Source organism: Elusimicrobiales bacterium (genome assembly GCA_041651175.1).
In the GTDB taxonomy this organism is placed as follows: Bacteria; Elusimicrobiota; Elusimicrobia; order Elusimicrobiales; family Elusimicrobiaceae; genus JAQTYB01.
On sequence record JBAZJT010000013.1, the window covers coordinates 1 to 85,768 of the forward strand.

At 58.7% G+C, this 85,768-nt stretch carries 73 protein-coding genes and 2 tRNA genes; 43 read left to right on the forward strand and 32 right to left on the reverse strand.

Features of this window, described 5'->3' with window-relative positions:
• Positions 1-220: 220 nt before the first annotated feature.
• From WC421_08055 to WC421_08115, 13 genes are all read left to right on the forward strand, one after another.
• A complete protein-coding gene (locus WC421_08055; protein MFA5162185.1) occupies positions 221-1,057 on the forward strand; it encodes an FkbM family methyltransferase in 837 nt (278 codons plus the stop codon).
• Positions 1,058-1,131: 74 nt separating this feature from the next.
• The gene (locus tag WC421_08060) at positions 1,132-1,536 is read left to right on the forward strand and encodes a phage tail protein (GenBank protein ID MFA5162186.1); all 405 of its coding nucleotides are present in this window, start codon (positions 1,132-1,134) and stop codon (positions 1,534-1,536) included.
• Positions 1,537-1,901: 365 nt separating this feature from the next.
• Positions 1,902-2,444: a class I SAM-dependent methyltransferase gene (locus tag WC421_08065; GenBank protein ID MFA5162187.1), complete on the forward strand. Its 543-nt coding sequence runs from the start codon at positions 1,902-1,904 to the stop codon at positions 2,442-2,444.
• 159 nt (positions 2,445-2,603) lie between these two features.
• Positions 2,604-3,209: a polysaccharide deacetylase family protein gene (locus tag WC421_08070; GenBank protein MFA5162188.1), complete on the forward strand. Its 606-nt coding sequence runs from the start codon at positions 2,604-2,606 to the stop codon at positions 3,207-3,209.
• Positions 3,210-3,243: 34 nt separating this feature from the next.
• Positions 3,244-3,417 (forward strand): phage tail protein, encoded by a 174-nt coding sequence (locus WC421_08075; GenBank protein MFA5162189.1) that lies wholly within the window; start codon positions 3,244-3,246, stop codon positions 3,415-3,417.
• 72 nt (positions 3,418-3,489) lie between these two features.
• On the forward strand, positions 3,490-4,833 hold the full coding sequence (locus tag WC421_08080) for a DUF2142 domain-containing protein (protein ID MFA5162190.1): 1,344 nt from the start codon (positions 3,490-3,492) through the stop codon (positions 4,831-4,833).
• A gap of 90 nt (positions 4,834-4,923) precedes the next feature.
• Positions 4,924-6,204, forward strand: a complete 1,281-nt coding sequence (locus WC421_08085; protein ID MFA5162191.1) for an FAD-dependent oxidoreductase — start codon at positions 4,924-4,926, stop codon at positions 6,202-6,204.
• Positions 6,192-6,887, forward strand: a complete 696-nt coding sequence (locus tag WC421_08090) for a glycosyltransferase family 2 protein (protein MFA5162192.1) — start codon at positions 6,192-6,194, stop codon at positions 6,885-6,887. The genes WC421_08085 and WC421_08090 overlap by 13 nt, the downstream gene beginning before the upstream one ends.
• Positions 6,884-7,840, forward strand: a complete 957-nt coding sequence (locus WC421_08095) for an NAD-dependent epimerase/dehydratase family protein (GenBank protein MFA5162193.1) — start codon at positions 6,884-6,886, stop codon at positions 7,838-7,840. Before WC421_08090 ends, WC421_08095 begins: the two co-directional genes overlap by 4 nt.
• Entirely contained in the window at positions 7,837-9,108 is a 1,272-nt protein-coding gene (locus WC421_08100; protein ID MFA5162194.1) for an HAD-IIIA family hydrolase, read from the forward strand. Before WC421_08095 ends, WC421_08100 begins: the two co-directional genes overlap by 4 nt.
• On the forward strand, positions 9,105-10,511 hold the full coding sequence (locus WC421_08105; protein MFA5162195.1) for a hypothetical protein: 1,407 nt from the start codon (positions 9,105-9,107) through the stop codon (positions 10,509-10,511). Before WC421_08100 ends, WC421_08105 begins: the two co-directional genes overlap by 4 nt.
• Positions 10,508-11,968 carry a hypothetical protein gene (locus WC421_08110; protein MFA5162196.1) on the forward strand — a complete coding sequence of 487 codons (1,461 nt, stop codon included), beginning with the start codon at positions 10,508-10,510 and terminating at the stop codon, positions 11,966-11,968. Before WC421_08105 ends, WC421_08110 begins: the two co-directional genes overlap by 4 nt.
• Positions 11,950-13,497 carry an NAD(P)/FAD-dependent oxidoreductase gene (locus WC421_08115; protein ID MFA5162197.1) on the forward strand — a complete coding sequence of 516 codons (1,548 nt, stop codon included), beginning with the start codon at positions 11,950-11,952 and terminating at the stop codon, positions 13,495-13,497. Before WC421_08110 ends, WC421_08115 begins: the two co-directional genes overlap by 19 nt.
• Positions 13,498-14,957: 1,460 nt before the next feature.
• On the opposite strand, the gene WC421_08120 is transcribed toward WC421_08115, so the two are convergent.
• The 10 genes from WC421_08120 to WC421_08165 form a co-directional block, all read right to left on the reverse strand.
• Positions 14,958-16,523 (reverse strand): glycosyltransferase family 39 protein, encoded by a 1,566-nt coding sequence (locus WC421_08120; protein MFA5162198.1) that lies wholly within the window; start codon positions 16,521-16,523, stop codon positions 14,958-14,960.
• The gene (locus WC421_08125; GenBank protein MFA5162199.1) at positions 16,520-18,043 is read right to left on the reverse strand and encodes a tetratricopeptide repeat protein; all 1,524 of its coding nucleotides are present in this window, start codon (positions 18,041-18,043) and stop codon (positions 16,520-16,522) included. Before WC421_08125 ends, WC421_08120 begins: the two co-directional genes overlap by 4 nt.
• The gene (locus WC421_08130) at positions 18,021-19,664 is read right to left on the reverse strand and encodes a glycosyltransferase family 39 protein (GenBank protein MFA5162200.1); all 1,644 of its coding nucleotides are present in this window, start codon (positions 19,662-19,664) and stop codon (positions 18,021-18,023) included. Before WC421_08130 ends, WC421_08125 begins: the two co-directional genes overlap by 23 nt.
• Entirely contained in the window at positions 19,661-21,148 is a 1,488-nt protein-coding gene (locus WC421_08135) for a hypothetical protein (GenBank protein ID MFA5162201.1), read from the reverse strand. The genes WC421_08130 and WC421_08135 overlap by 4 nt, the downstream gene beginning before the upstream one ends.
• A gap of 53 nt (positions 21,149-21,201) precedes the next feature.
• A complete protein-coding gene (locus WC421_08140) occupies positions 21,202-21,657 on the reverse strand; it encodes a prepilin-type N-terminal cleavage/methylation domain-containing protein (protein ID MFA5162202.1) in 456 nt (151 codons plus the stop codon).
• Between the two features lie 78 nt (positions 21,658-21,735).
• Positions 21,736-22,134 (reverse strand): prepilin-type N-terminal cleavage/methylation domain-containing protein, encoded by a 399-nt coding sequence (locus tag WC421_08145; protein ID MFA5162203.1) that lies wholly within the window; start codon positions 22,132-22,134, stop codon positions 21,736-21,738.
• 122 nt (positions 22,135-22,256) lie between these two features.
• Positions 22,257-22,979, reverse strand: a complete 723-nt coding sequence (locus WC421_08150; protein ID MFA5162204.1) for an SGNH/GDSL hydrolase family protein — start codon at positions 22,977-22,979, stop codon at positions 22,257-22,259.
• Positions 22,969-24,348, reverse strand: a complete 1,380-nt coding sequence (locus WC421_08155) for a mannose-1-phosphate guanylyltransferase/mannose-6-phosphate isomerase (protein ID MFA5162205.1) — start codon at positions 24,346-24,348, stop codon at positions 22,969-22,971. The genes WC421_08150 and WC421_08155 overlap by 11 nt, the downstream gene beginning before the upstream one ends.
• Complete coding sequence (locus tag WC421_08160; protein MFA5162206.1) at positions 24,342-25,121, reverse strand: polyprenol monophosphomannose synthase; 780 nt, start codon at positions 25,119-25,121, stop codon at positions 24,342-24,344. Before WC421_08160 ends, WC421_08155 begins: the two co-directional genes overlap by 7 nt.
• Entirely contained in the window at positions 25,118-26,638 is a 1,521-nt protein-coding gene (locus tag WC421_08165) for a hypothetical protein (GenBank protein ID MFA5162207.1), read from the reverse strand. Before WC421_08165 ends, WC421_08160 begins: the two co-directional genes overlap by 4 nt.
• A gap of 98 nt (positions 26,639-26,736) precedes the next feature.
• Here WC421_08165 and WC421_08170 point away from each other — a divergent pair, with 98 nt between their 5' ends.
• From WC421_08170 to WC421_08195, 6 genes are all read left to right on the forward strand, one after another.
• The gene (locus WC421_08170) at positions 26,737-27,051 is read left to right on the forward strand and encodes a hypothetical protein (GenBank protein ID MFA5162208.1); all 315 of its coding nucleotides are present in this window, start codon (positions 26,737-26,739) and stop codon (positions 27,049-27,051) included.
• Between the two features lie 67 nt (positions 27,052-27,118).
• Positions 27,119-27,727, forward strand: a complete 609-nt coding sequence (locus WC421_08175; GenBank protein ID MFA5162209.1) for an RNA polymerase sigma factor — start codon at positions 27,119-27,121, stop codon at positions 27,725-27,727.
• Positions 27,714-28,265 (forward strand): hypothetical protein, encoded by a 552-nt coding sequence (locus WC421_08180; GenBank protein ID MFA5162210.1) that lies wholly within the window; start codon positions 27,714-27,716, stop codon positions 28,263-28,265. Before WC421_08175 ends, WC421_08180 begins: the two co-directional genes overlap by 14 nt.
• 13 nt (positions 28,266-28,278) lie before the next feature.
• On the forward strand, positions 28,279-28,947 hold the full coding sequence (locus tag WC421_08185) for an ABC transporter ATP-binding protein (protein ID MFA5162211.1): 669 nt from the start codon (positions 28,279-28,281) through the stop codon (positions 28,945-28,947).
• Between the two features lies 1 nt (position 28,948).
• Complete coding sequence (locus tag WC421_08190; protein ID MFA5162212.1) at positions 28,949-29,464, forward strand: UvrB/UvrC motif-containing protein; 516 nt, start codon at positions 28,949-28,951, stop codon at positions 29,462-29,464.
• Entirely contained in the window at positions 29,454-30,527 is a 1,074-nt protein-coding gene (locus WC421_08195; GenBank protein ID MFA5162213.1) for a hypothetical protein, read from the forward strand. Before WC421_08190 ends, WC421_08195 begins: the two co-directional genes overlap by 11 nt.
• A gap of 7 nt (positions 30,528-30,534) precedes the next feature.
• Here WC421_08195 and WC421_08200 read toward each other — a convergent pair whose 3' ends face one another.
• The 4 genes from WC421_08200 to WC421_08215 all read right to left on the reverse strand — a co-directional run bounded on the left by WC421_08200 (position 30,535) and on the right by WC421_08215 (position 33,561).
• Positions 30,535-30,951, reverse strand: a complete 417-nt coding sequence (locus WC421_08200; GenBank protein ID MFA5162214.1) for a hemerythrin family protein — start codon at positions 30,949-30,951, stop codon at positions 30,535-30,537.
• Between the two features lie 40 nt (positions 30,952-30,991).
• Positions 30,992-31,444 (reverse strand): DUF2914 domain-containing protein, encoded by a 453-nt coding sequence (locus WC421_08205; protein MFA5162215.1) that lies wholly within the window; start codon positions 31,442-31,444, stop codon positions 30,992-30,994.
• Positions 31,445-31,912: 468 nt separating this feature from the next.
• Positions 31,913-32,983, reverse strand: coding sequence for a nucleotidyl transferase AbiEii/AbiGii toxin family protein (locus WC421_08210; protein ID MFA5162216.1), 1,071 nt, complete (start codon positions 32,981-32,983; stop codon positions 31,913-31,915).
• On the reverse strand, positions 32,938-33,561 hold the full coding sequence (locus WC421_08215; GenBank protein ID MFA5162217.1) for a DUF6088 family protein: 624 nt from the start codon (positions 33,559-33,561) through the stop codon (positions 32,938-32,940). Before WC421_08215 ends, WC421_08210 begins: the two co-directional genes overlap by 46 nt.
• A gap of 237 nt (positions 33,562-33,798) precedes the next feature.
• Between WC421_08215 and WC421_08220 the strand changes: the two genes are divergently transcribed.
• Genes WC421_08220 through WC421_08250 form a run of 7 tightly spaced genes read left to right on the forward strand, consistent with a single transcriptional unit; the run spans position 33,799 to position 39,074 of the window.
• Positions 33,799-34,005 (forward strand): hypothetical protein, encoded by a 207-nt coding sequence (locus tag WC421_08220; protein MFA5162218.1) that lies wholly within the window; start codon positions 33,799-33,801, stop codon positions 34,003-34,005.
• Between the two features lie 20 nt (positions 34,006-34,025).
• Positions 34,026-34,466, forward strand: coding sequence for a cytidine deaminase (gene cdd / locus WC421_08225; protein MFA5162219.1), 441 nt, complete (start codon positions 34,026-34,028; stop codon positions 34,464-34,466).
• A gap of 10 nt (positions 34,467-34,476) precedes the next feature.
• Complete coding sequence (locus WC421_08230; protein MFA5162220.1) at positions 34,477-34,854, forward strand: hypothetical protein; 378 nt, start codon at positions 34,477-34,479, stop codon at positions 34,852-34,854.
• Complete coding sequence (locus WC421_08235) at positions 34,851-35,774, forward strand: site-specific DNA-methyltransferase (protein ID MFA5162221.1); 924 nt, start codon at positions 34,851-34,853, stop codon at positions 35,772-35,774. Before WC421_08230 ends, WC421_08235 begins: the two co-directional genes overlap by 4 nt.
• Positions 35,771-37,126, forward strand: a complete 1,356-nt coding sequence (gene accC, locus WC421_08240; GenBank protein MFA5162222.1) for an acetyl-CoA carboxylase biotin carboxylase subunit — start codon at positions 35,771-35,773, stop codon at positions 37,124-37,126. The genes WC421_08235 and accC overlap by 4 nt, the downstream gene beginning before the upstream one ends.
• Positions 37,126-37,863 carry a DUF4886 domain-containing protein gene (locus tag WC421_08245; protein MFA5162223.1) on the forward strand — a complete coding sequence of 246 codons (738 nt, stop codon included), beginning with the start codon at positions 37,126-37,128 and terminating at the stop codon, positions 37,861-37,863. The genes accC and WC421_08245 overlap by 1 nt, the downstream gene beginning before the upstream one ends.
• Positions 37,863-39,074, forward strand: coding sequence for an MFS transporter (locus WC421_08250; GenBank protein MFA5162224.1), 1,212 nt, complete (start codon positions 37,863-37,865; stop codon positions 39,072-39,074). Before WC421_08245 ends, WC421_08250 begins: the two co-directional genes overlap by 1 nt.
• Before the next feature lie 87 nt (positions 39,075-39,161).
• Here WC421_08250 and WC421_08255 read toward each other — a convergent pair whose 3' ends face one another.
• Positions 39,162-40,115 (reverse strand): hypothetical protein, encoded by a 954-nt coding sequence (locus WC421_08255; GenBank protein ID MFA5162225.1) that lies wholly within the window; start codon positions 40,113-40,115, stop codon positions 39,162-39,164.
• Positions 40,112-42,358: an AsmA family protein gene (locus tag WC421_08260; protein MFA5162226.1), complete on the reverse strand. Its 2,247-nt coding sequence runs from the start codon at positions 42,356-42,358 to the stop codon at positions 40,112-40,114. The genes WC421_08255 and WC421_08260 overlap by 4 nt, the downstream gene beginning before the upstream one ends.
• Positions 42,359-42,448: 90 nt before the next feature.
• Between WC421_08260 and WC421_08265 the strand changes: the two genes are divergently transcribed.
• From WC421_08265 to WC421_08285, 5 genes are all read left to right on the forward strand, one after another.
• Positions 42,449-44,995 carry a S8 family serine peptidase gene (locus WC421_08265; GenBank protein MFA5162227.1) on the forward strand — a complete coding sequence of 849 codons (2,547 nt, stop codon included), beginning with the start codon at positions 42,449-42,451 and terminating at the stop codon, positions 44,993-44,995.
• 187 nt (positions 44,996-45,182) lie between these two features.
• Positions 45,183-46,292 (forward strand): thermonuclease family protein, encoded by a 1,110-nt coding sequence (locus tag WC421_08270; protein MFA5162228.1) that lies wholly within the window; start codon positions 45,183-45,185, stop codon positions 46,290-46,292.
• Positions 46,293-46,429: 137 nt separating this feature from the next.
• Positions 46,430-47,491 carry a phospholipase D-like domain-containing protein gene (locus tag WC421_08275; GenBank protein ID MFA5162229.1) on the forward strand — a complete coding sequence of 354 codons (1,062 nt, stop codon included), beginning with the start codon at positions 46,430-46,432 and terminating at the stop codon, positions 47,489-47,491.
• 198 nt (positions 47,492-47,689) lie between these two features.
• Positions 47,690-48,661, forward strand: a complete 972-nt coding sequence (locus WC421_08280) for a bifunctional methionine sulfoxide reductase B/A protein (GenBank protein MFA5162230.1) — start codon at positions 47,690-47,692, stop codon at positions 48,659-48,661.
• Between the two features lie 136 nt (positions 48,662-48,797).
• The gene (locus tag WC421_08285) at positions 48,798-50,453 is read left to right on the forward strand and encodes an ABC-F family ATP-binding cassette domain-containing protein (protein ID MFA5162231.1); all 1,656 of its coding nucleotides are present in this window, start codon (positions 48,798-48,800) and stop codon (positions 50,451-50,453) included.
• Between the two features lie 46 nt (positions 50,454-50,499).
• Here WC421_08285 and WC421_08290 read toward each other — a convergent pair whose 3' ends face one another.
• The 4 genes from WC421_08290 to ispE form a co-directional block, all read right to left on the reverse strand.
• Entirely contained in the window at positions 50,500-50,706 is a 207-nt protein-coding gene (locus WC421_08290; GenBank protein ID MFA5162232.1) for a PspC domain-containing protein, read from the reverse strand.
• 101 nt (positions 50,707-50,807) lie between these two features.
• Positions 50,808-50,878: transfer RNA gene (locus WC421_08295), tRNA-Gln, on the reverse strand.
• A 60-nt stretch (positions 50,879-50,938) separates the two neighbouring features.
• A complete protein-coding gene (locus WC421_08300) occupies positions 50,939-51,265 on the reverse strand; it encodes a SpoVG family protein (protein ID MFA5162233.1) in 327 nt (108 codons plus the stop codon).
• Positions 51,228-52,160 (reverse strand): 4-(cytidine 5'-diphospho)-2-C-methyl-D-erythritol kinase, encoded by a 933-nt coding sequence (ispE, locus tag WC421_08305; GenBank protein MFA5162234.1) that lies wholly within the window; start codon positions 52,158-52,160, stop codon positions 51,228-51,230. Before ispE ends, WC421_08300 begins: the two co-directional genes overlap by 38 nt.
• A gap of 66 nt (positions 52,161-52,226) precedes the next feature.
• Between ispE and WC421_08310 the strand changes: the two genes are divergently transcribed.
• Both WC421_08310 and WC421_08315 read left to right on the forward strand, forming a co-directional pair.
• The gene (locus WC421_08310; protein ID MFA5162235.1) at positions 52,227-53,912 is read left to right on the forward strand and encodes a hypothetical protein; all 1,686 of its coding nucleotides are present in this window, start codon (positions 52,227-52,229) and stop codon (positions 53,910-53,912) included.
• Positions 53,909-56,170 carry a Tex family protein gene (locus WC421_08315; GenBank protein MFA5162236.1) on the forward strand — a complete coding sequence of 754 codons (2,262 nt, stop codon included), beginning with the start codon at positions 53,909-53,911 and terminating at the stop codon, positions 56,168-56,170. Before WC421_08310 ends, WC421_08315 begins: the two co-directional genes overlap by 4 nt.
• 187 nt (positions 56,171-56,357) lie before the next feature.
• On the opposite strand, the gene secG is transcribed toward WC421_08315, so the two are convergent.
• From secG to WC421_08340, 5 genes are all read right to left on the reverse strand, one after another.
• Positions 56,358-56,681: a preprotein translocase subunit SecG gene (secG, locus tag WC421_08320; protein MFA5162237.1), complete on the reverse strand. Its 324-nt coding sequence runs from the start codon at positions 56,679-56,681 to the stop codon at positions 56,358-56,360.
• On the reverse strand, positions 56,681-57,889 hold the full coding sequence (locus WC421_08325; GenBank protein ID MFA5162238.1) for a phosphoglycerate kinase: 1,209 nt from the start codon (positions 57,887-57,889) through the stop codon (positions 56,681-56,683). Before WC421_08325 ends, secG begins: the two co-directional genes overlap by 1 nt.
• Before the next feature lie 8 nt (positions 57,890-57,897).
• On the reverse strand, positions 57,898-59,244 hold the full coding sequence (locus WC421_08330; GenBank protein MFA5162239.1) for a cyclic 2,3-diphosphoglycerate synthase: 1,347 nt from the start codon (positions 59,242-59,244) through the stop codon (positions 57,898-57,900).
• A 196-nt stretch (positions 59,245-59,440) separates the two neighbouring features.
• Positions 59,441-60,451 (reverse strand): type I glyceraldehyde-3-phosphate dehydrogenase, encoded by a 1,011-nt coding sequence (gene gap / locus WC421_08335; GenBank protein ID MFA5162240.1) that lies wholly within the window; start codon positions 60,449-60,451, stop codon positions 59,441-59,443.
• A 74-nt stretch (positions 60,452-60,525) separates the two neighbouring features.
• Positions 60,526-61,839: a hypothetical protein gene (locus WC421_08340; GenBank protein ID MFA5162241.1), complete on the reverse strand. Its 1,314-nt coding sequence runs from the start codon at positions 61,837-61,839 to the stop codon at positions 60,526-60,528.
• A gap of 51 nt (positions 61,840-61,890) precedes the next feature.
• Between WC421_08340 and WC421_08345 the strand changes: the two genes are divergently transcribed.
• The 4 genes from WC421_08345 (at position 61,891) to WC421_08360 (ending at position 66,166) form a co-directional block, all read left to right on the forward strand.
• Entirely contained in the window at positions 61,891-62,565 is a 675-nt protein-coding gene (locus tag WC421_08345) for an MgtC/SapB family protein (GenBank protein MFA5162242.1), read from the forward strand.
• Between the two features lie 4 nt (positions 62,566-62,569).
• Positions 62,570-63,235, forward strand: a complete 666-nt coding sequence (locus WC421_08350) for a M48 family metallopeptidase (GenBank protein ID MFA5162243.1) — start codon at positions 62,570-62,572, stop codon at positions 63,233-63,235.
• Between the two features lie 91 nt (positions 63,236-63,326).
• The gene (gene rlmD / locus WC421_08355; GenBank protein MFA5162244.1) at positions 63,327-64,706 is read left to right on the forward strand and encodes a 23S rRNA (uracil(1939)-C(5))-methyltransferase RlmD; all 1,380 of its coding nucleotides are present in this window, start codon (positions 63,327-63,329) and stop codon (positions 64,704-64,706) included.
• Complete coding sequence (locus tag WC421_08360) at positions 64,703-66,166, forward strand: amino acid permease (protein ID MFA5162245.1); 1,464 nt, start codon at positions 64,703-64,705, stop codon at positions 66,164-66,166. The genes rlmD and WC421_08360 overlap by 4 nt, the downstream gene beginning before the upstream one ends.
• A gap of 534 nt (positions 66,167-66,700) precedes the next feature.
• On the opposite strand, the gene WC421_08365 is transcribed toward WC421_08360, so the two are convergent.
• From WC421_08365 to WC421_08380, 4 genes are all read right to left on the reverse strand, one after another.
• Complete coding sequence (locus WC421_08365; GenBank protein MFA5162246.1) at positions 66,701-67,135, reverse strand: hypothetical protein; 435 nt, start codon at positions 67,133-67,135, stop codon at positions 66,701-66,703.
• Positions 67,128-67,802, reverse strand: coding sequence for an NYN domain-containing protein (locus WC421_08370; protein ID MFA5162247.1), 675 nt, complete (start codon positions 67,800-67,802; stop codon positions 67,128-67,130). Before WC421_08370 ends, WC421_08365 begins: the two co-directional genes overlap by 8 nt.
• A gap of 302 nt (positions 67,803-68,104) precedes the next feature.
• Positions 68,105-69,403: an MltA domain-containing protein gene (locus tag WC421_08375; protein ID MFA5162248.1), complete on the reverse strand. Its 1,299-nt coding sequence runs from the start codon at positions 69,401-69,403 to the stop codon at positions 68,105-68,107.
• 5 nt (positions 69,404-69,408) lie between these two features.
• Entirely contained in the window at positions 69,409-69,867 is a 459-nt protein-coding gene (locus tag WC421_08380) for a hypothetical protein (GenBank protein MFA5162249.1), read from the reverse strand.
• 93 nt (positions 69,868-69,960) lie between these two features.
• On the opposite strand from WC421_08380, the gene WC421_08385 reads away from it, so the two are divergent.
• The 4 genes from WC421_08385 to pbpC all read left to right on the forward strand — a co-directional run bounded on the left by WC421_08385 (position 69,961) and on the right by pbpC (position 79,804).
• Entirely contained in the window at positions 69,961-71,301 is a 1,341-nt protein-coding gene (locus WC421_08385; GenBank protein MFA5162250.1) for a DUF2157 domain-containing protein, read from the forward strand.
• Positions 71,298-71,783 (forward strand): GDYXXLXY domain-containing protein, encoded by a 486-nt coding sequence (locus tag WC421_08390; GenBank protein ID MFA5162251.1) that lies wholly within the window; start codon positions 71,298-71,300, stop codon positions 71,781-71,783. The genes WC421_08385 and WC421_08390 overlap by 4 nt, the downstream gene beginning before the upstream one ends.
• 81 nt (positions 71,784-71,864) lie before the next feature.
• Positions 71,865-77,696 (forward strand): alpha-2-macroglobulin family protein, encoded by a 5,832-nt coding sequence (locus WC421_08395; GenBank protein ID MFA5162252.1) that lies wholly within the window; start codon positions 71,865-71,867, stop codon positions 77,694-77,696.
• Entirely contained in the window at positions 77,693-79,804 is a 2,112-nt protein-coding gene (gene pbpC, locus WC421_08400; GenBank protein ID MFA5162253.1) for a penicillin-binding protein 1C, read from the forward strand. Before WC421_08395 ends, pbpC begins: the two co-directional genes overlap by 4 nt.
• Here pbpC and rdgB read toward each other — a convergent pair.
• The 3 genes from rdgB to WC421_08415 are packed head-to-tail and all read right to left on the reverse strand — an operon-like array spanning position 79,788 to position 83,795.
• Complete coding sequence (gene rdgB / locus WC421_08405) at positions 79,788-80,375, reverse strand: RdgB/HAM1 family non-canonical purine NTP pyrophosphatase (GenBank protein MFA5162254.1); 588 nt, start codon at positions 80,373-80,375, stop codon at positions 79,788-79,790. The two genes, pbpC and rdgB, sit on opposite strands and share 17 nt — an antisense overlap.
• Positions 80,368-83,094 (reverse strand): valine--tRNA ligase, encoded by a 2,727-nt coding sequence (locus WC421_08410; GenBank protein ID MFA5162255.1) that lies wholly within the window; start codon positions 83,092-83,094, stop codon positions 80,368-80,370. Before WC421_08410 ends, rdgB begins: the two co-directional genes overlap by 8 nt.
• Positions 83,061-83,795 carry a site-specific DNA-methyltransferase gene (locus WC421_08415; GenBank protein MFA5162256.1) on the reverse strand — a complete coding sequence of 245 codons (735 nt, stop codon included), beginning with the start codon at positions 83,793-83,795 and terminating at the stop codon, positions 83,061-83,063. Before WC421_08415 ends, WC421_08410 begins: the two co-directional genes overlap by 34 nt.
• Before the next feature lie 25 nt (positions 83,796-83,820).
• On the opposite strand from WC421_08415, the gene WC421_08420 reads away from it, so the two are divergent.
• Both WC421_08420 and WC421_08425 read left to right on the forward strand, forming a co-directional pair.
• Positions 83,821-85,272 carry an FAD-linked oxidase C-terminal domain-containing protein gene (locus WC421_08420; protein ID MFA5162257.1) on the forward strand — a complete coding sequence of 484 codons (1,452 nt, stop codon included), beginning with the start codon at positions 83,821-83,823 and terminating at the stop codon, positions 85,270-85,272.
• 286 nt (positions 85,273-85,558) lie between these two features.
• Positions 85,559-85,648 (forward strand) — tRNA-Ser (locus tag WC421_08425).
• Positions 85,649-85,768: the final 120 nt, after the last annotated feature.

The following is an 85,768-nucleotide window of genomic DNA, read 5'->3' on the forward strand; positions in this document are numbered from 1 at the left end:
CAGAATTCTGCGCGAAGCGGAGGAAAAAGACACGGTAAAATCAATCAAAACGGGAGGCATGGCAAAAAATATCCCGACGGAGCCACGACGAGAGATTTCAGGCTCATTATTCAATTAGAAAATGCTGGGTCATCGCATCATTCAAACTGCGCAATGCAATTTTGTAATATAATGTTGTGTTGTTCGGGTGAAGCACGCGCCGAATAATCGGAGACAGTTTATGAAGATATTCCCTTTGTATTTGCTGTCCAACAGAATCAAGCATTTGTTTGTGCGGTGTTTTTGTCCCGACACGCATTTAATTGCGGATTGCAGGAAATACGGCCTGAAATTCAAATTCCATGCGCTGGACGGCGTGGGGCGGGACATTTACTACAAATACGGCGTATACTCGGAAGACGATATAACGGAATTTTTGCTCAAAACGCTTAATATAACCGATAGTGATATTATTCTGGATGTCGGCGCAAATCTTGGATGGTATTCGCTGACGCTGTCCCATGCCGCGAATCCGGCGGTTTTCGCATTTGAGCCGGAGCCGCATAATTACCAGTTGCTTTCGGACAATATCAAACTCAACGGGAAAACCAATATACATCCGCAAAACATGGCAGTGGACAAGACCCCCGGAACGAAAACTTTGTATTTGTACAAAAAATGCAATCTGGGGAGGCACTCGCTGATAAAGAGCCGTAAATCGGTCGGCAGCGTGGAAGTTGAGGCAACAACCATAGACGCTTTCGCCGCCAGGCAGTTGCAGGGGAAAAGAATCAAATTGCTGAAAATAGACACCGAGGGCAACGAGCTTAACGTTCTGCTTGGCGCGAAAGCCACATTGCCGCAGATAGACAACATCCTTTCCGAGTTTTCTCCGGCCATAATATCCGGTTTGAATCAAAATCCGCGGGATTTTATTGATTTGCTTGAGCAGCAGGGATTCAAACCGTCTGAGATTTCAGACGAGGGCAGATTAACCGTTGCCGATATTCCCGCAATGCTGCAAAATCCCGCGAAGGCCCGCAATATTTTCTGGACAAGAAATCACCCCGCAACCTGACAAGACAGGGCATAGCATACACTTGCCTTACAAATAACGGTTCCGGCAATTTGTCATGGTCGCCGCCGAATCCGGTGGGAACTGTAATAATGTTCGCGTCCAGCACATGTCCGTCCGGTTATCTCGCCGCCGACGGCGCGGATATTTCCACAACCACCTATTCCGCGCTGTTTGCGGTTACGGGCTACACATTCGGCGGCTCCGGCGGGAATTTCAGGACGCCCAATATGCAGGGCGTTTTCGCGCGCGGCTATGACGCGGCAGGCTCAACCGATACCGCCCGCGCATTTGGAAGTTTTCAGGAAGATGAGATAAAAGCACATGCGCACACTATAAATCTATACAATCATGCCGCCGACGCTGGTGGTGGTACTCCAGCGTCAAGTTACGGCAGCGGAACTGAAAACACGACATCATTGGTCGGTGGCACGGAGACACGCCCCAAAAATATCGCGTTGCAGCACTGCGTCAGGTATTAGGGGTATCGGGTATGTAGACGGAATGAATTTTTTATCTCTTCCAGCAGGTAATATACGGTAATAGGGAAACATGCGTTTGCTGCAATCGTAATTCTGTCTGTTCCCGAGACAAACCAGCGGATACGGTTAACCTGAATGTTTCAGTTGGTTGCGAGAACCGAGACGAAAAAGCGCAGAATATTTGCGCATAAAATTTTCCGAGAGGCCTGTTGCCCTGTAAGGCAAAATTTAGAAGCAAAGATGAAGCGATTTTTTGGCGAATTCCGCAAGCCAACTGAAACATTCAGGTTAATGCCGGGACAGGTTTGTTTAGATGTTCAAAAACGGTACAATGAGATTGTTCAGTGATGATGGAGGCGTACTATATGAATAAGCTGGATGTCGGATGTGGCAGGAACAAGCTTGCCGGTTATATGGGTTTGGATATAGCTGCGTTGCCAAGTGTTGACATAGTTCACGATGTCAATGTTACGCCATGGCCAGTTGCGGATAATTCATGCGATGCTGTTTGCATGCGGCATCTTATTGAGCATTGCGACAGCATCCCGCGCGTCATGGAGGAAGTGCATAGAATTCTGATTCCAGGCGGCATCGTTGAGATAGTAACGCCGCATTATACCGACACTATAAGCTGGAAAGACATCACGCACAAATGGCATTTAAGCACCAAATCCTTTGAATACTTTGAGCCGGACAATGGCACCAGCTACTACAGCAAAGCCAGATTTGAAACAGTTGACAGTTACGTTGAGCTTGCCAATCCTTTCAGATACGCGGGATTGGAATTTCTGGTAAATCTTCAGCGAAAAAGCGGGGTTTGGAGATTTTTCAGGCGATGGTGGGAATTATATCTCTGCTTTGTGATTCGCGGCAAAACCATGCATTTCAAACTTAAGGCTTTGAAATAGCTTATGGTGTCTGTGCCTGTTCTGCTTTATCACTGCATTGCTCCTAACCGCGAGATAACCCCTGCCGGTTTTGAACGGCAGCTTGAGTATCTGTCGTGCAACGGTTACCGCACTGTGCCTCTGCAAAATTTCCGCAAATTTTTGAATGGAGACATGTCTTTGCCGGCGCGTACCGTATTGATTACTTTTGACGATGGTTATGCGGACAACTGGATATGCGCATATCCTCTGCTTAAACGTTACGGTTTCACCGCCTCCGTGTTTGTCACAACCGGAAGAGTAATCAATGCTCCGGCGCGCAAAACCATTTCCGAAGGCGGACAGCCGCCGCCCTTCACAGGCCAGCATGCGGGGGCATTCCTTTCGTGGGAGGAATTGCGCCGTATGGCTGAATCCGGAGTCTTTGAAATCGGCTCGCATACCCGAACGCACAATGATTTCAATAAACACAAAAGCTGGCCGGATATGCCCGCGGAACTGGTTGATTCCGCAAATGAAATTTTTGAAAAAACAGGGAATCGCCCCGACACATTGTCCTGGCCCTGGGGCTATTCCACTCCGGAACTTGCGAAATGCGCGCTGGACGTCGGATACAAGATGGCATTTGCCGCAAAACCGGGATCCAACACGCCGCGAACCGATAAATTCTTTGTGCGCCGATTCACCGTAAGAATGGGGGATGTCAACTGGCTGGCGCGACGTCTCTGGTTATATAGCCACCCCTTGCTAGCTTCAGCCTACGGCTCCATGTACAGGATAGTGTGATACGTGTCCGCCGCCGAATCCGGCGGGGACGGTGATGATGTTCGCGTCAAGCGCCTGTCCTGCCGGTTATCTCGCCGCCGACGGCGCGGATATATCCACGACGACATATTCCGCGCTGTTTGCGGTAACCGGCTACACATTCGGCGGCTCCGGCGGGAATTTCAGGACGCCCAATATGCAGGGCGTTTTCGCGCGCGGTTTCTTCTGATAGCTTGGCCGGAAACCCGCGCGGGAAGATATTTCGCGCCGCCATTATGTAAAATATTAAAACTGCTTTTTTATGGACACTCTGGATTCTCTGCTTATTGCGATGGACGGAGCCGTGCGCAAGGCTCCGGCTAAAGTGTTTTTTGCGGGATTTGTCCTTTGCGGGCTGTTTTTTATTGCGCTGATGCCGCCGTATCAGACGCCGGATGAGCCGGCCCATCTGCTGCGCGCTTGTAGAATGCTGCAGGGGGAAATTCTGCCCGCCGCCGGCGCGCCGCACGGAGCTTTTGTGCCGGAGGTGAAGGCCGTATCCTATCTGCCCTGGCAGATGAATGCGCGGTTTTCGCTTGAAAAACTGCGCGAAATCATTAAAACCAGCCCGCCGCTGGACGCGCGGGCCGCCGCGCTGCCTTCCGCCGACCCGAAGGACGAGGCGGAAAAATTCTTCACCCCCACGCTTTACAGCCCGGCGGCATATGCGCCGGTTATCGCGGCGCTGGTTGCCGCCAAGCTGTTTTCGCTTTTGTCCGCGGCGGCGGTGTTTGCGGCGGGATTTGCCGTCGTCTCGCGCGCTTTCACGGCGCGGGAGCGGCTGCTTTACGCCGTCGCCGCTTTTCTGCCGATGAATATCCACCAGAGCGCGGCTTGCAGCGCGGACGGCGTGACGCTTTCACTGTCATTTCTTGCAACCGCGCTGGGACTGGCTATGTTTGCCTCGGACGAAGAGGGAAAGCCGCACGCGCTCTTCCTGTGCGTTTCGGCGCTGCTGGGGCTTTGCAAGTATGTTTATATCGTCATTCCCTTCGCGCTGGAAACCGCATGGCTGCTGAAAGCGCCCGCAAAACGCATTGCGCGGGCGGCGGGGTTTGCCGCAGCCGTCATCGTGCCGGCGGCGTTGTGGGCGGCGGTTGTGAACGGATACATGCCGCATGTGGGTGTCCCGGCGGAGCAGGCCGGCAGGCTGCTGCACCCGCTGGCGGCGTTTGCGGCGGCGCTTAAAACCTGTTTCAGATGTTCGTATATGCAGGGGCTTATAGCGAATTTCGGCTGGTATGACGCGCCCGCGCCCAGATTCAACATACAGCTTTATTTCTGCGCGATGCTGATTACCGCCTCGGCTTATTCGGCGCGGGCGGCGCTGCCGCATCTGGCGGGCTGGGCAGCGATTATATGTCTTTACTGCGCGATAATGCTGCTTCAGATAATAGCGCCGTTTATAGGAGGCGACGCGCAGGGCAGATATTTCCTGCCCATGATGCCGCTGCTGCTGTTGTCCGTCCCAAGATTTATAAAACTCTCCGAACGCGGCATGAGGTTGCTTTGCGCCTTCACCGCGGCGCACTGGCTGTATTTCTTTTTATACGCCTGCCTGTATTCCGCTGTCTGGAGCAGATACTGGTCCGCTCCGCTGCAATAATTGCCAACTGCCAAATGAAGGTTGCAAGAGGCCTGTCGGGTAACGCCGGCAGAAGCGACCGGGGCTGTTATAAATTTATACAATTTATCCATGGAGACCATAATCCTTGGCGGCGGGCTGGCTGGCGTTTCGCTGGCCTGTTACCTGGACGGCAAATCCGTCATACTGGAAGCGGAGGACCGCGCCGGCGGCCTTTGCCGCAGCTTTCCATTCTGCGGCGGGTATTTTGACATAGGGCCGCATATACTTTTTTCCAAAAACGAGGCCGCGCTGAAGGAACTGCTGGCCTCGGCTGACACGGAGCGGCTGCGCCGCTCCAACAGAATCTTCCACAACGGGCGGTTTGTTAAGTATCCGTTTGAAAACGAGTTGTCCGCCCTTGCGCCGGAGGAGAGGGACCGCTGCCTCCGCGAATTTCTGGACAATCCCTACCGCGATTATCCGGCGCGGAACATGCTGCAATTTTTTCTTAAAACTTTCGGCGAGGGGATAACCCGCCTCTACCTCCAGCCCTATAACGAGAAAATCTGGAAATTCGACCCCGCATTCATGGACACGCAGATGGTGGAGCGCATCCCCCGCCCGCCGGACGGGGATATACGCAAATCCGCCGCCGGGGAGGCTACCGAGGGCTATCTGCACCAGCTTTATTTCAACTATCCGCGCGCGGGGGGAATAGAATCCGTAGTGCGCGGTTTCCTGGCGCGGGCGGGGGGGAAAACCTCGCTGCGCGCGCCGGTCAGAATCAAATCCGTCTCAAAATCCGGCGGGCAATGGGTTGTGGATACCGACTGCGGCGAGTTTCGTGCCTCCCGGCTGGTCAACTGCATGCCGCTGCACGAGCTTTTCAGGTATATTGACGCGCCGTCGCAGGTGAAAACCTCGCTGTCCGCGCTGAAATACAATTCAATACATATCGTGGTCCTGCGCGCCGGAAAAGACGGCATCGGCGATAATTTCGCCGTCAACATAGCCGACAGGGATATAATTTTCCACCGGCTCAGCAGGCTTAATTTTCTGGGGGAGAAATACGCCCCCGAAGGCGGCGGCGCCGCGCTTATGGCGGAGATAACATTCCGTCCGGAAAGCGACATCGCCTCCTGGCCGCCGGAGCGGCTGATAGCGCGGGTGAAAGAGGATTTGGCAAAGCTCTCTCTGGCGGGCGATATTACGGACGCGGTTTGCAAAACCTTCAAGTACGCCTATGTCATTTACGATTTGGAGCATAAAAAGAACAAAACCGCGGTCATAGGCTGGCTGGAAAGCCAGGGCATAACCTGCTGCGGCAGGTTCGCGGAGTTTGAATATCTCAACATGGACGCCGTGGTCGCAAGCGCGATTGCGGCGGCGGGAAAACTATGCAAAAAATAAAACTGTCCGTTGTGATGCCCAGTTTCAATGAAGAAGGCGCGGTTCCGCTGATGATAGAGTCCATCAGGAAAAACACCGCGGATTACGACACCGAAATACTGCTGGTGGACAGCAGCAAGGACCGCACCCCGGAAATAGCGGCGAAAATGGGCGCGCGCGTCGTCTCCCAGCCGCCGCGCGGCCACGGCATAGCGCTGCGGACCGCGCTGGAAAGCGCCTCCGGCGATATTATCATAACCTCCGACTGCGACAATACCTATCCGATGGAGTATATCCCACGGCTGGTCCGCCTTGTCTGCGAGGAGGGTTATGATATAGTCTCCTGCTGCCGGATGACGAAAGAGCTTGGCAAAGAAATGCCGGCAATGAACAAATTCGGCAACTGGATGTTCGCTTTTCTGGTGCGGACGCTTTACGGGATAAACGTTCATGATGTTACCACCGGCATGTTCTGCATGAAGAAAAACGTCGTCTCCGCCGTGCGGTTTGAGACGAATTATTCGCTGCCTTGCGAGATAATAACCCGCTCCGTCCGAGCGGGGTTCAGGCATAAGGAGATAGAAATTCCCTACCGCCTGCGCGTGGGCGAGGTTACACTCAACCGCTGGCGCAGCGGCAAGGCGTATCTGAAGTGCATTTTCAATTACAGGTTCGGCCTCGGCTTCAGCCCGGAGCAGTTATGAAAATACTGGTTACCGGCGGTGCGGGCTTTATCGGCAGCCATGTTTCGGACAGGCTGCTGGAGGCCGGGCATTCAGTCGTCTGCGCGGACGATTTGAGTCTGGGCCGCAAAACCAATATCGCGGCCTGTCTGGGCAATGCGCGCTTTGAGTTTGTAAAGGCGGATGTTTCGCGTCCCGCCGCGCTGCGGCGGATATTCGCCGCGCATAAGTTCGGCTGCGTTTTCCATCTGGCCGCAAATTCCGACATTCAGGCCGGAATAAAAGATCCCGGCATAGACATGCGCCGCACCTTCGCCACCACCTCCGCCCTGCTGGAAGCCATGCGCGCGCGCGGCGTCAAGCAGCTTGTTTTTGCCTCCACCTCGGCGGTGTACGGCGAGGCGGACCGGCCCATGGCCGAGGATTGCGGCCCGCTGGTTCCGGTTTCGCATTACGGCGCGGCAAAGCTGGCCTCCGAGGCGTGGATTTCCTCCTACTGCGCCAATTGCGGAATAAAAAGCTGGATAGTGCGTTTTCCCAATGTGGTTGGCGCGCGCGCCACTCACGGGGTGATATTTGATTTCGTCAACCGCCTGCGCGGGAATCCGCGCAGACTGCTTATTCTGGGAGACGGGAAACAGCGCAAGCCGTATCTGCATGTAAGCGACGTCGTCTCCGGCATGATTTTTGTCTGGAAAAACGCGAAGGAAAATTTCAACCTCTATAATCTTGCCGGAAGCGGCGCGACGACAGTGGATAAAATCGCGCGGTTTACCGCCGCCGCGATGAAGCTTGGCGGAGTAAAATTCAGCTACACCGGCGGCGCGCGCGGCTGGCAGGGCGATGTGCCGCGTTTTGACTATGACACCGCAAAACTCCGCCGGCTGGGGTGGAAAGCCGCGCTGGATTCGGATTCCGCCGTCAGGCTCGCCGCATGCGAAATAGCCGGCGGCGCAAAGCATTGCTCCAGATGAAAGCCGTAATTCTGGCCGGCGGGAAAGGGACGCGGCTGGGCGAGCTGGCGGCTGCAATGCCAAAGCCGCTGGTCCCGGTGGCAGGTGTTGCGCTGCTTGAGCATCAGCTGCGGCTGCTTGCGCGCTGCGGGGCGGAGGAAGTTTTTATTTTAAGCGGCTACCTGGCGGGGCAAATCCGCGATTTCGCCGGGGACGGCGGGAAATACGGCCTGAAAATCCGGCATATCGCGGAAAGCGCGCCGCTTGGCACCGCCGGGGCTTTGCGCCAGATGCAGGGCGTGGCGGGGGGGGATTTCATCGTCCTCTACGGCGATATAATGCTGGACATGGATTTGCGCCGCCTTCTGGATTTTCATAAAGCCAAAGCCGCCGCCTGCACGCTGGTTATTCATCCCAACGACCATCCTTTTGACAGCGACCTTGTGGCTGTTGACGGCGGCAGCCGGATAACCGCCGTGCATTCAAAGCCGCATCAGCCGGGGCTGTGGCTGCGCAATCTTGCAAATACCGGCGTATGCGTCATGTCGGAGGCCGCGCTTAACTGCATCCCGGAAGGTGTGAAATCCGATTTTGTACACGATATATTGCCGGGCATGGTTTCGCGCCTGCCGGTTTACGGATACGCGACGCCGGAATATCTTAAAGACATTGGCACGCCGGAGCGGCTGGCAAAGGCGGAGCGGGACCTGCTTTCCGGCAAAATAGCCGCGTTCAATCTCAAAAACAAAAGGCGCGCCGTGTTCCTGGACCGCGACGGCGTCATCAACCGCGAAAAAGGCCTTATTTCCCGCCCGGAGGACTTTGAATTGCTGCCGGGCGCGGCGGAGGCCGTGAGCAACATCAACGCGGCGGGGTTTCTGGCGGTGGTCGCCACCAATCAGCCGGTGGTTGCGCGCAGCCTGTGCGGCATTGAAACCGTGGAGCTTATCCACCGCAAGATGGAGACGCTGCTTGGCGAAAAGGGCGCGTATCTGGATGCGGTGTATTACTGCCCCCATCACCCCGACAAAGGCTATCCCGGCGAGAATGCGGCTTATAAAATTGACTGCGCCTGCCGCAAACCCAAACCCGGAATGCTGCTGCGCGCCGCCGCGGAACTGAACATAGACCTTTCCGGCTCCTATATGGCCGGCGACAGCAAACGCGACCTTGACTGCGCCCGCGCCGCCGGGGTGAAAGCGATTGCCGTGGGCGGGCTTTCCGGCGGGGATATTGACTGCGCCGATCTTGCCGCAGCGGCGGAAATAATTACCGGGGCGGGCAAATGAGCCGTTTTGAAGCCGCCCTGCGCCGCATTCTGCCGTATGTCTGCGGCGCATGGGTAATTGTCATATTTGCCTCGCTTAAATGGCGCTTTCTGGACCCGTTTCTTGCAACTACCTGGCATGGCCGCATTGGGTTTGATTTCTTCTCCATCCCGCGCGCTTTCATAAATCTCGTCCACGGGCAGAGCATTTATGCCACGCGGGCCTGCTCCTACGGGCCTTACGCGACATGGTTTCCCTATCATCCGGCGGCGGCGGTTTACGCGGGTTCGTGGCTTTCGGTGTTTCCGCCCTGGGCGGCGTTTTATGTTTTTGCGGTTTTTTCCGTGCTGGTTTTGCTTTTCTGCGCGCGGCTGCTGGGCCGCCTTTCCGGCAATGCGCTGAACCGGAGTTTTATCTGCTTTCTGCTGATATTCCCGCTGCCGGTTTATCTGATGATATGGAACGGCCAGCTGCATGTGCTGCTGCTGGCGGCCTTCTGCCTCGTCTTTTACGATTTGCTCTCGCCGGAAGACGGCGCGGCGCTGCGGCCCGCGCTTATGGCGGGAATTCTGCTGTCGCTTTTTTCCAAGCCGCTTGTGCTGCTGGCTTTGCCCGCGCTGCTTGCCGTGCCGAGCCGCCGCAAAACGGTTTTATGGAGCGCGGCGGCGTACGCGGCGGTTTCGCTGGCTTTTATTTTAATCCCCGCGCTGAACCCGCGCGCGGCGGGGTTTGCGAGGATATGGGATGTCCTTGCCCATCCCGCCCATATGTTCCGGCGCGAGATTTACAGGGGGGTGCAGATAGTTTCCTATCGTCCCGAAATGCTGGCCGACAATGCAATTCACTGGCTGAACATGCGTTTCCGCGACGGTATTGGTCAGCCGGGGCATTTTGAGCTGATGTCGCTGTCCTCTTTCTGCGGGGATATTGCGGGCAGGCGGTTGCCCGGCTGGATTCTCAAAATTCCGGCGGCGGCGGCGCTGGCGGTGTCTTTGAAACTGTTTTTCGCGCCGCAGTCCCGGCGCGCCGGGGCCGCGGTCTTTGCCGTGATGGCGGCGGCGCTGTCTTTTTTCCTGTCTTACGACGGGGTTTACGAGTATCATTACGCCGTCGCGCTTGTTCCGCTGGCTGTTATGCTGATTTTGCATGAAAAAGAGACGGACGCCGTCTCTGCAAGGCTGATGCGCTGGTTCTGCGGCTGCGGCGCGCTGCTGCTGGTTCCGACCTCTTATTTCTGGCTCAGAAATCCGGCTTTCGGTTTTCATCGCCCGGCGCTGGCCGGGCTTAACGATATTTACATCTCCGTTTTCACCAGCTCGCATATTTATGACTGGGCGCTGGTGATGATTCGCTGGAGCAGGGTGTTGCCCGCGCTTGTGATGTTTTCACTGGCGGTAGCTCTGGCCTGGAGGCATTCCCGGTGAACCCGCGCTGGCCCCGGCTGGCCGCTTTTCTGGAAAAGCGGCTTCCCGCCATCACGGCGTGCTGCCTTGCTGTCATGCTGGCGTCAATCGGCTGCGCGGTGTGGCGGCTGGCGTATCACGCGCCGGGCGGCGGGTTTCTGGACACTTTCATGGCTACGACCTGGCATGGCAAGGCCGGGCTGGACTTTTTCTCGGTGCCGCGCGGGTTCATAAATCTTATCCACGGCAAAAGCATTTACGACACCTGGGGCTGCGCCTACGGCCCGTACGCTTCGTGGTTTCCGTACCACCCGGCTGCGGCTGTGCTGGCGGGGTCCTGGCTGTCGCTTTTCCCGCCGTGGACGGCATACGGGGTATTTGTCCTGTTTTCCGCCGCGCTGCTGGCCGGCTGCGCCAAGCTGGCGGGGCGTTATGCCGCCACCGCGCTGGAGCGCAAAACGCTCTATTTCCTGTTTCTCTGCTCGCCGCCGGCGTATCTGCTTTTGTGGAACGGGCAATTGCATGTGTTCACCGTTGCCGCCGTTTCGCTTGTGTGCGCGGAGTTCCTGTCTTTGCAGGCAAATCCCGCTTCCGGCGGGCTGCGCCCCATGCTGGCCGCCGGACTGCTTATAAGCCTGCTGACAAAGCCGGTGCTGCTGCCCGCGCTGCCCGTGCTGGCAGCCGTACGGCCTTTCAGGAAAACCGTGGCTTTGAGCCTTGCTGTTTACGCGGCGGTTTCGCTGGCTTTCATCCTGATTCGCCCGCTGAACCCGGCGGGACTGGGCGCCAATGCGGAAATGTCCGCGCTGCTGCACCCGGAGATAATTTTCAAAAAAACGCTGGAGGGCAACATACTGCGCGTCCACTACCGCGCGGATTTTCTGCGCGATAATATCATTCACTGGCTGAATATGCGTAACCTTTCGTCCATTGTCCGTGCGGATAACTTTGAATTCATGTCGGTTTCCGGTTTCTTCACGGATTTGCTGGGGCCGCTGAATCCCGCCTTGTGGAAGCTGCCGGTCATGATGCTTTCAGCTTTTTCGCTGTGGCTGTTTTTTATAAGGGACCAGGCCCGGCGCAACCGCGCGGCTTTTTTCGTGTTCGCGTTTGCGATACTTTCTTTTTACCTTGCCTACGATTCGGTTTACGAGTATCATTACACCACGCTGATGGCGGTGATGGCGTTTATTTTCGTTTCCGGCATGGGCGGCAGGGCGGCGCGGGCCGCCTGCGCGGCGGGCGCGCTGTTTTATGTGCCGACGTCTTATTTTTTCGTGTATAACCATGCTTTCGGCTGGCATGGCGCGCGTTGCGCGGCCTGGCCGTTGCGCGCGATACTGGCGGTGCATGAAAATCAGCCGCTTGACTGGGCGTTGTGGATTATCCGCTATATGCGCGTGATTCCGGCGCTGGCGATATTCGCGCTGCTTTCGTACATAATCTGGACGGAACTGACATGCGAAAAGTCCTCATAATAGGCGCCGGCCCCGCCGGCATAACCGCCGCCTGCGAGCTTGCCCGCGCGGGGGCCGAAGTCTCCGTGCTTGAGGCCGACGATTGCGTGGGCGGCATATCCCGCACGGTGCGCTGCGGCGGGCTCAGGCTGGATATAGGCGGCCACCGCTTTTTCTCCAAGTCCGATACTGTGATGAACTGGTGGCGGGACCTTCTGCCGCTTCAGGGCGCGCCGGCAAGCGATGATATTATTCTGGGGCGCAGGCTTTTTGAGCCGTCCGGCGGCCCTGACCCGCAGATTTCGGACGAGGTGATGCTGGCAAGGCCGCGCGTCTCGCGCATACTCTACGGCGGGAAATTCTACAATTATCCTGTGTCGCTGTCGGCGCAGACGCTTGCCAACCTGGGGCCGCTCCGGACGGCGCGGATAGGCGTCTCCTATCTGCGCCGGCAATTGCTCCCGATAAAGCCGGAACGCAGCCTTGCCGATTTCTACTCCAACCGTTTCGGCGATTCGCTATACGAGACTTTTTTCCGCGATTATACCGAGAAGGTGTGGGGGGTGTCCTGCGCGCGCATCAGCCCGGAATGGGGGGCGCAGCGGGTGAAGGGGCTGTCGGTGGCGAAAGCTGTCGCCCATGCCGCCAGAAATGTTCTGGGCCTTGCCGGCGGGAAAGTTGAAACCAGCCTTATAGACAAATTTTGGTATCCCAAATTCGGCCCCGGCCAGTTGTGGGAGAAGGCGGCCTCCCGCGCCCGGGCGGCGGGGGCGGAATTTTTCATGCGGCGGCGGGCAGTCTCTTTTGAGACGGAAAACGGCGCGGTCAAAGCCGTAACCGCGCGCAATCTGGAAACCGGCGCGGCGGAGACTTTCGTGGCGGACGCTTTCATCTCCACTATGCCGGTGCGGGATTTAATCGCCGCTTTCGGGGATGCCGCGCCGCCGGAGGTTCGCGCCGTCGCCGCCGGGCTGGAATACCGCGATTTCATAACTGCCGGACTGTTATATCGGAAGATAAAGGCGGTTAATAAAAGCGCGGTTCCCGCGCTGCCGGGCCTTGTGCCGGACACCTGGATTTACATACAGGAGCCGCAGGTGAAAGCGGGCCGTCTCCAGATATTCAACAACTGGAGCCCGTACCTCTGCGGCGGGCGTGAAGGGGTGTGGCTGGGCGTGGAGTTTTTCTGCCAGGAGGGCGACGGTTTCTGGAAGCTGGACGACGCCGAAATCTGCCGCCTCGCCGTCCGCGAGCTGGAAGCCATAGGCTTTGCCGACAGCGGGGAGCTGGCGTATTCCGCCGCCGCCAGAATGCCCAAAACCTATCCCGGCTATTTCGGCGCATATTCCGGCTTTGGCAAGGTCCGGGAGTTCATGGACAGCGTTCCCAATCTCTATCCCGCCGGAAGAAACGGGATGCACCGTTACAACAATATGGACCATTCCATGCTTTCCGCCATGAAAACGGCGGAAATAATAATGGGTTCCGGCGGGGACAAACGCTCGGTCTGGGCGGTGAATTCGGAAGAAGAGTATCATGAATCAAAATGATTCCCTGCTGCGCCGCCCGCTTTTCTGGGCCGTGGCGGTTTACTGCGCCGGGTTTGCCGCATTGCTGCCTTTTCTGGTTTATCACATAGACGCCGACGGGATTTCGTATATAAGCATAGCGCGGCATTATCTGGACGGGGATTTCGCGCTGGCTGTAAACGGCTATTGGGGGCCGCTTTTTTCCTGGCTGCTGATGCCGTTTATGGCGGCGGGAATAAATCCCCTTGTCTCGGCCAAGCTGGCCGGTTTTGCAAGCGGGCTGCTGGCGTTGTGGGGCGCGCGGCGGCTGTGCGCGGCGCTGGGCCTGTCGCTTTTTTCGCAATGGGTTGTGCTGCTGAGCCTTGCTCCGGTGGGTCTTTCCTTTTTCTGCCAGCTTATATCGCCGGATTTGCTGCTGGCCGCAATTCTGGCGCATTATTTCGTTTTTGCGCTGCGCGATGATTTCGGCGCGGACGGCAGGGAGGGGCTGGCCTGCGGCGCGCTGGGCGGTCTGGCGTATCTTGCCAAGAGCTATGCGCTGCCGTTTTTCGCCATACATTTTACGGCGATATGTTTTGCTCGGAGGCAGTTCAGAACATGGGCATGGGGAATGGCGGTTTTCGCGCTTGTGTGCGGGGCATGGGGTTCGGTTTTAAGCCTTAAGTACGGCGGGACGGCGCTGACAACGGCGGGCCGTTATAACCGCGATGTTGTCGGGCCGTCTTATAAGGGCCATCCTGTCAATTACGAGGGGTTTTTCGCTCCGGCAAACGGCAAGGCGGCAAGCATCTGGGAGGACCCGTCGCTGATTGAAACCCGCCGCTGGAGCATGTTTGATTCGCGGGCGGCTTTCCTGCATCAGCTTCGCCTGCTGGCGGATAATTTCGTTGCGGAATGCGACGCTTTGCAGGCGGTTTCGCTGTTTTCCTGCGCGGTGATTTTATGGCTGCTGCTGGAAGCGCTGTCCGGCGACAGGCTGGCCGCTGCGGCATTGTTTTCAGCCGCGCTTTACTGCGCGGGGTATCTGCCTATAGTGGCGCGGGCCAGATACCTGTACCCGGTTTATCTCCTGCTTGCCGTCTGCGCCGGAAAGCTGCTGGACGCGCTTTGTGAAAACGCGGGCCGGCGGCGGAAATTTATTCTGGCAGCCGGGCTGGCTGGCTCTTTTCTGATTACGCCGGCTTATAATATCGCCCAGTCCGTGAATTCGGGGAGGGGGATGTTCATGTTTTCGCGCGATTTCGGAATGCGCTTCGGCGCGGGGCATACCCTGGCTTCCGGCACGCGGTGGATGGAAACATTGTACGCCGCCTATCATACGAATTCCCGCTATATAGGCCAGGCCGCCGCCGGAATTGAGCCCGGGGAGCTGGCGCGGCAGCTTTCACTATACGGCGCGGATTATTTTTTCTCCTGGAGCGGGCGCCCGCTGGCGCCGGAAGGCTGGGCTGAGGTCAGCGGCGGGAAATACAAAGGCATTCTTATTTACGCCCCGCCGGAGCGCGGGGAAAAATCCGGCAGAGCGACATCTCCGCCCCGCCATGGCGGAATTCAAATTCCGGGCGCAGCTCAAAACTCTCCCGCATCCGCGCGTCCATCCGCGCGAAAGGCTGTCCCGTCAAATTCCTTGTAATATCGCGGAAATAAAGAGCGCAGGGCGATTGCAGCACGTTGCGCCGGAGTTCCGCGCTTTCCAGAAACGCGCCGGTGTAAACCGTGGTGTATGAATTGACGGAATTTATTATCACCGGCGCGTTGGCTATGATGGCGCAGTTGGCGGGGACTCGGTTTTTGAAATCCGAAATTATTTTGGCCTCCAGCTCCTGCGCGTCGTTGCGCGGGCTGAAGCGGGTGTAATAAGGCCCCATTCCCGCAACCAGCCATGCCGCTGCAAATACGGAGAGCCAGCGGTATTTTCTGACGGCAAAGGGCAGCATGAAGCCGCAGGCGGCGGCGATTATATACGGCGGATAAAGCTGCAAAAACAGCTTGGTTTTCGGGAAAAGCGCGGTTGTGGAGCCGTAAGTGTCAAACCATGCCGAAAAGTAGAACAGTTGCGGCAGCAGCAGCCACAATGCCAGCCAGAGCGCGGTTTTGGGGCGTTTGAGCGCAAGCCAGACGGCCCCTGCCAGAAAAGCCATGGTAAGCGCGGGCGGATGCAGCCTGCCGTCAAACAGCGCGCCGCCCCAGCGCGCCGCGTTATGCAGCAGGTTGGCCGCGCTGAAATTGCTCCCCGCGATTGCGCCGCCGGATTCGCGCGTTATCCAGTCCTCCGAGTTCTGGAATTTGGCGTATATGAGGAAATTGGGCAGGTTTGCCGCCAGCGCGCAAAGCCAGGGAGCAAGGAATTTGGGCAGGGAAAGGCGGGGCGGTTTTTCCAGCCAAATTCCGGCGGCAAACAGCGTCAGAAACAGCATGTTTTCCGGCCTGATTTGTGCAGCCATGCTCCAGCCGCAGAGCGCCAGCCACAGCGGTTTGACGCCGCCCTTGCGGTAATAAACCAGCGAGAAAAAGGCCGCCGCGCAGACAAAAAACAGAGAGGGCGCGCCCGTCTCCGCCGACGCGGACCAGATTATGGCGTGCGGCAGCGCGGCCATTAGCAGCGCGGCCAGCGCGGCGGAGGCCGCGCTCCCCAGCGCCAGATATGCCGCCGCGCCCGCCGCCAGCGGCGCCGCCATTCCCAGAATTATTGAAGCCCATATCGCCGAAAAATTATCAATCCCGCCGATTGCATAGGACAGCGAAATAATCGCCGGCCAGCCCGCGGATTTGTCAAAATCCGGCGCCCAGCCTTTGAGGAATATATTTTTTGCGGCCTCCATGTACCAGAATTCGTCTATATAAACAAGGTGCTTTTTCCCGGCAAGGAATATGTAGACCGCAAGCTGGGCCGCCATAAGCGCGGCGGCAAACCACAGCGGCTTTGTGCCGGAGGGCAGCACGGCGCGTATTTCCCGGCGGCATTCCCAGGCCAGCAGCGTCAGCGCCAGCAGGTTTGCCGCCGCAAAAAGCGGCGACAGCATGTGCAAAACGGCATATACGGTCATTTCGCCATCTTCCTTCCGGCAAGGGCCAGATTGCGCGCGGCTTTGCGGTTGCGCGGATTAAATCCCAGCGCAAGCCGGTACTGCGCCGCCGCGCCGGCATAGTCGCCCCCGGCAAAGAGCATATTGCCCAGATTATTGAGCGCATCGTCCCGGTCCGGGCCGAGCAGGGCGGCTTTCTGGAAAGCGGCCCGCGCCTCTTCTTTCCTGCCCAGCCTGTAAAGCGCAAGTCCCATATTGTTCCATGCCTGGCCGAAATGCGGGTCCGCGCCAATGGATTTCTCAAAAAGGAGGCGCGCCTGTTCGTTATTCCCGCTGTCAAGATATGCCGCGCCCAGATTGTTGTACGGGGCGGGCAGCCGGGGGGATTTTGCCGCATTGTCGGCCCAGAGCGAAAATTCGCCTGACCAGACCAGCGTGCGCGCGAATGCGGTTATGCCCAATGCCGCTATAAGCGCAAAGTGGATAATTCTGCGCGGGCCGAAAATCTCGTCCGAAGCGGCGACAAAAAACAGGGCAAGCCCCATAATCGGCAGATACATGCGATGCTCAAACATGAGGTCCTGGAGCGGGATAAAGCCGCTTTCAATGAATAAAGTTATGAAAAACCATGACAGCCCGAATACGGCGGCCTTGTTGTTTTTGAATCTCGCGAAAGCCGCGCAGGCCAGCGCGGTTATTGCCGCAGCCGGCAGCAGGAAGCGGGCCGACAGCAGCCCGCCCGCCGGTTTTATGTCGTGCAGCAGGCATTGCCCGGCGGGGAAAACCGCAAGCCGCAGATATTGCAGCAGCACAAATGGCTGCGAGGCGAAATACTCCAGCGGCGCCGCCGCCTGGCGGCCCCGGAGCTTTTCTATGTCCACGAAAGTGCCGGAATGCGCCACCGCCCATAGCGCGGGCAGCCAGAGCAGCATGTACGGCGCGGCGCGTTTGAGCGCGGTTTTGCCGTCGCCGGAGAAATATATCAGTTCCGCCGCCGCCACGGCGGCGGGCAGGGAAAGCGAATTCTCCTTGCTGAAATAAGCGGCCAGCGCGCAAAGCAGGGAGCCGGCCAGTTTGCGGCGGTCGTTTGCGTCTCTGAAGCCGAAATACAGGTATATCGCCGCCATGTAAAACAATGCCGCCAGTATGGCGGAACGTTGGTATATATATGCCACTGCCTCGGTCTGAAGCGGGTGGACGGCGAAATAAAGCGCGCACGGCAACGCCGCGGGAGGCGCAAGCCGCCGGACCAGCAGCAGGCACAGCAGCGAAGCTGCCATGTGCAGCGCGATGTTTGCGATATGCCAGCCGGCGGCATTAAAGCCGTTTACTGCGTAATTTGCGGCGAAAGCGGCAAAAGCCAGCGCGCGGCTGGGAAAATATCCCAGAACCGCCGCCGGGTTTGAGAGGCTTTGTATGGCGGGATTGTCAACTATGTGGGCGAAATCGTCCAGATGAAAAGAGCCGCGCATGCTTGCGCAGTAAACCAGCGCGGCGGCGGAGGCGACGATGATGGCGTCACGTTTTGCGCTTGAAGACATAAATGTCCGGCCCCGGCATCCTCACCCCGGAAAACCAGCCGAAAGGAACAAAAAAGGCGTCCGTTTCGTCATAAATATTGCCGCCAGAGAATGCTTTGTAAACGGCAAAAGGTTCGTAATCGCGGGACAGCCACGGCTTAAGACCCTGCGGTATGCCGCCGCCGAAAGGCGGCACGGGCGATATGATATAGTCCGGCGGAAGCGATTTTTTACCGTCATACGAGGCGAAAGCGCGGGTTTTGCCGTCGTAATAAACCGGAACCCTGCTTCCGCAGGCGCGGCGGAGTTTTGCGCGGTATAATTCCGCCCTGATAAGCGCGCCGGCCCTGTCCGCCTCGTCCGCGCGGAAGGCGAGATATTTCTTGTCCCAGTTGAACTGCAGATTGGTGTAATCTGTCCCTGTCTGGCATATGGAGGCGGAGGGGGGCAGTTTTGCGTCCAGGCCGCGCATGGCGAGGGCGCGGCTGTCCTCTTTTGCCAGCAGGGAATCTAATTTGACGATTTTTGCCGCGCTGTCCAGCGTGATGAGCGAAAACAGCGCAATCCAGACGGCAGGCCGCAGCTTTTGCGCCGCGGCGGCGAAATACCCCGCCGCGATGCAGCAGAACGGCAGCAGCGGCAGGCCGTAGCGCGCATAGACGGAATGCGTGCGCGCCAGGACCAGGAAATAGACCGCCGCGAAAGAAAACAGCACAACCCCGCGCCGCCAGTTTTCGCGCAGCAGCAGAATCATCCCGGCCAGCGCGGAGAAAAACAGCGGCGCGCCCAACCCCCGGTAAAGCGTGAATTGTATGTGGTAGAGCCAACTGCCGCCGGACATGAAGCCGTGCAGCGATTTATGAAAGCGGTAATCCGCCAGCGTTCTTGCGGGGTCCAGAACCAGCCAGGGCGTGGTCAGCATGAACGCCCCGGCAAGGCCCAGCGTAAACAGCGCGGGCCCGCGCCCCAGGAACGGCGATTTCCCGTCCCGGACCGAGATTATATGCGCCGCCAGCACGGGGAAAACCAGCAGGACGCCGGCATACTTCGTTCCGGCGGCAAGGCCGGCGGCAATTCCCGCCAGCAGATAATCCCGCCCGGCTTGAGTGCGCAGGGATTTGAGGCAGTAATACGCGGAAAGCGCGATGAAAAATGTCATCGGCGCGTCCAGCGCGCCGAAATGGGAATCGCGCGCGTGCAGATAGCACAGCGCCATAAACGCCGAGGAGAAAAACGCCGCGCGCCGCGAGCCCGTCTCCCCCGCGGCCTCGCGTCCGGCAAGCCAGCAGACATATACCGTTGCCGTGCCGGCCAGCGCGCCCATGAGCCGCGCCGTCAGGAAAAAGAAAGCCGGGGAGGATGCATACCAGTCCATAAGGCAGCGGTAAACTCCTTCCGGCGCGCCTTTGAACAACGCGGAAACGCCGTAAACAAGGGCGAGAATATAGGTTATCAGCGTCGGATAAATCAGGCTGATGGGCCTGAAGCCGTCTTTCCAGAATCTGATGGCCATTGCTATTATGGTGGATTCGTCCGGGCGGGCTTCGGTGTGCGGCAGGCCGAATGAAATCCCCCAAAGCCGCAGCGCCGCGCCGCAGGCCAGCGCGGCAAGCAGCAGAGCGGAGGGGGGGATTTTTCTCATTTTTTTGCGGCAGGGGAATCGTCTATTGTGAATATCACCGCGGCGGAATTTTCAAACAGCGTCCTGAACCGCTTGTCCGGGGCGACACGTTTGTGGAATCCCGCGATTTTGAGCGTGAAGCCGTATTTCGCGCCGAAAACGTCGCGTATAACCTTATACTGCTCCGTTATCATCCCGCTGCCAAGCATGTCATAGACTTCTGCCGCTTTGGGTTTTACATAGTACATGTACATGGGGTCCAGCGCGTTGATGTATGTCAGGTCCGGATTGTAAAACATCAGTATATGCGAATCGCTCCACATGCTGTGATAAATCAGCTCCCCGGACGGCAACCTGCCTTCCAGCCATTGGGCGGCCTGCTGCACCGGCAGCGCGAATTCCGTTTTCCGGCGCACCCGGTCCGATACGTTTAAAAAGGCCGGCGGTATGGAAACTGCCAGCATGGCAATCCACGCGCCGGCCAGCAGCGTGCGCGCGCGCTTGCGCTCCGGCGCGGATTCCGAAATATCCCTCCAGAAGGCTGCCGCGGCCAGCAGCGCCAGCGGCAGCGCCTGATGCCAGAAACGCGCGGAGGCGAAAGCCAGCGCGAGATATGACTGCGCCGCCGCGGTAAAGAGCATTGTGGCAAGAGACAGTTTAGGCCTTAACGCGAAGCTTCCCCACAGCATAATTAAAAACACAGTAAACACCGCGACGTTGTCTTTAAGCGCGATGGCGGTGGTCAGGGGCAGCAGCTCCCCGCCGAATGCGGCGCGCAGCCCGGAATGGGAATAAAACGGCGTCAGGAACGCGTTTATATAGGTTACCGCCACTATCAGCGGGAAATTGGGATGTACGAGGTATCCCGCCGCAAGTCCCAGCAGCGAATAAGCCACGGTGTCCATGCAGAATTCCCTGTCCCGCGCGTATCGTATGGCTTCGCATACAACGGCGAAAAACAGCATCGTGAAAGCAGACACATGCGCCAGCGCAAACAGCGCGCACACCGCAAACAGCGGCCATTTGCGCTTGCCGGCCATGAAATGAAGCCCGGCAAGGGTGAGTATTATTGCGGCGGCGGCCGGGCGCAGATACATGGAGTACATCAGGAAAATAGGCGAGGACAGAACCGCCGCCCCCAATACCGCCGCGGCATTTCCCGCGTAGCGGCGCAGCAGCGCAAACAGCGCCGCCAGCAGCGCTGCGTCCATGAATAGCGAGGCCAGCTTTGCCGCCGTCAGCGGTTCCCGGCACAGCGCCAGAAAGGGGATGGTGATTATATGCAGCAGCAAATCCTTGTCGGCGTAAAATTCGCCGAGCATGGAGAATTTGAAAGGCAGGCTGGCGGGGAAACCGCCGCTCATTATTCTGCGCGAAACGGCAAGGTGGTAATATTCATCCAGGTCAAAGAGAACAGGCGCGCGCAGCTTGAAATGCGCCAGCAGCCACAGGACGGACGCCGCCACCGCAATCAGGGCCGCAAACCAGCAATAAGAAGCCGGCAATCGCGGACCGGATGTCTGCGGCGAACTCTCCTTTTCCGGGGCGGTTTGCTCCATCAAAATTGGGCCGGGAGGATTTGGTATACGGGCGCGCCGGTTCGGGGGGCATAGGTGCTTCCCGTCAATGTTCCGGCTTCGGTCAGCAGGATGGAGCCGTCCCAGAACGTGGTTTTGCCGGAGTTGCGCTGCGCCACGGCGGTGAAGGCGGTGGAGGTGACGTTTTCAAATCTGTAGCAGAAGTCGCAAACGGTGCCGCAGGGGTCGGAACTGACGCATGCGCTGTTGATGAAACTGGCATCCAGAAAATCTCCCAGATTGCCGATACCCTGTGCGAATGTGGCGTTCTGGGCCTTAAAGAGCCGCTGGGCAGTCCATATGCTTTCCAGATGCGCGCCGGCCAGGTCCACGCGGGACTGCTCAAACGATTTCTGGAATTGCGGTACGCCGTAGCTTATCAGCACGCCCAGCACCGTGGCGGTGACCAGAAGCTCCAGAAGAGTGTATCCTTTCATCACAGAGAGTATACAAATTACCCGTAAAATTGCACAGGCGGCCCGGAGGCCGCCTGTGCAAAGCTCAACGCTGGTGGTTTAGTTGGCCATCGGGTTGATGTCTATGGAGATGTTGCTGTCGGTTGCATAACCGGTCTCGCAGAAGCGGACGGTGTACGGCCCGTAGCCGGCGGTGGAGCCGGTTCTGAACAGCGTGGTGCTCCAGCTGATTTCGTCCTGTGTCATGTCGCCGACGCTGAAGTACTTGGGCGCGGGGAAGTTGATGTCAAGTTTGTCAACCGCGTCGCTGTAGACGGCCAGACGGCTGTGATACCTCTCCTGCGCAGAGCGCACGGCGGAGAGATAGTTGAACGATTCGCCCGCTTTTGACCTTTCAACTGCCTGGCGGAAGCGCGGTACGCCGAAGGCGGCCAGAACGCCGATGATGACGATAACGACCGCCAATTCAACTAGTGTGAAGCCACGTTTGTTATTCATAACTGTACCCTTTCTCCTTAGCTATTTAGGTGCAGGCGCCCTAACAGGGCCTTCCTGTCTAAAGTATAGCCTAAGGAAGGCTGTATAGTAAGATTTTTTTGCGCAACTTTTGCGTAACGTTGCTATTCCAGAGCCCTGTCAATGGCGGCTTGCGTCAGCGGGGCCATGGCCGCGTATCCTGCGGCATTGGGGTGTACTCCGTCGTTTGAGTATTCCGCTTTCAGCAGGCCATTATTGTCTTTGAGTGCGTTGAAAAAATCCAGATACACAAAGCCCCGCGTTTTGCAGTATTGCTCCAGCCAGGTATTAAGCCCGCGCAGCTTGTTCAGCGGGCAGAACAAAGTCATGGCCCGGTTTTTTGGGTCATAATTGTTCACCGGCAGGACGGAGGCGAAAATCACCCGGATTCCGTTGGCGCGCGCTATGTCGGCCATGGAAATGTAGCTGCCCTCTACGTCGGTTGCGGGAATATAGCCGCCGACTATATCGTTGGTTCCTCCGAGAATGACCACTGCCGCCGGTTTCAGCGCCACCACGTCCTGATGAAACCGCGCCAGCATCTGCGCGGTAACCTGTCCGCCTATGCCGCGCCCTATGTAGGGTTTTCCCGGGAAGTATCCGGCCAGAGGCCAGTTGTCGGTAATGGAGTCTCCCATGAATATGACGCGCTTTTCACCGGGGGCCGGAGGCTTCAGGCCGGCATTGGCCTTCCGGTAGCGGGACAATTGGCTGAAATCGCCGTGAATTGCAAGCCATTTATCAAGCGGTTCCGGCTTGCGCGAGCATGCGGCCGCGCATAGCGCGGCGCACAGCGCGGCGGCGGCCAGGCGCGGATTACCGGCCATAATCGTCCTCCAGGCGGATGATGTCGTCCTCGCCCAGATAGCAGCCGGACTGGACCTCTATTATGGTGGCAGGGCTTTTTGCGCGGTTCCTGACGCAATGCACCGTGCCCGCGGGGATGTCTATGGAATTGTGGCGCGAAAGTTTCAGCACTTCCGAGGCTTTGGTTACTTCGGCTTCGCCGTCTATGAGCGTCCAGTGTTCGGAGCGTTTTCGGTGGAATTGCAGGCTTATTCTCTGTCCGGGGTCTATGACCAGCCGCTTCACCTTGTAGTTGCGGGATTCTTCAAGAAGGGTGTATGACCCCCAGGGGCGGCGCACGGTCAGATGCTCCGCCGCCTGGCTGCGGTTTTTGCCCTTCAGCTCGTCCACGATGCCGCGCACCTCCTGGGTGCGCGCGAGTGGGCAGGCCAGCACCGCGTCCGGCGTTTCTATAAGCGCGGTATCCCTGAGGCCTATGGCCGACACCAGCCGTCCCTCGCCGTGTATAAGGCAGCCGGAGCAGCCCCGCGCCAGCACTTCCCCGCGTATGACGTTGCCGTTCTTGTCTTTTTCTGAAATCTGGTAGAGGCTGGCCCAGCTTCCCACATCGCTCCAGCCGATATCGCAGGGGATTACGCGCACAAGCCCGGATTTCTCCATAACGCCGTAGTCTATGGAGACGGACGGCATGCGCCTGAATATGCCCGCCAGCGCCTGCCTGCCGAAATCCTGCGCCGCGGCTTGGTCAAGCAGTTCATGCACTTCTGGCAAATGCCTTTTAATTTCGTCCAGAATGACGCTTGCCCTGAACACGAATATCCCGCAATTCCACAGGTATCGCCCGGATTTGACATAGGAGGCGGCCGTCTTGTAATCCGGTTTCTCCACAAAACGCAGCGCGGGCAGCGGCCCGCCCTGCCTGCGCGAGGGGGGGAATTGTATATAGCCGTAGCCGGTTTCCGGGCGGGTGGGCTTGATGCCGAGCGTTACGATTTTTCCGCGCCTTGCCTCGGCAGCGGCGGATTTCATGGCCTTGGCGAAGGCTTTGCGGTCGGTTATTATATGGTCGGACGGAAGGACCGCCAGAACCGGGTCTTTGCCGCCGCGCATGGCGTATTTGGCGGCAAGGCCGATGGCGGGGGCGGTATTCCTGCCCTCCGGCTCCACGATAAGGCTGTAGGGTTTGAGCAGATGATGCGCCGCGCCCTGCGCGTGTTCGCGGTTGACTACGGCTATTATATCGTTCGCCAGGGGGGCGATGCGCTCCGCCGTGTCCTCAAAAAGCGATTTGCCGCCCAGAATGTTTATGAATTGTTTCGGGAAAAGCTGCCTGCTCAGCGGCCACAGCCGGGTGCCGCTGCCGCCCGCCAGTATGACGGCTGTTACCATAGCCCTGCCAGCCGCAGAATTTTGCCTGCGGCGGCCAGCAAAAACAGCCCCAGCGCGACAAGCAGCAGGATGAAATTGACCCGTCCCATGGAAAGTTCGCCAAGCCCTGCGGCGGCCTGCCAGGCGACCTTGAGGCTTATTTTGCTCTCCCCCGCGGTGCGCGGCCTGAATACGTATCCGGCCTCCGTTACCACGGTCCCATCGGGCAGGTTTTGCAGAATGTCCATCAGGATTTTGAAGCCTTTGGGTTTGAGCGCGGGCCTGGCCTTTTCAAAAGCCGCGCGCTCCACTATGAAAAAACCGCTCATCAGGTCGGTGGAACGGCGTTTTAGCAGCATTCCCGCCAGGCGGTTTGCGGTCTGGCTTATCAGAAGCCGGGTTGTGTTCCAGCCGGAAATCCCGCCGCCTTCGGTGTAGCGCGAGGCTATCACCAGCCCCGCCCCCGCCCGCGCTTTTTCCAGCATCGCGGGCAGGATTTTCTCGTCATGCTGCAAATCGGCGTCCATCACCGCCAGGTATTTGCCGGAGGCGGCGGCGAAGCCGTCCATCACGGCGGGGTATAGCCCCCTGTCCGTTGTGCGGCGCAAAACTTTAAGATTGGGATATTGCGCGGCAAGCTCCTGCGCCTTCCGCCAGGTGAGGTCCGGCGAATCGTCGTCGGCCACTATGATTTCGTGCGGGGCCGCGCCCAGCGCGGCGGTTATGCGGGAAACCGCCTCGGCGATGTTTTCCGCTTCGTTGTATGTGGGAAGCACCACGGTGATTTCAGTCATCTTATATAAGGCGCCTCATCGCATACGTAACAGTAGTTTCCGTCAAACCGTTTTGCCGTGTCGCAGGGCCAGTTTTCCGCTTTATACATAAATTCCAGCGGCATGGCGATGAACGGGTCGCCTCCGAAGCGGCAGATTTTGTCATTTTTCATTTTTTGGGCCAGCCAGTCAACGCTCATCATGCGGGCGGAAGTTTCGCCGTGCCAGCCCTGCCGGAACTGGAAAGGCTTTCTTATCCGGGGTTCCAGCAGTTCCCTGCCCGAGACGAAAAATATCCCTGCCAGGCCCAGCGCCAGAAAAATCCGCATCCTGCCGCCGGAACGGCGCAGAAATTCCGGCAGAAATGCCGCCCCCGCCAGCGCGAACAGGAAAAAATTGATTATATAGTAGCGCATTGAATTGGTGTTCCTGAAAGCAGTGAATGTTGCCATATAGCCGGCAAGCAGTATCGCCGCCAGCAGTTTTGAATCCTCGTTTTCCGATTTCAGCGCGGCTATCGCCCCCGCCAGGACCGCCCCCGTAACCACCGCCGCCCAGATAAGCAGCGCGGCAGCGGCAATGACGCCCAACTCCAGCGAGAACAGCCTTCTGAACACGTTATAGCCGGACACCAGCCCCAGAAACGCCGTCGCATGAAACCACAGCCAGGCCAGCAGGCCGGCGGCGGCCAGCACCTGCGGCCCCTTCCGTGTCGGCGGCAGCGCGGCGGCTATGAACATAAGCGCGCGGGAGAGTCCGCCCGCCTGTTTGTGATATATATGCGCGGCCAGCGCGGTCAGCGCCGGCAGGCCGAAAAATACCGCCAGCATGGCGTTTTTGTGCGCCAGCCAGAACCCGTCCGTGATGAATTTTTTGCACAGCAGCAATGTTCCCGCGCAGGCCAGATTTGCCAGCGCGGCGGGCAGCAGCGCGCCGAATTTAACATTGCCCGTGCCGAAAGACCAGACCAGTATCCCGAATACCAGCGCGAAAGGCAGCGAGAGGAATATTATATGGTTGAGCGTGCCTATGCAGCTTGCGTAAATCAGGACCGCGGTAGCGGCAAGGCAGCGCTTTGTTGTCAGTCGCCATGCGGATATAATAACCGCCGCCGCCAGAAAGTTATTCAGCGCGCACACCTCCCAGGCGATTCGCGATTCAAAAGGGAAAAACGGCAAAGCCAGCAGCAGCGCGCCCAGAACCAGAAGCGATTCCATCCCCATCGTCAAAGCGACGAAAAATGCCATCGCCCCGGCGGCTGCCGTGTTAAGCGCGGCTCCCGCCAGCCGCAGCGAGAATACCGACGGCCCCGCCCAGCCGAATACTTTCGCCGCCAGCCAGGCGTGAAACGGCCCCGTGTACCAGTTCATCCCGTGCGGCGAGGCGAGGCCGGAGTGCCGGATTTCCATGGCGCGCAGCCCCGTCCATGCCTCGTCCGCGCTGAAGCCGGGGACGGAGCCGAGTTTGAAAAATATCAGCGCGCCCGCCGCAACGGCGAACACCGCCGCCGCAACAGCCGCTTTTATTGAGGATTTCATCTAAAACCATTTTATCATTTTGCCTGCGGAAAGTTTTAAGCGTCCCGCGCGTATATTATATGCGGGGCGACGAAATCGCCCCCCGGAAAAGGAGAGGTATGAAACTTAACAAGACAATGTTTGTATCCGTCATCGCAACCCTGGTGTTTGCGGTTGCGCAGATAAAATCTTCCGCGCAAATGCCGGGGGAGACGCTGCTGGTGAATGTTACCGCCGAAGCAGTCGGAACAAATGCCGCCAAAATCACGGCGGAAGTTTATGAGGGCGGCGCGCCGCTGGGCAAGCCGGCGGCTTTTCTGTCCGAAGGCCAGAGGGCGGAGATGACTCTCAGAAGCGGCGCGGGCGGCGATATCGTTGTCAGATTTACTGCGCCTGCCGCGGGAAAATACGGGGTTTCAGTCAGCAGAAAATGAGCGCATATTCCCGCGCCGGGGATAATTTACTCCCGGCGCGGAATATGTATTATTGTGCGGAGGCTGCATGGCTACAGACGCGACGGTTTGCGATGATAACGAAATGGTGTCGGATATTCTGGCGGGCGAGAGCGCGTCTTTCAGGCGCATTGTGGAGAAATATCAGAAACCGCTCTATGACCTTGCTTTTCGCATGACCGGCAATGTTGAAGATGCTCAGGATATCCTGCAAACTTCTTTCATAAAAATGTATTCCAGCCTGAAGGATTATGACGCGCTGCGTTCCTTTCGCAACTGGGCTTATACCATTGTGCTGAATCAGACGCGCAGCCATCTGCGCCGCAAGGCGTTGCTGAGATTTTTACCCTTTTCAGGCGGAGGTGAGGAGGAAAGCGGGGAGCTTGATATTGCCGATAATTCGCAGAATACTGAAAACGCTGTTGCATGGCGGCAGTTGCTGCGTGATCTGGAAAAAAATTTGCTGAAGCTGCCGCCGGAACTGCGCGAGCCGTTCATACTGTACCACTTCCATAATATCACCGTGGAGAATATGGCGGCGCAGCTTGGAATTTCCCGCAATGCCGTGCATATACGCTTGTCGCGCGCGCGGACGGCTCTTTTCAAAAACATGCCCGCGCTGGCGTCAAGTCATGGAGGCGTCTATGAAACCAGATAACGCGGAATTGGAAAAGGTGTTTATGGAATTTTGCAAAGACGCGCCAATGCATGAGCCGCGTCCGGCCTGGCCTGAAATTGCCGATAAGCTTTGCAACGGCGCAAGGCGCGGTTTCGCGCCGCGTTTTGCGCCCGCATTGTGCGTTGCTGCGGCATGTCTGCTTCTTTTGTTTGCGCTTCCGCAAGTGCGCGCCGCCGCCGGCGAGATAATGCGCAGGCTGCTGTCGGTGAGGTATTCGCTGGTTATGGGCGGGTACAGGACAGACGGGGCGCTGCTGTTCCCAGACGGCGCGGAAAAAGTTGTAAGGACGCCGCATGGGAAAACAGTGATGAGGATGGAGCCTATGGGGGACAATGCCGTGCTTATCAGCGCGAAAGTCTATGACGCGCGCGGCAATATCGTGTCCAGCCCGAAACTGGCCTCGCTCAAAAATGTTGAGGCTGCCATGACAGTTTGCCCCGGTTCCGGCAAACCATGCTTCACTCTTTCCATAACGCCGGAGGACACGCAATCATACAAAGTCCGCGTCGTAAAATAGCTATAATCAATAAATGAGCGAAAGCGGCATTTGTCTTGAGGGGCGGGGGCTTTGCAAAGTCTACGGCGAAGGCACGGCCGCCGCGCGGGTGTTTGAAAATATCTCCGTCTCCGTGCGGCGGGCGGAGTTCATGGTATTATTCGGGCCTTCCGGCTCCGGCAAATCCACCCTGCTCAATATCATCGGCCTGCTGGACAAGCCCTCCGCCGGAGCGGTTATTATGGACGGGGAGGATGCGCTCCTTCTGGACGAGACTGACAAGGCCGCGCTGCGCGCGCGCAAAATAGGTTTTGTTTTCCAGTTTGATTCCCTGCTGCCGGAATTCACGCTGCTTGAAAATGTGGAGATGCCCGCCGTGCTTGGCGGCGCGGCCCGCCCCGCCAAATCGCTGGAATTGCTTGGCAAATTCGGCCTTGCGGGGCTGGCGGCGCGTTTCCCGGCCCAGCTTTCCGGCGGGGAGCGTCAGCGCGGGGCCATAGCGCGCGCCCTGCGCAACGGCCCCGCCATAATCCTGGCCGACGAGCCCACCGGCAACCTGGACGCCGAAAACGCCCGCGCGGTCTTTGAGGATTTGCGCCGCCTCGCGCGCGAAGGCGCGGCGGTGGTGATGGCCACCCATAACCCCGACGCCGCCAAATACGGCGATACGGTTTTAACCCTCTCCGGCGGCAGGCTGGCGTGATATGCTCTGCCGCCGCTGCCGCAAAAAAGAAGCCGCTTTCGTAATAAGAGCCGCCGTCCGCAAAAAACTCACCGATATCGCGCTGTGCCGGGACTGTCTTTTTCTCAAGGAAAAGGAGCTGGGGCTGGAGCGCGGCACCCTCTCCTACTACGCCGCGCCGCTGCGCGGCGCGGAATACGCGCGCTCCGCGCCCGCCTCGCGGCGGGATTTGCGGCTTAAATGCCCCGGCTGCGGGCTTTTGTACCCGCAGTTCCGGGAAAGCGGGGAGTTGGGCTGCCCGCGCTGCTATAACGCATTCCGCCCGCAACTGGAGTATTATTTCAAACGGCTTTGCGGCGCGCCGCGCCATCCGGTAAAGCCGTACGCCGGGCCGGGGGGCGGCGATTTCTCGCTTGACGGCGGGGCGGTGCAGTCCGCATTGCAGTCCGCCGTCCGGCACGAGGATTACGAGCGCGCCGCCAAATTGCGCGACATAATGGGCGCTTTCCGAAAACACGGGAGGCGGCGTGAGAATTGAGGCTCTTGCCGCGCAAATTCCGGCATGGATATCGCAAAACGGCCCGGAGGGCGACTGCGTTCTGTGGACGCGCGCCCGGCTGCGGCGCAATCTGGCGGGGCAGCCGTTTCCGGCGCGGGCCGTTCCGGCGGAGCTGCGCCGCGCGCGCGAACTGATTCTGAAAAAGCTCTCCGTCCGCCCGGAAATGCGCGGAAGCGGAAAAATCCGGCTGGATATCGCCGGCGCCTTTGAACAACGTCTGCTGGCGGAGCGCGGCCTCGCCGCGGAGGATTTCCCCGCGCAGCCGCGTTTCTGCGCCGCCGCAGTCTCGCCGGGGGAGGAGGTTTGCGCCCTGGTCAACTGGCGGGACGCGCTGAGTCTTTCTTTTACCGGCGCGGGGTTGTGCGCGCGGGCAACGTTGGAGGCGGCAGCGCGCTTTGACGCGGCCATGGGCGCGGCACTGGACTATGCCTGGGACAGGAATTTCGGCTGGCTTTCCTCCTCGCCGGAAAACGCGGGCACCGGGCTGCAGCTGTCCGCGCTGCTGCATATTCCCTGCCTTGCGCGCAGCGGCAGGGCCGAGGGCGCGCTGAAAAACCTCTCCAACCTGCGCGCCGGCTGGAAGGCGGACGGCCCCGGCGGAATCTTCCCCGATTTTTGCGAGATTTTCACCGCCTGCCCCTTCGGCTCCGGCGAGGAGGCGATGCTTGAAAACATCTCCTCCGCAGCGCATTTTCTCATCACGGCGGAGCGGCAGGCCCGCGATTGGCTTTTCTCCGGCCCGCGCGCCGTTTCAAGCGAAGACGAGGCCTGGCGCGCCTGCGGTCTGCTGGGCAACGCGCGCGTTATTTCCTACGAGGAGGCGCGCGGCAGAATATCCGCCGTCCTGATGGGGCTGGCCGCCGGGCTGCCGCTTCCGGTCCGGCGGGAGGCGGCGCTGAAACTTTTCGCGCTTTGCAGGCCGGCGCATATCGCGCAGGGATGCAGGCCGCCGGGAAAACGCAAATTCAATCCCGCCGCTGTAACCGCGGCGGAAAGGGATATAAGGCGCGCGGCCATCATCCGCGCCGCGCTCAAGGCGTGATTAGTTGTCAGTTTGCTGTTTGCTGCCTGCTCTTGATGAACTGCGCCCAGTGTTTGTCGGTTTTTGCGACGTGGTTAAGCAGCCAGGAGGAAACATTGCGGTGCGCGTCGTTTAGTATATCCTGCGAATAGCCTTCATTGTCGCATCTGGCTTTCAACTTGGCAAAAGCTGTTCTGAAGTAGTTATGCTGCGCCTTGTGTATGTTTATTTCGGGATAGTTTTCCTTTTCCAGCAGGGCTTCCTCGGTGGCGAAATGCACGTTCGCGTAGTGGTCAAGGAAACGGAACAGGGTGGCGATATCGTCTTTTTCCCTGCCGTCCAGTATTGACTGCACAAACGAATTAACCGCGGCGAACAATTCCTTGTGCTGGGAATCTATCTCCGCCACGCCGGTAAGCAACTGATCGCTCCATTGCAGGGGCATATGAATGCGGGGCGGCTGCGCCGCCCCGCTCCTCACGCTGTTATTTTTGCACCGTAAATTCCGCCGCCGCAACCTGCGCGCCGGAACCGTCCACGGCTTCCACTTTCCAACTGCCGGGGGAGACTGTTTTGCTGCTCCAGGTGCGCATCGGGTCGTATTTTATCTGGAGGGGCACTTCCGCCACCTTTTTGCCTTCCAGATACCAGACATGGGTTACAGTCCCTTCCGCCGCGCCGGAGACTTTCATCCAGCAGAACGCTTTTTCCGTGCCGGCAGGAAAATCCGCCGTCTCGCCGACGGGTTCCCTGTTTTCCACCGCCGAGGCGATGACCAGCTTCTCCGCTTTCAGCGCGGAGGCCGGCTGCGCCGGTTTTGCCGCATCCGCCGCGGCTTCAGCTTTTGCGGGTTCGGCCTTGGCCGGGGCGGCATTCTGCGCCAGCGCCGCGCCCGCGAAGGCAAACACCGGAATTGCCACTATCGCATATTTTCTCATGATGTGATTCCTCCCTATTTGGCTTATTCTCCCAAAAAACCCGCCCAGTTTCAAGCAGGGTTTTTCAGCAGATACTGATTACTGACTTTCTCCTACTGAGCTTTCCCTATTAGGTTGATGCGCTGGAGGCTCAGATTTGGACACAGGCTAGGCGCGGCTGCGCAGCCGTGCTTGCGCACCGCAAGCAGACGCAACGACGGCTGTGTCCGAATATGAGCCTCCCCGAAGGGGCTGTCCGCTTTTGGGCTGCGACTGCGTTGCAAATCGTTTGCATACGGGAAGTATGCCGCATTCTTTGCGCCTTGTCTCGCCGCAAAATCGGCCAGCCAGCGCATCAACCTAATAGGGAAAGCTCAGTAGACATGCAGTGAGCGGTCAACATCTATCGCGCGTAAGGACGCGGGGACGATGTAATGGTTGGATTAACGGCAGTTTAATAACACTTTAGACGGCAGAATGACGCCGATTCTATTTGCTGTTGATTTGGCTTTCCAAATCTTTAAGATCAGACACTATGACATCCCAGTCCGGCGGGGTCCCGAAAATCATTACCCGCATCAAGTCATAGTCCCTTCGGATAACCGCCATTCTCTCTTCGGAAGGGACAAGATGGAACGTGCCGGGTTTAGCGGTATCATAATGCGCCCATGCTGACTGAAAAAAGAGCGACTTGTGCTCAACAACACGCTTAAGCAATCGTTTATCCTTCAATGCTTCATCGGCAAAACCTCGTTTATATAAGCAATGCAAGTCGTAGTAATGCCTGGAAAGGCGTTCTTTAGACGGCTTATCGGCAGGTCGATTATATTCGGCATGAAGCAATGTGGCTTTTTCCCAAAATGTGCGCGCAATTGCCAATGTTCTAATTCGGCAAATAGAGACCTCAAATGCGCCAGAGAATTTCTCCGCCGCTATGGGAGATATGTGTTCGTCACTGGCTGGCCAGTCATCTGAACGCGCTCCGAGTTCAAGCCGTATGGCAGACCTGACGTAGCCTGCTGCGGCGGATGTAATGTCACTTTGGGGATAAGTGAAAATGACAGTTTGAGTGTCGTCCGTGTCCAGTTCTAGCGACCAGTTTGCATCACCCATAACAGATTTAAAATCGCGCCGGAGATTCTGCAACAAGTGCTCACGAATCAGTTCCGCGCATTTCGCGGACAATGCGTCAAGGCGACGGCGACGTTCTTTGACTCCAATACCATGTGCTTCCGGGTCTAAATCATCCGCTGTAAATCCGAGGTCTTTGCGGCTAAATGACAGGTCCACATCTTCGGAAAAACGGTCAATGGCTTTATAGGCTTTGGACAGAGATGTTCCTCCCTTGAATATCATTTGTGGACGAACGCGGAGGACATCGAAAAGCCTATATAAAGTCCAGCAAACCCAGAAATCTTTTTCGACAAGCCGGGAATTGATGCCCGAAGCGCTTTCTGTCGCGATAAACAACTCGGCACGTTCCTTCGGGGACTTTTGAGCAGTAAAATCCATGTTTATTTGCGGGATTCCGTTATTTGATTCAGTATGGGCTGCATCCATGCGGGGGCATACCGGGCATCTTTTTTAAGTTGGGCGAGAGTTTTTGACGGCAATGCGGTTTTAAGTTTTGAGACAATGGCATCGTCGATATTGCCCGGCCCAATAAAGCGCAATGCCTCCAGCACGAGAGCGCAGTCTTTGCCTTTTACCGCCATTCTGCGTGGAGAGACATGCTTGAAATTTATGCTGTATGGACCGGCGACGATATTTCTAGAAGGCCCGTTAGTTAAATAAACGCGTTTTGCGGGCACCTGCGTGGATAACCCCAGCATATTTGCAGCTAAAGCGCCTGTTGGGACTATTTTGCTGCTGGTTCGGCGCGCTATGGCCCGAGCAATTGCATCCGCAGGAGGAGGCAATTTCCCACCCAGATTTTTATTGATGACGGGATAGTAATAAAGCGAAACCCCAACACGGTTAATTGTCCCTTTCTTGGTGAGGCGAGATAATGCTTGTCGCACTGCCGCAGGACTGCCTATTGTATGGAAATCAACGGAAAAGACTACCGCCCCACGGCCTTTATGGACAATCTTCCGCAAAATCTTGCGCGTTGTGTTGTGGGAACTATTTGTCATCATATCAATGTCACAGAAATATACACTTTTTTGTGACACATTTCAACAGCACAACAGGGCCGCGCGCTGAAAATCCGCTGCGCCGCCGGCGTATGCTATGATGCCGCCTGTTCATCCGCGCCGGCGGCGGGGGCGGTTCCGTATGAATTCAAATCCGGCTGGGCCTGTGCCGCGGATTGCGGCTGGTAAATGGGCCGAAAGGCCCTGTACAAAGGTTTCGGGGCGCGCTAGAATAATGCCATGTACGGGAAATTCATTCTCGTGGCGCTGGCGGGGCTGGCCGCCCTGTGCTTCCTGCTGAGGGCGGTCATAGACGGTTTTCTCACCACCTGGGACCCGATAAAATACTACAGGCAGTCTTTCAGGAACGCGCTGAACAAACCCAAGAGCAAACCCATAAAACCCATGACTCTCCGCGAAAAAATGGAAGCGGAAGGCAAGTGGTAATTTAATATAATATCCCATATATGCTGGCAGCCGCGCATACGCATCGAAAAGTTTCAAAGCCGCTGGAAAAGAGGCTTTTGAAAGCCGCGCTTTCCGCGCGCGAAAATGCGTATTGCCCGTATTCCGGCTATAAGGTCGGGGCAAGCGCGCTGGCCGTGTCCGGGCGCATATACTCCGGCGCGAATGTGGAGAATTCGTCCTACGGGCTTACCGTGTGCGCCGAGCGCGCCGCCATCTTCAGCGCCGTGTGCGCGGGCGAGCGGGAGCTTGCCGCTGTCTGCGTCGCGGCAAAAGCCGCGCGCCCGTGCGGCGCGTGCCGGCAGGTGATGTCCGAATTCCTGCCCAAGGACGCGCCCGTGTTGATAGCCTCCGTGGACGACGACGGCAAAACAAAGGTGATACGGCGCGCCCTGTCCGAAATTCTGCCCATGGCTTTTGATCCTGGCGAAGCCGGGCTGTGAGGTTGCCATTATGGATATAAAAACGCTTTCCGAGCTTACCGGCTGGATGAAAACCACCGACCTGGCGGAAGTGGTGTACCGCAAAAACGGCGACGGGCTGGAGCTGCGCAGCGAGGAGGCCCCCGTGCGGGCCGACATCCCCTCCTGCGCGCTGGAGCCGGTTGGCGCGCCCGCCGTGGGCATTTACCGAGCGGCGGAGGCGGGCAAATCCCGCCAGTTCCGGGAAGGCATGGCGGTCGCCGCGGGCGAATCGCTGGGCTATATTGAAATGTCGGGCGAGAAGAAGCCCGTCCTGTGCCCCGCGAAAGGGTTCCTGCGCGTTATCTGCATTGACGACGGCAAGCCGGCGCAGTACGGCCAGCCGCTGTTTTTTGTAGAGCCGCAATGAACGGGAAGTTCCTCAACAAAATAGTCTGCGCGGACGCTTTGTCCGCGCTTGGCGAAATTGAGGAAAATTCCATAGACGTCGTCCTGACAGACCCGCCGTATTTTCTGGACAAGCTGGATAATAACTGGGACGCCGGCAAGGTCGCCTGCCGCAGGAATCAGCAGGTGGTCAAATCCCTTCCCGCCGGGATGAAATTTGACAGGCGGCAGGGGCTGCGCTTTTACGAATGGTACCTTGCCGTATCGCGCGGGATTTTCAGGGTGTTAAAGCCGGGGGGATTCTTTTTCTCTTTTTCCAGCCCCAGACTTTACCACAGAATGGCCTCCGCCATGGACGATGCCGGTTTTGAGCTGCGGGATTCTTTTATCTGGCTATACACCAAAAACCAGGCCAAGGCGATGGGGGTGGAGCGTTCCATAAACAAAATGCGCGCGTCCGCCGCCGAGAAGAAAAACGCCGCCGCCCTCCTGCGCGGCTGGAAGACGCCGCAGCTGAAATCCTGCTTTGAGCCGATAGCGATGGGCCAGAAGCCGCCGGACGCGACGTATCTGAAAAATATGCTCAGGCACGGGGTGGGGCTGCTAAACACCAATGTCAAAATCGGAGCCGGGATGCATCCCGCCAATGTGGCCGCGGCGGAAAGCATTTCCCCCGAAATAGACCGGACCTTCCTGCTGCCCAAGCCGTCAAAGCGGGAGCGCGGCGGCTACAACACCCACAAAACCGTAAAGCCGCTGTCTGTGTGCGAGTATCTGATAAGACTTTCAGCCTTTGCCGGCGACGCCGTGGTGCTTGACCCGTTTGCGGGGAGCGGCACCACCGCCGTGGCGGCAAAGCGGCTGGGCAGGAATTATATCGGGATAGAACTGAACCGCCAATACGCGGCGATAGCCGAAAAAAGACTTGCGGAGGCCGTATGAAACCCTTCAAAAAAGTGATGATAGCCAATCGCGGAGAAATCGCGCTGCGCGTGATGCGCACGTTGCGGGAGATGGGCATAGCCTCCGTGGCGGTGTATTCGGAGGCGGACCGCTGCGCGCTTCATGTCGCTGAGGCGGACGAGGCCGTTTGCATCGGTCCCGCCCCCGCGCGGGAGAGCTATCTCAACATGAAGGCGGTGGTCGCCGCCGCCAAACTCTGCGGCGCGGACGCTGTGCATCCGGGCTACGGTTTTCTGTCGGAGAATCCGCAATTTTCCAAAATGATAGCGGACGCGGGGATAACTTTCATAGGCCCCGGCCCCAAGGCTATTGAGATGCTGGGCTACAAATCCACGGCGCGCGCGCTGGCGGTTTCCCACAATGTGCCGGTTACGCCGGGCACGAAGGACTGCGTTTCGCTCAAGGATTGCGCCAAAGAGGCCGCCTCGGTGGGATACCCCATCATGATAAAAGCCGCCGCCGGAGGCGGCGGCAAGGGCATGCGCATAGTCTGGGAGGAAAAACAGCTCAACCACGAAGTGCACATGGCCAAAAACGAGGCCAGGGCCGCTTTCAGCGACGACGGCGTTTATTTTGAGAAATACATTCCCGCCCCGCGCCATGTGGAGATACAGATAGCCGCCGATTCGCACGGCAAAGTCGTCGCCTTCCCGGAGCGCGACTGCAGCGTGCAGCGCCGCCATCAGAAGCTGGTGGAGGAATCCCCTTCGCCGGCGGTGAACGCGAAATTGCGCGAACAGATGGCAGAGGCTGCCGTGCGGCTGGTGAAAGCCTCCGGCTACACCGGCGTCGGCACCGTGGAATTTCTGCTGGAGCCGGGCGGCAGTTTCTATTTCATGGAGGTCAACACCCGCCTTCAGGTGGAGCATCCCGTAACCGAGGCCGTAACCGGCCTGGACCTGGTGCGCGAGCAGATAATAATAGCCTCCGGCGGGCATGTCTCGGTGGACGCGGCGCGCGCGCTGAAAGTCAACGGCCATTCCATAGAGCACCGCATCAATGCCGAGGACCCGGACAAAAATTTCGCCCCCAACTGCGGCACGGTGGAGGAATGGCTGCCCCCCGGCGGCCCCGGCGTGCGCGTGGACAGCCATATGTATCCCGGTTACACCGTTCCCAGCTATTACGACAGCCTGCTTGCCAAGCTGATAGTCTGGGGCGCGGACCGGGAGGCCGCCCTGGCCAGAAGCCGCCGCGCGCTTGCGGAGTTCAGGATTTCCGGGTTGAAAACCACGATACCTTTCCATCTCAAGGTGCTGGGCAACGGGGAATTCGTCTCCGGCAAGTTTGACACCGGCCTGCTGGCCAGAATGGCCGAAACCAAAGTGTGATGCTCGCCTGCGCCTGTTTTGCGGCTCTAGCCCTTGCGCTGCCCGCCCGCGCGGCGGAAACCCGCATTCTGTTTGTCGGCAACAATTTTGTTTCGGCAAACGACCTGCCGGGGATGTTTGCGGCGGTGGCAAAATCGCTGGGCGGGGCCGCACATGCGGAGATGATTGCGCCGGGCGGATTTTCCTGGCAGCAGCATTCGCAGGACAAGGCGACATCAGGCAAAATTTCCTCCGGCAAATGGGATTTCGTGGTTTTGCAGGAGCAAAGCCAGAGGCCGGACTGGCCGGAAAGGCAGCTTGCAAGCGAAGTGCTGCCCTACGGCAGGCAACTGGACAAGCTCATCCGCTCCGCCGGCGCGCGCACCGTGCTGTATGAAACCTGGGGCCACAAAAAAGGCGACAAAAATAATTGCGAGCATTTCCCGCGCACCTGTACTTACGAAGGGATGCAGGGCAGCATAACTGCCACTTACGAGCGCCTGGCCAGGGAAACCGGCGCAACGTTGGCCCCCGTGGGCGCCGCGTGGCGGCAAATCCGCCGCAACCACCCGGAAATAGAGCTTTATTCCGGCGACGGAATACATCCCTCGCGCGAGGGGACCTATCTGGCCGCCTGCGTCATTTACTGCGCGATATTCGGGAAACCGGTCATCAGGGCGGACAATCAGGGCATTGCCGCCGCGCGGGCGGAAATCATAAGGCAGGCCGCGCAGGAAGCGGTTTTCGGCGGCGGGTGATGGAAACCGAACGCGATCTGCCCTTTGCGCGCGCGGCCTTCGCGCTGCTTTTCACCGTCAATTTCTGCAATTACATAGACCGCTACGTGCTGGCGGCGGTTTTCCCGCTTATACAGAAAGATATGCATGTCTCCGACGCGGCTATGGGGTTTCTGGCGTCGGCTTTCATGATTGTGTACATGTTCGCCGCGCCGGTGGCGGGCTGGCTGGGCGACAAATGGCTGCGCCCCCGGCTGATGGGCGCGGCGGCACTTGTGTGGAGCGCGGCCACCTCGCTGGCCGGTTTTGCCGGAAGCTACGCGCAACTGCTGGCGGCGCGCTCCGCCGTCGGCACGGGGGAGGCGGGTTTCGTGTCGGTGTCCCAGTCCTATGTGTCGGAACTGTTCGCGCCGCAAAAGCGCGCGCGGGTGATGGCGCTGTTTACTCTGGTGGTGCCCGCCGGCAGCGCGGCGGGCTATATTCTGGGCGCGCTTATAGGCCAGCATTTCGGCTGGAGGGCCGCGTTTTTCGCGCTGGGGCTGCCGGGCGCGCTGCTGGCTTTTTTCATAACCCGCCTGCCGGACCCGCGCCGCCACGCGGCGCAGGAGCATTCCGCGCCGTCGCTGGCGGAGTATCTGGCGCTGGCAAAAAACAAGGTTTTCCTGGCCAGCTCGTTTACTCAGGCGGCGGCCACTTTCTGCGTGGGCGGGCTTTCCGCGTGGATGCCCAGCTATTTCGTGCGGTATTTCGGTTTTGACGTGGGCCGCGCCGGCATGACATTCGGCGCGATAACCGTTGTTGCCGGAATTGCCGGGACATGGCTGGGCGGCTGGCTGGCGGATGTTTTATCTGTCAGATACCGGCGCGCGTATTACTATGTGTCCGCCGCCGGGCTGGCAATGGCCGCGCCGCTTGCGCTGGCGGCGGCCTCCTGCTCCGGGCCGCGCGCGGCGCTGACGCTGTTTTTCGCGGCGGAGGTGTGCGTGTTCATGCACGGCGGGCCCATGAACGCGGCCATAGTCAAATGCACGGCGCGCAATGTGCGGGCCATGGCTTTCGCGGCCAGCATTTTCATAATTCACGCCTTCGGCGACGCGGTTTCGCCGTTTATAATCGGAAAAATTTCGGATGAGGCCGGCCTGCGTCTGGCGGTTATGCTGTGCAGCCTGACGCTGCTGCCCGCCGCCGCCATCGCCGTCGCCGGCGGCAGGGCGGACAGGGACCCGGCGTAACCGCCGCGCCCGCTGCCGGGATTGACGTTTCGGGGAGAAACCTCGCCGGTCGCCTCCGAATCCCGCTGTCCAATTGCGATTTCCGGGCTATATTCCCGGCAGCAGTTCGTAGCTCTGGCAGCCCTTAAGCTCCTTGATGCGGGTGGCAATTGCATCCGCATACTGGCTGCGCCAGAGCGCGTCGTAGTCCATCTGCTGCCTGTAGAATATCTGGGCGTCGTCTATGTTTTTCCGGGTGCGGTACATGTACTTGCGTTCCTCGCGCCAGATGGCGTCCGCGTCCTGTCCGCGGAATTTAGAGGCGTTTTCGTCTGCTTCGGCGCGGGTGATGGCGTTTCTGCGGACGCGGTCCAGGTCGCGCTTGTAGAGCAACTGATAAAAACTGTTGTCCGACAGTCCCTGCTGCATCCTCTGCACCCAGTGCAGGGAACTCTCAAAGGTTTCCGTGGGCCGGTCATATTCCAGGTTCGGCAGCAGGCAGTCTCGCCGTATCATTTCTGCGAATCTGTCCGGCCCTTCTATCGCATAGACGCAGATTTCCTTTATCGTCTCCTGCCCGGAGGGGGTGGAGGCTATTTTATCCTCGTCGTACATGCTGGCCTGGGAGGCCACGCGCGCCTGCGCCATCGCGGCAAGCACTTCAAACTCGGCCAGGTCGTCAGCCACCTGAATGCGGTCGTACATCTGGCTCAGCGCCAGCCCGCGTGCCAGCAGCAGCGGCAGCGTCTGCCTGTGGCGGCGCTCCTTTTCCGGTATAAGCAGGGTGCGGTCCGCTCGCAGATACCTGGGCCAGGGGCCGGTAAGCGGCGCGTATTGTATTTTTATGGGATTTTCCTTGAGCCGGGCGACAAGCTCCCTCCCTTCGCCCAGCAGTTCAAGGGATTCAAGCCCGCGCTCCAGCGAAGGTTCGTAATGAAGCGCGGGGTTGGCGTCTTCACGGGGGGCGGGGGTTGCCTCGTCCGGAGAGTACTCCTCCTGCAGGGCGGCGCAGCCGCACAGCAGGGATGCCGCCGCCAGCAGCAGCGCGTTCGCGCGGGTCATTTGAACAGGCCCTTCAGCGCGTTTTTGCCCGCGTTTATAAGCGTGTCGCCCAGCGCCTGCGCGTCCAGTTTCACGGACGGCCTGTGCATGTCCCCGGTTATTGCCAGCACGGGCTCGCCATAGCGGGCGAGCTTGCCGGAAAGCTTGATTCTTGTCTTTATGTCAACCTCGCGGGCTGTGAAGTCAACCCCGCCCCAGGAGGAAAGCTGGGCCACCCCCGTGTCCAGCACTGTTTTGGCGATGCTCATCCTGCCGTCGCGGAAATCGTACTCGCCTTCCATGTTGCTGAAGGAAAGATTGTCCAGTTCCGGCAGGAAAGGAAATTTCATGGCAGCCGTTCCGCGTTGAATCTGCATCAGCGGCATCAGAAGCGCGTTGGCAAACCGATTGCCCACCGCGAAAGACGCTATGTCGCCCAGCCGTCCGCCGTGCACGCAGAAGGAGGCTTTCCCTCTTGCCTTGTCCAGCTTTGCGGTTATACCGGTCAGCGCGCATTTGAACTCCGCCGCGCCGGCGTTGATGGCGGGATGGTAGAGGCGCGCGGTTTTTATATCCGCTTCTATGTCGTAGGCGGTTTCCGGCGGCGCGGCCTGGCCCTTGCCCTCGGCGGGTTCGGGCGCCTCTGTCTTTGGAATCAGCGAGACCAGATTTACCGCGCCCAGCGAGGCCGAAATCTTCGCCTTGACCAGTCTGGGCGATGTGCGCGTCGAAAACGCCGCCGTGAAAGCCGCCCCGTCCAGTTTGCCGGCGGCTTTCTGGACGGAAACGGAATCCTGGGTAAATTGGGCGGAAACCTCCATATCGGAAATCCTGGACTGGCCGAATACCAGCCCCCCGTCGGCGACGACCGCGCTGCCGGAATAGGTCATGGCGGACGGCGGAACCCAGGCCGCGGACAGCCGCCCGCCCATCTTCCCGCGCAGGCGATATTTCGCGTATCCCGGCGCTATTTTAGAAATTTCGGACATGTCTCCGCGGAAATTGCCCGCCGCGGAACCCGCCCAGCCCTCCGGGCGCAGGTCCAGGTTGACAATGCCCTTGAAATTCAGCGAGCCGGCGCTTACGATGCATTCCGTTATTTTCGCGCTGCCCGGAGCGGCGGAGATATTAAACGAAGTCTCGGATTCCGGTATCACCCAGCCGCGGGGCAGCGCCCGCGCCAGTCTGGCAAGCGAGGAAGTGTTCATTTCCGGCAGTTTCGTTTTTACGGCGGCGTTGAGCGCCCAGGCGGATGTCTGTTCCAGCCCCATCATAAATCCGCCTGAGGCGGACAGCGGTCCCGCGTCCACCTGAACTCCGGAAAACGACAGGTTGCCGTTCTCAAACGCGAAGCTGGACGAGACGGCGGTTTCCGGCAGCGGTATATGCGCCGGAAAATTGGACAGCACCTGCTGGAGCTGGGTGGACGACAGGGGCGCTATCCTGAATTTGAAAATTCCGTGCGGGGCGGAGAAATCGCTTACGCGCGCCGAGCCGGTAAGCGACAGCTTTTCCCAGCTTGCCAGCACGGAGCGCACCGTCAGCTTGTATTCGGATATTTTCCGGGCAGTGAGATCAAGCTGCGAATTGGTTTTCACGTACACGGTTACCGGGTTGTCGCCGACGATGAAATTGATGTGGCACTCCGATGCCGCTTCAAACGGCTGCGCGAACGAGATATCGTTGGTGTAAAACGAGAGGTCTTTTATCTGCGCGATATTGCCAGTCCGGCTTCTGAAGTAAATGTCGGTGTTTCTGATGGAGAGCCTGTCGGCTTCAAAATCGTAATCCGAAGCGCCGCCGGATTTGGCATTTTGCTGAGCCGGGGCGGACTGGGGGGATTCTCCGTCCCCGGAAATGTCGGAGAAGTTGAAGCGCCCGTCCGGAGTTTTGGCTATATTCACCATCACTCCGTCAACATCTATGGAGCGCACGCTGATTTTTTTTCTCAGCAGCGCGCCCAGCCTGAAACTGACCGAAACGGATTTGGCCGTCAGCATTTCCCCGTTGTCAAAGCCGCCGGCTTCGGAAATGGCCAGGTTCTTTATGCTTATGCCGCCCAGGCTTGCGTGAACGTCCTCCATCCTGAATTCTCTGTTGATTTTGCGCGCAAGCCAGGAGGTTGTCCAGGCCTTGAGCTTTGCTGACGGGAAAATCAGGCGGACGGTTATCATTGCCGCAATAACGGCGCCGGCTATAATTGCCGCCGTAAAGGCCAGACGCCTGAGCGGCGCTATGTTCGCACCGGATATGCGGGGAATCATACTTAATGGAATCATTATAACATTTTGGGCCTTTTGGCCCATGCAAGAATGGCTGCTGCGGCGTAAACTGTTCACAGGCGGCACAAACCCATGAGCAAAGTTCTTCTGGCGGTTATTTTCTGTTTTCTGGCTGCAACCCGGGCGCCGTCCCGGGTTTCTGCGCAGGAATACGGCGCCGCGCCCGCGGAAACTCAGTCAGACGGCGCCGCCTCCGGGAAAACCGGCGGTACGGGCGATGCCGCGCGGAAAGTTGACCGCCGGGTGGAGAAGTTCATTCAGCGCAAGGGGGGGGAATACGGCCTGTCCGCGGATTCCAAAGGCAATCTCAGCCGCGTGGTGAAGTCTCCGGACGGGACAAGCCGGAAAACAGCCATTGACAGGCAGTCTTCCGAGAGGATTGAGAAGCTTATATCCGGCCTGGCGCCCGGTCATGAGGACGAGGATATGGCGCAGGCGCTCAAATCATTCATGTCCGCGTACTATTCCGGGAAGTCCGGCGACAAACAGTTGTGCAAGCAGGGCAGGGAGTTCTTCAAATGCAATGGCGGCAAAGCCTCTCTGACTTCCGCCGGCAAGCATGCGGTCATGGACATAATGTGCGCCGAATTCGGCAAAAGCTTTTTCAAGGACCATTACTCCGCTTCCGGCGGCGGGCAGGATGCCGGAGCAGGAGAGGCGGACGAGCCGGATTCCGACTCCAGCGGCGGGGGGGGCGGGCCGGACAAATCCCGGCACGGCAAGGCTGCGGCGATGTCCTCGTCTTTATCTGCCGCGGCTGCGCCGCAGGCCGCCGCGATGCTTTTTGACGGAGGGGCTCAGGCCCGGCGCGCGGGCACGGGTTTGATGCATTTTACCTCTCAGGCGGGCGCTGCCGGTATTGCCGGCGCGCGCGCTTCTTACGGGCGTCATCCTGCCATGACCGCGCCGGCGGGTTCGCTGCGTTCAGGGGCAAAACCGCCGCTTTCGCAGCGTAAGGGAGATTTTACACAGGCTTTAAGCGGAACGGCGGCCTCCCTGATTTCCCAAAGCGGTATAGACCCCCGCATAGCGTCGCTTCGGGGCGCGGTTCTCTCGCGCGCGGGCGGCGTGCCTATCATAGAGTTGCCGGCGCGCCAGGCTCCTGCCGCGGCCCGCGTTTCAGAATCCGGCTTTGCGAAAATAGCGCGCGCGGCGGCCGGGGCGGTATTCCGCTCTCCGATGACGCCGGCGCTCTACAAGGCTGCGGATTTCGCGCGCATTGCCTCGCACGGAGAGACGCGCCTGCCCGAGCCCACCAGCAAAACCAAATCAGACATCACTCCCTACCGGACGCCGGAGCAGATACTGAATACCAGCGCGCTGCGGAAATACGGCGACGGCGGCGATCGGGTGACAATCGGTTTCATAGACAGCGGCCTGGACCAGAGCCACCCGGACTTTGCGAAAAACCGCGTGCTGGATTATTTTGACTTCACCGGCGAGGGCAAAAAGGACCATACCGGGCACGGCACGGCCATGGCGGGCGCGGCGGCGGGAAGCGGGGCGGCCTCCGGCGGGAAATACGCGGGCATAGCGCCCAATGCCAAATTCGCGATATTCAAGGTGGTGGATTCCAACGGCTCTTCATCGGAGGAAAGGATTCTTAACGCCCTCAAGAAAGTGCATGACATGCCCGCGGAAACGCGCCCGAAGGTGCTTAACATAAGCATGCAGGGGCCGCACAACCCTTCCTCCCCCATATCCGTCATGGTGGACCGGCTGGTGGCCGAAGACAATGTGGTTGTGGTGGCGGCGGCGGGCAATAACGAACTGTCGCAGGATATGCATGTCCGCCAGCGGCCGATAGGCTGGCCCGGAGATTCGCGGCTTGCGCTGTCGGTAACCGGCATAGGGCCGGACGGCGGCATTTCGCCCTATGCCCGGCGCGGGTCTATAAGCGGAGCCGGCGCCGCATTCAACAAACCCGATGTAACCACGGTGTACGGCGGCATCAGAAGACCGGGCGCTCCGGTCAATTTCACACAGCGCGATGTGGAACGGGCCGCGCGCGGCGAGCTTGCCATGCAGCAGAATCCGGGCGAGGGATTGTATTTCAACGGCGTGCTGTTGCCCAGAAGCGCGGATTCGGATGCGACTATCAGGGAAGCGTTGTCCAACTCCACTTTGCCCGATGGGCAACGCGCCAGACTTGAAAAAGCGCTGCGCCGCCAGCAGGCGGACAATTTGCTGGGCAACGACAAATACGCCTTTGATTCCGGCACCTCGCCCTCCGCGGCGGAGATGTCGGGCATCATGGCGCTGGCCGTGAACCGGCTGGTCAAGGGCAATATCCCCTACACCGCCGAGCAGGTCAACGCCCTCGCCAAGGAGAGCGCGGTCCCGCTGCGCGGCCAGCCGGCTGACGTCCAGGGGCAAGGGCTGGCAAACGGCGACAGGATGAAGGCCCGCATGGAAGCCAGAATAAAAGCGGGCGTGCCGGTGGGCAACGTGGCCTATGACATATCGTGCCAGCTTACCCCGGACCAGCGGCGCGTCGTGGCGTCAAGCCGGAATTTCAAGATGACGTCTCTTGGCGTGCTGGACAAACGCACCGGACATCTAATCAGCACTTACGACGATTACAAGCTGCTTGCCGCAGAGGTAGGCGCGGATAAATGACGCCGGAAAGCCCCCGCAAGGAGTCCGATATCTCTCCAATTTTTTGCCGGAATTCCGCGGCCTGGGACCTTTGGACCTGTTGCGCGCGCGGGCGCATTGATATTATTTCCATAGCGCGGAAGTTAATGCGCAAAAAACGTCAGAAGGATATGCCATGACCGACAGTTACCGACAATGTTTCAGAAAAATGGCGACGCTCCTGTTGTTCGCGTTTCTGGCTTTTCCGGTTCATGCCCGGCAAACCGGAGCGGCGCGGCAGCTTCAGACGATGGGGGGGGATTCTCCCGCGGTCCCTTTCGCGCGTGCCGCGGATTCGCGGTCGGCGTCAGACGGCGCGCTTTCCAGCAAGGGACGCCGGTTGATGGACAAGACGTGGATTTATATGGTTGACGGCGATACCATTTCCTACGGTCCCAGGGGCAGCGGCAAAGCGGGTATTAAGCGCCGGCAGTTGCGCATTGCCGGTATTGACACCCCTGAGGTTCATCACTACGGCGCGGGTAAATTCGAGGACCAGGAGTATGGCCCGGAGGCCACCAAGGCCGGGCGCGCCATAATTAAGGCAGCCGGGAAAGTGGAATATATTGACCTTGGCCTTGACAAGTACGGGCGCACGCTGGTCTATCTTTTCGTGGACGATAAATCTTATGAAGTTGAAATGATCAAGGAGGGACTGGCGTGGGAGTATATCTCCACGTATGGCGATTCCGGCTATCCCGAAATAGGCAAAGCCATTCGGACAGCCGCCGCCAAGTATCCCCGCAAGCCTTTTGAGTTCCCGCATGACTGGCGCGGCAGGATGTGGTCGCCTGAAAGAGAAGCGGCTCAGTTGCAGACCGACCTGTCCAGGCGCCGCATCAGGATGAATAAATCCAGGATAGTTTACGACGACGGAGACACTATAACCTATAACGGCAAAACCTTCCGCTTTGCAACCATAGATACCCCGGAAATCATGCATCCCGAGGACGGCATTATGCAAGACCAGCCATATGGCCGCAAGGCTGCCGCGTTCACCGAGAATGCTTTCAGGAACGCCCGGACGCTGGAGTATATTCCCGGATGCAGGGACAAATACGGCAGAACGCTGGCCCTGTTTTTCGTGGATGGGCAACTGTTTTCCGAGATGATAATCAAGGCCGGGCTGGCGTATGAAAATGTGTCTATTTTCGGTCCCGGGGACACTCCCGGTTTTGCCAGGATGGCGCTGTCCGCTTTCAGAAGCCTGCCCCATCCTCCCCCGTTCGAGAATCCGATGGAATGGAGGAGTAAGAATCAGATCAAACCCAAAGAGTGAGCCTTTCACGGGCCTGGCGCGCGCGGGCGCGCGGATAGATTTTCGCAACGCGGAAGTTGCGCGCAAAACCGACTGGAGGATACGACATGACCGATACCAACCGACAGTGTTTCAGGAAGACGACGCTAGCCTTGTTATTGGCGCTTCTGGCCTTTCCGGTGCATGCCCAGCAAACCGGCGCGGCGCGGCAGCTTCAGACGATGGGGGGGGATTCGCCCGCGGTGCCTCATGCGCGCGCAGCGGATTCGGCGGCAGCCTCCGGCGGCGGGCGCGATTTCCTTTTCACCGAGCCGGACGCCGGCAGGGAGCCGGTATTAAATCTTATCAACAGCGCGGTGAGTTCGGTGCATGTTGTGATATACGAGATAGACGACAGCCAGATAATAGACGCCCTGATAGCGGCTCATGACCGCGGCGCGGATGTGAAAATGCTCTATAACCAGGATTCGTTTGAGCATTACGGCAAGGACCCCAACGGCAAGGCGGTCAAGAAGCTGGCCGAGGCGGGCGTTTCCGTGAAAAAGGCCGGCAAGGCATTCTCTCCCCAGGAAGAGTTCGCGCTTACCCACCAGAAAAGCATAACGGTGGATGGGGCGCGTTCCATGATCATGACTTTCAATTTCCAGCCCGGGTATTTCACCGGAACCCGCGATTTTGGCTATGTTACCGGAGAGTCGGGAAAGGTGGCCGAGATAGAGAAGGTGTTCATGTCCGACTGGGATTACACCTCCGTTGCGCCTTCGTCGGAAAATCTGGTGTGGAGCCCTGTCAACGCGCGCGAAAAACTATTGTCTCTTATAAATGGCGCGCGCAAAACGCTGGATCTGGAGCAGCAGCAGGTTCAGGAGGATGAGTGCAATAAAGCGCTTATAGCCGCCGCCAAACGCGGCGTCAAGGTGCGTATCATAACCGCTTTCCTGAGGGATTACAACGACCCGAAAAAGGACAAGAATGCCGCCGCGCGCAAGAAGCTCCGGGCCGCGGGCGTTGAGGCGAAAGTGAGTCTCAATCCCTACATGCATGCCAAGATGATACTGGCCGACTACAAACAGCCGGAGCAGAAGGCGTATATAGGTTCGGTGAATTTCTCGGGACATTCGCTGGACAAGAACCGCGAGTTGGGAGTGCTGTTCTCGGACAGCCAGTCGCTTGATACCGTCCACAATGCGTTTGAGAAGGATTGGATCGCGCAGGAGTAGGGTTCCGCCTGTTTTGGCAATTGCCGCCGGCGCATGCGCCGGCGGCGCTGTTCCCCGCGCAAAAATACGGGTCCCGGTTTCTTTCCTCCTGAAATTGCCGGCTTCGCGATGAGTGGAGACTGTATGAGAAGCCTATGGATCGTTGCGGCGCTGGGCGCATTCGCTGGACCGGCTTGCGCGGGGGATAATAACACTGCAATGAAAGAAAAACAACAAACTGCGGCATTCTGCGCATTCTCGGACGAGGAATTAAAACGCAAACTCACGCCGGAGCAGTACCGCGTGGTGCGGGAAAACGGCACCGAAAAGCCGTTTGAAAACGAATACTGGAACAACAAGCGCGCCGGCCTGTATGTGGACGTGGTATCGGGCGAGCCGCTGTTCAGTTCCTCCGACAAATTCGATTCCAAAACCGGCTGGCCCAGCTTCTCCCGGCCCATCGCGCCGGAAACTGTAACGAGCAAAACGGACAACTCCGCCGGCATGGAGCGCACCGAGGCGCGCAGCGCCCGGGCGGACATGCACCTTGGCCATGTTTTCAGCGACGGTCCCGGACCCGGAGGGCTGCGCTACTGCATCAACTCGGCTGCGCTGCGTTTTGTCCCGGCGGAAAAGCTGGCCGCCGCCGGGCTGGGGCGGTACCTCTACCTGTTCCCGGCAAAAGCGAAAGAACTGGGCTATCAGGAGGCCACCTTCGCCGGCGGCTGTTTCTGGGGAATGCAGGCTTATTTCAAAAAAGTGAAAGGCGTGCTTAGCGTCCGCGCCGGCTACACCGGCGGACATGCCGCAAACCCGGATTACAAGCAGGTATGCGCCGGCTCCACCGGGCACGCCGAGGCCGTGGATATAATCTTTGATCCGAAGATAGTTTCCTACAAACGGCTGCTGGAGCATTTCTGGGAACTGCACAATCCGACCAGCCTGAATAAACAGGGCGGGGATTCCGGCTCCCAGTACCGCGCCGCCGTATTCTACCACGACGCGGAGCAGAAAACGCTGGCGGACCAGTCCAAGCTCGCGCTGGAAAAATCCGGCAAATACGGCAAGCCGATTGTAACGGAAATCTCAAAAGCGGGCGGGTTTTACCAGGCCGAGGAATACCATCAGGACTATCTGGACAAGCATCCGGGCGGCTACTGCCACATCAATCTGGACAACGCGGACAAGTGATTATCGCTTTTTTGCGGGTTGTGTTTCAGACCCTATGGAGAACAATTGGGTTTTTGGCATAATCCCTTTCAAACAATTCGTTATCCCATAGCGCGATGCTTTCTGTAAGCATTATGCTTTTCCGTAGGAGATATCTATGGTGTCTTCCAACTCAAGGATTTTTGTCAGCAGTTCTGACCTCGATTATTCGTTCCCAGGCGGGGAGGTGCTGTTTAACAATCTAAATTTTTCAATAGAGCGCGGCATTGCCGGTATCGTGGGGCCAAACGGTTCCGGGAAAAGCACTCTTTTAAAGCTCATAAGCGGTACGCTAGAGCCTTCCTGTGGCGAAATCAAAGCTAGCGGTAAAGTGTCTATACTTGGACAGGATGCCTTTGCCAATGAGGATTTGACTGTTGAGAAAATGCTGGGGGTTTCAGAAAAGCTTGATGCTTTAAGACAGGTAGCTGGAGGCGAAGTTTCATCTGAGCTTTTTGAAATTATAAACGGGGACTGGGATATCCAGGAAACTGTTTCTAAAGCATTGGAGCGCATGGGGATAGCTCATATCCCGCTTGGCCGTAAATTCGGCACATTAAGCGGCGGCGAAGCGATAAAAGTCCGCATCGCGGGCTTGCTTGTTTCAAAGCCGGATATATTGCTATTGGACGAACCCACAAATAATCTGGACACGGAAGGGCGACATATTCTGACCGGTTTTTTGCAATCGTGGGATAAGTGCGCGGTGGTGGTTAGCCATGACAGGGAATTGCTCTCTATCGCAGACAAAATATTTGAACTGTCCAATCGCGGGCTTGCAGCCTATGGCGGCAACTATGAGTTTTACGTTGCCGCAAGGCAGGAAGAGGATAATGCGCTTGAACGAAGGATAACTTCCGCCCGCGAGGAAGTAAAACGCGAGAAGCGCGAAATGCGCGAAAGCCTTGAGCGGCAGTCTCACCGCATGGCTGGCGGCAAAAAGCGGGCCAAGAAAAGCGGTATGCCTAAAGTATTGATTGACGCGCGCAAAAGACGAGCGCAGGAAACCTTGGGGAAAGCCAATATTTTACATGCGGCCATAGCCGCTGCAGCCGGGCAAAAACTCCAATCAGCCCGTTCATTGATAAGAGAACGCAATACCATCAATGTGGATATGCCGCAAACAGAAGTTCCTAATGGGAAATCACTTGTAGAAGCAAAAGAACTTAACTTCCGATATCCGCAAGGCAGCGCGTTCCTGTTCAACGAGCCGTTGAGCTTCTCCATTGCCGGTCCGGAGCGGTTGTCCATAACAGGTCCCAACGGCTCCGGCAAGAGCACGTTGCTCAAGCTGATTTTGGCTTCGCGCAAGCCCGCTGATATACACGGAGAAATCTCCGGCGCGTTGTCGGTAAAAACCGCGAAAATCGCTTATCTGGACCAGAAACTGAATTTATTGCGCAATGACTTGACATTGCTGGAAAACATAACGTTGTTTGCCCCAGACATGCGGGAATCGGACAAACGGTTAAGACTGGCACGATTTCTATTCCGTGAGCAAGAAGCAGGCCGAAAAGCGGAAACATTCAGCGGTGGCGAGAAAATAAGAGCCGCGCTGGCCTGCGTCCTCTCGGCGGCGGAGCCTCCGCATATACTCATGCTGGATGAACCGACGAATAATTTGGACATTGACAGCATTGAAAGGTTGGAAAGCGCGCTGGCGAATTACAAGGGCGCGTTAATTGTTGTATCACACGACGAAAAATTCCTTGAAAACCTTGGCGTAATGCGGCGGATTCCCGTTCTGGCAACAAAAAAACAGGACTTCAGCTAATGCTCGCCGTTGGGATAAATCATGCTGTCCCCGGAATTACAGAACCCTATGCTTTATTCTCCGGCTCAAGCGGCATCACAAAATAGGCCAGCAGATACGACAAACCGAACGGCGCAAAGCCTGTGCAGACAAGCAGCACCAGAAAAATCAGCCGGAACAACGTTGCGTCTTTACCGAAATACTCCGCCAGCCCTCCGCAAATGCCAAGCACCGTGCGGTTTGTTCTTGACCTGTAGAGTTTTTTCTCTTCCATAAATCCTCCTTAAGTTCGCCGTTATTATGAATACGGCGTTCCTGGCGCAACGGTTGCATTATAATCCGTGTCCGGGATGGAGGAGCCCCTGCGGTAAAAATCTCCCGGGCATGGATTCGAACCATGAATAACGCCTTCAAAGGGCGCTGTGTTACCGTTACACCACCCGGGAACAGCGACGGCCCCGCGCTGGCGCGGAGCCATCGTCAACCGATATTCTAGATTTTCGCCGCTATAGATTGCAACGCCGGTCCGATGCCGGAGCATCGGCGTCCCGGTCGGCTTCCTGCGGCTGGGGAGGGCCTTTTTTCAACTCCTGCTCGTAGGCCTTGAGGATATTTTCTTCCAGATACTGGCGGAATTCCTGAGTGATGGGATGAACCATGTCCTTGTGCGTTCCGTCCGGCAGCTTGCGCGAGGGCATGCACAAAAAAACCCCTTTTACCCCCTGCACTACTTTCATATTCCGCACAACGAAACAATTGTCAAACGTAACGCTGGCGAAAGCCTTCAGCCGCTCCTCATTCATCATGTGGATGCGGATTTCGCTTATCTGCATATTCCCCCCGTAGGAACTTGACAGCGTAGGCGGCGGCGCGTCCCCCCGCGACAGCCGCCGCAATGCGCTTTGATTGCGCGGCAGTATCGCTTATCGCGAACACGCAGGACCCCGAACCTGACATCAGCACCGCTTTCGCTCCGTGTGCAGCCAGCTCCGCGCGAATGTCGCGGACCGCTTTGTAACGCGGCAAAACCGGCTGTTCCAGCCTGTTGAAAAGCAAAGAAATCCAGTTATCAGAAGCCGCCCCCCCTTCCAACATCCTCTTAAGTTTATAAAGCGAAAGAAGCCTTGTCAAGACTTCCGTACGCGGGGCGGGGCGCAGCGCGCGGTATGCATCCGCAGTGGAAACCGGCACTCCGGGATACACAACCGTTAGATAAGGAAGCCGCCCGCGCGCGGGCAGGGGTTTAAGCCTGTCGCCAATCCCCGTGCCGACGAGGAAAGCCTCCTCCCGCAGAAACACCGGCACATCCGCGCCCAGGCCGCGCGCAATGGCGGACAGACGCCTGTTCTCCCACGGGCGGGTGGTTATGCCAAACAGCCGGCACATGCCCTTTATCACCGCCGCCGCGTCCGAGGAGCCGCCCCCCAGCCCCGCGCCGATCGGGATATTCTTTTCCAACGTGATGGTTGTACAGCCGTTTATTCCGAACTCTTCGCGGACGGCTTTTTCCGCGCGCAATGCCAGGTTGTCCGCCCCTGCGGAAAGCGGGCAGGGGGTGCGGTTTATAAGCCGGAAACCCGGTTTGCCGGATTTGGCGATGGTTATTTTATCCGCCAGCGAGATTTTAGCGAACAAAGTGGCGATGTTGTGATAGCCGTCCGGCCTTTTGCCGGTGATTTCCAGAAACAGGTTTATTTTGGCCGGAGCGGCCAGTGTGATTTTACGCATTCATATATTCTAAAACACGCGGCGGCGTTTTGCAAAACTCCGTCAAATGTTTTAGAGTTGTCTTTAATGAAAATATTCATCTATGCAGTCCTGGCGATGTGTTTGGGCGTCGCCATCGGGTTTTATGCCGGCAAACGCACCCGCCCCCCCGCGCCGGAGGCGGTAACCCCGCCGGACGAGCTGTCGCTTACCGTTTCCAGTTCGGCCTCGGCGACGCAGTACCGCACGCTGTCGGAGATATACGCGCAGATAATGCAGGGCAGCCACAACGAGGCGGTGGAAGTGGTGGTCCAACGCCCCGCCGAAAAGGGCAACCCGCACGCGCAGTATCTGATGGGCGATTTGTATTACAACGGCTACGGCACGCAGAAGGATTTCTCCGTCGCCGCCAAATGGTTTGAAAAAGCCGCCAAAAGCGGCTATGCCAAGGCGCAAACGTTTTTCGGCATGATGAACGAGCGCGGCGACGGCATGCCCGTAAACGAGGGCACCGCGCTCAACTGGTACAAGCAGGCCGCCGGCAAGGGCGAGCCGCTGGCGCAGAACATCATCGCCGTCAAAAAGGAAACCGGCCAGCTCGGTGAGAAAAATTCCTCCGAAGCCGTGGAGCTTATGCAGAAAGGCTCCGAGCAGGGCGACGTGCGCAGCCAGGTGAACCTGGGCATAATGTACGAGCGCGGCAACGGCGTCAAGCGCAATTACAAAGAGGCGGTGAAGTGGTACACCAAGGCCGCCAAGCAGGAAGATTCCACCGCGCAGCTTTATCTAGGGCTTATGTACGAGCAGGGCCGCGGCGTGCGCAAAAACGTGGCCACCGCCGCCAAATGGTACCGCAAAGCCGCCGAACAGAACGACCCGCAGGCGCAGAACAACCTCGGCGCGCTGTATGAAAGCGGCAGGGGCGTGCGGCAGAGCTTTATAGAGGCTTTCAAATGGTATCTCAAAGCCGCCGAGCATGGCGACCCCAAAGGCCAGACCAACATAGGCGTTCTTTACGAGAACGGAACCGGCGTGGCCCAGGACAAGGACGAGGCGCTCAAGTGGTACAAAAAAGCCGCCGATTCCGGCTATGGCCGCGCGGAGGTTTATCTCGGCATTCACGAGGAGACGCGCAACCTGAAGGAAGCCATGTCCTGGTACGAAAAAGCCTCCGCCCACGGCAACGCTCAGGCGATGAACAATCTGGCCGCCATATATCTGGAAGGCCGGGGCGGCGTTCCGCGCAATTTCAACAAGGCGCGTGCGCTGCTTGAGCGCGCCGCCCGCAAAGGCTTTGCCAAGGCGCAGGCTAATCTGGGACAGATGTACGAGAAAGGCGCGGGAATGCCCAAAAACCAGAAAAAAGCCGCTTTCTGGTACGAAAAAGCCGCCGAGCAGGGCAATGCGCGCTGCGCCATCCGCCTTGCGGACATGCACATGGAAGGCAAAGGCCTGCCCAAGGATTACATGAAAGCCTACGAAATACTCTATCCGATAGCGGAAAACTCCGGTCCCAATTCCCAGGAGGCCGCGCAGATAATAGACCTGCTGCAATCCAAATTGAACCCCAAGCAAATGGCCGAGGCCGGCAAGCGGTTCAAGCCGCTCCAGATAAGCAGGGCGGCAGAGCCGCCTACCCCCGCGCAGATGGCGGAGGAGCCGCCGGAAAAAGATTCCAAGCCGGATAACGCCGCTTCCATGAATGTGCGGCAGGATTCCAATAATCAGCAGGACGCCGGAGAGGACGAGGAAGACGGAGAAGACGAGGAATGAAATCATACGCCGGGCAAATAGCCCTGGAACTGAACAAGCCGCAGCATCATGTCGCCGCCGCGCTGGAACTGCTTGAGGGCGGGGCCACGGTGCCCTTCATATCGCGCTACCGCAAGGAAGTAACGGGAAACCTGGACGAGGTCGCCGTCGCTGCCGTGCGGGACCGCAGCCAGCAGCTTAAAGCGCTGGACGAACGGCGTGAGGCCGTAATCAAATCGCTTTCCGAAAGAAACCTTCTCACCGACGAGCTGAAAAAATCGGTGCTGGAGGCGCAGACTCTCTGCGCGCTGGAGGATATTTACCTGCCCTACCGGCCAAAGCGGCGCACGCGCGGCTCAATCGCGCGCGAAAAAGGGCTGGAGCCGCTGGCTGCGGCGCTTATGACGCAGCAGGACGGCGCCCCGGCGGCCATGGCCAAATCCTATCTCAGCGCGGAAAAGGCGGTGAACACGGCGGAGGAGGCTCTGTCCGGCGCGCGTGACATCATCGCCGAAAACATCAGCGAGGACGCCGCCGCGCGCAGCCGGCTGCGCGAGCTGTTCCTGAAAAAATCCGTTTTCACCTCAAAAGTCCTCAAAGGCAAGGAAGAGGCCGGCGCGAAATTCAAGGATTATTTTGAATGGAGCGAGCCGGTCCATTCCGCCCCGTCGCACCGCATTCTTGCCATGCGCCGGGGGGAAAGCGAGGGATTTCTTATTTTCCGCGCGCAGGCCCCGCGCGAGGAGGCCCTGGATATATTGGAGGGCATGTTCCTCAAAAACGCGACCCCCTGCGCCGCGCAGGTCAGGACCGCGCTGGCCGACGGCTACGACAGGCTGCTTTCAGTATCCATGGAAACCGAAGTCCGCCTGGAAACCAAAAAGCGCGCCGACAGGCAGGCCATAGCCGTTTTCGCGCGCAATCTGCGCGAAATACTGATGGCCCCGCCGCTGGGCAGAAAAACCGTTCTGGCGCTGGACCCCGGCTACCGCACCGGCTGCAAGCTGGTCTGCCTGGACAGGCAGGGCGGGCTTTTGTGCAACGACACGATTTTTCCGCACCACTCCGAGGGGCGCGTCGCCGAGGCCGCCGCCAAAGTGCGCGAGCTTTGCCGCCGCCACAATGTGGAGGCCATAGCGGTCGGCAACGGCACCGCCGGCAGGGAGACGGAGGATTTCGTCCGTTCGCTGAATCTGGATATTCCGGTGGTGATGGTAAACGAAAGCGGCGCGTCGGTCTATTCCGCCTCCGAGACGGCGCGCGCGGAATTTCCGGCCCATGACGTGACCGTGCGCGGCTCCGTCTCCATAGGGCGGCGGCTGATGGACCCGCTGGCCGAGCTTGTCAAAATAGAACCCAAATCCATAGGCGTGGGCCAGTACCAGCACGACGTGGACCAGGCCGAGCTTAAGCAGAGCCTGGACGACACCGTGGTTTCCTGCGTAAACAACGTGGGCGTGGAGGCCAACACCGCCAGCAGGGAGCTGCTCTCCTACGTTTCCGGGCTGGGGCCGGCGCTGGCAAAAAGCGTCGTGGACTACCGCGCGCAGAACGGCGCGTTCAAAACCCGGCAGGAGCTTAAAAAAGTCCCGCGCCTGGGACCGAAGGCTTTTGAACAATGCGCCGGATTTCTGCGCATACGCGGCGGCGGAAATCCGCTGGATTCCAGCGCGGTGCACCCGGAACGTTACCCCGTGGTGGAGCGCATGGCCGCAGACCTTGGCTGTTCTGTATCGGATTTGATTGGCGACGCCGCCCGCCGCGCCGCAGTGGACATTGCGAAATACGTCTCCGCCGAGGCCGGCCTGCCTACGTTGAAAGACATCATGGCAGAGCTTGCCAAACCGGGCCGCGACCCGCGCGAGAAGTTTGAAATTTTCCGCTTCGCGGACATTTCAAAAATAGAGGACGTAAAGCCCGGCGCGAAGCTGCCGGGCATTGTCACCAATGTGGCCGCCTTCGGCGCTTTTGTGGACATAGGCGTGCATCAGGACGGGCTGGCGCATATAAGCGAGCTGTCGGACAATTTCGTAAAAGACGCCAACGCCGTGGTCAAGGCGGGCCAGAAGGTTACGGTAACAGTGCTGGATGTGGATTTGCCGAGACGGAGAATCTCCCTGTCCATGAAAACCAATCCGACAATCGGCGCGCGCGCCAGCCGCCCGGCGCAGGAAAACCCGCAGGAGCGGCGCCAGCCCGCGCAGCCGCGCACCCAGGCGGAACGCCCCTCCGGCACCGCCATGAGCGACGCCTTCGCCAAGCTGCTTGGCAGGAACTGAGCCTGAAATCGCAGTTGGACAGCGGAATTCGGCGGCGGAGAGCGTGACATTCCTGTGCAGAACTTTCCTCACATGCCGGACGGGTATGCCCGTCAAATTCCGCGTCGGACTGTCCGCGTCAGCCGCCGCCGGACAGAAAAGAAAACCCCGCGCCGTTTGGCGGCGCGGGGCGTTTGTTTTGCTACAGCTATTTAGCGGGAGCTGACGGCGCCGCGGGAGCCGCCGGCGCGGACTGAGCGGGCGGCTGCTGGAAGCGGTATTTGTTCACCACGGAGCCGGAACCCAGTCGCGTGGAGTAAAACGTCAGCAGCACTGACGTAACCGCTATCGTTACCGCGCAGCCCATGGTGAACTTCTTTATAAAGTCCATCCCGGACGAGGCGGCGAATATGGCGTCGGCGTTGCCGCCGCCGAATATCCCCGCGGCGGAGCCTTTTCCGCTCTGCAGCAGCACCGCCACTATCAGCAGAGAACACGCTATGAAATGCACCGTCAGTATCAGAGCGTTCATCAGTTCCTCCTTGACAGCGCGGCAAGCCCGGGGAGTTCCTTGCCTTCCAGAAACTCCATGCTGGCTCCGCCGCCTGTGGAACAGTGGGTGAAGGCGGTGGTCTTCATGCCCGTCTTTTTGAGCACGGACAGGCTGTCGCCGCCGCCGATTATGGTGGTGGCGCCGTTTTTTGTGGCCTCCGCCATCGCCTTGGCGACCGCCGCGCTGCCGTTGGCGAAGGTGGGAATTTCAAATACGCCCATCGGGCCGTTCCAGAATATGGTCTTGGCCTTGCGTATATGCTCGCAGAACAGGGTTACGGTGCGCGGGCCGATATCAAGCCCCATCCAGCCTTCCGGTATGGACATGGCCTGGGTAACCTGCGCCGTAACATTGCCCTGCGGCTCCTGCGCTATCACATGGTCCGCCGGCAGCAGGCATTCCACATGGCGGCTGTAGGCCTTGGCTATGATGTCTTTGGCTTCGCCGACGCGGTCCGGCTCCACAAGCGAGCGGCCGGTGGAGACATTTTGCGCCTGCAGGAAGGTGTAGGCCATGCCGCCGCCTATCATCAGCATGTCCACGACGTTGAGCAGGTTGTTTAGCACGAGTATTTTGTCGGACACTTTTGCGCCGCCGATAATGGCCAGAAAAGGCCGCTGCGGATTTCTTATCGCGCGGTCAAGGTATTCCAACTCCTTTTCCACCAGAAACCCTATGCAGCCGGGCAGGAATTTGGCTATCGCCGAGGTGGAGGCATGCGCCCGGTGGACGGTGCCGAAGGCGTCCTGCACGAAAAACTCGCCGTAAGAGGCAAGCTCTTTGGCGAAAGCCTCGTCGTTTTTCTCCTCCTGCGGATGGAAGCGGAGGTTTTCCAGCAGCGCGATTTCGCCTTTTTGCGCGGCGTTGACGGCGGCTTGGGCTTCCGCGCCCACGCAGTCCTTGCCGAAATGGACTTTCGCGCCCATCAGCTTTTCCACCACCGGCGCCACGGGGGCAAGGCTGAACTCCGGCGCGGCTTTGCCCTTGGGCCTGCCCAGGTGGGCAAGCAGGGTTACGCGGCAGCCGTTTTCCAGCAGGTATTTCACCGTCGGCACGGTGGCGGTGATGCGCTTGTCGCTTTCCACCTTGCCGTCTTTTATCGGCACATTGTAGTCAACGCGGACGACTACGTTTTTGCCTTTTATGTCGGCGTCTTTAAGCTTGGCTATTTTAAGTGTGCTGGTCATAGTTTCCCTTATTTGCAGAGGACCTCCTGCTTGAGGACAGCGGTCACAAGATCCTTCAGCGTCGGAGTGGTGCGCTCCTTTAGCGAATACAGTATCCGCGCCGAGGGTTTCTTGATATCCAGCAGCCGGGCAAGGTCTATCGGCGTGCCGACAAGCACCAGGTCGCACGGCACGGCGGCGATTGTCTCTTTAAGCTCGCGCATCTGATCCTTGCCGTAGCCCATCGCGGGCAGGATGTGCTGAAGATGTGTGTACTTTTCGTAGACGGCTTTTATGGAGCCGATGGCGTAGGGGCGCGGGTCCACAATCTCCTTGGCGTGGTAGTTGCGCGCCGCAATATAGGCAGCGCCGTAGCCCATCTCGCCATGTGTAAGGGTGGGGCCGTCCTCCACCACCAGGACGCGCTTGCCCTTGACCTGCACATTTTCGTCGGAAAGCGTTACGGGGGATTCGGCCTCCACGATTTTGCAGCGCGGGTTAAGCCTGCGCACATTGGCCTTTACTTTTTCCACGGCATCCGGCTCGGCGGTGTCAACCTTGTTGAGAATGACCACGTCGGCCATCAGGATATTGGTCATGCCGGGGTGGTAAAGTTCCTCGTGGCCGGGGCGCAGCGGATCTGCCACAACGATATGCAGGCTGGGCTTGTAGAAGGGAATGTCGTTGTTGCCGCCGTCCCACAAAATAACATCAGCCTCTTTTTCGGCCTGTTTGAGAATTTCGCCGTAATCAACGCCGGCGTAGACTATGTGGCCTTCGCGTATATGCGGCTCGTACTCCTCCATCTCTTCAATGGTGCAGCCGTGCTTTTCCATGTCCTCTATGGAGGCGAAACGCTGGCATATCTGCTTTTCCAGGTCGCCGTAAGGCATGGGGTGGCGGATGACCACAACCTTCTTGCCCATCGCTTTAAGCGCGCCGGCGATGTATCGGGAAGTCTGGCTTTTGCCGCAGCCGGTGCGCACCGCGCAGACCGCGATGACGGGTTTGGCGGATTTTATCATCGTCTGCTCGGCGCCCAGAAGGCGGAAATTCGCGTTACAGGAAACTACCAGCGAGGCTTTGCGCATGACATCCGCGAAGTTTACGTCGCTGTAGGCGAAGTCCACGTCCTTTACATCGTGCTTGGCGATAAGTCCGCGCAGTTCCTCCTCGCGGTAAATCGGTATTCCCTCGGGATAGAGGCTGCCCGCCAGTTTCGCGGGATATTTCCTGCCGGCGATATTGGGAATCTGGAAAGCGGTGAAGGCCACCACCTCGTATTCCGGGTTTTCGCGGTAATAAACGTTGAAGTTGTGGAAATCACGTCCGGCTGCGCCCATGATAATTACTTTCTTGCGTGCTGTTTTTTGCATAACTCCGCTCCTTTAGTGTCTGCGCGCATCCGCGGCAACCGCCGCTTTCGGCATGCCGCCGCGCGTCGCGGGGATTGATCCCCGTTCCGCCTTGCGGCAGGCCGAAATCTGCGGTTTCACGGCGAGATGGCATTGCATGACAGGCTGTGTTCCGAAACGGCGCGCGGGCGCGTTACGCGCCCGCGCGCCGCTGCGGTTAGAATCCTTTCGCGGCGATGAAGGCGGCAATGTCTATGACGCGGCAGGAATACCCCCACTCGTTGTCATACCATGCAAACACCTTGGCCAGCTTTCCGCCGATGACGTCGGTAAGCGTGGAGTCGAATATGCTGCTGTGCGCCTCGCCGTTGAAATCCTTGGAGACAAGCGGCGCCTCGTTGTAGAGGAAGTACTTGCCCATCGGGCCTTCGGCGGCCTTTTTCATCGCGGCGTTGATTTCCTCTTTGGTGGCCGCCTTGGAAAGGTTGACCGCCAGGTCCACCAGCGATACGTTGGGTGTGGGCACGCGAATGGCTATGCCGTTGAGCTTGCCCTTAAGCGCGGGGATGACAAGGCCTATCGCCTTGGCGGCGCCGGTGGAGGTGGGTATCATGGACAGCGCGGCGGCGCGGGCGCGGCGCAGATCCTTGTGCGGGAAATCCAGCACCGGCTGGTCGTTGGTATAGGAATGTATGGTGGTCATCACGCCGGCTTCTATGCCGAAAGTCTCGTGCAGAACTTTGGCGACGGGGGCCAGACAGTTCGTCGTGCAGGAAGCGTTGGAGATGATGTCGTGCTTTTTGGGGTCGTAGGCGCTCTCGTTGATGCCCATGCAGATGGTAACGGCGCCCTCGCCCTTTGCCGGGGCGGTGATGATGACTTTTTTCGCGCCCGCGGCGATATGCGCCTTCGCCTTTTCCGGGTCGGTGAATTTGCCGGTGGATTCCACCACGACCTGCGCGCCCATGTCCTTCCAGGGCAGCGCGGCGGGGTCTTTGCTGGTGAGGACTTTTATGGTTTTACCGTCTATGACAAGGGCGTTTTCGGTTGCTTTGACCTCGCCGTTATAGACGCCGAATGTGGAATCATATTTGAACAAATGCGCCAGTGTTTTGGGGTCCGTCAGATCGTTAATGGCGACGAACTCTATATCCTTGTTATTCATGCCGGCCCGCATCACGAGCCTGCCTATGCGCCCGAAACCGTTTACAGCTACTTTGACAGCCATATTGCCTCCTCGGATAAGTTATGCACCGCTGGCGCGGGCGGTTGGCCGCCGCGCACAGATACTATACCAAAATCTTACCGGCCCGCGCTTTGCCCCAGTTCGTCCGCCTCGGCTTTTCTGACGGACCAGCGCGGCTTGCCGCTGTAACTTTCAAAAGCCAGCCGGGACAAGTCCCCGTAGGCGGCATTCTTGCAGATGACGCCGCCTTCGCCATAGGCGGACATAACCGTTATGAAATCCGCGGGCGCGGCGGCGGCTTTGCCGAAAGCCAGAAACCCCCACTGCCAGCCGTGCCCGTCGTATACGGCCTGCGGCACCAGGCATTTGCCGCTTGCGGGCATGGGCTGGCAGAACGATGCGGCATAACTCTTCCAAAGTTCATCCGCCTCGGCGGCGTATTCATTTTCTAGCACGGTTTTGCCGGCGCGCTTGAACACGATGCCGGCTTTGCCGGGGGTTACGGCGGTTTCCTGATTTCCGATGGTAACGGTGGTTTCCTTCCCCGGCTCCAGATACCGCCAGGCGGAAATGCCGCCGGCGCAGTTGTAAAGCGCGACGGCCTTGCTCAGCTTGTCCTTTTCGCGGACGAAAATAAACGCCGCGCGCAAGTCCATGCCATCCAGCTCGCCGATTTTATAGGCGCGCCCGCAGATGTCGTTCGCCTTATCCGTCCACGATATGATGGCGAACGGCCCGGGACGGGGCTTGCCGGCGGGGGTTACATCCTTGACCTTGTACAGATACGCCGGGGTGGCGCCCTCCTCGGTTATTTTCGCCATGACATAGTTGCCGTTTTTGCGGATGGTGTACTGCTCCCGCCCGTATGAGGACGCGCCCTGCACGGAAAACGAAAGCGGCACAGTCCCCGCAGCGTCGGCATTGCTTGAATCCCGCAGGAAAGCGATGGTTTTGGGCGAGGGATTGTCAAACATTCCGTAATTGGTTTCGGCGTCCTTTATGCCCCAGGCGCGGAAATAGAAATTGGGACCATCGTTGTTGGTGATGCCGCTGGGTGGCAGCAACGGTGTGGAGCCGCTGCTGGCGATGAACATGGAGGTGTACTGCGTGTTCGGCTCGTCATAGCCTACGTATCTGCCCGAATGCCAGCCGGATATATCGGCCCAGGAGGGACACGTGCCCGCGTCAAACAAACCGGCAAGGTCTGAATAAAGAGAAGGGCCTCCGAAGAAAGCCGTTTTTATGGAAGACTGCCCGTCCGCCCTGTGCAGGGCCGACACCGCTTCCGCGGCCTGTCCGGTTCCGGCGGAGGCGGAAGCCGGAACCTGCGGGAGAGGCGAGGGCCCGTTGCCCGGCGAGGATATTTCCGCGGAGCAGGCCAGTCCGGCGCAGGCGAATGCGGCAACCGCTGTCAGAAGACCGGCTTTCATTCTCACATATACATTCTACCAAAAACGGGGCTGTGCGACGAGGCGGAATTTATGCTAATCTCATGGAATATGGATTTTTCCTGGCTATTCGCTTCATCCTCCATTCTGTTCAAGCTGGGGGTTTCAACGGCATTGGGCGGCATAATCGGCCTTGAGCGCGAATTTCATGAAAAGCCCGCCGGTTTCCGCACCAATATAATAATCTGCCTGGGCGCGACGGTGTTTACCATAGCCTCGCTGGCGATAGGCGCCAAATACAATCAGGATCCGGGACGCATAGCCGCGCAGGTGGTAACGGGCGTTGGCTTTCTGGGCGCGGGCGCAATAATGCGAGACGGCAACAGGATATCCGGCCTTACCACCGCAGCGGGAATCTGGCTGGTTTCGGCTATCGGCATGGCGGTGGGGTACGGGTATTATCTGCTGGCCGTGGCCACGGTGGGGCTGACCATTCTGGCTCAGATATATTTCATCCGGCTGGAAGGTTTTTTCCGCAAATTCCTGAGGTTTCAGACGGTCTCGCTTAAATGCGCCGCCAACTGGGACACGTTGCATGACTGCGAACGGCGCATGACGGAAGCCGGCGTCAGGATAGAAAGCTGCAAGGTCAAGAAAGAGGGCGGCAGCTTCGACGTGGACTACCGCATTTCCGGCACGAGCCAGGATATAGACAAAGCCCTTGCCTGCATGATGGACATAAGGGAAATCACGGACCTGGAATACTAGCCGTATGGCTGACACGAAAACAACCATAAGCGAAATTCAGCTTTTCATAGAAGACCTTAAAAAGGACATGCCGGAGATTTTCTCGCAGCGGCAGAATCAGCCGGCGCTGCCTTTTGTGAAAAAACTGCTTTTCAGGGGCGAGCTTTACGACATATCGCCAGCCGACGCGAAAGATTCCTTGTCCGGCGTCATTCTTGAAAACGGGCAGGCCCGCATAACCTGCGATTTCGCCAAGGTCCATCCCAAAAACGCGCTGGAAACCTGGCTGAAAGCCCAGGCCGAGGCGATTATCGCCGAGCGGGCCGCTTTCTGGGGCGGGCAGATGAGCCTTTCCTTTTCCCGGGTCTGCGTCAAAGACCAGAAGACGCTGTGGGGCAGCTGCTCCGGCAGGGGGAACCTGAATTTCTCGTGGCGGCTTATAAAAGCGCCGCCGGCAGTGCTAGATTATCTGATTATTCACGAGCTGGCGCATCTGGTTCACATGAATCACGGGGACGAATACTGGAATTACGTCGCCCAGTGGCATCCGGACCACAAAGCCTGCCGCCGCTGGCTAAACGACCACAAAAACGAGCTTATGTCGGACATAGAGGTTGACAAAATTGATTCCCCACAACAAGCAGCCCCGCAGCCGCCCGCCGGCGGCGGGCCGTCCGCGGAATCCGCATAAACCATCCTTTCGCCGCGAAACCGGGCGTCCGCGCGCCGGAGAAGGCGCGCGCAGGCCCCATAATGCGCCGCCCCGGGGCGCAGCCGGGGGAATGCGGTCGTTTGGTCCGCCGCCCCGTAAAGAGAAAACAGAGGAAACCCTCAAAATCACGGGTTTTGACGCGCAGGGATTTGGCGTCGCCGGAACCGGGGCGGACCGGCCCGCGCTGCCTTATTGCACGCCGGGGGATTTGGTTCGCGCCGCAGTGTCCGTGTCCGGCAGGTATTCCGTTTCCGAAATCCTGCACGCCGGGCCGGGCCGGACCGCGCCGAAATGCCCGCTTTTTTTCAAGCCGGGGGCCAAACGCTGGTGCGGCGGCTGCGATTTCCAGCATCTGGGCTATGACGCGCAGCTTAAAGCCAAAAGCGCCGTCGCGGCGGCCTGCCTTGGCAATGCGGGGCTGCGGGTTGGGCTGGAATCCCCGCTCCCCTCGCCGCTGCACTGGCGCTACCGCAACAAAATGCAGCTGCCTTTCGCCAAATTCGGCGGGCAAGTCCGCGCCGGTTTTTTCCACCCCGGAACGCATGAGCTAGTAGACTGTCCGGACTGCGCCGTCCAGTCCGAAAGCGCCGTCAAAATCGCGCTTGAGGTCAAGGCAATGGCCGCGCATTCCGGCTGGAGCGTTTATAACGAGGACGAGCATACCGGCTGGCTGCGCCACATCTTAATCAGGACGAATTCGCGCGGGGAGGCGATGATATCTTTCGTCGGCAACGGCGAGCCGCGCTTTAATCTCACAGCCGCCGCGCAGAAGCTGGCTTACCGGCTGCCCCAGATAAAAAGCGTTTACCTTAACATCCAGATGGAGCAGACTTCCGTCGTTTTAGGCCGCCACTGGGAAAAACTGCTGGGCGAGACGCAGCTGGAGGAAAAAATCTGCGGCAGGCGGTTTTTGTTCTACCCCGGCTCTTTTCTGCAGGTAAACACTGCGGCGGCGCAGGAACTCTACAAGACGGCGGCGCAATTTCTGGCGCAGGGCGCGCGCGCGGCGGAGCTTTACGATCTGTACTGCGGGATAGGCGTCATCGGCCTGAGCGTCGGCGCGGGGTTCAAGCGGCTGACCGGCATAGAGGAAAACGCCGGCGCGGCGGCCTGCGCGTGGAAAAACGCGCGCCTCAACAACATCCCCAACGCCAGATTTATCGCCGCAAAGGCGGAGGATTTTTTCTCAAAAGGCGCGGCCTTTTCAAACAGCGCCGCCGTCATCATGGACCCGCCGCGGACCGGCTGCTCGCCCAAACTGCTGACCGCGCTTAACAACACGCTGGTCAAAAAGATAGTCTACATCTCCTGCAATCCCGAAACTTTCGCGCGCGACGCCAAACTCCTGACGCGCTCTAGTTTTGAGCTCAAGCGCGTAAAACCCGCCGACCTGTTCCCCCAGACCGCGCAGGTGGAACTGGTCGCGTTTTTTGAACGGAGAAACAGATGAGCATATTCCGGACCAAATCCGTGGACAGGATACTTGCCGAGTGTCATGACGGGCCGCATCTCAAGCGCGCGCTGGGCGCGCTGGACATCACCCTGATAGGCATAGGCGCGGTAATCGGCGCGGGAATTTTCACCATGGTGGGCGAGGCGGCCACCGGCGCGGCAAGCGGCCATCCGGCGGGGCCGGCGCTGATGCTGTCTTTTCTGATAACAGCTATCGCCTGCGGTTTCACCGCGCTCTGCTATGCGGAATTTGCGGCGATGGTGCCCATCGCCGGCAGCGCCTACACCTACGCCTACGCCACTCTGGGCGAGTTGGCGGCCTGGATTATCGGCTGGGATTTGATTATTGAATACGCCATAGGAAACGTAGCCGTCGCCATAAGCTGGTCCGGGTATTTCAACGATTTGCTGCTGAATGTCTTCGGCGTCGGATTCCCGCTCTGGCTGAGGACGGATTACCGCAGCTTCATTCATAACGGGCTGGATTTGTCCTCGGTTCCGCATGTGCTGGGCGTGCCGGTCATATTCAACCTGCCGGCGGTGCTGGTGGTGCTGGCTATCACCGCGCTGCTGGTGCGCGGCGTGCGGGAAAGCGCGTCTTTCAACGGCGTGATGGTCGGCATAAAACTTCTGGTGCTGGCGATATTTATAGCCTTCGGTTTTTATTACTTTGACCCCAAAAACTGGGTTCCGTTCGCGCCCGGCGGCTGGAAGGGGATACAGGCCGGCGCAGCCATCGCATTTTTCGCCTATATAGGTTTTGATGCGGTTTCCACCGTCTCGGAAGAAACGCGCGACCCCAAACGCGATATGCCCATAGGAATTATCGGCTCCCTTGCAATCTGCACGCTGATATATATTCTGGTTACCGCCGCGCTTACCGGCATGATGCCCTTTGACGCCATCCGCGCCAAAGCGGCGGAGCCGCTGCTTGTGGGGCTGGAATACCATCACGCCAGCCGGTGGCTGATAACGTTGGTGGCTTTAGGCTCGGTGGTGGCGACGACGGCGGTGCTGCTGGTGTTCCAGCTCGGCCAGCCGAGGATATTTTTCGCCATGAGCCGCGACGGGCTGCTGCCGCCGGTATTTGAGCGCGTGCATCCCGTGTACAGGACGCCGCATATAACCACCATATGGACCGGCGTCGCCGTGGCCGCGCTGTCGGCCTTCTGCAATATAGAGGAGATGGCGAATTTGTGCAATATCGGCACGTTGTTCGCGTTCATACTGGTCTGCGCGGGAATTATCGTGCTGCGAATCAAGGACCCCGCAAGGCCGCGCCCGTTCCGCGCGCCTGGCGGTTTTGCCACGCCCATACTGGGAATACTTTTCTGCGTTTATCTGATGGCCGGACTTGGCGGGACGACATGGCTGCGCTTTGTGCTCTGGCTGATTATCGGACTGGCGATATACTTCCTGTACGGCAGAAAACGCAGCGTGGTCGGCGCGGCTCAATAGCCCCGTTCCGGCGCCAGGAATCTCGAAATTCCGCACAGGAATGCCCCGCCAGCCGCGCCAAATTCCGCAATCCGACTGCGATTTCCGGGTTATAGATAGCATCCCCGAAATTGCGGATTTATGGGGGGCTGTTAATCTGCGTTAATCTGCATAATCTGCGGGGCATCTGCGGTAAAATGCCGTTTCGTCAGAGAACCCGCATGACGGTTCCCGCGGGCGGGGAAACAAAAGCATGGGTCATGCGCCGGCAACGCCGGTTTTGCTTTTCCCGCCGCGCAAGCTGTTTTCATTTACGCATTCAACTCTATCGCGGCGGCGGTTAAACGCAGATGCCCCGCAGATTATGCAGATTAACGCAGATTGGCTCAACGGCATTCCATGCGAAGCAATTTTAGCGGCGGAGGCAAATCAGAACCAAATTTACGGGATAGGAGCTTGTCCCGAATTTAGGATACTGTCCCCATTGGCACGTCGCATTCCGGTTCTAGCTATGAAGCATGAATGGTGGCCCAAACTGGATAATATTAAGAACTTTCAGCGCTCCATTTTCATGGGCGTGACAGTTTTTGTTGGATTAACAAGTAATACTTGGCAATTAAGAAGCAACAACGATTTTTCTATGCGCGCTAAATATTTTAAGAAATAGGGTGTTTTTGGAACAGCCAACGCAACCGACGCATTGGGGTATTTATTTTTTAGTTCGGCTATAGTAAAAAAGCCTCTCGCTACGCGGTCAAGAACTTGAGTCTCTGTATAACTTAGGCCATAACGAGCACTACCCCTGCGTGAACTTGTTCCTCCTTTCGCTTCTATCAGCAGAACCCCTTTCTGCTCATGTCTGGCCGTTATATCAATGCCTTTTTGCGTTGTAGTTAAAACACTTTCTATGATATACCCCTCTATTTTCAGATATTGGCAAACCGCATCAATAACCGCATTTTCATCCATGTCTAGGATTGTTTCATTCATAAAATTCAGGGTCAATCCCCTCATCATTTGTTTCTGCGCTAGTGAATTCCTGTGGTAATTGCCAGTATTCAGGGCAATCGGTATCCGGCAAGCGACTATTCGCTAACATATCCTCAGTAATTGCATTGCACCGGACCTTGTGGATTTTTTCTTTCCGTGTAATATCGCGAACAAAACTCTGCCATCTTTGAAAAGACTGTCCCGGAGGAACCCAAATATCAACATTCCGGCGTCCTTTGCCCATCACAGCTTCGACTGCTACAGAAAAATCAAAATCTCCACTGAGGAGAATCGCTTTATCATATGCATGTAAATCCATCGTGTCTGCTAGCATATCAACAGCCAAACGGGTATCTGTTAATTTTTCTTGGCGCATTTTGCCCGCATGTTTTTCGAAATATCCAGGGATTACTATCAACCTATCTACCGAGCGCACGGCATCTAGCCATATTTTCTGATTAGCAACTTCCTGACTATTTAGTTCAGTGTAAGGATTTACAAGGGCAGTATAATATTTAATCCAAGCGAGATGTTCCCCTTCTTCCAAAAAATATTTTTCTGCAAGCTTCCGAAAATTACACCAACCTAAGCCAATAGGAACTTGCTTATTATTTTTTATGGAGTAATAGAAATTGAATCCATCAATATACATCCAGACTTTTTTCATAACTGTCCCGCTTAGCCAGATTGTACCGCTTGCGGTGCTACAGCGGGCCAGCGGGCCAACGGGCCAACGGGGACAGTATACTAAATTTTTTCAGCGGTCAGGATTTGATAGGTTTTGCCTGGTTTTATCTGGCGGGGATGCGCGTCAAATTCTGCGGCGAACTGTCCGTGTCATCCGCCGCGTCGGCTCTCGCAACCAATTTCCGGGCTAAATTACCGGCGCCGGAATTCTCTCCCGCGCTCGGGAAACGACCCCGGGCAGACGTGACTTCCCGTCCTGCAATCCTGCCATCCCGCGGAAAATTATTTTTTGAGGACGAAGAGGTAGAGGTCGCCGGAGGCTTTCATGCCGCTGGCTTCGGCGGCGGCTTTTTTGCCGGAACCCCAGAACAAATCCAGCCTGCCGGGGCCGCGTATGGCAGAGCCGGTGTCCTGCGTCGCTATGAAACGGCTGAACTGCCGGAAAGAGGTTATTTTGCCGCTGTCGTCGGCAACGGGACGGGTGGAGCTTATCATGCCGGCAAGCCCCAGCGGAATTACCTCCGGGTCAATCGCCACGGACCTGCCGGCGGTGAGAGGCCGGTCTATGGCGCCGTGCGGCTCCTCCCCGGCGGGCATGACGCGGAAAAATATGTAGCGCGGATTGAGGTTTATGATGCGCGTCTCCCTGCCGTTGTCCATGGACGTCATGTATTTGATGAAATCGGCAAAAGACATGGCCGGGATTTCGCCGCAATCCATAAGAATGCGCTGAACGCTTTTATACGGCCAGCCGTTGGCGCCGTCAAAACCCAGCCGCAACGCGGAGCCGTCGGGGAAACGCGCAAAGCCGGAGCCCTGTATCTGCAAAAGCATAATCTCCGCCGGGTGGGCTGACCACGCGAACTCCAGCCCTTTGCCTGCAAGCGCGCCGTTTTCAATCTGCTCGCGGGAATGGTATTTGGCAAGAGAGCCGTCCGGTTTTTTCATCCCGTAGTCAAAACCGGGGGCGGGGCTTTCCCTTACCAGGTCCGGCGGTCTGAGATAGAGCGCATGGGTATGCGCGGAATCAGAGGACGCGGCAACCGGGATGTCCGCCTCGTAATAGCCGGTGATTGTTATGTGGTTGCTGCCGTCGTCCGCCACGGATTTGTAGGCGGTAAATTCCGCGCCGACGGTTTTGCGTATTTCGTCAAGCGTTTTGCCGGATGAAAAAAGCTCTATAAGCCTGGCGGCGGAGCGGCGCAGCAGCGGGGCCCCGTATGTTTTTCCGCCAAGTTTTATGGAGAATGAATCCGGTTTCTCGCGCCAGTATTCCAGATTGGCGCGCACCGCGGAGAGGAAACCGGCCCTTTCCATGTCGTCGGCGAAATCCGGCATTTCGGAAGGGGACACCGGGGAAACGCCCCTTAAGGGTTGCGATGCGTTATCTGGATATGCGCGGTCGCCCGGCGGCAGGCGCGGGCACTGCGGTTTGATTGCGTCCGGTTCAGGCGGAATGGGGACTTCCAGAATCTGCGGCGGTATGGAGGAAAAGTTCCTGCTTAGCACTGCGGGCGGCTCCGCCAGGGCGCAGGCCCCGGCAAAGCACAGGCAGAATATCGCCGCCGCAAGTGTTTTCATAGGTGTTATTCGGTCGCCGGCATCGCTTCCCTCATCTTGGCGAAAAAGCTTTTTATCATCACAAGCTGGTCGTAGGGCAGCCTTATGCCGCGCTTGGTCCAGCCTTTGTAGGACACGTCGTCCTGCCATTCGCGCAAGTCTATGCCGGTGGAGTCCATGTATATCGTTATGCGCGCGACAAGCATCAGTCCCGGACGCTTGGCGTACCTGCCGATTTCCTCTTCTTTTATGGCGGTCGGCTCCGGCGGAAGTTTCTCCAGCGCTTCCAGAATTCCGGTCACTATGGCGGGGCTCATGGTAACGCCGGAACGGGTGGGGCCGGTGTAAGTGTCGCCCTTGAGGTATTTCCTGATGGAGCCGTAAGGATGTCCGCGATACTCGTCCACGGAAAATTTGATTTCCGAACCGCTGCCCGATTTTATAGCTCCGATATCCTGTAAAACCTTGAAGCCGCCCTGCGGCATAAGCCCTCCATGCGCGAAATAGTGTTTGTATTCTATGTTACGGAATGGTAAATGTCAATGACGGTTTGCTATACTTTCGCTGGAGGCGGAATCATGAGTTTCATATCCAAGCTTGCCGGTGAACTGGACGGTTGCGTAAGCGAGGCTATCATAAACCGCGAGCAGTGCGTGCGGATAATGGCGCGCGCGCAGGCAAAACACGCTGCCTCGCGCATGCAGGCGTCCACATGGATTACAATCATAGCGGGGCTCAGTTTTGCGCTGGGCATATCGCTGATATGCGCCTATAACTGGGACAAAATTCCGCCTTTGGCAAAGGTGCTTGCATTCAACGTTCTGCTCCTGGCGACGGGCGAAGCCGCGCTGGCGCTGCGCGCAAAGCACGGGGCCTGGGCGTTGGCTCCGGCGGCGTTGTGGTTTTTCATGCCTGCGATAGGCATAGGGCTTTATGCGCAGGTGTTCCAGTTGTCCGGCGACCCGGTAAAGCCGTTTTTTGCATGGGCGATGCTTTCGCTTCCGTTGGCGTTATGGTGGGAGGGCGGCAAAATTGCATTTGCCGAGGCTGCACTGCTGGTGTATGTGCTTTTCGCCGGAGCGTTCGGCCACGGCACAGTCATGACGCTGTCGGATATGTGGGCCGGCATGCCCGCGTCCGATATGCGGCTGGCCTGGCTGTCTGCCGGACTGGTTATAGCGGCCGGCGCATATATTACGGCCAGGAAATTGCGAAACCAGGCCGTCTGGTTTGCAGGAGCTTTGCTCGTCTGGATCATAATGCTCACTCATCACACCCGGATGTTCCACTGCGCGGACCCCGGTATGATAATGTTTGCCGCCGCCTCCGCCGCGCTGGTGTGCATAGGCGTCGGCGCGGAGTATTCCTGCGGAGAAACCGGATTGCCGTTTATCGTATGGTTTGCCGTTATGTACGGCGCGGGTTTCCTTTACAAGCACGATCGGCTGCACGGCTTTGGCGGCGGCGGGATAACCGCAAACGGCATTATGCTGCTTTGCGGCATATACGCAGCCGCCGCCGCCTTTTTCCTGTTTGGCAGGAAACCGGTATTCAGCGCGGACCCGCGCAGCGAGAAAGCGGCCAGAATCATTATGCTGCTGTTTACCGGAATGCTGTGCCTTTTATCCGGCCAGTTCACTGTTGCGGCGGCAGTGGCGGCGAATATAGTCCTGTTTGGCTCCGGCGCGGGGCTTATATGGCACGGGATGGTTTCGGGGAATTTGAAGCATGTGGACTATGGGGTTACGGTTGTGACCGTCATGCTGTTCACCAGATTCCTTGATTACTTCGGCTCCATGCTCACAAGCGGGAGCGCGTTTATCGCCGCTGGCTGCGCGCTGGCGATGTTCGCATATTTTATACGCAAGGGCAGGAAAATCGCAAGAGCGCAATCTTCCACGGACGGAGGCGGCATATGAGCAGATACCGCCTGTTTTTGTGCGCGCAAATACTTGTTTTTGCCGTCTGGGGCGCCAAGCTGCTGTCCGGGCATACAAATTCCGCCGTCGTATGGCTGGACACAAGGCCGGTTGACCCGCGCGATTTGCTGAGCGGGCATTACATCGCCCTGTCATATCCGGCAGCGGATCTGCGAGGCCTGAACTGCGGTCCGCAGCCTGACATTTTCGTGAAGCTGGAGCCGGATTCCGTTCCCGTGCAGACAATGCAGGGGCCTGTTCTGCTGTATCACGCGGCGGCCTGCTCCGCCGAAAAAAGCGGCGGCGGGATTTGGGTCCGGGCAATGCAAAACGGCGGGAATGCCGTGTACGGCATAGAACGGTTCTATCTGAACGAAAACAATCCCATCCGTTTTGCCAAGTCCGGCAATCTGGCGGCAAAAGTGCTGGTAAATTCCGGCGGAGACATGCGCATAACCGCCGTTGCGGAAAAAAACCAGTAAAACCGAGCCGGCAACCGCAAATTCGGCAACTATGATAGAATTGTCCTGCTACTCCTTCGCGCGTGTATACAGGGGGCTTTTATGAAACCGGTTAGCTTGCTTATTCTGGCTGCGTTCTGCGGCGTTGCGGGCGCGGATGAACTGCGCGTGGTCGCATGGTCGCCTTCGGGCGAGAATGTGCAGGACGGCGTTTCTCAGATAACGGCCACTTTCAACCGGCCCGCCGCCGCGCTTGGCGCGCAGATGCAGAACTGCCCGTTTACGATGACCCCCGCGCTGAAAGGCCGCTGCCGCTGGGCCGGCACGCAAACCCTGATTTTCGAGCCTGACACCCCGCTTGCCCCCGCAACCGGCTATGAGGTCAAAATAGCGAAACAGATAGTTTCCCAGCCTTCCTGCGAGGCGATGCCCGAGGATTTCAAATGGACTTTCGCCACCGAACGCCCCCAACTGCGGGAAACAAAGCCGGAAGACGGTTCCGGCTGGATAGATGTGAACGCTGTTTTGTTTGCCAGATTCACTCTGCCTATGCAGCAGTCGCTCCTGCGGGATTTTGTGGTTTTGGAGGAAAAGAGTGAAAGCGGCGGCAAGTCTGAAGTTGCGCTCGGCATCCGCCATGCCACGGCGGAGGAGATAAAAAGCCTCTGGGGCGACTATGCGCTGGAGTCTGACAAGACGCTTTCCACCTCCACGGTGATGGCGCTAAAACCGGCGCGTCCGCTGCATCCCGAAAGCCGCTACCGGCTTGTGTTCAAAAAGGACATGCCCGCGGAAACCGGCAATCTGGGCATTATCGCGGAGCGTGTTGTAAATTTCTCCACCTGGCGCAACTTCGCTTTTGCCGGCGCCTCCGCGCCGTCCTGCCTGCCGGGGGAGGCGGTGGTCAGCTTCACCAATCCCGTGCGTTACGGCGATTTGCTGGACAATCTGTCGCTGGAGCCGTCCTCCGCGGCGGCAAAGGCGGCGGAAGGCTACCGCCGCGAGAACACCGGCGACGAGGATGCCGACAAACGGGTTTACAGCCATACGCTGAGCTGGGTCCCGCTTAGCCCGGGCAACCCGGTCAAATTCACCATACGCGCCGGCCTCAAGGACGCCTTCGGCAATGTGCTGGAAAAAGACGCGCAGGCGCAACTCATCCCGCCGGATTACTGCCCCAGGATGTCCATGTCCGAGGGATTCGGCATACTGGAAAGCTACGGCAAGCCGCGCCATCCGGTTACGGCCATAAATGTGATGTCTGCCGCGATTCAGAAAAAAGCCGTCGCGGAGAATGAAATCATTCCGCTTTACAACGACATGGTCTCCGGTGCGACCACATGGTATGAGGGCGCGCCCGCGCAGCGATGGAATCCCAACGACAAACGCAATATTTCGGTGCGCACTTTCGCGGATTTGTCGCCCGCGCTTAAGGGCAAAGGCGGCGTTGTTTTCCTGCGCGTCAACAATGACGGGACACAATGGCATTCCGCGGCGGATAATGTAACCCGGCTGGGGCTGATGTTTAAGACCTCGCCGCAGAGTTCGCTTGTCTGGGTAAGCTATCTGAAAACCGGCGCGCCGGCTGCCGGCGTCCCCGTGCAGATACGCGGCGACGACAATAAAATCCTCTGGCGGGGCGCCACCGGCAGGGACGGTTTCGCGCAGGCGCCGGGCTGGGCCAAACTGGGGGCCGTCGCCAAAAACAGATGGGAAAGGCCGCGGCTGTGGGTGTTCGCCAAAGACCCGCAGGGCATGGCCGTGCTGGCAAGCGATTTTCACGGCGGCATAGAGCCGTGGCGCTTCAACGTGTCATCGGATTATTCCCCGGCGGCGCGCGACTACCGCGGCGAGCTGTATGCCGAGCGCGGCGTCTACCGCCCCGGCGAAACCGTCAATCTCAAGGCCGTGTTCCGCAAAAACGAGAACGGCGACTGGGCCTATCCCGGCGTTAAAACCGTGCTGGTTACAATTCAGGACCCGCGCGGGGTTGCCGTGTATTCCTCCACCGCCGCGGTTTCGGGGCTTGGCTCCTTTGACTTGTCATACAAGGTTGGCGAGCTTGCGTCCACCGGCTGGTGGAATGCCAGCGCGGCGGAGTATCATCAGCCGCCCGCCAAACCCGCCAAAGACGATGAAGGCGACGATATCGCCGCCGAAAAGGTGATGGACGCGCTTACAGAGCGCGAAATCGCCGCCCAGGCCGAGGGCCGCCCGGAGCCGGATTTAGAACAGCTTGTCGGCGGCAAGGGGGGCAATGCCGCGTTGGCCGGCGGCGGTTTGGGCACGGAGCAGGGGGGGGCAAAAGCCGACGAAGCCGCGGATCCGGACGCCTCCGGTGGCAGCCTGCGGCTTGAGGCGCAGTTCCGCGTGGAGGCGTTCAAGCCCGCCGTGTTTGAAACCCGCCTCATACCGGATGCGACGCAGTATTTCCCCGGCGGCGAAATGCGCATGAATATGGAGGCGTATTACCTGCAGGGCGCGCCGCTGGCCGGCGCGCCGGTGGAATGGAAAATGCAGTTCTTTCCGGTGAATTGCGCGCTGTCTTTATGCAGGCAAGACTACTGGTTCGGTAAAACGGCGCAGTTTCCCGTGTCGGACGCCGTGTCTGGAATTTCCGGGCTGAATGCGGACGGCAAGGCCGTGATAACCGTCGCGCTGCCCGCGGGATACGATACCGCGCTGTACGCTGTTTTTGAAGTTTCGGCCACAAGCCCGGAGCGCCAGCGCCTGTTCGCCAGAGAGGAGGTAATGCTGCATCCCGCGGAGTTTTATCCCGGAATCCGCTATCGCAGCGACGACCGTTCCAATTCCTTTGCGAAAGGCAAGCCTGCCCTGATTGACCTGGCCGCCGCGCGTTACGACGGCGTTTTGGCTTCTGGCGTGCCGGTGGAATGCGCGGTTGAGCGGCGCGAGCATGTCAGCGTCCGCCGTGTCGGCATCGCGGGCCGGCTGGAATGGGCCAGCGAGGAAAAGCGCGTGCCGGTGTCCACATTCTCTTTTGTCTCCTCCACGGGCCCGTACACGTTGGACTTTTCCTCGGCTGCCGCCGGAGAATATGTGATTACCGCCTCGGCCACCGACAGCCTCGGCAGAAAAGCCGTGTCCAGCTCCAGCTTCTTTGTCTTCGGCGACGGCGAGGGCTGGTGGCCGCGCAGGGACACCGATATCATAGAGCTTGTCGCCGACAAGAAAAGCTACAAGCCCGGCGAAACGGCCCAGATTCTCGTGAAATCCCCCTATTCCGAGACGCGCGCCATTGTTACCATAGAGCGCGAAGGCGTCATGGACAAATGGCTTACCCGCTTCAACGGGGGGGTGAATTACATCACCGTTCCCATAACCGATGCGCATGTGCCCAACGTCTATGTGGGCGTCGCGCTGGTGCAGGGCAGAACCGCCGAAAACAAGTTTGACGACGAAGGCCTTGACGCCGGCAAGCCCCAGGCCAAGTTCGGCTACATAAACCTGAACGTGGACCCGGGCGGCAGGAAGTTGGACGTTGCCGTCTCCTCCGACAAGACGGATTACCGGCCCGGCGGCGAGGTGACCCTTGAGGTGGCGGCCTCGCTGGGCGGTAGGCCGGCGGACGCGGAAGTCTCCGTCGCTGTGGTGGACGAGGGCGTGCTTGCGCTTACCGGATACCGCGCGCCGGACATATTCGGCTCCTTCTACGGTCCGCGCCCGCTTGCGGTCTGGACGGCGGATTCGCGGCTTTATGTGATAGGCGAGCGTAATTTCGGCCAAAAAGGCGAAAACCGGGGCGGCGGCGGTTCCGGCTCCGGCGGCGGCGGGCCGGGGGTTGATTTGCGCTCCCGCTTTGTCCCGACCGCCTACTGGAACCCCTCGGTGCGCACCGGCCCGTCGGGCAGGGCGAAAGTCAGCTTCAAACTGCCGGACAACATAACGCGCTTTAGAGTTATCGCCGTGGCGCATACGCTTAAGCAGTTCGGCTACGGCGAGGCGGCGTTTACCGTCTCCCAGCCGCTGGCGCTGCGGCCCAGCCTGCCGCGTTTTGCGCGCAACGGCGACATGTTCAGGGGCGGCGTCGTGGCCGGCAACTACACCGGCGCGGATTCCACGGTTACAGTGTCCATAGAGCCTTCCGGCGACGCGGTGCGCGTCGGTTCCGGCTGGGCCAGGGACGTGTTCATACCGCAGGGCCGCTCGGCGGAAATAACATGGGACATGACTGCCGTCCGCCAGGGGGAATCCTCTTTTGCGTTCAAGGCCTTGTCCGGGGGGGAGAGCGACGGCCTGCTCAAAAGTCTGAATGTGAGCGAGCCGGTCCGCCTCCAGACCGCCGCGGCATCCGGCGTTACCGAAAGCTCCGTCTCCGAACAGGTGGCAAAGCCGCCGGCTTCTTCCGACGCCAGGGCGGATATAACCGTTTCTCCCAGCGCGGCGGGGGGGCTTAAGGAGAGCATGAAATTCCTGCTGGATTATCCCTACGGCTGCCTTGAGCAGAAAATATCCGCGCTGATGCCCTATCTCGCAGGCGGGGACATGGCCGAAAACCTGGGCATAACCGAGGCCGCGCAGTGGAAACCCGCCGCGCAGAAGACCATAGATTCCTTTGCGGCATATCAGCACCCTTCCGGCGGTTTCGGCTATTGGAGCGAAAATCCGCAGCCGGACCCGTATATCACCGCCTATGCGTTGGATGCGTTTAGCATGGCTAAGGAAGCAGGGCTTGATGCCGGCTCCGCGCCGGCGGCTGCCGCCAAATGGCTGGAACAATGGCTGTCCGACCAATCCCGCTGGGCGTATCCGTATTCCCAGCCCGAGCTTTATGCGGCGCGCGCGTACGCGCTGTATGCGCTGTCATTGCATGGGAGGCCGCAGCCTGGCGTGTTCGGCAGCCTCTACGAGAACCGGGGCCAGCTGCCGCTTTCGGGCCGGGCCTGGCTGCTTAAATCCGCGCCGTATATGACCGCCGTTTCCAGCGCGGCGGACGCGCTTTCCGGCGAAATTCTCAGCATGGCGCGCTATTCGCCGGAAACCATGCATTTTGAGGACGCGTTTTCCCAGGAGCCTGGCTGGCTGCACCAAAGCCCGGTTACGGAGACCGCCGTCTGCCTGGATGCGCTGCTGGCTTACAAAAAAGGCTTTCCGGGAGATGAAAAAGCGGTCCGCTGGCTGGTTCAGGAGCGCAAAAACGCTGGCCGCTGGCGCACCACTCACGAGAATGCCGCTGTCCTGCGCGCGCTGTCCCGGTTTTACGGGATATACGAGAAAGACGAGGGTTCCTTCACCGGATATGTGTTCTCCGAGCCGTCCGGGGACAGAAAACTGCTCTGGACCGGAGATTTTGTCAACCGCACGCCGCTTTCGGCGTCGTCCTCCTTCAAGCTGGACGCGCTCTCCGGCGCGGACGGGACCGCGCGGCTGCTGTTTTCTCTGACCGGCAAGGGCAGGCTTTATTACAACATCGCGCTGCGCTATTATCCGCAGGCCGCCGCCCCGGCGGAGAATGCGGGGTTTGAGGTGGAGCGCAAAACGGTTCCGCTGCGCTGCGTGAATGCGCCCTCCGTGCAGCCCTGCTCGCCGCCGGCCCTGTCGGAGCGCGCGGTTGTCACTCTGACTGTAAAGACCAGGACGGGCCGCTCTTTTGTCGCGCTGGAGGACCCCGTTCCGGCGGGATACGAGATAGTGGACCCGTCTTTTTCGGTTGAAAGCAGCGGGGATGCCGCCGCGCTGGACAAAGCGCAGGGGGAGGCTGACTGGATGACGGGTTTCACCCGCCATGAGATTTACGACGACAGGATAATCGCTTTTGCCGACTATCTGCCCGCGGGGGAGCATAAATACTCCTACCTGGTGCAGGCGGTTACTCCGGGAAAATTCGCCCAGCCGCCGGCTTATGCCGAGCAGATGTACGAGCCGGAAGTCTACGGCCATAACGCCGCAGCCGTGGTGGAAATAGGCAGGTGATTTTCCGCGCGGCGCTTTTATTGGCGCTGCTTTGCCCGTGCGCGCGCGCGGCGGCGATTTCTCCGCGCGGATGCTCGCCGGTTGTAACCGACCGCTACGGCGGCGCGCTGCGCGTGTTCCTGTCGCCCGGACAGTCGTATTCCCGCCCCGTCTCCATTGACGAAGTCTCCCCCTGGCTTGTGCTGGCCGCGCTGGCGGCGGAGGACAAGCGTTTTTTCTCCCATCCGGGCGTTGACATGCGCGCCGCATTGCGCGCGCTGTGGCAGAACGCCAGTTCCGGCAGGACGGTTTCCGGCGCCTCCACCATCACTCAGCAGCTTGCCCGCTCGCTTGACCCCGCTCCGCGCACTCTGGGCGCCAAGCTGCGCGAGACGCTTACCGCGCTGCGGCTGGAGCGCAAACTCTCCAAGCGGGAGATTTTGGAGAGCTATTTCAACTCCGCGCCCTACGGCGGCAATGTCTACGGCGTTGAGGCCGCAAGCCGGCTGTATTTCGGGACGTCCGCGGCGGAACTGTCTCCCGCGCAGGCCGCGCTGCTTGGCGGCATTCCCAAATCGCCGGTAAAATACGACCCGCTTGCCCATTTTGCTGCGGCGGCGGGGCGCCAGCGCATTGTGCTGCGCCGGATGTTTGACGCGGGCTATATCAACGAGCGGATTTACACGCTCGCGCTGGCGGAGAAACTGTATATTCGCCATGACGCGCGGCCTTTTCTTGCGCCGCAGCTTGCGTTGCGCGCCGCGCGGCTTTCGCCCGGCCTCTGCTCGGTGAAAACCACCATAGACCCGCAAATCCAGACTTATTTCCAGAACCTGCTAAAGGCGAGAATAGACAAGCTGTCCCGGCAGAATGTAACCAACGGCGCCATGGTCGCGCTGGACAACCGCACCGGAGACATCCTGGCGTGGGTCGCCTCCGCCGATTTTTCGGACGGCAGGCATGGCGGGCAGATAGACGGGGTTGCCGCGCTGCGTCAGCCCGGCTCCGCGCTGAAGCCTTTTGTCTACGCGCTGGCTTTTTCAAAAGGCTGGCGCGCCTCGGATATTATTGACGACAGCCCCGCCTTCTTCCCCGGCGGCTTCTCGCCCAAAAATTACGACGAGACTTTTCACGGCCCCGTGTCCTTGCGCGAGGCGCTGGCCTGCTCGCTGAATGTCCCCGCGGTAAAGCTGGCCGACAGGCTGGGCCCGCCGGCCATACTGGACGCGCTGCATAAATTCGGGTTCGCCTCGCTGGACGGCCCGGCGGAAAAATACGGGCTTGGCATCGCCCTGGGCGACGGAGAGGTTGCGCTTGCGGAACTGGCCGCCGCGTACTGCGCGCTGGCGCGCGGCGGCTCGCTGATAGAGCCGGGATTTATCCCGGCTTCCGCGCCGCGTCCGGCGCGCCGCGCCATAGACCCGGTTTCGGCCTATATCGTTACCGATATACTGTCGGACAACTATGCCCGCGCGCGGGCTTTCACGTTGGATTCGCCGTTCAATCTGCCTTTTGCTTTTGCCGCCAAAACCGGCACCAGCAAGGATTACCGCGATAACTGGGCCATAGGCTACACGCCGGAATGGACAATCGCCGTCTGGACGGGAAATTTCAGCGGAAAGCCGATGCGCAAAGTTTCCGGCATAAGCGGCGCGGGGCCTGTTTTGGGCGATGCCGCGGCGTATATGTATTCAAAACGCCCGTCGGGCGAGTTCGCCGTCCCGCCGGGGATAAAACCCGCCGAAGTCTGCTCCTCCACCGGCAAATTGCCGGGGCTGGACTGCCGCCAGACGCGCAGGGAGGTTTTCTCCTATAAATACCCGCCGGACCCCGCGCCCGCGCCGGAGCAGTCCGCCGCGCGCGCTGTCCGGCGGCAGATGCCGTCCGTTGATTTCCCCAAAAACGGCGACGTGTTCAAGATAGACCCCGCCGCTCCGCGCGCCTCGCAGCAAATCGCGCTGAAAGCCGCCGGCTTGCCGGGGGGGGCTGCGGCGCGGTGGATTGTTGATTCAAAACCGGCGGATATGTGGTGGCCGCTGAAGCCGGGCCGCCATACCGCGCGGTTTATCTGGACGCAGGACGGCAAAACCGCCAAATCCGCCCCGGTTGGATTTACCGTGCTTGAATGAGGTGTTTTACCAGCGCCGCGAATGCGGCGCGGCGGTGGCTTATGAGGTTTTTTTCCGCGAAAGAAAGCTCGGCAAGCGTTTTGCCGTCCGCAATTATGAAAAGCGGGTCGTAGCCGAAGCCGTTTTCCCCGCACGGCGCAAAACCTATCCCGCCTTCCAGCCTGCCCTCTTCGGTGATGACTCTGCCGTCCGGGAAAGCCAATGCCGCCACGGTGCGAAAGCGCGCCGTCCTTTTCCCGGCGGGTATCGTGGCCATTTCGCGCAGCAACTTTTCGTTATTGGCGGCGTAATCGCGTTCCCTGCCGCAATATCTTGCGCTGTAGACGCCGGGCGCGCCGCCAAGCGCGTCAACTTCCAGCCCGGTGTCGTCTGCGAGGGCGGCAATGCCGCTTTGCCGGCAGGCGGAAACCGCCTTTAGAACGGCATTTTCCTCAAGCGTTTTGCCGGTTTCCTCCGGCATGGCCAGCGACGGGAAATCCGCCAGCGTCCTGTAAACCGGCCCCGCCGGCAGCAGCGAGATTATTTCCCTTGCCTTGTCCGCATTGGCGGTGGCAATAAGAATTTCAGCCATTGGGCAGCCGGGAGATGGCGTCTTTTATGCTCTCTTTTTTAGAGGAGGCCTGTTCAAGCCGGGCGCAGACTTCGTCAACCTTCTCTTTGGGGGCGCGGGTCTTGAAATTCTCGTTGGCAAGCTGGGCGGAGCAATGCGCCATTTCCTTTTCCAGTTTTTCCAACTCGCCCTGCAGGCGCAACTTTTCGGCGGCGAAATCTATGACGCCGTGGCCGTCCAGCCAGATTTCCACGTCGCCAAACACCGTGGTAACCCAGCCGGAGGGGGGGGCGGATTGCGCCGTTTCCAGCGCGGACGCCTTCGCCAGACGGCATATGTAGGAGGAAGCGGCGTTCTGAAGCAGCTTTCTGCTTTCCTCGCCGCGCGGGTTTACGCGGACGGCTATCTCTTTTGCCGGGTGGATATTGTAGAGCGAACGGATGGTGCGCAGCGCGGTGGTTACGCCCATCACAAGCTCCATCTCCTTCGCCGCCGCCTCGTCAAAGCGCGACTTGTCCGGCTGGGGGAATTGCTCGCTGATTAGAAATTCCGCTTTGCCGCCGGTGTGCGGGCGCAATGCGGCGGCAAGTTCCTCGGTGATAAAGGGCATGAACGGATGCAGCGCCTTCAATGCGCCCTCCATTATGTGGACAAGTATGGCCAGCACGGTTTCCCTGTCCGCCGCGTCGTCTGCGGCCAGGCGCGGCTTGGCAAGCTCAACATACCAGTCGCAATAATCGTCCCAGAAGAAACGATACAGCGCCAGCGCGGCTGAGGCAGGGTCGTAGGCGGCCATGCTGTGTTTTGCCTGGCGTAATGCGGCGTTGTAGCGGTGCAATATCCATCTGTCGGCGAGGTTTTCCGGCTTCTGCGGCGGCGCGGGGATTTTGGCGCCTTCCGGCAAATTCATCAGCACGAAGCGGCAGGCATTGTAGATTTTGTTGCAGAAATTGCGCGGGCCGACATTGGATTCCTCGGCGAAAGGAATATCCCTGCCCGGCAAAGCCTGCGACGCCAGCGCGAAGCGCACCGCGTCCGTGCCGTATTTGGCGGTCATGTCCAGCGGGTCTATTACGTTGCCAAGCGATTTGGACATTTTCTTGCCGTGCTTGTCGCGCACGATGCCGTTTATCAGCACGTCGGAGAATGGGACTTTGCCCCTGAACTCCATGCCCAGCATCACCATGCGCGCCACCCAGAGATATATGATTTCGTAGCCGGTAACCAGCACCGAGGTGGGGTAGTAGTAGTTAAGCTCCGGCGTCTCCTCCGGCCAGCCGAAAACCGAAAACGGCCATAATCCCGACGAAAACCAGGTGTCCAGCACATCCGGGTCCTGAACCAGGCCATGCCCGCCGCATTGCGGGCATTTCTCCGGCCTGGCGGCGGAGAGTATCGGCTTTGCGCCGTCCTTGAACGAAACGCGGGTTACTTCCCCTTCGGCGGAGCGCACAAGGCCGCCCGCGCTGCAAGTCTCGCAGTACCAGACGGGTATGCGGTGGCCCCACCAGATTTGCCGGGAGATGCACCAGTCCTCTATCCTGCCCAGCCATTCCAGATACGGTTTTTTCCAGTTTTCGGGATGGAATTTGACGCTGCCATTCTCGGCGGCTCTGATGGCGGGGGCGGCGAGGTCCTTCATTTTCACAAACCACTGCTCGCTGACCAGCGGCTCTATCGGCTGGTTGCAGCGCGAGCAGGCGCTTACCGCGTTCTGGTACGGCTCCTCTTTTTTCAGGAAGCCGCCTTCGTCCAAATCCTTCACAAGCTGCTGGCGGCAGGCGGAACGGTCCATGCCGGAGTATTGGGGGGGGACATTCTGCATTTTCCCGTCAAAGCCGATAACTGTCAGCGTCTCAAGATTATGCCGCTTGCCGATTTCATTGTCGGCGGGGTCGTGGGCGGGGGTTACTTTCACCGCGCCGGTGCCGAAGGCGGAATCCACCGCCTCGTCTGCGATAACGGGGATGAGGCGGCCCGTCAGCGGCAATTGCAGCTTTTTGCCGACGAGATTTTTGTAGCGCGAATCTTCGGGGTGTACGGCGACTGCCGTGTCGCCCAGCATAGTCTCCGGGCGGGTGGTGGCGACGGTGAGGCCCTCTCCGCCGTTTTCCAGCGGGTAATGAATGTGCCAGAGTTTGGAGGAGGCCGTCTCATGCTCCACTTCTATGTCGGAGAGCGCGGTGCCGCAGCGCACGCACCAGTTTATCATGCGCTCGCCGCGGTAAATGCGGCCTTTCTGCCAGAGCAGCCGGAATTCCTCGTTGACGGCGCGGGCGCGCTTTTCGTCCATGGTAAAGCGCACGTTGGAGGGGTCTGTGTCCAGCGCGCAGCCGAGGCTTTTCAGCTGCGTCAGTATGGTGCTGCCGCATTCGCCGTACCATTTCCACAATTCGGCGACGAATTTTTCCCGCCCCAGGTCGTGCCGGCGCAGCTTGCGCTCTTTGGCGAGCTTTTTTTCTATGACGGTCTGCGTGGCGATGCCGCCGTGGTCGGTGCCGGGGACCCAGTACGCCTCATGCCCGCACATGCGGTTGTAGCGGATGAGAATATCCTGCAAAACATTATTGAGCGCGTGGCCCATGTGCAGCGCGCCGGTGATATTGGGCGGCGGAATCACGATGACGAAAGATTTTTTAGATTTGTCCTGCGGCACGGTGGAGACGAAAAGCCTCCTTCCCTGCCACTGGCGGATGAATTTTTCCTCTATCGGTTTAGGTTCGTAAGTTTTGGGGAGCATAGGTCCTCCATATCACATCCCAGAAATCTGCGGCCTGTGTTTTGGGCGGCTTCCAGCACGGAATAGCCGCCGGCGGCGGGGTCTATCACGATATCGCCCTCGTTGGTGGTGGCGGCGATAAGCCGCTCCTGCAGCCGTACCGGCTTGGCGTGCGGATGCGCGGCGGTTGACACCTTCTCGTCCCACACGTCGGGGATGCCGTGGTCTTGCCAGACGCCTTTGGCCCTTACCGGCGGCTTTTGCAGCACGGCGATATGCTCGCTGACGCGCCGGGTGCGGTAGCCCATGCCCATGCGCTTTTTGTTCCAGGTCAACATGTCCACCACCTGCAGTTGCGAGCCTGCCAGCAGCGCGGGCAGCTCCGCGCAAAAAATGAACTTGTCCACCCACAGCATCAAATGCCCGCCCGGCATCAGCGCCCGCTGCGACTGGGCCAGGAATTGCCGTATCGTTTCGCCGCTCATCTGCGGCAGCAGGGCGCGCTTTTTCTGGCGCGCGCCCTCGTTACCGTAACGTTGTTTGTCCAGCACGCTGCGGTACTGCGGGTCAAAAAAAATCAGCGGCGCGCAGTTGCCGGGCAGAAGCTTCAGCAGCTTCAGCCCGTCCATGCGCTGCCGGGCGTTGAATTTCAGCCCGCGCGGCAGCGCAAATTCCGGCTGCGCCGCGACGCGCCCGGGCGAGAATACGCTCATCCCTTTCATTTTAGTAATTTTATATCATATCCGCATGACATATAACCCCGTAACGCCGGAGATAGCCGGCAAGCTTAAAGAAATTTGCGGCCCCAAAAATGTCCTCGCCTCCGATGAGGAACGTGAGCCATACTCTCACGACGAAACCGCGTGTCTTTCCGCAGTTCCCGCCGTGGTAGTCCGCCCGGAAAACACCGCGCAGGTCAGCGCGGTGATGAAGCTGGCCTTTGAAAACCGCATTCCCGTAACCCCGCGCGGCGCGGGGACCGGCCTTTCCGGCGGCGCGGTTCCGGTGATGGGCGGCATTCTGCTAAGCCTGGAGCGGCTGAATAAAATCCTCTCCGTTGACCCGGAAAACCTTATGGTCGTCGCCCAGGCGGACGCCATCACCGGCGACATTCAGAAGGCCGTGGAGGAAAAGGGCCTTTTCTATCCGCCGGACCCGGCAAGCCTTGATTCCTGCTCCATCGGCGGCAACGTAGCCGAAAACGCGGGCGGGCCGCGCGCGCTCAAATACGGCGTTACCCGGCATTATCTGTGCGGGCTTGAGGTGGTCTGGCCCGACGGCAGAATCTCCCGCATGGGCGGCAAGCTGATGAAAAACGTCGCGGGCTACGATTTGCCGGGCCTTGTCTGCGGCAGCGAAGGCACGCTGTGCGTCATCACCGAAGTAACTTTAAGCCTGATTCCCAGGCCGCCGCACGAGGTGGATTTGCTAATTCCATTCAACTCCATCGCCGACGCGGTGGCTGCCACCACAAAACTGATAAGCGCGCGCATACTGCCCGCTACCATGGAGTTTATGGAGCGCAAGGCCATCTCCGCCAGCGAAAAAATGCTGGAAAAAACCGCGCCTTTCCCGAACGCATCGGCGCATCTGCTTATCCAGCTTGACGGCACGGACAAGGCGCAGCTCCAGTCCGATTACGAAAAAATAGGCGAAATCGCCATGGAGTACGGCGCGGAGGATATTCTTGTCGCCGAGGACAAAGCCTCGCAGGACAGAATCTGGGAAATCCGGCGCGCGATTTCCGAGGCTATCACCCACAAAAGCCCCGTGCTGAAAAAAGATGATATAGTGGTCCCCCGCGCGAAACTGCCGGAGCTTTTTGACCGGCTGGCCGCGCTGGAGGGAAAATACGGCATAGAAATCATCTCCTTCGGCCATATCGGCGACGGGAACGTCCATATAAACTTCCTGAAAAACAATGTTTCGCAGGAAGACTGGGACCAGAAAATCGGCCCGCTCATGCGCGAGACTTTTGAGATGACGGTTTCGCTGGGCGGCGCGATTACCGGCGAGCATGGCGTGGGCTGCACGAAAAGGCAGCATCTCCCGCTGTCGGTTGACGAGCCGTCGCTTGAACTTATGCGCAAAATCAAGTCGGCCTGCGACCCGCGCGGCATATTAAATCCCGGCAAGGTGTTTCCAGATGAATGCCCGGCGGCCTGCCGCGAGCAGGCGGAAACCGCTGCGGCGGTTTAAGGCGGCTTGAAACTTTCCCAGTCTGTGATTGCCCTAAATTTTTCATAGAGGAAAGTCCGGGAAATCTGTGTAAATCGGTGATCAATCTGTGGATAAAACTTCCCCGTCGTGAATTGGCAACTATGGATGGGTTGGTTTTTGCGGAACTGCCGCAGCGCATGGCCACCCGCGAAACAGCGAGTTATCCACAGATGTATCACAGATTGAACACAGATTAAGCGGAATTTCCCGGATGAAAAAGGCAAATCTTGAGTATGAGGCGGAGCAAGTTCTAAAATGTAGTTATGGAAGGGTGGCCGAGCGGTTTAAGGCGCCGGTCTTGAAAACCGGTGAGGCGGCAACGTCTCCGTGGGTTCGAATCCCACCCCTTCCGCCAGATTTTTCCATAGATATAACCGCATGGCGCGAACCGGGGATATCCGCCTTCACCGGCATGTAATATTCTATTGTCCCGCCGTCTTTGTCCTTGTCCACCTCAATCCGCTTTATCCACTGG

Excerpts from the sequence above, each read along its gene's own strand:
- WC421_08235 (MFA5162221.1), top strand. The coding sequence starts at position 34,851 with ATGAACGGGAAGTTCCTCAACAAAATAGTCTGCGCGGACGCTTTGTCC.
- WC421_08095 (MFA5162193.1), top strand. The coding sequence starts at position 6,884 with ATGAAAATACTGGTTACCGGCGGTGCGGGCTTTATCGGCAGCCATGTT.
- WC421_08120 (MFA5162198.1), bottom strand. The coding sequence starts at position 16,523 with ATGACCGTATATGCCGTTTTGCACATGCTGTCGCCGCTTTTTGCGGCG.
- rlmD (MFA5162244.1), top strand. The coding sequence starts at position 63,327 with ATGCGGTCGTTTGGTCCGCCGCCCCGTAAAGAGAAAACAGAGGAAACC.
- WC421_08140 (MFA5162202.1), bottom strand. The coding sequence starts at position 21,657 with ATGAAAGGATACACTCTTCTGGAGCTTCTGGTCACCGCCACGGTGCTG.
- rdgB (MFA5162254.1), bottom strand. The coding sequence starts at position 80,375 with ATGGCTGAAATTCTTATTGCCACCGCCAATGCGGACAAGGCAAGGGAA.
- WC421_08395 (MFA5162252.1), top strand. The coding sequence starts at position 71,865 with ATGAAACCGGTTAGCTTGCTTATTCTGGCTGCGTTCTGCGGCGTTGCG.
- WC421_08420 (MFA5162257.1), top strand. The coding sequence starts at position 83,821 with ATGACATATAACCCCGTAACGCCGGAGATAGCCGGCAAGCTTAAAGAA.
- WC421_08250 (MFA5162224.1), top strand. The coding sequence starts at position 37,863 with ATGGAAACCGAACGCGATCTGCCCTTTGCGCGCGCGGCCTTCGCGCTG.
- WC421_08270 (MFA5162228.1), top strand. The coding sequence starts at position 45,183 with ATGGCGACGCTCCTGTTGTTCGCGTTTCTGGCTTTTCCGGTTCATGCC.
- WC421_08190 (MFA5162212.1), top strand. The coding sequence starts at position 28,949 with ATGCTCTGCCGCCGCTGCCGCAAAAAAGAAGCCGCTTTCGTAATAAGA.
- WC421_08315 (MFA5162236.1), top strand. The coding sequence starts at position 53,909 with ATGAAATCATACGCCGGGCAAATAGCCCTGGAACTGAACAAGCCGCAG.
- WC421_08200 (MFA5162214.1), bottom strand. The coding sequence starts at position 30,951 with ATGCCCCTGCAATGGAGCGATCAGTTGCTTACCGGCGTGGCGGAGATA.
- WC421_08210 (MFA5162216.1), bottom strand. The coding sequence starts at position 32,983 with ATGGATGCAGCCCATACTGAATCAAATAACGGAATCCCGCAAATAAAC.
- WC421_08390 (MFA5162251.1), top strand. The coding sequence starts at position 71,298 with ATGAGCAGATACCGCCTGTTTTTGTGCGCGCAAATACTTGTTTTTGCC.
- WC421_08175 (MFA5162209.1), top strand. The coding sequence starts at position 27,119 with ATGGCTACAGACGCGACGGTTTGCGATGATAACGAAATGGTGTCGGAT.
- WC421_08285 (MFA5162231.1), top strand. The coding sequence starts at position 48,798 with ATGGTGTCTTCCAACTCAAGGATTTTTGTCAGCAGTTCTGACCTCGAT.
- gap (MFA5162240.1), bottom strand. The coding sequence starts at position 60,451 with ATGGCTGTCAAAGTAGCTGTAAACGGTTTCGGGCGCATAGGCAGGCTC.
- WC421_08160 (MFA5162206.1), bottom strand. The coding sequence starts at position 25,121 with ATGACTGAAATCACCGTGGTGCTTCCCACATACAACGAAGCGGAAAAC.
- WC421_08290 (MFA5162232.1), bottom strand. The coding sequence starts at position 50,706 with ATGGAAGAGAAAAAACTCTACAGGTCAAGAACAAACCGCACGGTGCTT.
- WC421_08280 (MFA5162230.1), top strand. The coding sequence starts at position 47,690 with ATGAAAGAAAAACAACAAACTGCGGCATTCTGCGCATTCTCGGACGAG.
- cdd (MFA5162219.1), top strand. The coding sequence starts at position 34,026 with ATGCTGGCAGCCGCGCATACGCATCGAAAAGTTTCAAAGCCGCTGGAA.
- WC421_08205 (MFA5162215.1), bottom strand. The coding sequence starts at position 31,444 with ATGAGAAAATATGCGATAGTGGCAATTCCGGTGTTTGCCTTCGCGGGC.
- WC421_08165 (MFA5162207.1), bottom strand. The coding sequence starts at position 26,638 with ATGAAATCCTCAATAAAAGCGGCTGTTGCGGCGGCGGTGTTCGCCGTT.
- WC421_08245 (MFA5162223.1), top strand. The coding sequence starts at position 37,126 with ATGCTCGCCTGCGCCTGTTTTGCGGCTCTAGCCCTTGCGCTGCCCGCC.
- WC421_08360 (MFA5162245.1), top strand. The coding sequence starts at position 64,703 with ATGAGCATATTCCGGACCAAATCCGTGGACAGGATACTTGCCGAGTGT.
- WC421_08265 (MFA5162227.1), top strand. The coding sequence starts at position 42,449 with ATGAGCAAAGTTCTTCTGGCGGTTATTTTCTGTTTTCTGGCTGCAACC.
- ispE (MFA5162234.1), bottom strand. The coding sequence starts at position 52,160 with ATGCGTAAAATCACACTGGCCGCTCCGGCCAAAATAAACCTGTTTCTG.
- WC421_08325 (MFA5162238.1), bottom strand. The coding sequence starts at position 57,889 with ATGACCAGCACACTTAAAATAGCCAAGCTTAAAGACGCCGACATAAAA.
- WC421_08170 (MFA5162208.1), top strand. The coding sequence starts at position 26,737 with ATGAAACTTAACAAGACAATGTTTGTATCCGTCATCGCAACCCTGGTG.
- WC421_08380 (MFA5162249.1), bottom strand. The coding sequence starts at position 69,867 with ATGCCGCAGGGCGGCTTCAAGGTTTTACAGGATATCGGAGCTATAAAA.
- secG (MFA5162237.1), bottom strand. The coding sequence starts at position 56,681 with ATGAACGCTCTGATACTGACGGTGCATTTCATAGCGTGTTCTCTGCTG.
- WC421_08300 (MFA5162233.1), bottom strand. The coding sequence starts at position 51,265 with ATGCAGATAAGCGAAATCCGCATCCACATGATGAATGAGGAGCGGCTG.
- accC (MFA5162222.1), top strand. The coding sequence starts at position 35,771 with ATGAAACCCTTCAAAAAAGTGATGATAGCCAATCGCGGAGAAATCGCG.
- WC421_08105 (MFA5162195.1), top strand. The coding sequence starts at position 9,105 with ATGAGCCGTTTTGAAGCCGCCCTGCGCCGCATTCTGCCGTATGTCTGC.
- WC421_08080 (MFA5162190.1), top strand. The coding sequence starts at position 3,490 with ATGGACACTCTGGATTCTCTGCTTATTGCGATGGACGGAGCCGTGCGC.
- WC421_08180 (MFA5162210.1), top strand. The coding sequence starts at position 27,714 with ATGAAACCAGATAACGCGGAATTGGAAAAGGTGTTTATGGAATTTTGC.
- WC421_08375 (MFA5162248.1), bottom strand. The coding sequence starts at position 69,403 with ATGAAAACACTTGCGGCGGCGATATTCTGCCTGTGCTTTGCCGGGGCC.
- WC421_08100 (MFA5162194.1), top strand. The coding sequence starts at position 7,837 with ATGAAAGCCGTAATTCTGGCCGGCGGGAAAGGGACGCGGCTGGGCGAG.
- WC421_08350 (MFA5162243.1), top strand. The coding sequence starts at position 62,570 with ATGGCTGACACGAAAACAACCATAAGCGAAATTCAGCTTTTCATAGAA.
- WC421_08155 (MFA5162205.1), bottom strand. The coding sequence starts at position 24,348 with ATGGTAACAGCCGTCATACTGGCGGGCGGCAGCGGCACCCGGCTGTGG.
- WC421_08145 (MFA5162203.1), bottom strand. The coding sequence starts at position 22,134 with ATGAATAACAAACGTGGCTTCACACTAGTTGAATTGGCGGTCGTTATC.
- WC421_08075 (MFA5162189.1), top strand. The coding sequence starts at position 3,244 with ATGATGTTCGCGTCAAGCGCCTGTCCTGCCGGTTATCTCGCCGCCGAC.
- WC421_08215 (MFA5162217.1), bottom strand. The coding sequence starts at position 33,561 with ATGATGACAAATAGTTCCCACAACACAACGCGCAAGATTTTGCGGAAG.
- WC421_08385 (MFA5162250.1), top strand. The coding sequence starts at position 69,961 with ATGAGTTTCATATCCAAGCTTGCCGGTGAACTGGACGGTTGCGTAAGC.
- WC421_08085 (MFA5162191.1), top strand. The coding sequence starts at position 4,924 with ATGGAGACCATAATCCTTGGCGGCGGGCTGGCTGGCGTTTCGCTGGCC.
- WC421_08130 (MFA5162200.1), bottom strand. The coding sequence starts at position 19,664 with ATGAGAAAAATCCCCCCCTCCGCTCTGCTGCTTGCCGCGCTGGCCTGC.
- WC421_08370 (MFA5162247.1), bottom strand. The coding sequence starts at position 67,802 with ATGAAAAAAGTCTGGATGTATATTGATGGATTCAATTTCTATTACTCC.
- WC421_08340 (MFA5162241.1), bottom strand. The coding sequence starts at position 61,839 with ATGAAAGCCGGTCTTCTGACAGCGGTTGCCGCATTCGCCTGCGCCGGA.
- WC421_08065 (MFA5162187.1), top strand. The coding sequence starts at position 1,902 with ATGAATAAGCTGGATGTCGGATGTGGCAGGAACAAGCTTGCCGGTTAT.
- WC421_08410 (MFA5162255.1), bottom strand. The coding sequence starts at position 83,094 with ATGCTCCCCAAAACTTACGAACCTAAACCGATAGAGGAAAAATTCATC.
- WC421_08310 (MFA5162235.1), top strand. The coding sequence starts at position 52,227 with ATGAAAATATTCATCTATGCAGTCCTGGCGATGTGTTTGGGCGTCGCC.
- WC421_08230 (MFA5162220.1), top strand. The coding sequence starts at position 34,477 with ATGGATATAAAAACGCTTTCCGAGCTTACCGGCTGGATGAAAACCACC.
- WC421_08125 (MFA5162199.1), bottom strand. The coding sequence starts at position 18,043 with ATGTCTTCAAGCGCAAAACGTGACGCCATCATCGTCGCCTCCGCCGCC.
- WC421_08415 (MFA5162256.1), bottom strand. The coding sequence starts at position 83,795 with ATGAAAGGGATGAGCGTATTCTCGCCCGGGCGCGTCGCGGCGCAGCCG.
- WC421_08150 (MFA5162204.1), bottom strand. The coding sequence starts at position 22,979 with ATGGCCGGTAATCCGCGCCTGGCCGCCGCCGCGCTGTGCGCCGCGCTA.
- WC421_08185 (MFA5162211.1), top strand. The coding sequence starts at position 28,279 with ATGAGCGAAAGCGGCATTTGTCTTGAGGGGCGGGGGCTTTGCAAAGTC.
- WC421_08255 (MFA5162225.1), bottom strand. The coding sequence starts at position 40,115 with ATGACCCGCGCGAACGCGCTGCTGCTGGCGGCGGCATCCCTGCTGTGC.
- WC421_08220 (MFA5162218.1), top strand. The coding sequence starts at position 33,799 with ATGTACGGGAAATTCATTCTCGTGGCGCTGGCGGGGCTGGCCGCCCTG.
- WC421_08115 (MFA5162197.1), top strand. The coding sequence starts at position 11,950 with ATGCGAAAAGTCCTCATAATAGGCGCCGGCCCCGCCGGCATAACCGCC.
- WC421_08260 (MFA5162226.1), bottom strand. The coding sequence starts at position 42,358 with ATGATTCCCCGCATATCCGGTGCGAACATAGCGCCGCTCAGGCGTCTG.
- WC421_08330 (MFA5162239.1), bottom strand. The coding sequence starts at position 59,244 with ATGCAAAAAACAGCACGCAAGAAAGTAATTATCATGGGCGCAGCCGGA.
- WC421_08365 (MFA5162246.1), bottom strand. The coding sequence starts at position 67,135 with ATGAATGAAACAATCCTAGACATGGATGAAAATGCGGTTATTGATGCG.
- WC421_08055 (MFA5162185.1), top strand. The coding sequence starts at position 221 with ATGAAGATATTCCCTTTGTATTTGCTGTCCAACAGAATCAAGCATTTG.
- WC421_08090 (MFA5162192.1), top strand. The coding sequence starts at position 6,192 with ATGCAAAAAATAAAACTGTCCGTTGTGATGCCCAGTTTCAATGAAGAA.
- WC421_08345 (MFA5162242.1), top strand. The coding sequence starts at position 61,891 with ATGCTAATCTCATGGAATATGGATTTTTCCTGGCTATTCGCTTCATCC.